The 107,170-nt window shown below is 52.1% G+C and carries 95 protein-coding genes, 3 tRNA genes, 1 other RNA gene and 1 pseudogene (1 of these 100 running past the window's edge); 58 read left to right on the top strand and 42 right to left on the bottom strand.

What is annotated here, in order from left to right:
• Nucleotides 1-2,370: autotransporter outer membrane beta-barrel domain-containing protein (locus DPQ22_RS05955; RefSeq protein WP_150214083.1), on the top strand; the 2,370-nt coding region annotated here is incomplete at its 5' end.
• Between the two features lie 114 nt (nt 2,371-2,484).
• Here the strand turns inward: DPQ22_RS05955 and DPQ22_RS05950 are convergent.
• Nucleotides 2,485-3,549: an Hsp33 family molecular chaperone gene (locus DPQ22_RS05950; protein ID WP_425305154.1), complete on the bottom strand. Its 1,065-nt coding sequence runs from the start codon at nt 3,547-3,549 to the stop codon at nt 2,485-2,487.
• Nucleotides 3,550-4,041: 492 nt separating this feature from the next.
• On the opposite strand from DPQ22_RS05950, the gene DPQ22_RS05945 reads away from it, so the two are divergent.
• A complete protein-coding gene (locus tag DPQ22_RS05945; protein ID WP_150214080.1) occupies nt 4,042-4,632 on the top strand; it encodes a GcrA family cell cycle regulator in 591 nt (196 codons plus the stop codon).
• Between the two features lie 545 nt (nt 4,633-5,177).
• Here DPQ22_RS05945 and crcB read toward each other — a convergent pair.
• Nucleotides 5,178-5,654 (bottom strand): fluoride efflux transporter CrcB, encoded by a 477-nt coding sequence (gene crcB / locus DPQ22_RS05940; protein ID WP_320411420.1) that lies wholly within the window; start codon nt 5,652-5,654, stop codon nt 5,178-5,180.
• Between the two features lie 88 nt (nt 5,655-5,742).
• On the bottom strand, nt 5,743-6,399 hold the full coding sequence (gene fsa / locus DPQ22_RS05935; protein ID WP_150214078.1) for a fructose-6-phosphate aldolase: 657 nt from the start codon (nt 6,397-6,399) through the stop codon (nt 5,743-5,745).
• A 344-nt stretch (nt 6,400-6,743) separates the two neighbouring features.
• On the opposite strand from fsa, the gene DPQ22_RS08910 reads away from it, so the two are divergent.
• The 8 genes from DPQ22_RS08910 to DPQ22_RS05900 all read left to right on the top strand — a co-directional run bounded on the left by DPQ22_RS08910 (nt 6,744) and on the right by DPQ22_RS05900 (nt 15,151).
• Nucleotides 6,744-6,887, top strand: coding sequence for a hypothetical protein (locus DPQ22_RS08910; RefSeq protein WP_190323166.1), 144 nt, complete (start codon nt 6,744-6,746; stop codon nt 6,885-6,887).
• Nucleotides 6,887-7,150 carry a hypothetical protein gene (locus DPQ22_RS05930; protein WP_150214076.1) on the top strand — a complete coding sequence of 88 codons (264 nt, stop codon included), beginning with the start codon at nt 6,887-6,889 and terminating at the stop codon, nt 7,148-7,150. Before DPQ22_RS08910 ends, DPQ22_RS05930 begins: the two co-directional genes overlap by 1 nt.
• A gap of 101 nt (nt 7,151-7,251) precedes the next feature.
• Entirely contained in the window at nt 7,252-9,639 is a 2,388-nt protein-coding gene (locus DPQ22_RS05925; RefSeq protein WP_246681509.1) for a primosomal protein N', read from the top strand.
• A gap of 200 nt (nt 9,640-9,839) precedes the next feature.
• Nucleotides 9,840-10,451, top strand: coding sequence for an ATP synthase F1 subunit delta (gene atpH, locus DPQ22_RS05920; RefSeq protein ID WP_150214074.1), 612 nt, complete (start codon nt 9,840-9,842; stop codon nt 10,449-10,451).
• Nucleotides 10,451-11,980, top strand: coding sequence for a F0F1 ATP synthase subunit alpha (gene atpA, locus DPQ22_RS05915; RefSeq protein ID WP_150214072.1), 1,530 nt, complete (start codon nt 10,451-10,453; stop codon nt 11,978-11,980). The genes atpH and atpA overlap by 1 nt, the downstream gene beginning before the upstream one ends.
• A 21-nt stretch (nt 11,981-12,001) precedes the next feature.
• On the top strand, nt 12,002-12,928 hold the full coding sequence (locus tag DPQ22_RS05910) for a F0F1 ATP synthase subunit gamma (protein WP_150214070.1): 927 nt from the start codon (nt 12,002-12,004) through the stop codon (nt 12,926-12,928).
• A gap of 54 nt (nt 12,929-12,982) precedes the next feature.
• Nucleotides 12,983-14,467, top strand: coding sequence for a F0F1 ATP synthase subunit beta (atpD, locus tag DPQ22_RS05905; RefSeq protein ID WP_246681515.1), 1,485 nt, complete (start codon nt 12,983-12,985; stop codon nt 14,465-14,467).
• A gap of 276 nt (nt 14,468-14,743) precedes the next feature.
• A complete protein-coding gene (locus DPQ22_RS05900; protein WP_150214067.1) occupies nt 14,744-15,151 on the top strand; it encodes a F0F1 ATP synthase subunit epsilon in 408 nt (135 codons plus the stop codon).
• 171 nt (nt 15,152-15,322) lie between these two features.
• Here DPQ22_RS05900 and DPQ22_RS05895 read toward each other — a convergent pair whose 3' ends face one another.
• Nucleotides 15,323-15,907 (bottom strand): DNA circularization N-terminal domain-containing protein, encoded by a 585-nt coding sequence (locus tag DPQ22_RS05895; RefSeq protein WP_150214065.1) that lies wholly within the window; start codon nt 15,905-15,907, stop codon nt 15,323-15,325.
• A 184-nt stretch (nt 15,908-16,091) separates the two neighbouring features.
• On the opposite strand from DPQ22_RS05895, the gene DPQ22_RS08905 reads away from it, so the two are divergent.
• Both DPQ22_RS08905 and DPQ22_RS05890 read left to right on the top strand, forming a co-directional pair.
• Nucleotides 16,092-16,250: a hypothetical protein gene (locus DPQ22_RS08905; protein ID WP_190323165.1), complete on the top strand. Its 159-nt coding sequence runs from the start codon at nt 16,092-16,094 to the stop codon at nt 16,248-16,250.
• 199 nt (nt 16,251-16,449) lie between these two features.
• The gene (locus DPQ22_RS05890; protein WP_150214063.1) at nt 16,450-16,656 is read left to right on the top strand and encodes a helix-turn-helix domain-containing protein; all 207 of its coding nucleotides are present in this window, start codon (nt 16,450-16,452) and stop codon (nt 16,654-16,656) included.
• Here DPQ22_RS05890 and DPQ22_RS05885 read toward each other — a convergent pair.
• A complete protein-coding gene (locus tag DPQ22_RS05885) occupies nt 16,653-17,015 on the bottom strand; it encodes a hypothetical protein (protein ID WP_150214061.1) in 363 nt (120 codons plus the stop codon). The two genes, DPQ22_RS05890 and DPQ22_RS05885, sit on opposite strands and share 4 nt — an antisense overlap.
• A gap of 607 nt (nt 17,016-17,622) precedes the next feature.
• On the opposite strand from DPQ22_RS05885, the gene nrdH reads away from it, so the two are divergent.
• The 7 genes from nrdH (at nt 17,623) to DPQ22_RS05850 (ending at nt 24,477) form a co-directional block, all read left to right on the top strand.
• Nucleotides 17,623-17,841, top strand: coding sequence for a glutaredoxin-like protein NrdH (nrdH, locus tag DPQ22_RS05880; RefSeq protein ID WP_150214059.1), 219 nt, complete (start codon nt 17,623-17,625; stop codon nt 17,839-17,841).
• Between the two features lie 317 nt (nt 17,842-18,158).
• Entirely contained in the window at nt 18,159-18,548 is a 390-nt protein-coding gene (nrdI, locus tag DPQ22_RS05875; RefSeq protein WP_150214122.1) for a class Ib ribonucleoside-diphosphate reductase assembly flavoprotein NrdI, read from the top strand.
• A gap of 77 nt (nt 18,549-18,625) precedes the next feature.
• Nucleotides 18,626-20,764 carry a class 1b ribonucleoside-diphosphate reductase subunit alpha gene (nrdE, locus tag DPQ22_RS05870; RefSeq protein WP_150214057.1) on the top strand — a complete coding sequence of 713 codons (2,139 nt, stop codon included), beginning with the start codon at nt 18,626-18,628 and terminating at the stop codon, nt 20,762-20,764.
• 29 nt (nt 20,765-20,793) lie between these two features.
• Nucleotides 20,794-21,027 (top strand): DUF2188 domain-containing protein, encoded by a 234-nt coding sequence (locus tag DPQ22_RS05865; RefSeq protein ID WP_150214055.1) that lies wholly within the window; start codon nt 20,794-20,796, stop codon nt 21,025-21,027.
• Nucleotides 21,028-21,144: 117 nt separating this feature from the next.
• On the top strand, nt 21,145-22,125 hold the full coding sequence (gene nrdF, locus DPQ22_RS05860; protein ID WP_150214053.1) for a class 1b ribonucleoside-diphosphate reductase subunit beta: 981 nt from the start codon (nt 21,145-21,147) through the stop codon (nt 22,123-22,125).
• A 5-nt stretch (nt 22,126-22,130) separates the two neighbouring features.
• Complete coding sequence (locus tag DPQ22_RS05855) at nt 22,131-23,771, top strand: N-6 DNA methylase (RefSeq protein WP_150214051.1); 1,641 nt, start codon at nt 22,131-22,133, stop codon at nt 23,769-23,771.
• The gene (locus DPQ22_RS05850; protein ID WP_190323164.1) at nt 23,746-24,477 is read left to right on the top strand and encodes a hypothetical protein; all 732 of its coding nucleotides are present in this window, start codon (nt 23,746-23,748) and stop codon (nt 24,475-24,477) included. Before DPQ22_RS05855 ends, DPQ22_RS05850 begins: the two co-directional genes overlap by 26 nt.
• Before the next feature lie 94 nt (nt 24,478-24,571).
• Here DPQ22_RS05850 and nfsB read toward each other — a convergent pair whose 3' ends face one another.
• From nfsB to DPQ22_RS05835, 3 genes are all read right to left on the bottom strand, one after another.
• Nucleotides 24,572-25,231, bottom strand: coding sequence for an oxygen-insensitive NAD(P)H nitroreductase (nfsB, locus tag DPQ22_RS05845; RefSeq protein WP_150214048.1), 660 nt, complete (start codon nt 25,229-25,231; stop codon nt 24,572-24,574).
• A gap of 69 nt (nt 25,232-25,300) precedes the next feature.
• On the bottom strand, nt 25,301-25,816 hold the full coding sequence (locus DPQ22_RS05840; RefSeq protein ID WP_150214045.1) for an SRPBCC domain-containing protein: 516 nt from the start codon (nt 25,814-25,816) through the stop codon (nt 25,301-25,303).
• Nucleotides 25,817-25,944: 128 nt separating this feature from the next.
• Nucleotides 25,945-26,034 (bottom strand) — tRNA-Ser (locus tag DPQ22_RS05835).
• A 283-nt stretch (nt 26,035-26,317) separates the two neighbouring features.
• Between DPQ22_RS05835 and rplU the strand changes: the two genes are divergently transcribed.
• The 3 genes from rplU (at nt 26,318) to DPQ22_RS05820 (ending at nt 28,066) form a co-directional block, all read left to right on the top strand.
• Nucleotides 26,318-26,632: a 50S ribosomal protein L21 gene (gene rplU, locus DPQ22_RS05830; protein ID WP_150214043.1), complete on the top strand. Its 315-nt coding sequence runs from the start codon at nt 26,318-26,320 to the stop codon at nt 26,630-26,632.
• A gap of 123 nt (nt 26,633-26,755) precedes the next feature.
• Nucleotides 26,756-27,025, top strand: coding sequence for a 50S ribosomal protein L27 (gene rpmA, locus DPQ22_RS05825; protein ID WP_150214041.1), 270 nt, complete (start codon nt 26,756-26,758; stop codon nt 27,023-27,025).
• 264 nt (nt 27,026-27,289) lie between these two features.
• Entirely contained in the window at nt 27,290-28,066 is a 777-nt protein-coding gene (locus DPQ22_RS05820) for a GNAT family N-acetyltransferase (RefSeq protein ID WP_150214039.1), read from the top strand.
• 34 nt (nt 28,067-28,100) lie between these two features.
• Here DPQ22_RS05820 and DPQ22_RS05815 read toward each other — a convergent pair.
• The 5 genes and pseudogenes from DPQ22_RS05815 to ffs all read right to left on the bottom strand — a co-directional run bounded on the left by DPQ22_RS05815 (nt 28,101) and on the right by ffs (nt 33,485).
• A pseudogene (locus tag DPQ22_RS05815) lies at nt 28,101-28,520 on the bottom strand (type II toxin-antitoxin system HicB family antitoxin).
• A gap of 274 nt (nt 28,521-28,794) precedes the next feature.
• Entirely contained in the window at nt 28,795-30,180 is a 1,386-nt protein-coding gene (locus tag DPQ22_RS05805; protein ID WP_246681508.1) for an MFS transporter, read from the bottom strand.
• 920 nt (nt 30,181-31,100) lie between these two features.
• Nucleotides 31,101-31,424, bottom strand: coding sequence for a YbaB/EbfC family nucleoid-associated protein (locus DPQ22_RS05800; protein ID WP_150214037.1), 324 nt, complete (start codon nt 31,422-31,424; stop codon nt 31,101-31,103).
• Nucleotides 31,425-31,487: 63 nt separating this feature from the next.
• Nucleotides 31,488-33,338 carry a DNA polymerase III subunit gamma/tau gene (locus tag DPQ22_RS05795; protein WP_150214117.1) on the bottom strand — a complete coding sequence of 617 codons (1,851 nt, stop codon included), beginning with the start codon at nt 33,336-33,338 and terminating at the stop codon, nt 31,488-31,490.
• 52 nt (nt 33,339-33,390) lie between these two features.
• Nucleotides 33,391-33,485: signal recognition particle sRNA small type (gene ffs, locus DPQ22_RS05790), an RNA gene on the bottom strand.
• A 192-nt stretch (nt 33,486-33,677) separates the two neighbouring features.
• Here ffs and DPQ22_RS05785 point away from each other — a divergent pair.
• The 4 genes from DPQ22_RS05785 to DPQ22_RS05770 all read left to right on the top strand — a co-directional run bounded on the left by DPQ22_RS05785 (nt 33,678) and on the right by DPQ22_RS05770 (nt 36,767).
• The gene (locus tag DPQ22_RS05785; RefSeq protein ID WP_246681506.1) at nt 33,678-34,136 is read left to right on the top strand and encodes an HIT family protein; all 459 of its coding nucleotides are present in this window, start codon (nt 33,678-33,680) and stop codon (nt 34,134-34,136) included.
• 65 nt (nt 34,137-34,201) lie between these two features.
• Nucleotides 34,202-35,047 (top strand): transporter substrate-binding domain-containing protein, encoded by an 846-nt coding sequence (locus DPQ22_RS05780; protein WP_150214034.1) that lies wholly within the window; start codon nt 34,202-34,204, stop codon nt 35,045-35,047.
• A 321-nt stretch (nt 35,048-35,368) separates the two neighbouring features.
• On the top strand, nt 35,369-36,082 hold the full coding sequence (locus tag DPQ22_RS05775) for an ABC transporter permease subunit (RefSeq protein WP_150214032.1): 714 nt from the start codon (nt 35,369-35,371) through the stop codon (nt 36,080-36,082).
• On the top strand, nt 36,075-36,767 hold the full coding sequence (locus DPQ22_RS05770; RefSeq protein ID WP_150214030.1) for an ABC transporter permease subunit: 693 nt from the start codon (nt 36,075-36,077) through the stop codon (nt 36,765-36,767). The genes DPQ22_RS05775 and DPQ22_RS05770 overlap by 8 nt, the downstream gene beginning before the upstream one ends.
• Before the next feature lie 27 nt (nt 36,768-36,794).
• Here the strand turns inward: DPQ22_RS05770 and DPQ22_RS05765 are convergent, their stop codons facing one another.
• Entirely contained in the window at nt 36,795-37,622 is an 828-nt protein-coding gene (locus DPQ22_RS05765) for a 3-deoxy-manno-octulosonate cytidylyltransferase (protein WP_246681505.1), read from the bottom strand.
• Between the two features lie 308 nt (nt 37,623-37,930).
• On the opposite strand from DPQ22_RS05765, the gene DPQ22_RS05760 reads away from it, so the two are divergent.
• From DPQ22_RS05760 to DPQ22_RS05750, 3 genes are all read left to right on the top strand, one after another.
• Entirely contained in the window at nt 37,931-38,584 is a 654-nt protein-coding gene (locus tag DPQ22_RS05760) for a c-type cytochrome (RefSeq protein WP_150214028.1), read from the top strand.
• 41 nt (nt 38,585-38,625) lie between these two features.
• Entirely contained in the window at nt 38,626-40,575 is a 1,950-nt protein-coding gene (locus DPQ22_RS05755; protein ID WP_150214026.1) for an extracellular solute-binding protein, read from the top strand.
• Nucleotides 40,576-40,657: 82 nt separating this feature from the next.
• On the top strand, nt 40,658-42,064 hold the full coding sequence (locus DPQ22_RS05750) for a DUF2800 domain-containing protein (protein ID WP_150214024.1): 1,407 nt from the start codon (nt 40,658-40,660) through the stop codon (nt 42,062-42,064).
• A gap of 297 nt (nt 42,065-42,361) precedes the next feature.
• On the opposite strand, the gene DPQ22_RS05745 is transcribed toward DPQ22_RS05750, so the two are convergent.
• From DPQ22_RS05745 to dapB, 4 genes are all read right to left on the bottom strand, one after another.
• A tRNA-Leu gene (locus DPQ22_RS05745) sits at nt 42,362-42,446 on the bottom strand.
• A gap of 408 nt (nt 42,447-42,854) precedes the next feature.
• Nucleotides 42,855-44,003, bottom strand: a complete 1,149-nt coding sequence (locus DPQ22_RS05740) for an aldose epimerase family protein (protein WP_150214022.1) — start codon at nt 44,001-44,003, stop codon at nt 42,855-42,857.
• Nucleotides 44,004-44,725: 722 nt separating this feature from the next.
• On the bottom strand, nt 44,726-45,340 hold the full coding sequence (locus DPQ22_RS05735) for a 2,3-bisphosphoglycerate-dependent phosphoglycerate mutase (RefSeq protein WP_150214020.1): 615 nt from the start codon (nt 45,338-45,340) through the stop codon (nt 44,726-44,728).
• Between the two features lie 33 nt (nt 45,341-45,373).
• A complete protein-coding gene (dapB, locus tag DPQ22_RS05730; RefSeq protein ID WP_150214018.1) occupies nt 45,374-46,177 on the bottom strand; it encodes a 4-hydroxy-tetrahydrodipicolinate reductase in 804 nt (267 codons plus the stop codon).
• Between the two features lie 267 nt (nt 46,178-46,444).
• On the opposite strand from dapB, the gene DPQ22_RS05725 reads away from it, so the two are divergent.
• Nucleotides 46,445-47,842 carry a sugar porter family MFS transporter gene (locus DPQ22_RS05725; RefSeq protein ID WP_150214016.1) on the top strand — a complete coding sequence of 466 codons (1,398 nt, stop codon included), beginning with the start codon at nt 46,445-46,447 and terminating at the stop codon, nt 47,840-47,842.
• A gap of 1,724 nt (nt 47,843-49,566) precedes the next feature.
• Here the strand turns inward: DPQ22_RS05725 and glk are convergent.
• From glk to DPQ22_RS05710, 3 genes are all read right to left on the bottom strand, one after another.
• A complete protein-coding gene (gene glk, locus DPQ22_RS05720; RefSeq protein ID WP_150214014.1) occupies nt 49,567-50,613 on the bottom strand; it encodes a glucokinase in 1,047 nt (348 codons plus the stop codon).
• A gap of 406 nt (nt 50,614-51,019) precedes the next feature.
• Nucleotides 51,020-51,946: a penicillin-insensitive murein endopeptidase gene (gene mepA / locus DPQ22_RS05715; RefSeq protein ID WP_150214012.1), complete on the bottom strand. Its 927-nt coding sequence runs from the start codon at nt 51,944-51,946 to the stop codon at nt 51,020-51,022.
• Between the two features lie 72 nt (nt 51,947-52,018).
• Nucleotides 52,019-52,714 (bottom strand): glutathione S-transferase family protein, encoded by a 696-nt coding sequence (locus DPQ22_RS05710; protein ID WP_150214010.1) that lies wholly within the window; start codon nt 52,712-52,714, stop codon nt 52,019-52,021.
• Nucleotides 52,715-52,947: 233 nt separating this feature from the next.
• Between DPQ22_RS05710 and DPQ22_RS05705 the strand changes: the two genes are divergently transcribed.
• Nucleotides 52,948-53,760, top strand: coding sequence for an undecaprenyl-diphosphate phosphatase (locus DPQ22_RS05705; protein ID WP_150214008.1), 813 nt, complete (start codon nt 52,948-52,950; stop codon nt 53,758-53,760).
• Nucleotides 53,761-54,015: 255 nt separating this feature from the next.
• Here DPQ22_RS05705 and DPQ22_RS05700 read toward each other — a convergent pair whose 3' ends face one another.
• From DPQ22_RS05700 to DPQ22_RS05665, 8 genes are all read right to left on the bottom strand, one after another.
• Nucleotides 54,016-54,378 carry a YraN family protein gene (locus tag DPQ22_RS05700; RefSeq protein WP_150214113.1) on the bottom strand — a complete coding sequence of 121 codons (363 nt, stop codon included), beginning with the start codon at nt 54,376-54,378 and terminating at the stop codon, nt 54,016-54,018.
• Nucleotides 54,379-54,492: 114 nt separating this feature from the next.
• Nucleotides 54,493-55,407 (bottom strand): 16S rRNA (cytidine(1402)-2'-O)-methyltransferase, encoded by a 915-nt coding sequence (gene rsmI, locus DPQ22_RS05695; RefSeq protein WP_150214005.1) that lies wholly within the window; start codon nt 55,405-55,407, stop codon nt 54,493-54,495.
• Nucleotides 55,408-55,651: 244 nt separating this feature from the next.
• The gene (locus DPQ22_RS05690) at nt 55,652-57,145 is read right to left on the bottom strand and encodes an acetyl-CoA hydrolase/transferase family protein (protein ID WP_150214003.1); all 1,494 of its coding nucleotides are present in this window, start codon (nt 57,143-57,145) and stop codon (nt 55,652-55,654) included.
• 221 nt (nt 57,146-57,366) lie between these two features.
• On the bottom strand, nt 57,367-57,837 hold the full coding sequence (locus DPQ22_RS05685; protein WP_150214001.1) for a hypothetical protein: 471 nt from the start codon (nt 57,835-57,837) through the stop codon (nt 57,367-57,369).
• A gap of 40 nt (nt 57,838-57,877) precedes the next feature.
• The gene (pyrF, locus tag DPQ22_RS05680; RefSeq protein WP_150213999.1) at nt 57,878-58,651 is read right to left on the bottom strand and encodes an orotidine-5'-phosphate decarboxylase; all 774 of its coding nucleotides are present in this window, start codon (nt 58,649-58,651) and stop codon (nt 57,878-57,880) included.
• A gap of 132 nt (nt 58,652-58,783) precedes the next feature.
• Nucleotides 58,784-60,016 (bottom strand): Mrp/NBP35 family ATP-binding protein, encoded by a 1,233-nt coding sequence (locus DPQ22_RS05675; RefSeq protein WP_150213997.1) that lies wholly within the window; start codon nt 60,014-60,016, stop codon nt 58,784-58,786.
• Nucleotides 60,017-60,238: 222 nt separating this feature from the next.
• Nucleotides 60,239-61,315 (bottom strand): alpha/beta hydrolase, encoded by a 1,077-nt coding sequence (locus tag DPQ22_RS05670; protein ID WP_150213994.1) that lies wholly within the window; start codon nt 61,313-61,315, stop codon nt 60,239-60,241.
• 3 nt (nt 61,316-61,318) lie between these two features.
• Complete coding sequence (locus DPQ22_RS05665) at nt 61,319-61,588, bottom strand: hypothetical protein (RefSeq protein WP_150213992.1); 270 nt, start codon at nt 61,586-61,588, stop codon at nt 61,319-61,321.
• A gap of 30 nt (nt 61,589-61,618) precedes the next feature.
• Between DPQ22_RS05665 and rpmH the strand changes: the two genes are divergently transcribed.
• The 7 genes from rpmH (at nt 61,619) to DPQ22_RS05630 (ending at nt 67,572) form a co-directional block, all read left to right on the top strand.
• Nucleotides 61,619-61,753 carry a 50S ribosomal protein L34 gene (rpmH, locus tag DPQ22_RS05660; protein ID WP_150213990.1) on the top strand — a complete coding sequence of 45 codons (135 nt, stop codon included), beginning with the start codon at nt 61,619-61,621 and terminating at the stop codon, nt 61,751-61,753.
• Between the two features lie 74 nt (nt 61,754-61,827).
• The gene (gene rnpA, locus DPQ22_RS05655) at nt 61,828-62,235 is read left to right on the top strand and encodes a ribonuclease P protein component (protein ID WP_150213988.1); all 408 of its coding nucleotides are present in this window, start codon (nt 61,828-61,830) and stop codon (nt 62,233-62,235) included.
• A 643-nt stretch (nt 62,236-62,878) separates the two neighbouring features.
• Nucleotides 62,879-64,795, top strand: a complete 1,917-nt coding sequence (gene yidC / locus DPQ22_RS05650; RefSeq protein ID WP_150213986.1) for a membrane protein insertase YidC — start codon at nt 62,879-62,881, stop codon at nt 64,793-64,795.
• 125 nt (nt 64,796-64,920) lie between these two features.
• Complete coding sequence (yihA, locus tag DPQ22_RS05645) at nt 64,921-65,565, top strand: ribosome biogenesis GTP-binding protein YihA/YsxC (protein WP_150213984.1); 645 nt, start codon at nt 64,921-64,923, stop codon at nt 65,563-65,565.
• An 85-nt stretch (nt 65,566-65,650) separates the two neighbouring features.
• A complete protein-coding gene (locus DPQ22_RS05640; protein WP_150213982.1) occupies nt 65,651-66,121 on the top strand; it encodes a hypothetical protein in 471 nt (156 codons plus the stop codon).
• 261 nt (nt 66,122-66,382) lie between these two features.
• The gene (locus DPQ22_RS05635) at nt 66,383-66,628 is read left to right on the top strand and encodes a hypothetical protein (protein ID WP_150213980.1); all 246 of its coding nucleotides are present in this window, start codon (nt 66,383-66,385) and stop codon (nt 66,626-66,628) included.
• Between the two features lie 62 nt (nt 66,629-66,690).
• On the top strand, nt 66,691-67,572 hold the full coding sequence (locus tag DPQ22_RS05630; protein ID WP_150213978.1) for an NAD(P)-dependent oxidoreductase: 882 nt from the start codon (nt 66,691-66,693) through the stop codon (nt 67,570-67,572).
• A 538-nt stretch (nt 67,573-68,110) separates the two neighbouring features.
• On the opposite strand, the gene DPQ22_RS05625 is transcribed toward DPQ22_RS05630, so the two are convergent.
• Nucleotides 68,111-68,187 (bottom strand) — tRNA-Met (locus tag DPQ22_RS05625).
• A 478-nt stretch (nt 68,188-68,665) separates the two neighbouring features.
• Between DPQ22_RS05625 and DPQ22_RS05620 the strand changes: the two genes are divergently transcribed.
• From DPQ22_RS05620 to DPQ22_RS05605, 4 genes are all read left to right on the top strand, one after another.
• The gene (locus DPQ22_RS05620; protein ID WP_150213976.1) at nt 68,666-69,637 is read left to right on the top strand and encodes a Gfo/Idh/MocA family protein; all 972 of its coding nucleotides are present in this window, start codon (nt 68,666-68,668) and stop codon (nt 69,635-69,637) included.
• A gap of 129 nt (nt 69,638-69,766) precedes the next feature.
• Nucleotides 69,767-70,678, top strand: a complete 912-nt coding sequence (locus DPQ22_RS05615) for a DNA-methyltransferase (protein WP_210244021.1) — start codon at nt 69,767-69,769, stop codon at nt 70,676-70,678.
• Nucleotides 70,663-71,298: a hypothetical protein gene (locus DPQ22_RS05610; RefSeq protein ID WP_150213974.1), complete on the top strand. Its 636-nt coding sequence runs from the start codon at nt 70,663-70,665 to the stop codon at nt 71,296-71,298. Before DPQ22_RS05615 ends, DPQ22_RS05610 begins: the two co-directional genes overlap by 16 nt.
• Before the next feature lie 207 nt (nt 71,299-71,505).
• Nucleotides 71,506-72,669 (top strand): DegT/DnrJ/EryC1/StrS family aminotransferase, encoded by a 1,164-nt coding sequence (locus DPQ22_RS05605; RefSeq protein ID WP_150213972.1) that lies wholly within the window; start codon nt 71,506-71,508, stop codon nt 72,667-72,669.
• Between the two features lie 218 nt (nt 72,670-72,887).
• On the opposite strand, the gene DPQ22_RS05600 is transcribed toward DPQ22_RS05605, so the two are convergent.
• Nucleotides 72,888-73,574: a DNA-3-methyladenine glycosylase I gene (locus DPQ22_RS05600; RefSeq protein WP_150213970.1), complete on the bottom strand. Its 687-nt coding sequence runs from the start codon at nt 73,572-73,574 to the stop codon at nt 72,888-72,890.
• A 221-nt stretch (nt 73,575-73,795) separates the two neighbouring features.
• Here DPQ22_RS05600 and DPQ22_RS09195 point away from each other — a divergent pair, with 221 nt between their 5' ends.
• Together DPQ22_RS09195 and DPQ22_RS05590 are read left to right on the top strand one after the other, a co-directional pair.
• Entirely contained in the window at nt 73,796-73,996 is a 201-nt protein-coding gene (locus tag DPQ22_RS09195; RefSeq protein WP_305764092.1) for a BrnT family toxin, read from the top strand.
• The gene (locus tag DPQ22_RS05590) at nt 73,956-74,234 is read left to right on the top strand and encodes a BrnA antitoxin family protein (RefSeq protein WP_150213968.1); all 279 of its coding nucleotides are present in this window, start codon (nt 73,956-73,958) and stop codon (nt 74,232-74,234) included. The genes DPQ22_RS09195 and DPQ22_RS05590 overlap by 41 nt, the downstream gene beginning before the upstream one ends.
• A gap of 65 nt (nt 74,235-74,299) precedes the next feature.
• Here DPQ22_RS05590 and DPQ22_RS05585 read toward each other — a convergent pair whose 3' ends face one another.
• From DPQ22_RS05585 to DPQ22_RS05575, 3 genes are all read right to left on the bottom strand, one after another.
• Entirely contained in the window at nt 74,300-75,433 is a 1,134-nt protein-coding gene (locus tag DPQ22_RS05585) for an alkene reductase (protein ID WP_150213967.1), read from the bottom strand.
• A 138-nt stretch (nt 75,434-75,571) separates the two neighbouring features.
• The gene (xseA, locus tag DPQ22_RS05580) at nt 75,572-77,245 is read right to left on the bottom strand and encodes an exodeoxyribonuclease VII large subunit (RefSeq protein ID WP_190323163.1); all 1,674 of its coding nucleotides are present in this window, start codon (nt 77,243-77,245) and stop codon (nt 75,572-75,574) included.
• Between the two features lie 25 nt (nt 77,246-77,270).
• Nucleotides 77,271-78,662, bottom strand: a complete 1,392-nt coding sequence (locus DPQ22_RS05575; protein ID WP_150213963.1) for a glutamate--cysteine ligase — start codon at nt 78,660-78,662, stop codon at nt 77,271-77,273.
• Between the two features lie 341 nt (nt 78,663-79,003).
• On the opposite strand from DPQ22_RS05575, the gene DPQ22_RS05570 reads away from it, so the two are divergent.
• The 3 genes from DPQ22_RS05570 to DPQ22_RS09280 all read left to right on the top strand — a co-directional run bounded on the left by DPQ22_RS05570 (nt 79,004) and on the right by DPQ22_RS09280 (nt 82,080).
• Nucleotides 79,004-80,497 carry a catalase gene (locus DPQ22_RS05570; RefSeq protein WP_150214108.1) on the top strand — a complete coding sequence of 498 codons (1,494 nt, stop codon included), beginning with the start codon at nt 79,004-79,006 and terminating at the stop codon, nt 80,495-80,497.
• A 645-nt stretch (nt 80,498-81,142) separates the two neighbouring features.
• Entirely contained in the window at nt 81,143-81,883 is a 741-nt protein-coding gene (locus tag DPQ22_RS05565) for an OmpW/AlkL family protein (protein WP_150213960.1), read from the top strand.
• A gap of 68 nt (nt 81,884-81,951) precedes the next feature.
• Nucleotides 81,952-82,080, top strand: a complete 129-nt coding sequence (locus DPQ22_RS09280; protein ID WP_256371566.1) for a hypothetical protein — start codon at nt 81,952-81,954, stop codon at nt 82,078-82,080.
• Between the two features lie 1,398 nt (nt 82,081-83,478).
• Here the strand turns inward: DPQ22_RS09280 and DPQ22_RS05560 are convergent.
• Both DPQ22_RS05560 and coaA read right to left on the bottom strand, forming a co-directional pair.
• The gene (locus DPQ22_RS05560) at nt 83,479-84,462 is read right to left on the bottom strand and encodes an NlpC/P60 family protein (protein WP_150213958.1); all 984 of its coding nucleotides are present in this window, start codon (nt 84,460-84,462) and stop codon (nt 83,479-83,481) included.
• A gap of 149 nt (nt 84,463-84,611) precedes the next feature.
• On the bottom strand, nt 84,612-85,628 hold the full coding sequence (coaA, locus tag DPQ22_RS05555; protein WP_150213956.1) for a type I pantothenate kinase: 1,017 nt from the start codon (nt 85,626-85,628) through the stop codon (nt 84,612-84,614).
• Between the two features lie 374 nt (nt 85,629-86,002).
• On the opposite strand from coaA, the gene hslV reads away from it, so the two are divergent.
• The 3 genes from hslV to DPQ22_RS05540 all read left to right on the top strand — a co-directional run bounded on the left by hslV (nt 86,003) and on the right by DPQ22_RS05540 (nt 88,772).
• Nucleotides 86,003-86,590, top strand: a complete 588-nt coding sequence (gene hslV / locus DPQ22_RS05550) for an ATP-dependent protease subunit HslV (protein ID WP_150213955.1) — start codon at nt 86,003-86,005, stop codon at nt 86,588-86,590.
• A 64-nt stretch (nt 86,591-86,654) separates the two neighbouring features.
• Nucleotides 86,655-87,959 carry an ATP-dependent protease ATPase subunit HslU gene (gene hslU / locus DPQ22_RS05545; protein WP_150213952.1) on the top strand — a complete coding sequence of 435 codons (1,305 nt, stop codon included), beginning with the start codon at nt 86,655-86,657 and terminating at the stop codon, nt 87,957-87,959.
• Nucleotides 87,960-88,172: 213 nt separating this feature from the next.
• Nucleotides 88,173-88,772, top strand: a complete 600-nt coding sequence (locus DPQ22_RS05540) for an SH3 domain-containing protein (RefSeq protein WP_150213950.1) — start codon at nt 88,173-88,175, stop codon at nt 88,770-88,772.
• A gap of 58 nt (nt 88,773-88,830) precedes the next feature.
• Here the strand turns inward: DPQ22_RS05540 and irrA are convergent, their stop codons facing one another.
• A complete protein-coding gene (irrA, locus tag DPQ22_RS05535) occupies nt 88,831-89,298 on the bottom strand; it encodes an iron response transcriptional regulator IrrA (RefSeq protein ID WP_150213948.1) in 468 nt (155 codons plus the stop codon).
• A 301-nt stretch (nt 89,299-89,599) separates the two neighbouring features.
• Between irrA and fabA the strand changes: the two genes are divergently transcribed.
• From fabA to fabI, 3 genes are all read left to right on the top strand, one after another.
• A complete protein-coding gene (fabA, locus tag DPQ22_RS05530; protein WP_150213946.1) occupies nt 89,600-90,106 on the top strand; it encodes a 3-hydroxyacyl-[acyl-carrier-protein] dehydratase FabA in 507 nt (168 codons plus the stop codon).
• Nucleotides 90,107-90,284: 178 nt separating this feature from the next.
• Nucleotides 90,285-91,505, top strand: a complete 1,221-nt coding sequence (gene fabB / locus DPQ22_RS05525) for a beta-ketoacyl-ACP synthase I (RefSeq protein WP_150213944.1) — start codon at nt 90,285-90,287, stop codon at nt 91,503-91,505.
• Between the two features lie 71 nt (nt 91,506-91,576).
• The gene (gene fabI, locus DPQ22_RS05520) at nt 91,577-92,401 is read left to right on the top strand and encodes an enoyl-ACP reductase FabI (protein WP_150213942.1); all 825 of its coding nucleotides are present in this window, start codon (nt 91,577-91,579) and stop codon (nt 92,399-92,401) included.
• Nucleotides 92,402-92,590: 189 nt separating this feature from the next.
• On the opposite strand, the gene DPQ22_RS05515 is transcribed toward fabI, so the two are convergent.
• The 3 genes from DPQ22_RS05515 to rpsO form a co-directional block, all read right to left on the bottom strand.
• Nucleotides 92,591-94,357 (bottom strand): DUF6119 family protein, encoded by a 1,767-nt coding sequence (locus tag DPQ22_RS05515; RefSeq protein WP_150213940.1) that lies wholly within the window; start codon nt 94,355-94,357, stop codon nt 92,591-92,593.
• A 406-nt stretch (nt 94,358-94,763) separates the two neighbouring features.
• Entirely contained in the window at nt 94,764-96,959 is a 2,196-nt protein-coding gene (pnp, locus tag DPQ22_RS05510; protein ID WP_150214106.1) for a polyribonucleotide nucleotidyltransferase, read from the bottom strand.
• A 605-nt stretch (nt 96,960-97,564) separates the two neighbouring features.
• A complete protein-coding gene (gene rpsO, locus DPQ22_RS05505) occupies nt 97,565-97,834 on the bottom strand; it encodes a 30S ribosomal protein S15 (protein WP_150213937.1) in 270 nt (89 codons plus the stop codon).
• 298 nt (nt 97,835-98,132) lie between these two features.
• On the opposite strand from rpsO, the gene DPQ22_RS05500 reads away from it, so the two are divergent.
• The 5 genes from DPQ22_RS05500 (at nt 98,133) to DPQ22_RS05480 (ending at nt 104,826) form a co-directional block, all read left to right on the top strand.
• The gene (locus DPQ22_RS05500) at nt 98,133-100,121 is read left to right on the top strand and encodes an MFS transporter (protein ID WP_246681504.1); all 1,989 of its coding nucleotides are present in this window, start codon (nt 98,133-98,135) and stop codon (nt 100,119-100,121) included.
• Nucleotides 100,122-100,511: 390 nt separating this feature from the next.
• Nucleotides 100,512-101,081 (top strand): sugar dehydrogenase complex small subunit, encoded by a 570-nt coding sequence (locus DPQ22_RS05495; RefSeq protein ID WP_150213935.1) that lies wholly within the window; start codon nt 100,512-100,514, stop codon nt 101,079-101,081.
• Nucleotides 101,082-101,163: 82 nt separating this feature from the next.
• Nucleotides 101,164-102,756, top strand: a complete 1,593-nt coding sequence (locus tag DPQ22_RS05490) for a GMC family oxidoreductase (RefSeq protein ID WP_150213933.1) — start codon at nt 101,164-101,166, stop codon at nt 102,754-102,756.
• Nucleotides 102,757-102,759: 3 nt separating this feature from the next.
• Nucleotides 102,760-104,418 (top strand): cytochrome c, encoded by a 1,659-nt coding sequence (locus DPQ22_RS05485; RefSeq protein ID WP_150213931.1) that lies wholly within the window; start codon nt 102,760-102,762, stop codon nt 104,416-104,418.
• Nucleotides 104,419-104,628: 210 nt separating this feature from the next.
• Nucleotides 104,629-104,826, top strand: coding sequence for a hypothetical protein (locus DPQ22_RS05480; RefSeq protein ID WP_150213929.1), 198 nt, complete (start codon nt 104,629-104,631; stop codon nt 104,824-104,826).
• Nucleotides 104,827-105,299: 473 nt separating this feature from the next.
• Here DPQ22_RS05480 and lnt read toward each other — a convergent pair whose 3' ends face one another.
• Entirely contained in the window at nt 105,300-106,952 is a 1,653-nt protein-coding gene (gene lnt / locus DPQ22_RS05475) for an apolipoprotein N-acyltransferase (protein ID WP_150213927.1), read from the bottom strand.
• Between the two features lie 131 nt (nt 106,953-107,083).
• Nucleotides 107,084-107,170 carry the 3' portion of a hemolysin family protein gene (locus DPQ22_RS05470; protein ID WP_150213925.1) on the bottom strand. It continues 1,023 nt past the right edge of the window, so only the last 87 of its 1,110 coding nucleotides appear in the window; the start codon falls outside the window, past its right edge; its stop codon occupies nt 107,084-107,086.

The following is a 107,170-nucleotide window of genomic DNA, read 5'->3' as shown; positions in this document are numbered from 1 at the left end:
GTTGATTTTAATGATAACAGCAATGCCGGTAATTCTGATGTTACTGTCGGCGCGGGCGGTGAGGCTAATTTCAATGATAATTCCTCTGCCGGCAATTCGGGGATTATTGCAGTAGATAACGGCACGGTAGAGTTTCGTGACGGCTCCACTGCCGATAATGCCGATATTGAGGTGAGGAATGGCGGCAAAGCCGCCTTTGGCGATAATACCAGTGCCGGCAGCTCCAGAATTATTTCCGTTGATAATGGGACAGTGGATTTTAATGATAGCAGCAATGCCGGCAATTCTTCCATTAAAATAGGGGCAGACGGCACAATCAATTTTAATGATAAATCCGCCGCCGGCTCTTCACAAATTGCTGTTGGCAAAGACGGCACAGTGACTTTTAATGATAATGCTGACGGCAGCCAATCCGATATTGCGATTGACAAAGGCGGCACTATGGATCTTGGCGGCCTGACCAATGGCGGCACGGGCGTTGGCTCTATCACGGGTGACGGCACAGTTGATCTGGGTGACAATACGCTGACTATTGGCGGCAATAACAAGGATTCCGATTTTGGCGGCAATATTACCGGCAGCGGCGGTATAGACAAAGTCGGCAGCGGCACATTGATCTTGACCGGCGACAGTGATTATAGCGGCAATACACAGGTAAAATCCGGCGAATTGCAACTGGGCGGTAATTTAAGCAATTCCGATGTGGCGGTTCATTCCGGCGCAACAGTCAGCGGCAGCGGCACAGTGCACGGGCTGCATGCGCAAGACGGCAGCTCGGTGGCCCCCGGTATTAAAAAAGACGGCGGTGACGGCTCTGCCGGCAGCAGCGGCAGCACCGGGACATTAATAGTGGAAGGCGATACTGTTTTTGACAAAGGCTCAAGCCTGGTTGTCAAACAGGGAGCAGACGGTCAGAATGATAAAATAATTGTCAATGGTGATGCCGATATTAAAGGCGGTGATGTCGCAACGCGCGGTTTTTTGCACCCGGGCGCTGTGTTGCAGGATATTATTTCCAGCACCGGCGCCCTGACCGGCAATTTTGACGGCATTGTGCCGGAATATACGACAGATTTTATCACCCCGGTTTTTAAAAGAACGGCAAACGGCATTAGTATCCAGTTTCTCCGCAATGGCGTGACCCTGGATACTATCGGCCGCCGCGGCAATGAGCGCAAACTGGGGGCCGGGCTGGAAACCTTGCCCCTGAGCAGTAATTTGCTGATTCATATTTTAAACAGCACCACAGCCGAAGCGCAGGAGGCTTTAAAGCAGCTTTCAGGGCAGATTTATGCCTCTACGCGTTCGGCCATTATGCAGAGCAGCAATTATCTGCCGGATTTTATGAATGATCGCATGGCCGCCGCTACAGAAGAATGCTGCCGCACCAGAAGGCGAGGCAGACGGGGCGAAAACGGCAGCCGGCAATCGCCGCGGCCGGCGCAAATATTGGGGTATCCTGCGCTTGCGGCGGCCTCTGCCGCTGCCCGCAAAACCGGGGCGGCCGGGGTGCTGCCCTCAGGCAATATTCCTGTCGGCCAGGGGAGCGGTGAAGTTTGGGTGCGCGGTTTTTCATCACGGCAAAATAATACCAGAAGCAGCAATGGCGCTTATGGCCATAGAATGACGACAACCGGCAGCTTTGTCGGCATGGATACAATTTTGGGAAAATGGCTGCTGGGCGGCGCTTTGGGGCTTGGCTATTCAGATTTCAATAATAAGGAATTGCCGGATTACGGCCATATGCGCACAATTTATAGCGGCCTTTACGGCGGCAAACAGTATAAAGGCGTTAATATCCGCCTTGGAGCGCAGCAAAACTGGTATGAAATTCATACCAGACGCGCGGTGGAATTTGTCCGCTATGATGATTTTCTGAAAAGCAAATATCATGCCCGGCTGACACAAATATTCAGTGAGGCCGGGCTGCCGCTGGCTTTTTCTCAAAATCGGCTGGAGCCTTTTGCCCGGCTTTCTTATAATTATTTGCATAATGGCAAAGTGCGTGAGCATGGCGGTGAGGCTGCCCTTGCCGGCGGCCGCGGCAGCCAGGATTACGCCGCCAGCCTGGTGGGCCTGCGCAGCCGCCTGCAATTATGTAACAAAGAAGGGCGCAGCGCCATTATCCATGCTATGCTGGGCTGGCAGCATATTTACGGCAATGCCGTGCCGACAACCGGCATGTCCTTTGCCCAGTCGCAGGCTTTTGATACACAGGGCACGCCGCTGGAGCGTGATAATATGGCGGTGGAAACCGGCATGGACTTCCGTATTACCGATAAAACTGCGCTTGGTGTTTCTTATAATGGCCAATATGGGCAAAAAAACACCGATCACGGCGTGCGCATAAATTTCCGCGGCAAATATTAGGTTTAAGCCATAACGGGCGGAAACAGGCGACAAACATAAAAGACGGCGCCGTCCGACACAGTGTTTTTCTTTATTATCGGCATAGGCCGCTTCAGCCGCCGCGCTAATCACCTGTTATTTTGTTTTAGTCGCCGCGCTTTTGCTGAATTCATCAGGCGAAAACGCATAAACAGCAGAGCAAAATTCGCATTTTACCTGAATTTTACCGTCTTCCAGACTCATTTGCCGCTCTTCTTCAGAAAAACCGGCTAAAATATGGAATAATTTTTCACGTGAGCAGGAGCATTTTTCTTCCAGCTTTTGCGGCGGGAAAATACGCACGCCCTGCTGATGAAACAGGCGATATAAAAGCTGCTCTACCGGTAATTGCGGGTCTGTCAGCTCGGCATCTTCAATCGTGGCGGCCAAAATTTCTGTCTCACGCCATTTATCCTGCGCCGATTGCGGCCCTGCCTCTTCTGTGCTGCCGGTCTTGCCCGGCTTATCGGCTGTTTGCCGCGCTTCATGGCTCCCTTGCGGCAAATATTGCACCAGCACCCCGCCGCCGCGGCGTGCCGCCTGCCAGTCGCCCGCCGCATTGCGGGTAGAAAGCAAAGCCGTGGCCAGGCGGATTTTGGTCGGTATTTGCTCTGATTGGGCAAAATATTGATGCGCCGCTTCTCCCAGCCCTGTGCCTTCCAGGGCAACTATACCCTGATAAAGCTGCATATGCGGCCCTTGGTCAAGGGTCAGCGCCAAACTGCCTTTACCCAGTAAATCGGCCTGACTGAGCGCTTTTGCCGTTGTGAGCTGCGCCAGTTTTGCCGCGTCAAAACGGGCATAAGCGCGGATAGCCGCCGGGGCATCGGGCGCTGCCGGAGCAGCATAGTCACATACTATCAGATTAACGGCCCCGTCTGTCTGGGTTTGCAAAATAAATTTGCCCTGAAATTTGAGCGAACTGCCGAGCAAAGCTGCCAGAACCACTGCTTCAGCCAGAGTAGCAGCCACGGGTTCAGGGTAATTATGGCGTTTAATCAACCTGTCCAGCGCCGGGCCAAGCTGCACCGCCCGTCCGCGGGCGCTTAAGCTTTCTACCGCAAAGGGCAGCACTGCATCATCACCGGCCAAAGAAAATATTGCTGTTTGCCGGTTTGTCTTGCCGCCCAATGGCTGCTGTTTTGCTGTTTTAGACGAAATTCTGGCGCTTTTGGTCACGTAATTTCCCTTTGGCTGCATATTTTCCGCTCTCCTATATAAGTTACGGCAGGAGCGATAAAAAGCCCCTGAGGGCCATTATCCGGCAGCGGCGTTGGGGCGCAGCCGCAGCGGGGAGCATCGGGCGCCGTCTATGCGCTGTTTTATCCTGTAATCTTAATATGTTATTTTTGATAAAGCCGGACAGGCTGCCATAAACAGGCGAAAATCGGGACATAAGCAGACTGTGTTAAAACTGTTACAAAGCCGCAGCTTTTTATCAATATGGTTAATAAAGGGTGTAAAATTTGTGGGATAAAAGCGGGGGAGTCTTGCGGGGGAGTCTTCCTCTTTGTAAGTTTGGAGCACTATGTTCAGCGCCGGTTTGCTTGCCGTCCGGCCGCGTTTTCCAGCAAAACGGAATAGGGGGTGCCTTGGCCCGCCTGCTGCGGTTGCGAGGCAGAATAAGATCAGGCATAGGAGCGGATTGTTCAGATGAATTGGACAGAGGAACGAGTTGAGCAGTTGAAAAGGCTTTGGGCAGAAGGTTTCAGTGCCAGCCAGATAGCCGCGCAACTGGGTGGGGTGACGCGCAATGCCGTTATTGGCAAAGCGCATAGGCTAAAACTTGCCGGCCGCACCAAAACACAAAAGCGGCGGCAAAAAGCGGCGGCCAATGCCAATGCGGCGCCTGAAGCCGGCGCAGCGGGGAAAAGAGAAACAAGGGCGCAATTTTCGCCGCCGGAAGCCACCGGCAGCGGCACTGTGGCAGGAGCAGGGAGCAGGAGCCGGCGGCGGCCGACAGGCGGCGTGATTATTGGCGCGACAGCACTGAAAGTAGAATTTATTGAGGAAGCAGCGGTGGCGCCGCAAATACGGCCGCGGGCGCAGGAAAATGTGGTCGTGCCCTTTGAGCGCCGGCTTGGCTTGATGCAGTTGACAGAGCGCACTTGTAAATGGCCGCTGGGTGATCCCTTAAGTGAAGATTTTGCTTTTTGCGGCGCTGACTCTGATGAATCCGGCCCTTATTGCGCCTGCCATGCCCGGCTGGCTTTTAGTTCTGCTGCCGATAAAAGGAAAAATTAAGCCGAAACCGAAGGAGCGCGCGGAGCGTGCAAACCGGATTAGTGCGGGCAAGCACGGCAATATGCGTATGGCTAATCAGGGAGGCAGGCCGCGCTGACTGATTGAGAGTGGCAGTATAGCTCATCGGAAAAGCAGGCCAGGCCGCAGCGGACGAGTTGGACAGGCTGGTCTGACAGGCCGGCCTGTGGCTTTGGGCGCAACAAAGAACAGGCGCGCATGAGCCGCGCAAAATACAGTCAGACTGCGGCCATTATTGAGCTTCGTCCAGTGGTGAAGGGCATTATAGCTGCCCTGCAAACCGCAGGGGCGCGTGTGAGCTGTACAAAATACGTCAAGCCGCAGCTTTTCTTGCTGTTTGTGCGCGGCCGCGGCAGCAAAGGCGGCCGGGAGCTACGGGAATTGCAGTAAGCGGCGCCGGGGGCTGTCGGCCTGGTGGTTAATGCTGGCTCCTGCCTTGGCATTTTGGTTTTTGCTCCGGCATTTTTCGGCTTTTTCAAGAGATAATTTAAGCGGGGAAAGCCGCATTGTCAGCCTGAGCCGCAAATTCAGGCTTCTTCTTCTATTTTATCACGGATAATTTGCTCATAATGCTGGCCGTCCGGTATTTGCGCTGTAACCTGCCTGTTCCGGGCAAGTTTTTCTGCCCATAGGGCACCCAGAGCGCAAGCGGCAAGGCAGAGAGCTATGGCAAGCACTATATTGGCAAAAGCGCGGAAAATGGCACCCTGGCGCAGCAGCTCAAGATTTTGCAGGCTGAAAGCAGAAAAAGTGGTAAAACCGCCGCACAGGCCGACCATCACAAACAGGCGCATATTTTCACTGACAGGCCACCGTCCGGCATGATGTGCCGCAGTTAAAGCGCCGAAAAAGGCAATCAGAAATGAGCCGCTAATATTGATAAAAAGCGTCCCCCACGGGAAAGAGCGGCTGATTGATGCTGTAAGCAGCCCCAGCCAATAACGAGCGACACTGCCCAGTGCTCCGCCCAAAGCCACCCATAAACTTGCTGCTATAGCTGCCATAACAGGTTCGCCTTTATTTGCCTGCGCTCTTGCCGGCATTTTGCCGCTGATTCAGGCCCGTTTTCGCCTTCCGATTCATGCGGCTGCCCTAGCCGCCAATTATCTGGCCGGTTTTGGCCCAATCGGCGGCGAAGGCAGAAATCCCCTTATCTGTCAATGGGTGCTGCACCAAAGCGCGCATAAGCTGCGGCGGCAAAGTAGCGCAATCTGCCCCCGCCAGAGCTGCGCCGCTGACATGGCCTGGTTCCCGAAGAGAGGCGGCCAGAATTTTGGTGCCAAAACCGTAAAAATCATAAATTTTGCGAATATCGGCAATGAGTTGCAGGCCGTCTCCGCCATTATCGATCAGCCGGCCGATAAAGGGAGAAACAAAAGCGGCATTGGCCTTGGCGGCCAGCAAAGCCTGATTGGCGCTAAAGCACAAGGTCATATTGGTTTTGTGCCCGTTTGCCGTAATTTCGCGGCAAGCGCGCAGGCCGTCTGCTGTCATTGGCAGTTTAATGCAGATATTATCGGCAAGTTTCGCCAGTATATCGGCCTGACGCATCATATTATCATAATCTTCGGCCGTCACTTCGGCCGAGACCGGGCCGCCAATAAGAGAGCAGATTTCTTCCAGCACTTCTTCTATTTTGCGGCCGGATTTTAAAATGAGAGAAGGATTAGTGGTCACACCTTCTACCGGCATACAGGCATTCAAGGCGCGGATTTCCTCCACTTCGGCGCTGTCGATAAAAAATTGCATAATCTCCTCCCGATTTGCCTTGCCCTTGCGGCGTCCCGCCGCCGGCACCCTGAAACGAGATTCTATTTTAGGCCTTTGTCACCTGGCGGCAAGTGCTTTTTAGCTCCTTTGCGCAATTTTGCCGCGCCGGTTATGCGCTCCGTCAGCGCGGCCGCGGCAGGCTGTGCACAAATTTCCGGCAGCAACGGCATTTGGCGCCTGTCGGAACAGGCGAATTTGCGCTCAACAAAAAGAGGACAGGCTGTCTGGCAGACTGCGATTATGGCAGGGTAAAAGCGGCATTGCAAGCAATAATGGCGGGATACAGGCGGCCGCTAATGTAAGATGGTGCGGCGTGTAAATTCATGACAATGGAGCCTGTTTTAAAGAGCGTGCCAAAGCAGAGAAAAATAGCAGGAAAAACCCGGCAGATTGAAAAATCAGAATTTTTAACAGGAAAACAGAGTAATTTGCAACAATCTGAAAGCAAAAGGAAAGACTCAATATAATGGCAGGCGAATTTGAGCAGTCGCTTGCGAAAGTTGGCGTATTCAATATGACTGAGGAGAATTATAATGAACATATTGCCTTTATCAACACGTTGGACGATAAAAAAGAACAGTTTGAGGCTGAAATGCGCCGGCGGCAAACCGCTGCGCTTGAAAGAATGCTTGAAATAGACGCGGCGCGTCTGATGATAGAGGCGGACGCAGCCGGCGCTACCTTTAAGGGAAGCTTTATGCGGGCTTTATTCCCGAGAAGCTGTGGATAGTGAGATGGCTTCTGGCGATTTTTTTCAGGGGTTTGGGAGCAACAATGTGACAAAGGCGAAAGGTGCAGGCGCGCCGCCGCAAATAAGATACAGCGCCTTAAATGTTTATGACAAAAAAGCCGTTTTTTGAGGCAAATCTTTTTGGTGAAACCCATGCGGCAGATTTTCTGCCGGCTTTGCCGCGCCGCGCCGGCAGAAAATCTGCCGCCAGGGCCGGCAAAGCCGCGGCAAAAGCCGATAATATAGCGGCAGATGAGGCAGCGGATCTTGTTTCTGTGCTGGTGCCAGTGCCGCAGGCGGAAGCCTATTCTTATGCTGTGCCGGCTGCTTTTATGCCGCGCGAAACGCCGGCAAAAACAGCCGCCGCGGCGGGAAATATTGGACCGGCGCCCTTGAGCCTGCCGGCCGGCACAGTGGTGCGCGTGCCTTTGGGCCGGCGCCTGGTGGCCGGGGTAATTGCCGATCGCGCGCCGCAAAAACCGGCTGCCGGCCGGCTGCGCTTTGTTGACAAAATTTTTGATTGTCCGCCTTTATCGTCCGAATTGATGCAATTTATCCGTTTTTTTGCCGATTATACCATGACGCCTATAGGTATGGCGGCGCGCATGGTGCTTGCCGCCCCGGCCGCTTTGGAGCCTTTGCCCGGCTTGCCGGCTTTGCGCTGGACCGGTGCCATGCCGGCGAAGCTGACAGAAGCGCGCCGCCGTGTTCTGGCGCTCTTGCCGGAGCAGCCAATATGGACGCGTTCCGGCCTGGCGCATGCAGCCGGTGTTTCTGCTGCGGTGATTGACACTCTGGCTGAGCAAGGCGTATTTGCCAGGGCTCATTTGCCGCCGGAGCCGGTAGTGCCGGCGCCTGAGGCGGATTATGCCGCGCCGGTGCTCACGCAAAAACAGGCGGAGGCGGCAGAAGCTTTGCGCCGGGCCGTGCGCCGGCAGCAGTTTGGTGTTTCGCTATTGGAGGGGGTGACCGGCTCCGGCAAAACGGAAGTTTATTTTGAGGCTGTCGCCGAAGCGCTGCGGCAAAAGCGGCAGGTTCTGGTATTATTGCCGGAAATTGCTTTAACCCGGCAGGTGCTGGCGCGGTTTGAAAAGCGTTTTGGGGTGCCGCCGGCGGAGTGGCATTCCGGCCTTGGCCCGAAAAAGCGTGAAATGACCTGGCGGCAAATAGCTGAGGGGCGGGTGCGTATTGTCGCCGGCGCGCGCTCGGCGCTGTTTTTGCCTTTTACTGAGCTGGGGCTGATTATTGTTGATGAGGAGCATGACCCCGCTTATAAACAGGAAGAGCGGATATTTTATAATGCGCGCGATATGGCAGTGGCGCGCGGCCGCAGCGCCAATATAGCGGTTATTTTATCTTCTGCCACACCGGCGGTAGAGACTTGTGTCAATGTTTTGCAGGGGCGCTATCGGCATGTCATCTTGCCCTCTCGTTTTGGTGCAGGCGTTTTGCCGCATATCGGCATTGTTGATATGCGGCAGACACCGCCGGAAAAAGGCAGTTTTTTATCGGCGCCGGTCAAGGCTGCCATGGCGCAAACGCTGCAAAAAAATGAGCAGAGCCTGTTGTTTTTAAACCGGCGCGGTTATGCGCCGCTGACTTTGTGCCGCATATGCGGGCACCGTTTTTCCTGCCCGGATTGCACGGCCTGGCTGGTGGAGCACCGCCGGCAGGGGCAGCTTGTCTGCCATTATTGCGGCTTTCACCGCCCGGTGCCGGAAGCCTGCCCCGAATGCGGCACTCTGGATCATTTAGTGCCGGTGGGGCCAGGGGTAGAGCGTATTGCCGAAGAGGTAAAGCGCCTTTTTCCGCAGGCGCGGGCTTTGGTGCTTTCAGCCGACACCGGCCGCACAATTGAGCATAGGCGGGCCGAGCTGGAAGCCGTGGTGAGCGGCGCGGTCGATATTATTATCGGCACGCAACTGGTGGCCAAGGGGCACCATTTCCCCAAAATGACCTTTGTCGGGGTTGTTGATGCCGATATTGGCCTGAACAAAGGCGATTTGCGCGCGGCCGAGCGCAGCTTCCAGCTTTTGTCACAAGTGACCGGCCGCGCCGGCCGAGCAATAGCGCAAAGCCGCGGTCTTATCCAGACCTGGCAGCCGCAGCACCCGGTGATAAAAGCTTTGGCGGCGGGAGACGGCCAGGCTTTTATCCGCCGGGAAATAGAAGAGCGGGCTTTATATTCTTTGCCGCCTTTCGGGCAGATGGCGGCGATTATTGTTTCAGCCGAAAACAGAGAGGCGGCCGAGCATTATGCCCGCCTTTTGCGCCGAAAGGCGCCGGAAAGCGCGGCCATAATGCTGCTGGGGCCGGCAGAGGCACCGCTGGCGCGCCGGCAAAAGCGCTGGCGTTTCCGCCTGCTGGTGCAGGCGGATAGCCGCTCCGTGCATATTCAGGCTTTTGTGCGCGCGGCTCTGGCGGCGGCCGGCCCGGTATCAGCTGCTGTTCGCGTGCAGGTTGATATTGATCCGCAAAGTTTTTTATAAAAGCGGATTCTCTGCTTGCCTTGCCGGCATAATGAGGCTAAGGGTAGAGGGGGTATATGCTGCGGCGCGTCCGCGCTTGTGCGCGGTTTTGCCTGTGCCGGATAAAAGCTGGCGCAGTGTGACCGTTCAGTTAAAGCGGAATTGCGGGTTTCAGGCTTGATAAACCGGGCTGAGAGGAATAACAGGCCAGGAGATATAGAGTGGCGGATAAATTTTTTTTTCCTGTTTCGCTTGCTGCCCGCCGCTATGCCGGGGCGTTATTTGAGGTCGCAGCGCCGGCTGCCTGCCTTGATGAAACGGCAAAAATTATGGGTTCTTTGGCCGTTTTGCTGAGAGAATCAGCCGATTTCCGCCGTTTTATTGCTTCTCCCCTTTATAAGGCAGAGGCGCAAAAGCGTGTCATGGCAGCTTGGGCGCAATCTGCCGGGCTTGATACGGCGAAAGGCGCCGGCAATATTATCCGCTGTTTTTTTGGAGTTCTGGCGCAGCATAAGCGTTTATTCCTGCTGCCCGATATTATTACGGCTTTTCAGGCGCAGATGGCGGCAAATAGCGGTGAAATTGCGGCCTTTATTACTTCGGCAGAAGAAATATCGGCCTCTCAGCAGCAGGAAGTGCTGGCTTTGCTGGCGCGCGCTGCGGCAAATGAAAAAATCGGCAAATATTTTGCCGGTAAAAAACCGGTTTTGCATAAGCAGATAAAGCCGGAATTATTGGGGGGCTTTATTCTGCGCTGCGGCTCTCTGCTGATTGATACGTCACTGCGCACAAAATTATCTGCACTTAAGCTTGCGCTGAAAGAGGTCGGCTGATGGATATTCAACCTTCGGAAATTTCTAAAATCCTGAAAGAGCAAATTGAGAATTTTGGCCGGGACGCGCAAATTTCCGAGATCGGGCAGGTTTTATCTATTAGTGACGGTATTGCGCGTATTTACGGCCTGGATAATGTTCAGGCCGGTGAGCTGCTGGCTTTTGACAGCGGCGTTTACGGCATGGCGCTTAATCTTGAAAATGATAATGTCGGCGCGGTGATTTTTGGCTCCGACCGCGCTATTCGCGAGGGGGAGCCGGTTCGTCGCACCCAGTCTATTATTGAAGTGCCGGTCGGCAAGGAATTATTGGGGCGGGTTGTTGATGCGCTCGGCAATCCGATTGACGGCAAGGGGCCGCTTAAAGCGGCAGAGCGGCGCCGCGCCGATGTGCGGGCGCCCGGCATTATTGCGCGCAAATCCGTGCATGAGCCAATGTCTACCGGCTTAAAGGCCATTGATGCGCTTATTCCCATTGGCCGCGGCCAGCGAGAGCTGGTTATTGGCGACAGGCAGACAGGCAAGACTGCTATTATTCTCGATAGTTTTCTCAATCAGAAGCCGGCGCATGACAGCGGCCAGGAAAAAGATAAAATTTATTGTATTTATGTTGCCGTGGGGCAAAAACGCTCTACTGTGGCGCAATTTGTCAAAGTGCTGGAAGAGCGCGGCGCTTTGGATTATTCCATTATTGTGGCGGCGACAGCGTCTGACCCGGCGCCAATGCAGTATCTGGCGCCTTTTGCCGCCTGCGCCATGGGGGAATATTTCCGCGATAACGGCATGCACGCGCTGATTGCTTATGATGATTTGTCCAAGCAGGCCGTTGCTTATCGGCAAATCTCGCTTTTGCTGCGCCGCCCGCCGGGGCGTGAGGCCTATCCCGGTGATGTATTTTATTTGCATTCCCGCCTGCTGGAGCGCGCTGCCAAAATGAATGATGCGCTGGGTGCCGGTTCGCTTACTGCTTTGCCGATAGTAGAAACACAGGCCAATGATGTTTCCGCCTATATTCCGACCAATGTTATTTCTATTACAGACGGGCAGATTTTTCTTGAAACAAATCTGTTTTATCAGGGCATTCGCCCGGCGGTTAATGTTGGTCTGTCGGTTTCACGCGTTGGTTCTTCGGCGCAAATCAAGGCGATGAAGCAGGTGGCCGGCTCGATTAAGGGCGAATTGGCGCAATATCGCGAAATGGCGGCTTTCGCCCAATTCGGCTCGGATTTGGACGCAGCAACCCGGAATTTGCTGGGTCGTGGCGCCCGCCTGACAGAATTGCTGAAACAGCCGCAATTTTCGCCGCTCAGGGTAGAGGAGCAGGTGGCGGTGATTTTTGCCGGGGTCAGCGGTTTTCTTGATACGCTGCCGGTAGAGGAAATTGGCGAATTTGAGCAGAATTTTTTGCAATTATTGCGCACGGATCATGGCGATATTCTTGCTGATATTCGCACAAGCGGGCAGTTAACGGACGAAACGCGGGCAAAGCTGCAGGCAGTGCTGGATTCTTTTGCTCGCAAAACAGTTTAGGCTCGACGATTAGGGACTATTATGGCCTCGCTTAAAGATTTGCGCGATCGTATTGCCTCAGTCAAGGCGACGCAAAAAATTACCAGAGCCATGCAAATGGTGGCGGCGGCCAAATTGCGCCGCGCGCAAGAGGCGGTGGTGGCAGCTCGGCCTTATTCTGCCAGGCTGGAAGATGTTCTCGCTGATATTCCTGTCAATCCGGCAAAAGCTGATATGCCGGCTTTAATGCGCGGGCGCGGGCGCGATAAAGTGCAGCTTGCCGTTATCTGCACCGCTGATCGCGGCCTGTGCGGCGGTTTTAATATGCAAATTGTGCGCCATGCGCGCGCCTTTTTGCGTGCTCGCCTGAGTGAGGGCAAACAGGTTAAAATTATTACAATCGGTAAAAAAGGCGCTGAAATGCTCAAGCGCGAATTCGGCGCTTTGTTTATCGATTCTGTTAATGTGAGTCGCTATAAAAATGCCGGTTTTGAGCAGGCGCGCGCTATTGCTGAAGATATTGTCAAGCGCTATGATCAGCAGGAATTTGATGTCTGCACCTTGTTTTATTCTGAATTCAAATCGGTAATCAACCAGCAGCCGCAGGCGCAGCAGCTCATTCCTTGCGGGCAAGGCTTTGAAACCGGCGGGGGCGGCAGAGCGGCGGGGGAAGAACAGGCCGGCAAAGCGACACAACCCGCCGGCAGCGCCCCGGCTTTTTATGAATTTGAGCCTGATATAGCCGATGTGCTGGCAGATTTGGTGCTGCGTCTTTTGTCGGCGCGAATCTTTCGCGCTTTGCTGGAAAATGCGGCCGGTGAAATGGGCGCCAAAATGACGGCAATGGATAATGCAACGCGAAATGCCGGCACCATGATAGACAGCCTGTCTATTACTTATAACCGCCGGCGCCAGGCGCGCATTACTACGGAATTGATTGAAATTATCGCAGGTGCGGAAGCACTTTAAGGCAGAAGGTAAAGATCTATGGCACAAGCAGAAAGTGCAGGCTTAGCGGAAAACATGGCGCAGGGAAAGCAAAATTCCGCCGCGGGCAGGGCTGTCGGCCGCATTAGCCGTGTTATCGGCCCGGTTGTTGATGTGCAATTTGGCAGCGAGGCTGATTTGCCGCTCATTCTCAATGCGTTGGAAACGGAGAATGCCGGTGCCAGAATGATTTTGGAAGTAGCGGGGCATTTGGGTGAAAATACAGTGCGCACAGTCGCTATGGGGGCGACAGACGGCCTGGTTCGCGGCGGGGAAGTGCGTGATACCGGCGCGCCTGTTTCTGTCCCGGTGGGGGAGGCAACGCTTGGTCGTATTATGAATGTTATCGGTGAGCCGGTTGATGAAGCCGGGCCGATTGCTACTGAGCATTATCGCGCCATTCACCAGCCGGCGCCTGCTTATATTGATCAATCGACTGAAAAGGAAATGCTGGTAACCGGCATTAAAGTGGTGGATTTGCTGGCGCCTTATGCCAAAGGCGGCAAAATCGGCCTGTTTGGCGGTGCCGGTGTGGGCAAGACGGTGCTGATTATGGAGCTGATCAATAATATTGCCAAAGGTCATGGCGGTTATTCTGTCTTTGCCGGGGTGGGGGAGCGCACGCGTGAAGGCAATGATTTATATTATGAAATGATTGACAGCCGGGTGAATATTGACCCGCGCAAAAATAACGGCTCGGCCGAAGGCTCCAAATGCGCGCTGGTTTACGGCCAGATGAATGAGACTCCGGGCGCGCGGGCGCGGGTTGCTCTTTCCGGCCTGACAGTGGCGGAATATTTCCGCGATCAGGGACAAGATGTGCTGTTTTTTGTCGATAATATTTTCCGCTTTACCCAGGCGGGGTCGGAAGTATCTGCTTTATTGGGGCGCATACCTTCTGCCGTGGGTTATCAGCCGACTTTGGCGACAGAAATGGGAGCATTGCAAGAACGCATTACCAGCACGAATAAAGGCTCTATTACCTCGGTTCAGGCTATTTATGTGCCTGCCGATGATTTGACCGATCCGGCGCCGGCGGCAACTTTTGCCCATTTGGACGCTACCACTGTGCTGGCGCGCTCTATCGCTGAAAAGGGTATTTACCCCGCAGTTGATCCGCTGGATTCCACTTCACGCATTTTAGATCCGCAAGTGGTGGGCGAAGAGCATTATCAGGTGGCGCGCCAGGTGCAAAGCATTTTGCAAAAATATAAAGCTTTGCAGGATATTATCGCTATTCTGGGCATGGACGAATTATCAGAAGAGGATAAAGTGACCGTGGCGCGGGCGCGTAAAATTGAGCGTTTCCTATCGCAGCCTTTCCATGTGGCAGAAGTATTTACCGGCGCCAAGGGCAAATTAGTGGCGCTGGAAGATACGATTAAAGGTTTTAAGGGCCTGTGCGCCGGTGATTATGATGCCTTGCCTGAGCAGGCTTTTTATATGGTAGGCTCGATTGACGAGGCAGTTGAAAAAGCCGGAAAAATGCAAAAAGAAGAAGTCGTTGAAAATCAGGAATAAGGCTTAATGAGGCCTGCTGCCGGGTTTGAAAGCGGCGGGCAATGGCGTTTTGGGCTTGCGGGCGGCTGTTTGCTTGCTGTGGCTTTGTCTTTTTTGCAGCGGGCCGCGATAGCTTTGGCTTTGAGATAATGTGATAATGGCAGGCATGCGGTTGCTGTTTGGGCAGGAATATAGCAGATTCTGCCGGAATATTGCCGCCGGCTGCGGCAGGTTTGATGTGTGGCGGGGACTCCATTTTTGTCGCAAAATAAAGAAAATTTGGAAGGCGAGTGAAATATGGCCGGAAAATTTCAGTTTGACCTTATTTCTCCAGAGAAAATAGTATTTTCCGCTGAGGTGGAAGAAGTGAATATACCGGGGAGCGAAGGTTATTTTTCTGTTCTGGCCGGGCATATGCCGCTGATGACCCGCGCTGTGCCCGGGTCGGTGCATATTCGCAAAAGCGCGGGTGAGGCGGTGCAATTTATTATTTTCGGCGGTCTGATAGAAGTAAAAACGGACAAAACATCATTATTGGCAGAATCGGCCGTGCCGCTGGCCCGGCTGGATAAGCAGGATATTGAGCGCCGTATTGCCCATGCGCGCAATTTGTTAAAAGATGTGCGCACAGAAGACAGCCGCAGCCGGCTGGAAGAGTTTATCTACCATATGTCGGCCATTAAAAGCGCGGAGATTGGCGGTTAAAATTGCCGGCTGCTTGCGTAATGGCCGGTATCGGCGCGGCTATTATCGGTGCAGATGAAAATTACCGGCCTGGTGTGGGACTGTGTGCGTGCAAAAACGGCCGTGCCTTTGGCTTGGGGAGTTTATCTACCATTTGTCGGCGGTTAGAGATCCGGATAAGAGAAGCTGAAATTATCGGTTGCTTCTCGCCGTGCCTTGAGCCGTTGCGGTGGCTGCCGGCAGCGGGCATTGCCGGCTTGCACGATCACTAGTCTTAGGGGTGATTGCGGCTTCTGCGGGTAGTGGAGCACTGCTGCCTTGCTGTGCCTGCTGCTCCTGTTCCAGCATTTTTCCTATTAGCGGTTTAAAATATTTATCCTTAATTGCTGTTAGCGAGGCCTGGTCTTTCTTCAACAGGCGCTGTAATTTCCTGGCATAAGCCTGCCTGGAGAAGCTGAAGCAGCCGGTAATTGCCGCTTCGGCGCATTTCAGCCGGAAATCTGCAATAATGGCTTTTATATTGCTTTGGTTACAAAATGCCTGCAATTCCGCTTTGGGCGCCTTGCCGTGAGCGATATAATCATCACCCACATACATGCCGGTTATGGTGATTTTTTCCGGGCTTTTGCCGTGATCATCATAGGCGGCAATATCCAGCCCGGGGAAATAATGCGCGGCAATGCGGCGGCCTACTTCGCTTGAGACATCGGGCGCATAAAAGCCGATGCCGCGAAAGCTGGCCGGCATCAGGCCGGGCAAAGGGGGTGGAAGCGCCATTTATCGCCGCCTCTCTGCCTGAATAAATGCCACAGCACCCCAGAACAGGCAGCCGGCCCATGCTAAAAATGACAAAATAATCAGCCCATTCAAAATATAAAGCAGCATATAACGCGCCTTTTTGTGAGGTGGAAAAGCCGGCGCGAGAAGCGGGAGGAAACCGCGCCGGCTTATGCCCCCGATTATGGCGCAGCCACAGGCAAAAACCTATCCGCGCCAAGGCGCGGGTAAGGCGAAAAACGCGCGCTGGCTGGACGGCGGCGCGTGCAACAAAAAAGATATTTTTTTGAAAAAAATGCAAAATAGAACTTGTAATAGCATACTGTATATGCCATTAAAATAGGCATGGAAGCAATCAGGCTTTCATAGCAGAAAGGAAGGTGAGACGCTTGAAACCTTCTAAGGAGTTTAGACTGAGGATTAAATTTTTATCGTGCCAGATAGAAATAGTCTTCAAATTCTAAAACAAACGGGGCGGGAAGAAATTCCCGCTCCACCTTGGGAGACAAGCTATCACCTTCCTTTTATACAGGCATAATAGCATGGACAAAGAAAAATTCAAGCTTTGGCGCAAAAAAATGGGTTTTAGCCAGATAGAGGCAGCTAAAGCCTTAGGCATATCGCGCCTGTCCGTGCAGAATTATGAGCGCGGTATGCGGCTTGAAGACGGCCGGCCAGTGCGTATACCGCACCCTGTTGCTCTTGCCTGCGCGGCGATTGCCGCCGGGTTAAAGCCCTATGGTGATTAAGGCCGGGCAATCATACGGCCGCTGTCAACGGCGTTGATCGGCTCGCCGTTAAAACGGCCGCTGACCTCTGCCTGACCGCCCAGGATTTTGATAGTCATATCGGCTTTATTGTCAATTTTGACCGGCGCCGGCATAGGCAGGCCGTTAATGCCGCCATTCTGGCGGAAAAAATCACCGGTGGTGCGATTGGCCTTATAGCCGGGCAGAGCTTCAGCGGCCTTGCGCTCCCTCTGTGTTGCTTCCCCCATTTTGGCTAAATCAGCAGGCGATATTTCCACTGCGCCATTTTCGACAAAAGTTTCCCCCTTTATCGTAACCCTCTTTCGCAGACGGCAATATGTCCAGATTCCTGGACTCAAACCATAATTGCCGGCTTGCTGTAATAATTACAGCTTTATCTTCGCGGTTAGAGAATCTGTGCCGCAGGCTGGATTTGCCGCCGCCATTGGGCGCCAAGGATAAAGAGAGTCTCGCCCAAGTGTAATTCTATAGACAGTCCCTCAATCTGTGCTTGAAGCAGCGATTCGCCGGCAATAAGCGGGATAGTGAGAGGAAAGACTGCGGTCTTTGTCCTTGCCGTCTCAGATTCGGCCGCATTATTTTGAGAATCAGCCCTGGAACTGGAAGCCTGCCCCCTCTTTTTCCTCTTCCCGGACGCTTTGTTGCTGCCTAAGTCAGCGACTCAGCAAAGCAGCGGATTTTACATTTATATTAGCGCTTGCCGGCCTGATTCCCAGTGTAAATTTACGTTAGCCGGCAAAAAACGGTCAAGCTTCTGACGCCGCCTTTCCCCATCATAAAAACAATTATCCACGCAAAAGATTTGTATATATTTTGTGCGTAAGTGATTGTTAACGGCTCTTATATACTATATATAGTCATAGGAATTTGGTTTCGAAGAGTCTTCGGTCCTGCCGAAAGTCTCCTCATTCAGGGATTATAATTCGAGATTCGGGAATTTTGGCTATGGTCACTATTTATAGCAAATCATCATGTATGCAGTGCACGGCGACTTATCGCGCCTTTGAAAAACGCGGCATTGCTTTCAAGATTATCGATATAGCGGCCAATAGTGAAGCCTATTCTTTTATTACCGGGCTGGGTTATCGCCAACTGCCTGTGGTTGTTGCCGGAGAAAAACATTGGGCCGGTTTCCGTCCGGATATAATCAGTCGGCTTGCCTGAATTTCGCCGCCTCTGCCGCTTTTCCGCTCATCAGCCGGGGCAGGTAAAGCTGTATTTGTTGTGGGGCGGAAGTCGCGGGCGAGTGGGTAACAGGTACCGCTATATTTCAGCCAAAATCGTTTCAGCCGCAATCCGGCCTGCGGTAAAGTGGGGGCTGCTATTCTTTTCATAGCCTTATGTGAAGGAGCCAGAGTGCAAAAGGGGCGGTGAGGCGCAGATGCTGCTATTGTCGCATATCTGTTTCAGACGGCCTTCGCGGCTCTATTTATACAGATAAAGGGTTATACAGATAAAGGGAGGGGCAGGAGGTATAAATGATCGATTATGTCGTTTATTATTCCAGTGAAACCGGCAATACGCAAAATTTTGTTGAGCGCCTGGCTGTGCCGGCGCTGCGCCTGCCGAAAAAGGGTGCGCTGCCGCAAGTGGACAGACCTTATATTTTGATTATGCCGACTTACGCTGACGGCGAAGGGCGCGGGGCGCTGCCCAAAGCGGCGATTCGCTTTCTCAATATTGCCGAAAATCGCGCGCTATTGCGCGGGGTGGTGGCGAGCGGCAATCGTAATTTCGGCCTTTATTATGCTTTTGCCGGCGATATTATCGCCTATAAATGTGCCGTGCCGTGCCTTTATCGTTATGAATTGCGCGGTATGCCCGGTGATGTGCATAATGTGCGCCGCATTTTGGCGCAAATACCGGGGTAAGACGGCCCGCGAGCCTTTAAAATAGCGGCTTGATTGCGGCAGCAGCCGGAAATCGGGGAGTCCTGACAGGAGTTATAATGCAAAGCGGAACAAAAGACAGCAGCCGGCAGAATGATTATCATGCCTTGAATGCCATGCTTAATCTCTATGATGCCAATGGCAAAATTCAATTTGCCAAAGATAAAGAGGCGGCGCGGCAATATTTCCTCAATCATGTCAATCAGAATACGGTATTCTTCCATAATTTAAAGGAGAAGCTGGATTATCTGGTGGAAGAAGACTATTACGAGGCCGAAATTCTGGCGCAATATAATTTTGCTTTTATCAAAAAACTGTTCCAGCACGCTTATGCTTATAAATTCCGCTTTCCCACTTTTTTGGGGGCGTTTAAATATTATAACGCCTATACGTTGAAGACTCGGGACGGCAAGCGTTATCTTGAGCGTTATGAAGATCGCGTCTCTATGGTGGCGCTGACTCTGGCCGGCGGCAATGAGGGTTTTGCCCTGAAACTGGTTGATGAAATGATTAGCGGCCGCTTCCAGCCGGCAACGCCGACTTTTCTCAATGCCGGCAAAAAGCAGCGCGGCGAATTTGTCTCCTGTTTTTTGCTGCGGCTGGAAGATAATATGGAATCGATTGGCCGGTCAATCAATTCGGCTTTGCAGCTTTCCAAGCGCGGCGGCGGCGTGGCGCTGAGCCTGACCAATTTGCGTGAGACCGGTGCGCCGATCAAGCAGATTGAAAATCAGTCTTCCGGCGTGGTGCCGGTGATGAAACTGCTGGAAGATGCTTTTTCCTATGCCAATCAGCTTGGCGCGCGGCAGGGTGCCGGCGCGGTTTACCTCCACGCTCACCACCCGGATATTATGCGCTTTTTAGACAGTAAGCGCGAAAATGCCGATGAAAAAATCCGCATGAAGACTTTGTCGCTGGGCGTGGTTATCCCCGATATTACTTTTGAGCTGGCGCGCAAAAATGAGGATATGTATCTGTTCTCGCCCTATGATGTGGAGCGCATTACCGGCAGGCCGATGAGCGACATTGCCATTAGTGAGCATTATTATGCTTTTGTTGATAATGCGCAAATCGCCAAAAAGAAAATCAATGCCCGCAATTTCTTCCAGACTCTGGCGGAAATCCAGTTTGAATCCGGCTATCCTTATATTGTTTTTGAAGATACGGCCAATCGCGCCAATCCGATTGCCGGGCGGATCAATATGAGCAATCTCTGCTCGGAAATTTTGCAGGTCAACAGCGCCAGCAGCTATGAGGCTGATTTAACCTATAAGCATATTGGTGAAGATATTTCCTGTAATCTGGGTTCGCTCAATATTGCCAAAGCTATGGATTCTGCCGATTTTGCCGCTACAATAGAGCTGGCGGTGCGCGCCTTGACCGCCGTTTCCGATATGAGCCATATGGCTTCGGTGCCGTCTATTATTGCCGGCAATGATAAAAGCCATGCTATTGGCCTTGGGCAAATGAATTTGCACGGTTTTCTGGCGCGGGAAAAAATCCATTACGGCTCGCCGGAAGCGCTGGATTTCACCAATATTTATTTTTATTGCATGGCCTATTATGCCCTGCTGGCTTCCAACAAATTAGCGCAGGAACGCGGCGCAAGTTTTGCCGGCTTTAAGGATTCCGCTTATTATGACGGTTCTTATTTTGCCAGATATATTGAAAAGCCGCACAGGCCGGAGCATGAAAAAGTGGCAGCGCTGTTTGCCCGCAGCAAAATTGCCGTGCCCGGGCGGGAAGACTGGCAAAAACTGGCCGCATTGGTTAAAGAGCACGGGCTTTATAACCGCAATTTGCAGGCTGTGCCGCCCACCGGCTCTATTTCCTATATTAACCACGCTACCGCCTCAATCCACCCTATAGCCTCACGCATTGAAACACGCAAAGAGGGTAAAATCGGCCGGGTTTATTACCCTGCGCCTTATATGAATAATGATAATCTTGATTATTATCAGGACGCTTATGAGATAGGCGTGGAGAAAATTATTGATACTTATGCGGTGGCGACACAGCATGTTGATCAAGGCCTGTCGCTGACGCTGTTTTTTAACGATACCGCTACCACGCGCGATATTAACCGCGCCCAGATTTATGCCTGGAAAAAGGGCATCAAGACCATTTATTATATTCGCCTGCGCCAGGCGGCGCTGGAAGGCACAGCAGTAGAAGGCTGTGTTTCCTGTAGCCTGTAACCGGTTTTTGGCAGCAGAAAGGGCAAATAATGCCGAATTCCAACACTTATTGGGTGCATAGCCGTCCGGGCGGCGGTTATGCGGCCACGCGTGAAGGCGGCAAGCGCGCCTCTGTTACGGCGGATACTCAGGCAGAAGCCTGGGGTGAAGCCCGCCGCCTGGCCGGGAAATCCGGCGGAGAGGCGTTTTTAACGCGCAAGGATAATCACCGGATACGTGCACGCAACACTTACGGGCGCGACCCTTTCCCGCCAAAGGGCTAGCAAAACAGCAGGGGCGGAGAATGCTTACAGGGATACAGGCAGGCAATAGAGAGAGGCCGGTTTTTGTGGCGTGCTTCTCAATGGCCGGCCTGGCAGAAAATCTGAAAGAGAAAAGCCATGACGACCACCATTGACAAAGATAAAGCCCAAACCGTGCTGGCGGTGAACTGGAACCGCCTGCAAGATGACAAAGATCTGGAAGTATGGAACCGGCTGACCAGCAATTTCTGGCTGCCGGAAAAAGTGCCGCTTTCCAATGATGTGCCGAGCTGGGGGCAGCTAACGCCGCAATGGCAGCAATTAGTGATTCGCGTTTTCACCGGCCTGACTTTGCTGGATACGGTGCAAAATACTATTGGCTCTTTATCGCTGCTGCCGGATTCTGAGACCCCGCATGAAGAGGCAGTGCTGACCAATATTGCCTTTATGGAAGCGGTGCATGCGCGCTCTTATTCTTCTGTCTTTTCTACCTTGTGCCTGATGCCGGATATTGATGATGCCTTTGAATGGAGCCGGGAGAATAAATATTTACAGGAAAAAGCGCATCGAGTTATCAGTTTTTATAATGGTGCAGACGGCGCCAGGCGGAAAGTCGCCAGCGTGTTTCTGGAGACTTTTCTGTTTTATTCCGGCTTTTATCTGCCGCTTTATCTTTCCACCCGCGCCAAGCTGACCAATACCGCCGATTTGATCAGGCTGATTATCCGTGATGAAGCTATTCACGGTTATTATATCGGCTATAAATTCCAGAAAACCATGGCAAAGCGGACGGAGTCCGAGCGCAAGGAAATGCACGAATTTGCTGTTGATTTGCTGATGTCTCTCTATGAAGTGGAATGCCAATATACGGAAAGCCTTTATGATGATGTCAAGCTGACAGAAGATGTCAAAATGTTTTTGCATTATAATGCCAATAAGGCCTTGATGAATCTTGGCTATGATCCCTTATTCCCGGCCGAGATCTGCGCGGTCAACCCGGCCATTCTGGCGTCTTTATCGCCGACTTCCGATGAAAATCACGATTTCTTTTCCGGCAGCGGCTCTTCTTATGTTATCGGCAAGGCACAAGCTACCGAAGATGAAGACTGGGAGTTTTGATAAGAGTGGGGCAGCAAGCCGATTTATTTGAAGATAGTCAGTATATAGCTATGCGCATTGCCGAAGTCGCTTATCGGTTGAATGTGTCAGAAGCCTCCGTGCGGAATTGGGTGAAAGCGGGTTATCTTCAGCATAGAGACGGTATAGGCATTGTTCGCCAGTCATTTGAAAATTTCTGTCACAATGTGGCCGGGAAAGAAAAACTGGTGAGTCGGGCTAATAAATCGCGATCTTCGCAACACGATCATGTCGAGCTTAGCAGTAAAATATTAGCGCGTCTGCAAGCCGGTGAAGCTGTTTTACCACTGACTGAGATTTATCAAAATTCTTTGTCTGATTCTTATCGTAATAAAGAGGGGATTTATTATACGCCGCCAGATATTTGTCGAGTATTATTAGCTGATATTGCTCTACCTGCCTCTCACAAGACGTTTTGCGATCCATGTTGCGGTAGTGGCAATTTTATCATTGAGGCCATTCATCGTGGCTTTTTGCCGCAGAATATCTATGCCTATGATAGCGACCCCGTGGCTGTGGCTTTAACAAAACAACGTATTTTTGCTGAGACAGGTTATAAAAGTGATACGATATTTTGCCGGGATTTTCTCGAAGATACTGTCAGTTTTAGGGACGAATCTCTGTTTTTTGATGTGATAGTGACAAATCCCCCATGGGGGAAAAAGATACAACATATTGAAAAAGAAAAATACGGTAAGCTGCTGGGTGAAAGCCGGAATCTTGATAGTGCTGCTTTGTTTTTCTTCGCTGCCTTGCAGCGGTTAAAAGAGGGAGGCTTTTTGGCCTTATTACTGCCGGAAGCTTTTTTCAAGATCGCTGCTTTTCAGAATGCACGACAAAAATTGCTTGAATATAAACTGCTTGGCCTTAGAGATTTTGGCCGGCCTTTTAAGAAAATTATGACAAGAGCGCAGTCTTTTTGTCTTGAAAAAAATAAAAATAGGTTGAGGAAGGTGCTTTGTAGTGTAAATAATACTTCTTTTACGAGGCAGAAAAGCTCTTTTGTCAATAATCCTGCGGCGATTATCAATTTTTCTGTAGATTCCGCCGATGAACAAGTCCTGGCAGCAATTTTCAGTAAGCCATATGTCACTTTAGAGCGGAATGCCCAATGGGGGCTAGGCATAGTGACCGGTAATAATAAAAAATTCTGCCGTTCTGAACCGTTTGAGAATTCTATTCCTGTTTATAAAGGGACAGATATTTATAAAGGGCATAGCCATAAAGTTACGAATTTTATTCCTGACGACTTTTCTCTTTATCAACAGGTTGCCCCTATCGCTCTATTTGAAGCGGAAGAAAAGCTTCTTTACCGTTTTATTTCGTCAGAACTGGTTTTTTATCGTGATACAGAGCAAGCTTATTGTTTGAATAGTGTGAATATGGTGAAGCTTTTAAGCGGTTTTCCCTTCTCTCATAGCCTTATCGCTAAAGTGTTCAATACAGATTTATATAGCTGGATATTCAAGAAATTATTTAATACTCATAAAGTATTACGATCTGACCTTGAAAAACTGCCGTTGCCGATAGAGTTTCTAAAAAGCAAAAACAGTTTTTCTGAAAGTGAGCTGATTGAATATTTTAATATAGGCAAGCAGGATAATGGAACTTTCAGAATTAAAGGCTAAAATTTGCAATTCTTTTACCGGGTCACAAACGGAACTGGATCGGATTCTTGCTTTGGTTGAGCAGGATAAGGCTGTTTTCCCTTTTAATGAATATGAGCATTTGATATGCAATCTTATTGAAGCAAAAGGGCTGGGTTTTGCGCAATATATGGATATTCGCTCTGAATATATTGCCGCCAATCCTTATCTTTGGATATTTGAAATCGCTGCGCCAAGAGGATTTGGTGAAAAATTTGCTCAGACTTATGTTTTAGGAAAATGTTCCGCGTTAAAGCCGGCTTCCAAAAGGTTAGACTCTGAATTTTCCGGTCAATATGACCTTTGGCTTGATGGTATCAAAATTGAAGTTAAAGCCTCTCGTGCTGTTGATAATGCAGGAGAGGGGCCGCTTTATGTCCGTGCTTTATCAAGAAATACAAAACAGGGTTTCTTAATGAATTTTCAGCAGTTAAAACCGCAATGTTGCGATGTTTTTATTTGGGTTGCCGTTTTTAGAGATGAAATTGTGCTTTGGGTCATGAGCAGCAAGGAGGTTCATAATAACCCGCTTTATTCAAAAGGGCAGCACAGGGGCAATAGCGGCAATGAAGGGCAATTACATGTCAAACACGATAATATTGCCTTATTTGATAAATTCGAATTGAAAAATGATAATTTAGAGCAAGCTGTTCGAGACGCATTTGCCCGTAATCAACAAAATATTTGAAGAGTCGAAACAACCGCTGGCGTCCCGCAGTTTTGCAGAACGCTGTTAAGAGTCAGGGCAGCCGGCGGAATATGCCGCCGGCCGCTAAAAATTATCAAATCTCGGTGAATAATTCGGCCGGATCAAGGCGGGATTTGGGGCGGGTTGCATTGCCGTCATGCGCGGCGCGGTGGCCAACCGCCGCCAGGCATATTCCTGCCAAATGCTGTTTGGCAAAGCCGAATTCCTGTTCCAGAATTGCCGGGTCAAAGCCTTCAATCGGCGTGGCGTCCAGCCCCATGGCGGCCGCGCCCAGCAAAAAAGCGCCAATATTAAGGTAGGTCTGCCGCGCCGCCCATTCCGGCAAATCTTTCAGTGTTTTGCGGTGAATATCAACAAAGAATTTCCGCCCTTTATAGCCGGCTTCCTCAATTTCCTCATTGCCGCTAAAGCGCCCGTCCTCCCGCTCTTTATCGGTCAAATGCTGCAAATAGCTATCGTCCATTTGCGTGCGGGCGCAAAAAATAACCACCGCCGCCGCATCAAGAACGCGGGTTTTGTTAAAAGCAAAAAGCCCTTCCATTGCTTTGGCAATACGCGCTTTGCTCTTGGGCGTGGCGGCAATAATAAAATGCCAGGGCTGGGAATTAACGCTGGAAGGCGCCAGCCGCAGCAGCTCTTTAATCGCGCCCATTTGCTCAGGCGTCAGCTTTTTATCGGGGTTATAATGCTTGGTCGTATAGCGCTTGCGGGCAATTTCAACAATGTCTTTCACGGTTTTAAAACTCCTGTTTTTGATTTTCCCAATAAAGCGAACAAGGCTGCCGCATTTTTATAAAGGCTATCAGCCTTTCTTCTTCCGGGCTGTGGCGGCAGCGATAAGCCCGTCCAGCCATTGTTGGTGGCCGTTAAGCATCGGATTAGGCCGGGTTTTCGCCAATTCTTTGGCCGGATTGCCGTTTTGCGTCTCCTGGGTGAGGATACGCACCCGATTTTGCGGTAAATCTTCCACCAGCCAGGCGTGATGCACATCTAACCGGTCTGTGCCTTCCCCCGCCCAGCCATGCCAGGCAATCCGCGCCGGTTCGCCGCTTGCCGGCGGCGCATATTCCACCACCTCTGCCTCGACGGGGAAGCCGAAAGTCTCAAAATAAAAGCGGCTGCCCAGCTTTAAGACACGCTCTTGCGGGTTGTGAAAGCGAATATTGGCCGAATTGGCATAATAAGACGGCCATAAATGCGCCTGTTCCAGCAGCGGGAAAATATCCGCTGCGCTCAAGCCGGCGCAAATTGCCTCATTGGAAGCAAAATTATCCGTAAAGCCGGGGAGATAGGCCTCAGGCCAAGTAATGGCGGACATGAACTGCTCCTGTTGAAACTCATTGCCTGATTTAATCGGGCGATGATAACAATAAAATATGGCATAAAAAGGAAAATAAAGGCGAAATGCCTCAGGCAGAAAATATGCGGGATAAAGCGAGCGGCCTGTGGCGGAGAGAGAGGGATTCGAACCCCCGATAGAGTTGCCCCTATGCCGCATTTCGAGTGCGGTGCTTTCAACCGCTCAGCCATCTCTCCCGTAAGCCCTGAGTGATAGCGTAAAAAACGCGGTTCTGGCAAGCCTTAATTGCGCCAAATTGCGGAAATTTCTTGACTCTGCCTCATATCAGGCCGTATAAAGCCCCTTATGTGGCCAAAGGGCATATGTGCTTTATTGCCGCATGGTCAAAGGCGGAGTTCCGCCGCCAAAAATATTAACAGGCTGATAAAAAGACGAATTGCTTTTTTGCCCTGCTGCCAGCTCTGTTTACAGGGAAGAGCCGGGGAAAAGGTGGTTTTCGTGATAGAACGGAAGGTAAAAATGTTCGCAGTCATTAAAACCGGGGGCAAACAATATCGCGTTGCGGCCGGAAGCTTGATAAAAGTAGAAAAACTTGCGGCTTCAAGCGGCGCAAAGGTAGAATTTAAGGAAGTTTTGCTGATTGGCGAAGGCGCTGAGGCTAAAATTGGCGCTCCATTTGTTGAAGGCGCGGTGGTGACAGCCGAAGTGGTGGAACAAGCGCGCGCGCCAAAGGTAATTGCCTTTAAAAAGCGCCGCCGGCAAAATTCCAAGCGCACGCGCGGCCATCGCCAAATGCTTACTCTGGTGCGCATTGCCGAAATTGTGGCTGGCTGAGATGCTGATGAATATTGCCGGCGCTGTTTAAAGGCGAGGTTGAGATACAGGCTTGCTGTTTATCATTTTGGCTCTGCCGCCTGAGTTCAGGCAGGGGAGTGAGAGAAGTCAAGGAGAGTAATAATGGCACATAAAAAAGCCGGCGGGTCATCGCGCAATGGTCGCGATTCGGAATCCAAGCGTTTGGGTGTAAAAAAATTTGGCGGCGAGCATGTGCGGGCCGGTAATATTATTGTGCGCCAGCGCGGCACGCAATGGCACCCGGCCGAAAATGTCGGCATGGGCAGGGATCACACATTATTTGCTTTAACCGAGGGGCGGGTAGCCTTCCGGGAGAAAGCCGGAGGCCGCCGCTCAGTGGCGATTGAGCCGCTTTTGACGGCGGCAGAGTAAAGACCGGCCGCTTTTGACGGCGGTAAAATAAAAGCAGGCTGCCTTATGCTGTGGTAAAGCAGGATAACCGCTTTTAGCGGTGCCGGGCGGGAATAGCCGCGATTGCTGGCATTGTTATAAAAGCTTCTGCTTTTGGCTGCGGCAGAGTGGGGGCTGGCAGTTTCTGCTCTGAGCTTTGTTCTGTCATTTTGCTTTATGCCCTGAATATGTTGAAAGGGGGAGATAGCGCGCTATCTTCCCCTTTTTCGTATTGGGAGATAAGCAATGCGTAGTGTGGATTTGCGGGGAAACGGCTTTTTACAAAAAATAAATTGCCCGGTTCTGGTGACCCGCCGGCTGGTTTTGCGCCTGCCGCATAGTGAAGATATAGAGGCGCTGGTCACCCTGGCCGATAACCGGCATATTATCAGCCAGTTTGATGAAATGCCCTCTCCTTTTACCCGAGCCGCTGCTGAAGATTTTGTTAGCCGCGCCGCAAAAGGGCAGGCGGCGCATTATGTTTATGCTGTTACGCGGGCTGATACGGGGGAATTTATCGGTTGCTGCGGTTTTGGCGGCAATGCCGGCAAAATGGGGAAAAATGCCGAACCGCCAAGGCAAATTATGGCGCCGGCCAATGAAGTTCCGGCTGACGGGCGGCAAAGCCGGCCCTATAAATCTTACAGGCGGCAGAGCAATGCAGAGCAGGGTGGTGCCGCTTTGCTGCCGGCCGATAAGGCTGCCGCAAATAAAAATTCAGCCGGGACGGAGATTTTCTTTTGGCTGGGAGAGCCTTATTGGCGGCGGGGTTACGGCACGGAAATTGCCGCTGCTCTGATAGATGCCGCTTTTCGCGCCACAGAGCTGGAGGCGCTTTATGCCCGCCTGCATGATACAAACGCTGCCGCGCGCAAAATTTTGCAAAAATGCGGTTTTTCTCTTCTTTACAGCAGCGGCCATATTGCCCAAGGGGCAGACAGGGCGCAGGCTCTGGCGCATTATAGCCTGAGCCGCGATTGCTGGCTTGATTTGCGCCGCTCAGCGCCGCGGCGCGCCATTTAGGCCGCTCTCGCTGTCTCAGGCAGCGCGGCGCGGCTTATCCTGCACGGGTTACAATAAGCTGCTTGCCCATTACTGCCCGTGCCCGCTCCAATATTTGCAGCCTGGTTGGATAATTTCAGTCCAATATGCGGCGGGCTTCATTTTCTTGCTTGCCCAGGCGATGCGCCGGCTCTGTTTTAGTGATATTGCTTTCCTCAAAGGCTGTGATGACCGCAAGCTTCAGAGAGTTCCAGGCATTGGGCGCGATAGCTGTTCTCTCACATATTTTTGCCGGAGGAAGCGGTTTGCCGGCGGCATAATAACTGCGCCAGGCCAATCCCAAAGCTTGTGCCGCATTGGCCAGTGTTTCGGATCTATCGTCACCTGCTGTTATTGCCTCCGGCACATCAGGAAAACTGACGATAAAGCCGCCGTCCGGGTCTGACTCAATGTTTGCGTAATAAATATAGCCCATTTTTATAAACCTTATTTGCCGATATGGAGAAAATATCCGGACGGGCGTTAAAGCCCTGACTGCTTTTTGACTATTTTCGCATAAAGCGGGCTTAGCGCGCCGGATTTTATAATTGCAGTCTTATTACCGGGGCAAACCGCAAAATGTGAATCTTTGCCGGTATTCTTTACCTGTTGCGAATCACAGCCCTTGTTGTCGAGCCGCTGCCCTCAATGCCCGCAAAAAGGCGTCTCTTTTCATTTAATACTATCATTCGCATGAAAAAGCAGCGGCTTTAAGCGGTTTCGCCGCGCTCCACCGGGCGGCGGCAGAGTATAATTAAAGCCAGGGCCGAAAAGCCGGCAGCAATAGCTGTATAAAAGCCGGCCTGAGCGCCAAATCGGTCAATAGCCTGGCCGGCCAAAGCCATGCCAATAGCAAAGCCGACACCCATGCCGGTCATGGCCCAGCTTATGCCCTCGGTCATTTTTTCTGCCGGCGCCAGCCGCTCTATCAGTTGCATGGCGATAATAATGGAAGGAGAGCAGGCGGCGCCGGCAATAAACAGCATTAAGGTCAGCCCGCCAATACTGCTCACCCATAAAAGCGGCAGGGTTGTTATGGCGGCAATCGCCATGGCGGCAATAAACTGGTGTGACAGCCGCATTTTCAGCCGCATGGCGCCATAAATTATCCCGGTGATAAAAGAGCCGAAAGCATAAGCGGAAAGCGGCCACATAGAGCCGGCAGGATTGCCCTGTTCTTTGGCAAAGGCAACCGAAGCAACCTCTGCCGTGCCGAAAATAGCGCCCATGGCCAGCAAAGTGGCAATAATAACGGCAACAGGCAGCATAAAAATAACCGGCCGGCTTTTCCGCCCGCGATTTTTATTATAAATAATTTTCGGCTCTGTCTTTTTTTGCAGGCAAAACAGGCCGGCGCCGACAGCCAGCAAAACGGCCGAGCCCAGCAGCCCCGCTTCGGGGAAAAAGCCGGTGGCCAGATAAACCACCAAAATCGGGCCGGCCATAAAAATTGTTTCATCAAGAGTAGATTCATAGGCAAAAGCCGTATGCAGCTTGAGCGAGCCGTGAAACAGGCGCGACCAGCGGGTGCGGACAAAGGCGCCAAAAGCCGGCATAAAACCAATGCCGGCCGCGCACAGAAACAGGCACCAGGCCGGCGCGCCCAGCCGCACGGCGAGGATAAGCGCCAGCATGGCGCCAACGGCTAAAGCAGTGGCCGGCACGGCAATCCTGGTCTGGCCAAAACGATCGGCCAATCTGGAAATTTGCGGCGCCAGAATTGCTCCGCATACGGCATAGATTGTGGCCACGGCACTGGCCAGCGCATAATGGCCGCGCTCCATAGAAATCATGGTGACAATACTCAGCGTGTTCATCGATAGTGAACAGCGGGCAATAAGGCCGCAAATAGAAAAAGCAAAACTGCCGGGCGCACGAAATATTTCAATATAAGGATTGGCCATTGCTAAACTCATGAGAAGTTTTTTAATATATTTTGTGAGAATAAGGCAATCGCGCGGCATGAAAAAGCAGGCAGGCCGCATCATACTTCGTGCCCCGGCAAGATAGCGGTTTTTGCCAAAGAAACAAGCCTCAATCGTAAAATCTGCCGGATTAAAGCGTTTTTTACTTTGCCGGGCGTTTTGTGCCGTCATAGCCACGCAGTCTGACAAAACCGATAGAAGCAAACACTTGCTGTCAGCAGAGCGCCGCTCTGCGGCCGTGCCCGGTAAAGGAGGCGCAAACCTATATAGCGCCTGTCGTTCCTTGCCGCTTATCGGGGTTGAGGGCATGAAATTTTAGCTATTGTCTCAGCAAAACCCTGCTAGAGTGAGCAGGCAAGCAGAGAAGGAGGGGCTGAAAATTGCCTTTTTGTTTCAGGAAGCAAGCTTTGTAAGCCGGCTTCCTGCCAAGGCAGGAGGCAAGTCAATTCAGCCGCTGCCCTGAGCTGCTGCGCTCACAGATGCCTGATATTTAAAAGCAGGGAGCCCGGTAAGCCGGTCACTTTTTTTAAAAAAATTCTGCAAAGATGCGCTGATATATGTTCCCCCCGGCGCGGCCGGCCTTGATAGCGGGCAGATAAGATGCATAAGCGCTTTTTGCCGGCTTTAATAAAGCTGTGTCCGCGTTAAAAGGCCGCCGCCGGCAGAAGGCGCGTGATTTGCAGCGCTATTGTCGGTAGCAGCCCGCAGTCTGCCGGAATTCCGGCGCACGTTCTGACCGGCCATAATGCTAAAAGCGATAAAGGCAGAAAGGTTTGCCGATAGAGAAAGGCAAAGCCGGCAAAAAATGCGCTATAAGCACTTTGCATTGGCTGCCGCCGGCCAAGCCGGCCATAAAGGCAAAAGCATATTTGCAGGGAAAATATTAACTGTATTATTATAATAAAATCAAGTAATTTTAATGATTCATTTATACTATACGGCAATTTTTACCCTAAAGATAAACTATTGTGTTACTATATAGGCGCAACAGGCTAATCTTCATGGTTTTATCAGGCCGGGCCGGTAACAAGACAGGCTGATAACCCCGCCCCCGGCTGCCGGCAGGCGCGGCTTATCTGTTCATAAGGGGCTCAAAAAGGCAGCTTAAACCCGGGCAGAACAGGCAGACCGGCGGTGATAGTCTGTGTCTTTTCAGCAATGACAGTTTCAATTTTTTCTTTGGCTTCATTATAGGCTGCCAGCAATAAATCTTCCAGAATTTCCTTTTCTTCTTCCTTCATCAGGGAAGAATCAATATTAACGGCGCGCACTTTGCCGTCTCCGCCCAGGGTAATGGCCACCAGGCCGCCGCCTGCTTTCCCCTCAGCCGTTAAATTTGCCATTTCGGCCTGCAAATCCTGCATTTTGGTTTGCATTTCTTTGGCTTTTTTCATCATACCCATAAGATCGCGCATGGTTTTCTCCTTATAATATGAATTTCGCCGGTTTGCGGCTTTATGCCAGGCTGTAACCCCGCCTTATTGCCTTATTATTTTCTCAGTTGTTTTGGGTGAAGCTTCATTTTGCGGTTTAAGCCGCACTTCTCTCAATTCCGCTTTGGGGAAATGGTGTAACACAGCCGCTACTTCGGCATTGTTTTTTGCCTCTTCTATCAGCGCCTGATTGTGCTTTTGCTCTTCTTCCGCCAATGTGGCACCGCCGCCGCTCGCCACGGCCTGCACCTGCCGGCGCTCGCCCGTTGCCGCCAGCAGCAATTCGGCAATTTGCCGCTCAATATCTTTTGGGGCATTAGCCATTGGCACAAAGCGGAAAATATCAGCCTGCCCGGCTTCTGCGGCAGATTCCGGCCCGACCGGGCGGATAGATTCGCGCAAATGGAATTTTAACGGCAAATTACCCTGTTTTTCGGCCATTGCCACCAGTTTTTGCAGGCTTATTGCGCCGTGTCGGGCGGCAGGCGGTGAAGCCGCTGCCTGAGGCTTATCCATTATTGCTGCGCCTTTGGCTGTCGCTTCAGGCTTTGCCGGCTTTGCCTCGGCATTTGCTGGTGAAGTTTTATCGGCCTGAGCCTGAGCCGCTATCGCCTTTGCGGCTGCTGTTACTCCCGCTGCCGTCTGTCTTGTCTCCGGCATTCTACTGCTTGACGACACGGCCAGCATTACCGGCGCGGTTTCCCCATTTTGTCTGCTTTGTTCCAGAAGGCGCAGGGCGTCATCAAGATTAGGCAAATCAGCCGCATGGCACAGGCGGATAAGCAGCATTTCTGCTGCCGCCAGCGGCCGGGCGGCAATTTCCACCTCACTCATGCCTTTTAACAGCATTTGCCAGTTACGCGATAAAATGCGCAATGAGAGCTTTTCAGCAAATTGCGCCGCTTCTTTTCGCTCTTCTTCTGCCAGTGAAATATCGGCCGCCAGCTCCGGCTGGAAGCGCAACCGGGTGATGAGGTGGTTAAAATCAGCCAGATCGCGCAAAATTACGCCCGGCTCGGCGCCATAAGTATAAAGATGTTGTAATTGCGCCAGCGCCTCTGCCGCGCGGCCCTGCATAAGCAGGCGGAACAAATCAATAATTTGTGCACTGGAGACCAGGCCAAGCATAGTGCGCACTGCTGCTGCCGTAATCCGGGCCGCCGCGGCAGAAGTGCCGCCGCTATGGGCAATGGCTTGATCAAGGATAGAAAGGCAGTCACGCACTGAGCCTTCACCCGCCCGCGCTATCATGGCCAGAGCCGCAGGCTCCGCCGCCACGCCTTCTGCCGCGGCGATTTTTTGCAAATGCTGTGTCAGCAGGGCGGCATCTACCCGGCGCAAATCAAAACGCTGGCAGCGCGACAAAACTGTTACCGGCACTTTGCGGATTTCAGTAGTGGCAAAAATAAATTTGGCATGCGGCGGCGGCTCTTCCAGCGTTTTTAACAGCCCGTTAAAAGCCTGGGTAGAGAGCATATGCACTTCGTCAATAATATAGACTTTATAACGCGCCGCCACCGGGCGATAACGCACTTGTTCAATAATTTCGCGAATATCGTCAATGCCGGTATGGGAAGCAGCGTCCATTTCCACCACATCAACATGGCGGCCTTCCATAATTGCCTGACAATGCTCCCCCATTTCTTCCAGCCGCACAGTCGGCCTGTCGATAGTGGCGGTTTGATAATTAAGGGCGCGCGCCAAAATGCGGGCTGTCGTGGTTTTGCCGACACCGCGCACCCCGGTTAACATCCAGGCCTGCGCAATCCGCCCCATGTCAAAAGCATTGGTCAGCGTGCGTATCATCGGCTCCTGGCCGATAAGATCGGAAAAATTTTGCGGGCGATATTTGCGGGCAAGAACACGATAGGCCATATTGGGCGCTGTCTGATCCATGCCTTTATCCCCGTTTTCGCTCAAAACCCGCCCCCGTAATGCAAGGGAAAAGGAGAGAGAGCAACAACCCGCACCGGCAAACTCGTCAGGGCTGCTTTCTTCCGAACCTGACCCGGTTGGCGAGGGGTGCGTCCATTGCCTCTCTCCCGCTTTATCTATTGCCAATTTGGCAGCAAAATGCAAGGGAAAGATTTTCACCTCCGGCTCGCTGCCTGTTAAAAACGGCTATTTGGCAGAATTTTTGCGCTTCCCAACCGGATTATACGTGAAAAAAAAACTTGCCAGAGACGCTGTTTTCGCCCTATGTGTCAGAAGCAAACAGCGTGGCGGAGGGCCTTTGTGTCTGATAAATTTACCCTCGATAAACGGCTGGCGGCAGAGAGTGTTTTTGCTGCTGCCCTGCCTTTATGCGATGTGCGGCTCATGCGAGAGCAAAGATGGTTCTGGCTGTTATTAGTGCCGCGGGTAAAGGGCGCAGCAGAAATTTTTGATTTAAGCGCCGCGCAGCGGGCGCAATCTATGGAAGAAATCAATTTTGCTGCCAAAGGGCTACAGCGCGCCGCCCCTTGCGATAAAATCAATATTGGCGCTTTGGGCAATATTGTGCGCCAGTTGCATATTCATATTATTGCCCGGATAAAGGGTGACGCCGGCTGGCCCGGCCCGGTTTGGGGGCGCGGCGCGCGGCAGGATTTGCCGCCGGCCGGCCAGGCGGCGCGGCTTACTGCCATTCAGGCTGCCCTGGCGGCCGGTGTCGGCGGGGATATGGGGCCAAAACTGTCAAATCTCTTGCCATAATGGCAGTTTTATGCACAAATTGCTGCGCCTGAAGGGGATAAAACACAAAGAAAGCCGGAAGAAAAGTGGCAAAATTTTTTCATTTTATAGCCTTATTGCTGCTCTGGCCGGGCAGTTGCGGGCTTTATCCTGCCGCAGCACAGGCAGAGCCGCTGCGTATCGGCACAGAAGGCACATATCGCCCGTGGACAATGGCCGATGCCAATGGCCGCGTAACCGGTTTTGATGCCGATATAGCGCAATCTGTCTGCCGGAAAATCGGCGCGCAATGCAGCTTTGTAGTGCAGAATTTTGACAGCCTTATTCCGTCCCTTATCCGGGGCGGGCGGTTTGACATAATTTTCAGCAGTCTTTCCATTTCCGCTTCCCGCCGGCAAAAAATTGATTTCTCCGTGCCTTATGCGCAAATGCAAAACCTGTTTGTCGTGCGCAGGGAATCTCCCTTGGCTGCTGTCAAGGATAAAGACAGCCTGTTTGCCGCCTTGAAGGGGAAAAGGCTGGGCGTGCAAAATGCTACTACCCATGCTTTTTATGCTGAAAAACATATTGGCGGCGCCGATTTGCGCAGCTATGACACATTTGACGATTTGCTGATGGATTTGGCCAATGGCCGGCTGGACGCCGCTTTCGCCGATACGGCTATTTGGAGCGCTTATCTGGCCAGGCCGGAAAACAGCCGCCGCTTTACTTATGTTAATGTCATTATTCCCATGGCAGACGACCCGGCCACCCTTGGCGGCGGTGTGGCTGCCGGCCTGCCGAAAGGGGCAGACACGTTGCGCCGGCGCATAAACCAGGCAATTTGCGCGCTGGAGGCCGATGGCACGGTAAAAAGGCTGAGCGAAAAATGGTTTAACGGCGCTGATATTTCTGCCCCCTGTAGTGGGGAGGCTGAAAACGCCGCGCCATGAGCCGGATCAAAGGCAATAATTGACAGGAAAGGTTTGGGGGCAGAAGCCTTGCTGCGCGGCGGGCCAGGCCTATGAGAATGAGCCGGCTGCCGGGCGCAGCCTGAGGGCGGAGCAGCGGCGCTGCGAATCGAAGCAGTAGGGGAGCCGGGTTCAGGCGCGGCAGCGCTGCCGGCCGGGGCGGCAGATTGTGCCGGGAAATGCGTTTTTTTTGGCGCCGGCGCTTGGCTTTTCCGCCATAATCACTATAAAAGCGGCTTTTATGCGGCTTGTGCCTTGTTTGGGCAGCTTTGCCGTTTCTCCAAACAGGGTTGAGCGCGGATAATGGATAATTTGGCAAATCTCTGGGCGGAAGGCTGGGCGGCAGCCTTGCTGCGCGGTGCCGGCATGACCGTGCTGATTGCCGTTGCCGCCCTGATTATCGGCCTGGCTCTCGGGCTGGGGCTGGCACTGATTAAATGGGCGCGGCTGCCGGTTTTACGCTTTATCGTCGATGTCTATACGCTGCTTATTCGCGGTGTGCCGGAAATTCTGGTCATTTATGTGTTTTTTTTCGCTTCTGATGATTTTATGCAGATAATGGGGGCGGCTTTCGGCTATCAAAACCCGTTTGTCTCGCTTTTGCCTCTGCTGGCGGTGATTCTGGCTGTTGGTTTGATTGCTTCCTCTTATGCGGTTGAAACTATACGCGGTGCGTTAAACGCTGTGCCGCGCGGGTTGATTGAGGCCGGCGCCGCTTTGGGGCTAAGCGCGAGGCAAAGATTCCGCTTTTGTATTTTGCCGACCGCGCTGCGCCTTGTGCTGCCCGGTATTAACAATATCTGGCAAAATACTGTCAAGGATACGGCGCTGGTGGCGCTGGTAAGCATAGCCGAGCTTTTATACCGTGCCCAACTGGGCGCCAATGCCACGGAGCAGCCTTTTTTGTTTTATAGTGCGGCTTTGGTGCTGTATTTGCTGATTACGCTGGCCAGCCAAAGCCTGTTTCGCCTGGTGGAGCGCCGTCTGGCCGCCACAGATGGGGGGTGCAATGCTTGATTGGGCAATTTTGCGCGATTGTCTGGCGGTTATCCCGCGCGGTTTGCCTCTGACTTTGGGGCTGATTGCTTTATCGGCGCCGCTTGCCTTTATGCTGGCTATCGGGCTGGTCATAATGCGCCGGTCGGCAAATCGGGCTATGAGCGCCGGCGCGCGCGCTTATGCTGCTTTATTTCGCGGCACGCCGCTGCTGGTGCAATTATTCCTGTTTTATTATGGCAGCGGCAATATTGATTTTATCCGCCGGTCGCCGCTTTTATGGTGGCTGTTTGCTGATGGTTTTCGCGTGGCAGTGCTGGTGCTGGCCTTAAACAGCGCCGCTTATTTGAGCGAGATTTTAATTGGCGGCTTTAAGGCCGTGCCGCCCGGCCTGCGCGCTGCCGCTGCGGCACTGGGCATGACAAAGCGCACTGCCTTTTTTGCGGTAGAGCTGCCGCTGGCCTGGCGCCAGGCGCTGCCTGCCTGCGGCAATGAGCTGATTTTATCGGTCAAGGCCACCGGCCTGGCCTCTACTATTGCCGTAATGGAAATGATGAGCCAGGCCAAGCGCCTGTTTAGCAGCACATTTGCGCCGCTGGAGGTTTTTATCGCCTGCGCCTGTTTTTATCTCATGATCAATTTTGTGCTGGTTTGCGGTATTTTTGCGGCTGAGCATTATTTTATGCGCCATACGCGCCGCGGCTGATAAAGCTGCCTGCCCCGCCGGCGGGTGTCACAATCTGCTTTGTGCCAAAGCGGCCTCGCGCGCTATATATTGGCGGGCGCGCTCCAGATCGGCAGCATTATCCACCCCCAGCGGCACGCCGGTAATAATGGCAGCATCAATACGCATATCGGCCTCTAATGCCCGTAACTGCTCCAGTTTTTCGCGGCTTTCCAGCTCTGACGGCGGCATCTGCACAAATTTTTCCAGTGCCTGACGGCGATAAGCATAAAGGCCGATATGGTGGTATAAAACACCTTCGCCCCAGGGGGCGGCGGCGCGGGTAAAATAAAGGGCGCGCAAACGCGGCAGGCCACCCTCCAGAGCCGGGATTGCCGGCCGTTTTGAGCCGACAAGTTTTACCACATTCGGATCTGTCTTTTCTTCTGCCCGGCTTATCGGCGCGCATAAAGTGGCAATATCCACCCCGGTATCGGCAAGCACAGCGGCCGCGGCAGCAATATCAGCAGGGTTGATAGTTGGCAAATCCCCCTGCACATTGATGATAATCTCAAAATTATTATTGGCATCAATTTGCTGCAGGGCCTCATAAATCCTGTCTGAGCCGGATTGGTGCCCGGCTGCTGTCATCACGGCTTCAAAACCGTGTTTCTCTGCAATAATCTTGATTTCGGTGCTGTCGGTAGCTATCAGCGTTTTGCCCAGTTTTGCTTCGCGGGCGCGGGTGGCCACGTGCACAATCATCGGCAGGCCGCCAATATCGGCCAGCGGTTTGCCCGGCAGGCGGGTAGAGCCCATGCGCGCGGGGATAATAATCAGGCAGTTTTGCGGTATAATGCGGCCGGGTTCAGCAAAGGGAGCGGGGCTGGGCATCATGATTTTCCTCAAAAATCTGTCTCAGGCCTGCGGGTTGAGCCGGGCAGGCCAGCCTGACAGAGCAGTCTGTAGCGGCGCCCCGCAAATAATCAGCTCTGCGGGGCGGGTTGGAGGGCTTCGCCCCGCAAATAATAAAGGGGCGATTTATCGCTTTATGCGCTATTATCCCCGTCATTATAAACCCTGTGGCGGCAAAAGGCTATAGTTTATGCTTGCCCGCGCCGGCGCTATGCTGTTTATAATAAAAGAAGGCAGTCCATTGGCCTGCTGCCGAATAAGGGACGAAAATTATCAGGGAGCGCCGGTTTATGCCGCCAATTCGCTTGTCTTTTCTAGGTCGTTTTTGCCTTAGCCTGTGTGTTTTTGCCGCTTTTGCCTTTTGCCTTTATGTTATTGAGGCTTTGCTGTTTTATGCCCCGGTGCCGTCAGTGCCTGCCTATAATATTGCGCCGCAATGGGCGCAGGCGCAAGCGGCACAACGGCAAATAGCAGCAGAGACACAAGCGCCGGCAGGGCAAAGCCAAATGGCCGCTTTGATGCCGACCCCGGGGGCTGAACCGGCCGCGGCGGTTAATCCGACCGCGCTTGCGGCGGCTCAAGCCGGCGGCATAAAAGAGGGTGATGCCGTGCAGCCGTTTTTTGCCGCGGCCGACAAAAGGCGCGGCCGCCGCATTTTTGCCCGCTGTGCCGCTTGCCACACGGCCAATGCCGGCGGCGGTAATCGCCTTGGCCCGGCTTTATGGGGCATTAACGGCCGGCCGGTGGCGAGCGCGCCCGGCTTTTCCTATTCCACTGCTTTGAAGAATTTTGCCCAAAAACAAAAAAACTGGGATTTGGCGGCGCTGGACAGGTTTTTATATGCGCCGGCCAAAACCGTGCCGGGGACAATTATGTTTTATCCGGGGGTGAAGGATTTACAGGAGCGCGCCGATTTGCTGCTCTATTTGCAGAGCCTTAAATAGGGGGCAATCACTATGCCGGCGGTGCGCGGAAAAGAGATGAAATGAATGAGACGACAAACACAGCCGCAATCGAGCGGGTGTTCAAATATTTGGCCTTATTGGCCTGCCTGCCTGCCGCTATCGCCGCTGCCGGCGGGGCAGCGGCAGGTCAGGCGCCGCCGCAGGGGGGACCCGCCTGGCAAACCATAAGCAGCCTGACTGAGCCTTCAAAATACACAGGCTCTTTTCCGCATTATGCTTATGTCAACCCGCAGGCGCCGAAAGGCGGCAGCCTGAATCGCGTTATTGTCGGCAGTTTCAACAGTCTTAACCCTTATATTATTGCCGGGCAGGTTCCGGCGGGGCTGGCGCCTTTTGGCGGCGGTCTTCTTTATGAAACTTTGATGGATCAGTCGCTGGAAGAAGACGGTGTTTCTTACCCTGCTATCGCGGCGGCGCTGCAATATCCGCCCGATAATTCCTGGGTGAAATTCCGGCTTGACCCAAAGGCGCGCTGGCATGACGGCGTGCCGATAAGCGCCGATGATGTCGTATGGTCGTTTAATATTTTACGGCGTATTTCGCCTTATTATTCCTCTTATTATGCCCAGGTGGAAAAAGCTGAGAAAACAGCCGCTGATGCGGTAAAATTCACCTTTAAAATGTCGGGTAATCGGGAATTGCCCAAAATTATGGGCGATTTGGCGGTGCTGCCGCGCCATTGGTGGGAAGGGGTGGGGAAAGACGGCAAAAAGCGCGATATAACCAAACCGGGGCTGGAAATTCCGCTTGGCTCCGGCCCCTATAAAATTGCTGCCTTTGAGGTGGGCAAATATATTCTCTGGCAGCGTGTGCCCACGGCCTGGGCTGCGGTTTTGCCGCAAAATATCGGCCGCAATAATTATGACAGCATAAAATACAGCTATATGCTGGATAGTAATGCCGAGTGGGAGGCTTTTAAAAAAGGCGGCCTTTCCGATTATCGGCTGGAAAACAGCATTGCCCGCTGGGAGAATGGCTATAATTTTGCCGCTGTGCGCCAGGGCGCGGTGAAAAAGGCGGCTTTTCCCGCCTATGGCGGTATTTATCAGGCTTATTATTTTAACACCCGGCGGGCAAAATTTGCCGATAAACGGGTGCGGGAGGCTTTAAGCCTGGCGCTGGATTTTGCTTCTATCAATAAAATGTTGTTTTTTAACAAATATCAACGCACAAACAGCTATTACGGCCGGCAGATAGTGGCGCAAGACGGCGTGCCGCAGGAGCCGGAGCGGCGCCTGCTGGAGGAAGCGCGCCGCCTTTTTCCCGCCTTTGTGCCGCCGCAGCTTTTCTCGGCAGAATTTGTGCCGCCGGATTACAGCGCGCCGGGCAGCGGGCGCAAAAATTTAAGTGCGGCTATGCGCCTGTTGCGGCAGGCAGGCTGGGAGCTGCGCGATAATAGGCTGGCGGACAAAAGCGGCCGGCCCTTCACTTTGGAGATTTTATTAGACAGTGCTGCTATGGAGCGCCCGGCGGCTTTTTATCGCGCCAATTTGTGCAAATTGGGGATTGAGGCGGCTATACGCATAGTAGACGCCTCGCAATATGCCAATCGCGTTAATAATTTTGATTTTGATATGATTATGGCTGCTACAGGGCAAAGCTCTTCCCCCGGCAATGAGCAGGAAGATTATTTCGGCTCATCAAGCGCCGGCCGGCCGGGCAGCCGCAATTATGCCGGCATAAAAAACCCGGCTATTGACTGGCTGATAGCAAAGCTGCTGGCGGCGCCTGACCGCACCGCTATTGTCGCCGCGGCGCGGGCGATAGATCTGGTTTTGCTGTGGAATTATTACTCTGTGCCGAATTGGCGCAGCCCTTATCTTTACCTTGCTTATTGGGATAAATTCGGCCGGCCGGCAACCCAGCCGCGCCATGCGGGCGTGGATATTTTTTCCTGGTGGGTGGATAAAGAGAAAGAAAAAGCTTTGGTCAAAGCAGGCTATGCGGCTTCTATTTCTGCTGCGCCCTGATATATAATTTATAATATGCGGAAGGTTTGGGCCGGGGCAGCCCGCCGGCTTTGCTGCCGGGCAAGCGCAGGAAAGGGCAAAAATGCAATTAGTAGCAACAAGGGGGGAAATGGCTGCTTTCCTGCAACAGGTGAAGGCGGCTGATTTTCCTCTCTCTGTTACGTGTGAAGCGGCGGTGCCGGCTGTTTATAACGGGCAGGGGGAGCAGCTTTGCCGCTATATAAGGAAGACAGCAAAAGATGATGAGAGTTTTCCGCCGGAGCAGATAAAGCAGTTGGAAAACATTGTGCGCCTGATCAATCAGGAGGCGCTGGCTGTTGCCGATGACAGCCTGCGCGCCACAGCGGCGGAAGGAGCAGTATTCCGTGATATTATCCGGCGCCTATGGGCAAAAAAAGCGGAAAATGATTTGATTGCGCGCAGCTCAGTGCTGACACAGGCAGCAAAGCGGCATTTGCGCGAAGAATTGGCCATTGCCCTTTTTGGCCGGCTGGTGAAAGCGGGCATTATGCCTTTACACCGCATAAGCTGCGGCAGGGAATATTATGACCGCCGCTTTTATCAGGATCCGGGTCGGTTAAGAGCTTTTTTGCATATGTCGGCGGTCGAGCTGGCGCGCTGTTTAGCGCCTTCGCCGGCAACCGTGCTGCCGGCGGCCGTGCGGGTGGCGCCGCCGCCGATTTTCCCCGGTGACGGGGCAAAACCGGGGCGCAATGCCGGTGAGAAACAAGCTGCCGCCCGGTCACTGGCCGATTTTTTGGCAGAGGGTTTTGCTGAAGATTTTCATAAGCCGGTTTTGGCAGCGGCGGCAGAATTTCTGCCGGGAGAGGGACAAAACAAATGGGGAGGCCGCCAGGCCCGGCGCCGGGGCGGGAAGAGTGATTACGGCTTTAGTGAAGAGGCCGCGGCACCTTTGCTACCGGAAAATGCTTTGGCGGCAGAAAATGATACCGGCGCCGATAGTGAGCTGTTTTCTGACCCGCGCCGCGCCAATGAAGAGGGGACATTAAAGCATAAAATAGTCGCTGATAAATTGCGCAAGGAATTATCACCGATATTTGCTATACATGGTGTGCCGATTTTTAAATTTGACCGGCCGATTATTTTTGAAATGCCGGAAAAACAGGGTTGGGGGCGTTTCAATAAAAAGGAAATCAATGAAATTAACAGTATAATGAGAAAATTGCTGGATTCGGATATTGTGCTGGTGGAATACAGCCTGCCGGTTACGCGCAAAATGGCCGGAATACGCAAGCAGATAGATGTTGTCGCCTTTAATTCTGCCACGCGTATTTTAAAAATTATTGACTGGAAATTTGGCACTGTTCCGGTGACGATTGACAATAATGCCCAGTTGAAAAGTTACGTGCAATGCCTGTTAAAGGAAGTTTTTTTAAATGATAATGTTGAGCGCATTCAGGTTTTTATTGTCCAGCCAAACTGGCAGGGGATAAAAAGCTGGGAATCTTCTAAAGAAAGCTTTTTATAATCCGTCTCAAAGCAATTTTCATTTGGAGTCGGCCGATAATCGGCAGAATAAAATCCTTTGGAGCCTTTTACCTTGCCGGCCATTTACTGTCGGCCTGATAAAACGGCGAAACTGTGTGAGATCGCACGACTGTCAGCAATAAAGGAGGGCAGACAGAGGAGGTGTATAGCTGCGATAAATACACCGGCAGCCAAGCCCAATCAGCAATAGCAGAAGCGTATTTTGCTGATTAAAGGCAAGATTAAGAACTCCATTAAGATAATAAAATCAAATTATCGCAATATTCTGCTAAAATATTGGTGCGGTCGAGAAGACTCGAACTTCCACGCCTTGCGGCACAGGTACCTGAAACCTGCGCGTCTACCAATTCCGCCACGACCGCCTGAGGACAGGCCCCGTTATATCGAAGCCACTCCCTTTGAAAAGGCATGCCCGCTCAACCGGCTGCAACTGAATATATTCCAGATAGCAGGAAGCAGGCAATCCGAAATTTATCTAATCTGCCCTGCCGTTTCTGTCAATCCTTATTCCGCCGCTTTGGCACTTTATTCCGGATTTTACCGATAAAACTGTCGGTTCAGTCTGCAAAAAGCGAGAGGCCTTGTTTACCGCCGGCGGCCTTTTCAGCTATTTTTCCCGCAAGCAAGGAATTGGCCCGGCACAAAACGCATATAAGCATAGCCGGTCGGAAAAGGCGGCCAGGCCGTAACGAATTAAATGCTTTAAGGAGTGCTTATTGTTTAATATAGAGCAATAGCGGTAAAAGATGCGCCAAAAGGTATCTTCAGGCTTATTTCCGGATACCGAATTTAAGAATTGTAACGCTTTCAAATATCTGACCCGGATCTAACCGTGTGGAAGGAAATTGAGGTTTATTTGGACTATCCGGAAAATGCTGTGTTTCTAGAGCCAGTGCATCTGTCTGACGGTATAATGCGCCATCTCTGCCCATTATATTGCCCTGTAAATGATTGGCTGTGTAGAACTGAATAGCCGGTTCAGTAGTCGAAATTTCTAAAACACGTTTGGATTTTGGATCAAACACCCGCGCAGCAGGTTTTAGTTTTGTGTTACCCTGATTAAGAATCCAGGTTTGGTCGTAACCATAACCATAAGCTAATTGCCGGTTTGCCTGGCGAATATGTTTAGCAACAAGTTTTGGTTGCGTAAAATCAAAGGGCGTATTTTTGACAGCAGAAATTTCTCCTGTCGGCAGAGAATTTTGATCGGTAATTAAATAATGGTCTGCATTGAGCCATATTTTTTGATCTAACACGCCGTAAGGGCTATTTTTGACGCCGGCCAGATTAAAGTAACTATGATTGGTTAAATTAACTACTGTAGGCTGATCTGTTGTAGCTTTATATTCAATTTTGAATTCGTTATTGTCAGAGAGACTATAAGTAACATCTAAATCTAATTGCCCCGGGAACCCTTGATCCCCGTCTGGACTTGTAATGTGTAATACTGCTTTGACAGTTCGACCTTTGCTTATAAGAGGTTTTACATTCCACACGCGCTTGTCATAGCCTGGATTGCCGCTATGCAAACAATTAGGGCCGTCATTTTTTTCAAGTTGATAGGTTTTACCGTTCAGCGAAAATTGCCCATTACCAATACGATTGGCAAAACGCCCAATAATTGCGCCAAAATGGATTCCCTCTTTGGTATCTGTAATTTCATATCCTTTAAAGTCATCAAAGCCTAAAACAATATTTTCTTTTTGGCCTTTGGCATCAGGCGTCACAATACTTGTGATTACACCGCCAAAACTGATAAAAGAAACAGAAACCCCATTTCTATTGGTCATAATATAACGTGTAACAGCTTTCCCATCTTGAGTTGTGCCATAAGGCTGGCTTGTTAAGCTCGCTGCCGTTGCTGTTGCGCAAAAAGTCAAACCTGCCAGCCCTGCAAGAAAAATATGCTTTAATTTCATTTGTTTATATCCGGTAATTTTCCTATATATTGTTTTCATAATAGTTTTATGGGTGAATGCGGGCAGTAAATAACAGGCTATTATTTTAACAATAAACACTCTGAGTTAGTCATAGTCAATCAGAAAGACGGGTCAGGCCGCCGCCGCAAAGCCTCAGCATTTAACTGGTTTATTAGTATAGTTTAGCAGAAGACGCAGTCAAGCTGCTTAATGCGCCAATCGGTGCTTAGAGTATAATTATGCAGAAAAGACGGTCAGGCGGCAAAAACAGACAAAAACCAGAGTCTGTGCCCTCTCAGCCGTTTATAATTGCGGCACGCCGGCGCGGCGCTTACCCGGCCACAGCTACCAGTTCAAGCGGCACTACCGATCTCGCCGAGGCTTCCGCCCGGCCAAAGCTGCCGGCCTGACCTTACCCGGCTATGCCCGGTTTTCCCTCACTTCTTTGCCCTCTCCCCTGGAGATAAAGCAGAGGGGCTTTTCTTATTTCCTGCCTGCCTGAAAAAAACAGCACCAAGTGCCGGCGCCATCAGAAAACGCCACCTGTTTGGGCAACACGGCGTTAAAGGCCACAAGCTCACCGCGCCGGGCAATAAGCCGGCAACAGGCAGCGCCTTTAAGCCCTGTCGGCAAAGCAAAGCAAAAATCCGCCGCGCCCGGCTCCCGGCACTATAACCAAAACGCGCAGCGCATTATAGTGCCGGCCGGGCCGCGCCAAAGCCTTATAAAATTGCCTTTTTGGCAATAGTAGAATCTGCCTTCAGCTCATAAATCATCGGCACGCCGGTTTCCAGTTCACGCTTGACGATTTCTTCTCCGCTCAGGCCTTCCAGCGCCATAATCAAAGCGCGCAGCGAATTGCCGTGCGCTGCTACCAGCACAGTCTCTTCCCGCAGGACATGGGGCAAAATTTCATGAATATAATAGGGCCAGACACGGGCACCGGTATCACGCAGGCTTTCGCCTCCAGGCGGCGGCACATCATAAGAGCGGCGCCAGATATGCACCTGTTCTTCCCCCCATTTTTTACGCGCATCATCTTTGTTCAGGCCGGATAAATCACCATAATCACGCTCATTTAAAGCCTGATTTTTAACGGTTTCCAGTCTGTCCTGCCCCATTTCATGCAAAATATGGCTGCAAGTGGCTTGCGCCCGTTGCAGGGCAGAGGTAAAGGCAATGTCAAATTTCAGCCCGGCCGCGCGCAGCTTTTTGCCGGCAGCTATGGCTTCTTCATGCCCCTGCTTTGACAGGCCGGGATCACGCCAGCCGGTAAACAGATTTTTCAAATTCCACTCGCTTTGCCCGTGGCGAACCAAAACCAAAATGCGTGCCATAATATTCTCCTCTTTTATATTATTCGGCGACTTTTATTCTGCCAGTTCCAAAACATCGCGCATGGAATAAAGCCCGTGCGGCTTGTTTTTTGCCCATAAAGCGGCGGCGATAGCGCCGGCAGCAAAAATATCGCGCCGCTCGGCCGTGTGCGATAAAGTGAGATGCTCGCCCGGGCCGGCAAAAATAACCGAATGCTCGCCGACAATAGTGCCGCCGCGCAAGGCGGCAAAGCCGATCGCCCCGGCCGGCCGGGCACCCGTAAAACCGTTACGACTGTGAATACTATGTTTTTGCAAATCCGTAGCGCGGCCTTTTGCCGCAGCCTGTGCCAAAAGCAGTGCTGTGCCGGAAGGTGCGTCCCGCTTGTCACGGTGGTGCATTTCCAGAATTTCAATGTCAAAATCAGTGCTGAGTGCTTTGGCCGCTTTTTGCACCAGGGCTGCCAGCAGATTAACGCCTAAGCTCATATTGCCGGATTTGACAATAACTGTTTTTTCCGCGCAGCGGCGAATATGCTTTTCCTGCTCCGGTGAAAAGCCGGTTGTGCCGATAATATGGATAAGGCCGTGCTGAGCGGCATAATCGGCGCAGATAAGCGAGGCCTCAGGGGCGGTGAAATCCACTATGGCCTGGGCTTTGGCAAAAGCCTGCCCGGCCGCAGCCGTAATTATTACGCCGACAGCGCCGATACCGGCAAATTCGCCGGCGTCACGACCAATAGCGGCAGAACCCTGCCGGGCTTGCGCCCCGGCAAGAATAGTATTTTTATGTTCGCTGACAGCGCGGATAAGCTCGCGCCCCATGCGCCCGCCGGCGCCGGCCAAAGCTATATACATGGAATTTCCCCGGAATTGCCCATTATTCAAAAAAATTGCTGTTTTGCCCCCGCTCTTGTCATATTTTGACCGGCAACACTGCCCAAAAGCCGCGGCGCAAAATTGCGGCAGAAGATAAACGCCCTACCTTGCAGATCACAGATAAAGATATTGTGCAAAACTAACAATCAAGCATTTTATCATAGTGTATTTTTTATAAACTGCTGTCAATGATTGCAATCGGTTTTTTATGGATTCGGTATATTCCAAGGAACAAGGATAAGGGCTATGGGAAGTGAAGAGCGCAGCTCTGCCAATAAAACAGTGATTATTGTTTGTCTGCTGGCAGCCATTGCCGGGCTTATGTTTGGCCTGGATACAGGCGTTATCTCCGGCGCCAAGCAGTTTGTTGTCAAGGAATTCGGCCTTGAGGGGCAGGTCGGCCTGCAAGGCTGGCTGGTTGCCTCTCTTACGGTTGGCGCGGCTATCGGCGCTGTGCTGGCGGGGTGGATTTCCTTTCGTCTCGGCAGAAAATACAGCCTGCTGCTGGCTGCGGTTATTTTTGTCACCGGTTCGCTCATCAGCGCTTTTGCCCCCAATATTAGCGTGTTGATTTTTGCCCGCGCTTTTATTGGCCTGGCTGTAGGCATAGCCTCTTATGCCACGCCGCTTTACCTGGCTGAAATTGCGCCGGAGAAAATCCGCGGCAGCATGATTTCCTTTTACCAGCTTCTTATCACAACCGGGCTGCTGCTGGCCTATCTTTCCGACACATATTTCAGCTATTGGGAAGCCTGGCGGTGGATGCTGGGTGTTGTCGTTTTTCCTGCTATAATCCTGTTTTTTGGTGTTATTTTTGTGCCGCGCAGCCCGCGCTGGCTGGCTTCCAAAGGGCGCAACAGCGAGGCGCTGGCGGTTTTGCGGAAAATCCGCCCTTCAGAAGATGAGGTGCAGGGAGAATTTGGTGAAATTCAGGAAGGGCTGAAAATCACGCAAAAGGGCTGGTCTTTATTTAAAAGCAACGGCAATTTCCGCCGCTCTGTCGGACTTGGCATGTTATTGCAAATTATGCAGCAGGTAACCGGTATCAATATTATTCTCTATTTCGCTCCTGAGATTATCAAAATGGCGGGGTTCAGCAGTGTGGAAGAGCAAATGTGGGGATCGGTTCTGGTTGGGCTTATCAATGTGCTGGCAACCTTTATCGCCATTAGTGTGGTGGATAAATGGGGGCGGCGGCCGATTTTGTTTTTAGGCTATGCCATTATGGCGTTTTCCATGGCGGTTCTGGCGGTGCTTATGAACAAAGTGGTGGCAAGTGACACGCTCAGTTTCATGCACTATCTTTCTCTGGTTATGCTGGCTCTGTTTATTATTGGTTTTGCCATGAGCGCCGGCCCGCTGGCCTGGGTTTTGTGTTCGGAAATCCAGCCTTTGCAGGGGCGTGATTTCGGCGTGACCGTTTCTACCGCCACGAATTGGATCATGAATATGATTTTAACCGCTTCTTTTCTGTCTTTGATTGCGGCTTTGGGGCAGGCCAATACTTTTTGGTTTTATGCGCTGTTAAATATTATCTGCATTGTGTTAATATGGTTTTTTGTGCCGGAAACCAAGGGTATCTCGCTGGAGAAAATTGAAGCCAATTTAATGTCGGGCAAAAAATTGCGTGATATTGGCCGGTAAAGAGGGGGTATAGCTGCTCTCAAGGCCGGTAGCGTGTGACTGCGGCCGGCAATAAAACGGCGGCAAAAGGTGGTGAAAATGCCGGCGCTCGTCTTGCATTGTCAGGTGCAGAGCCTTTAAAGAGAAAAGGCCGGCCTATGGCGTAGCGCCGGCTAAAAGGGCAAATATTCATCACATCTGGCGCGGCGGGATTGCTCCCGGCGCGGGCTGCACCGGGTTGGGAGGCCTGACTGGCCGGTTTGCCGTCTGCGCGGCTTTTAAAGCCCGGGCAGGGGGCTATGTGTGAAGAGCTTTTTTGTCGGTGCGGATTATACCCTGCTGTAACATTCTGGCGCTGCCAATACAGAAAGTGAAGGATATATAATAATGCAAAAAAATCTACTGTTCGGCCTGTTTGTTGTAATGTTTGTTCTGGCTGTTTATGTGATACTGAAATATGTGCCGTTTTAAGGCTCGGCGTTGCTGCGCTTAAATTGCGGTGGCGGATTATTCTGCCGCAAGCGCATTTCTGTCCTTGATTAGAGCTGGAGATGCGCGCCGCAGCTAAGGGGAGCTTGCCTGCTCTTTATTCTATGCGGGCTGAAGAGCGGGATTTTATAGAACCAAACGGTAAGCGGGATATGGTCTCACCCAAAGTAATTTTCGGTTGATTCCGGCTATAACCCGCACTGTGCCCTGAAATAAGCAGGTTGCGGTATTTCGCTCTGCTGTGGCATTTCGCTTTACCGCGGCGCGGCTGCCCTGTCTATCCGCTCTTGCTCTGACAGTGCCTATAAACGAGGCAGGCTATAATGCTCTGCTTTGCCAGCCTGCTGACGGTGATGCCGGCGCAAAACGCCTGAACGAGGCGAGTTGCGCTATTTCGCTCTGCTGTGGTATTCCGCTTTACCGCGGCACTGTTACAAATTGCGGGCGGCAGTCTCACAGTTTTAGCGCTTGTTTTAATTGACATACGGTATTGGAAATAGCGGGATTAGGTGGTTTTAGGTGGGATAGGTCAGTAAAATTGAGGGATTGAGGGGAATCGTCAAGAAGGAAATTGGTGAGTGGCGCGGGCAGAATTTGACAGGCAATTTGGCTAAATGGAAGTGATTTGGTGAAAATCGGCCGCGTGTGCGTGAACTTTCAAAGGAGCTCTGAAATCGTTCCTGTCACCTTTGAAAAGGCTTTAAAAGCCTAGTAAACCGCTTTTGATGCGGTTTTTATTTTATCGATTTATATCCGGCTTTCAGCGGCAAAATATGAGCAAAAACGCAAAAAGATTCTGCCTATTGTGCAGAATCTGTCTTTTTTATAAAAAGTAATAAAATCAATTAGCTGGCATACAAATGAGCAATATAAAGATACTGCAGTTTTTGACTGATTATACATTTCTTTTTTTAAGTCCGGCCCCATATCGATAAACTGCATCAAGATCGCTGTCTTCCAAGTCTGACGAGCTTACAGATTGCGGGCGGCAGCCTCACAGTTTTAGCGCTTACTTGCTGCTGCTTCGGTGATTATGCCGCAAACCACAGCGGCCGGCGGCATTATCACCGCTGACCGCCTGTTATAATGGATCTGGGCACCACCGCCGGTAGCTCAGCTTTAACATCAGCCGGGAAAAGACTGCCGCGGAATTCGGCATCATGTCGGTAATCCTCTGCACTTAACGGGCAGGCGCTACAGTCACAGGCAAGTCCAATGCCGCCACTAATCCTTATGGCAGAGTTCTGAATCAGCCCCTATTTTTTCTTGCGCGCTTCTTTATTCTCATTTGTCCACAGGCGGTCATGATAATCTATCATATAATCCTGCGGCCGGCGCGCCAATGCTTCCATGCCTTTCAGGGCGGCGCGCGGGTGTGTCATGACATAAATGGGAATGGTTTCCAGAATGCGTTTGTGCCGCCCTTTATCCTCAAACTCCTGCCGAAAATGCGCTTCATCAAGCAGGCTGAGAATTTTCGGCACAATGCCGCCGCCAATATAAACACCGCCATGCGCCTTGAATATCATGGCAAAATCGCCGGCAAAGCGCGCCAGATAAGTTAAAAACAGATGCACGGTTTCCCCCGCCTGCTTATTGCTTTTTTCATGCGCGGCACCGGTAATGGCGGCAGCGTCTTCCAGGCTGGGGGTTATGCCGTCTACAGCGCAAATAGCGTTATAAATACGCAAAAAGCCGCCGCCGCTCAAAACTTTTTCAGCGCTGATACGATTGCGCCCCTTTAAAAAATACGGCATAAGCGAAAAATCACGCGCTGTATGCGGGGCAAAATCCACATGGCCGCCTTCGCTGGTAACGGGCAGAAAGCGGCAGTTGCAGGAAGCAATGCCGGCAACGCCAAGCCCGGTGCCGGGTCCCAGAACCACACGGGAGCTAAAAGGGTTTTGCGTGCCGCCGCCAATGGTTTTGAGATAGGTTTTGCTCACGCTTGAGACAGCCAGAGCCTGCGCCTCAAAATCATTGATAAGAATAACCCGCTTGAAGTTAAAGCGTTTAATAAGAACTTCCGGCTCGATAGACCAATGGCAGTTGGTCATGCGGATAATATTGCCTTCAATCGGGGCGGCGACAGCCAGAATAAGATTTTCAGGATATTCTTCCGCCAGCGGTAAAATATGCTGCTCAATCGCATCATCAATATTTTGAAAATCAGCCGTTTTTTCTGTGGGGAAAATCTGCACCCGCTCTTTGTCGGCGCTGACAACGGAAAAGCGCGCATTTGTCCCGCCAATATCACCAAGTAAAAAAGCCCCTGACAATTCTTCATGAAAATTTTTGGTCATAATTCACTCTTTCATTACGCCTTGCCCGATATATCCTCTGCCTGAAACGGCGAAAAGAGGAATCGCGTTCCGTCCCCCGGCTGTTAATCCGGCGCGGCTGGAGCAGGCTACCGACTTTGTTTCATATATTTCTAATAGTCTAATGCTAAAGTAAAGGGAATAAAGGAGCCGGGGGCTGCGACAAAAAGCGCATAGAGGCAGCCTTGTTTGGCGCAGACGCAGAAAATAGTGGAATTATGCGGCAAAAGCCGAAAACTTATCCCCAAAATACTGCGTCTTTGCCGCTATATTTACCTGTTTGCCTTATCAACCAAGGGAGAAACAGCCGCAGACAGTGCCGCTGTGAGAGCCTGTATCGAGGCCGGCAGCAGGCCTTTATTTTTGTGCGCCGGCCAAAAATGGCCGTTTATTCTACCAGCCTGGCGCAAGACCCGGGCAAATCAGAAACCATAATCGCTTTTGGCCGTGCTCGTTTACCATTCCGGCTTTTTAATGTCAGAACAGAAGAAGGCGTTTGCGGGGCGCGGGCGGCGGCCGTAAACCACCAGTCCAGCGAGCTGTCGCAGCCATTGCCTTTGGGCAGCGGCGCCTGCGGCCGGCAGTTTTCGGCATTTTCGGGGCATTGCAGCCGCACATGAAAATGCTCATTATGCCCCCAATATGGGCGTATTTTGCCAAGCCAGGCTTTATCGCCCTCCACATTGCGGCATAAATAAGTTTTGACAGCAGGGTTAACAAAAATGCGGTCGGTTTTTGGGTCGCTCGCCGCCAGTTTTAATAAAGATGTCAGGGCAGGGCTCCATTTTTTGGGATCAAGCTCCTGCGATTTGGCCTTCAAAACTGAGCTATTGCCGATCTTTTCCCGCTCCCTGAGAGAAAGGCCGCGCGCCGGCATAGGTTTAAACCAGATATCGGCATCAAGGCCGATTTGGTGCGAAGCATGGCCAAAGGGCAAAGGCCCGCCGCGCGGCTGGGCAATATCGCCAATAAGCAGGCCGCGCCAGCCGGTTTTGGCGGCATTCCCCGCCAGATTTTGTAAAAAAGCAATCATTACCGGGTGCCCCCAATAGCGATTGCGGCTCTGGCGCAAAATTTGCCAGTGCGAGGCAGAAAGCGGCATGGCTTTTGCCCCGGCAAGACAGCCTTTGGAATAAAAGCCAATAGCATCGGCCGTATCATTGCTGGGCGTCTTCACCGTGCTGAAAGCTCGCGCTGCCGGCAGATCACCGGCCAAAGCAGGGGCAGGGCAGGCCGCTATGCCGAAAACAGCCGGCAGCAGCCAAAGGCGCAGGAGGCGGGTGAAAAAATCAGGCTTTTTTGCTGGCTTCATCATAAATTCCACAATTTGGCCGGGTAGAAATTGCCCGGCCTTGGTTAAATTATAGAGCAAAGCCTTGCTATTTTGTTAAAAATCCAGATCGGCATAATGAGAGGCAGGCGCCATTTCGCGCAGGCGATCCCCCAAAAGCGGGCGGAAAGACGGGCGCGATTTCAGCCGCGCATACCAATGCAGCAAGTGTTGCGGCTGGCTGCTCCAGTCAATCTCGCCAATATAATCGAGGACAGAAATACAGGCGGCAGCGGCGAAATCGGCATAAGATAAATGAGCATTGCCAATAAAATGGCGTGTTTTGACAAGAAAGGCCAAATAGCCCATATGCGGCCTGATATTGGCGCGCGCCAGCCGCAATATGGCAGAATTGGGCGCTCCGCCGCCGCGAACAGGGGGGATATTCTGCTTGATAATGCGCTCATGCACAATCGGGCGGGCAATATCATTATTGAATTTTTCCAGAAACCAGCGGCATAAGCGGCGCACTTCCGCCCTGTCCAGCGGGTTTTGCGGGAAAAGCGGCTCTTTGGGGCGCAGGGCGCCGCATGTTTCATCAAGATATTCACAAATCACATCAGCACCGCAAATAGGCCGGCTGCCCTTTTCCACCAGCACCGGCACCGTGCCGGCCAGATTCAATTTGCGAAAATCTGCTCGTTTTTGCCATTCTTCTTCCAGCACAAGATGCGCTGCTATATGATATTCCTGCAATAATAGCCGCACATAACGTGAGGGAACAGAAAGCGGATATTGAAATAAAGTCAGCATAATCCAGCCTTTTATGGGGCGCGGCCAAAAATTTGCAGAATTTTCAGCCAGGCCGGTGTAAACCAAAATAGCTGAAAACCCGTATAAATGAAAAGTTTTAATAAATTTTTTTACATTAGCTCTTTATAAAGGCAGCCGGCTTCAGGGACAAGGTTTTTTTGCCGCCTGTAATTCTGCCTGTTTATCTTCCGGCCGCGGCTCACCGGCTGTCAATCTGTTTGGGCGAGGTATTTATGGATATTATCCTTTGGCTGGAATCGCTGTTTTTAGGCATGCTGGAAGGTTTGACAGAATTTATCCCTGTTTCCAGCACGGCGCATTTGCTGCTGGCGGCCGACATTCTGGATTTTCAATCCCCCGGCAGAAGTTTTGAAGTCTTGATTCAACTTGGCTCTATTCTGGCGATTGTCACGGTCTATTGCGGCAAATTATGGCATATTGCTGCGGCTGTGCCGCATTCTCCGGCGGCGCGGCATTTTGTTCTGGGCGTGGTGCTGGCGTTTTTGCCGGCCGCTATTGTCGGCGCCGGCTTGCACGGCCTTATCAAAACCGTGTTTTTTGAATCTCCCCGCCTGATATGCTCCTCTTTGATTCTTGGCGGTATTGTTTTGCTGCTGGTCGATAAACTGCCGCTAAAGCCGCATTATGACAGCGCTTATCGCTATCCTTTATGGTTGTGTCTGGTGATTGGCTGTTTTCAGTGCCTGGCGGTGATTCCCGGCGTATCGCGCTCCGGCTCTACCATTATCGGCGCCTTATTGTGCGGCGCGGATAAACGCTCAGCAGCAGAGTTTTCCTTTTTCCTCGCTATGCCGACCATGCTGGGCGCCTTTACCTTTGATTTATACAAGAATCACGCGGCTTTGTCGGTTAATGACGGTGTGTCCATTGCTCTTGGCTTTATTGCCGCTTTTCTCGCCGGGATATTTGTTGTTCGCCGGCTGCTGCATTATGTTGCCGGCCATGGCTATGCTGTTTTTGCCTGGTGGCGCATTATTGTCGGCCTGTCGGGCTTTGCCGCCCTGAATTCAGGCTTTATTGCCTGAAAAGCAGATGAAGACAGGCGACAGAAGCTATTGCTATCCTGAAAATTTGCAGAATTTTCGAGATAGCAATAACGGCCAGGGATAGTCTTGTCGCTTTATTGCTGGGTCATATTCAGGCTGTCCAGCAGGCTTTAATATGGCGCGGCCATTTGCGCGGGCAAATAGCGACAGCCATTATGCCTTGAAAATTTGCAGAATTTTCAAGATAGCAATAACGGCCAGGGATAGTCTTGTCGCTTTATTGCTGGGTTATATTCAGGCTGTCCAGCAGGCTTTAATATGGCGCGGCCATTTGCGCGGGCAAATAGCGACAAGATCAAAACGCAGTGATAATTGCGCATAATCCGGCTGCTGCGCCAGCCATAAATCGGCGGCAGCGATTATCCGCTTTTGCTGGGCCGGGCTGAGAGCCTCCATAGCCTGTTGCAGATTGGGGCGGGATTTGATTTCCACAATCGCAATCAGATTGCTTTTGCGGGCAATAATATCAATTTCTCCCCGGGCGCTACGCCAGCGCCGCGCCAGCAGCCGATACCCCTTAAGCCGCAGCAGGCCGGCGGCCAGATATTCACCTTGAACGCCCTGCCAATAGGCTTTTTTCCCGCGTTTTATCCGCATTGGGTTTTTTGCCGCTATTTTACCGGCAGCTTTATCGGCAGTGGACAGGTTTTCGCGCCTGTAAAATTTTGAGAGCATGATTCTCCCTCTATATTCAGCCCTGCTCAAACGGCCTTAGCCGTTTTTCAGCTCCAGCAGGCGGGCATAAAGAAGCGGTTTTTTGCCGCCGGTCTGCCGGGCCGCCTCTTGCGCCGCTTTGGCCGGCGGCAGGGTTTGCGCCAAATGCAGCAGCAAGGCATCTATCTCTGCCGGCAACAGCGCCTCGGCGGCCGTTTCCGCTCCGCCAATAGCCAGCACAATTTCCCCTTTTGGCGGAGTATCACTATTATAGGCCTCTGTTAGATTGTGCAAATGGCCGCGGTCAAATGTCTCAAATTTTTTGGTCAGCTCACGGCACAGGCAGGCGGGGCGGCTGCCGCCAAAAATAGCGGCCATATCAGCCAGGCAGGCGCCGACACGGCGCGGAGATTCATAAAAAACCATAGTGCAGGGCAAACTCTGCCATGCTTGCAGGGTTTTGCGCCGCGCCGCCTGTTTGGGCGGCAAAAAACCGCCGAAAAAGAAATTATGCACCGGCAGGCCGCAGCCGATGAGCGCCGCCAGCAAAGCAGAAGCACCGGGAACGGGGATAATAGCAATATTTGCTGCCAGCGCCTGCTGCACCAGCGGGTAACCGGGGTCAGACACAAGCGGCGTGCCGGCATCAGAAATCAGGGCGACAGCCTGCCCCCCCTGCAAAGCACACAATAAAGCTGCCCCAGCCTCCCGCGCATTATGCTCATGATAAGGGATTGTTTTGCGGCAAATGCCATAGCGCGCCAGCAAAATGCGGCTGGTGCGCGTGTCTTCGCAGGCAATAATATCGGCCGCCGCCAGCACTTCCAGCCCGCGCAGGGTGATGTCGGCCAGATTGCCGATGGGCGTGGCAATAAGGTAAAGCCCGGCCGGCAAAGGCGGCGCGCTATAGTGATGCCCGCCGATAATAAAGCTTTTTTCTGCCTGCTTCGTTTGGCTGCCTTGTAGTATCATAGTGCTGCTTATAAATATTGCGGCCTTATTAGTAGATATTTTCATCATACCATTCTTGCCACGCTGCCAAATCTTTTGGGCGGGCAGGCGGTGCGGCAATATTATTATAACAATCTATACAAAGGCGCTCTTTGCAGCTTCCCTTTAGGCCCGACTCCTTCACCGTAAGGTTTCTCTTTACCACAGCCGTCACAAACAAACTTACCCTTTTGCATTATTCTAACTCCTTTTATATCACGCTGCTTCACATAGCCTCACCGTGCAGGCTGCGGCTGTGCCAGCTTAATGCTTCTTCCAATATATGCGGTGTCTGGCCGCCGCGCTCCCGGCAGGCACGCTGATAATAATCAAAGAGCCGGTCGCGAAAAGCAGGGTGAGCGCAGTTTTCAATAATGCGCGGCGCCCGCTCACGCGGTGCCAGCCCGCGCAAATCAGCGAGGCCGATTTCCGTTACCAGAATGGCGACATCATGCTCTGTATGGTCAATATGCGGCACAAACGGCACAATAGAAGAAATTTTGCCGCCTTTGGCCAGTGATTTGGTTACAAAAACCGACATAAAGGCATTGCGGGTAAAATCGCCCGAGCCGCCAATGCCGTTCATCATATGTGTGCCATTGACATGGGTGGAGTTGACATTGCCGTAAATATCAAATTCCAACGCCGTGTTAATGGTGATAAGGCCGAGGCGGCGGATAATTTCCGGGTGATTGCTGATTTCCTGCGGGCGAAGAATAATTTTATCGCGATATTTGTCAAAATCGGCATAAACGCGCCTGCCGCATTCTTCGCTCAAAGTAACAGAACAGCAGGAGGCGAAATCCAGCTTGCCGGCTTCCATCAGCTCAAAAGCAGAATCCTGCAAAACTTCGCTATACATGGTCATATGCGCAAATGGCGCCGATTGCAGGCCGGAAACCACAGCATTGGCAATGCTGCCAATACCCACCTGCATTGGCGGCAGGCCGTGCGGCAGCCGCCCGGCTTTAGCCTCTGCCTCAAGAAAGGCAATCAAATGGCCGGCAATGGCACCGGTCTCAGTATCGGGCGGCGTGATATTTGACGGGCTGTCCGGCTCATGAGTGATGACAATAGCGGCAATCTGCTCCGGCCGCACAGGGATAAAGGGCATGCCGATACGGCTATTGACTTCTGTCACCGGAACAGGCAGCCGCCCCGGCCGTGCTGCCGGTATATAAATATCATGCAGCCCCTCCCATTGCGGGCTGGCCGCCATATTGAGTTCAACAATAATTTTATCAGCCATCATGGCCAGGCTGGCAGAATTGCCGACAGAGCTTGTCGGCACAATGCCGCCGCTTTCAGTAATGGCAACGGCTTCTATAATAGCTATATCCGCTTTGGGCAACTGGCGGGCGCGCATTTGTTCAACCGTATGGGACAAATGCTGGTCAATAAACATTACATCGCCGCGGTTAATGGCCTGGCGCAGCACGGTATCCACCTGAAAGGGCAGGCGCCGTGCCACCACCCCGGCCGCGCATAAAATACCGTCTATATCATGGCCGAGAGAAGCGCCGGTTATCAGAGTAATTTTAAACGGCGCACTTTTGGCGCGTGCCGCCATGGCCAAAGGCACGGCCTTGGCATCACCGGCGCGGGTAAAGCCGCTCATGCCGATAATCATGCCGTCCTGCACCAGCTTTGCCGCTTCCTCTGCCGATAATATTTTTTGCTGCAAATTATTATGGCGAATGCGTTTTTCATGCTGCAACATTGCTCTCTCCCTATATTTACCGCTATCCGGTAGCCAATTTGCAGAAACCTTATTGAATCGGGCAGAGGCAGTTTATCAGGCCGGGGCAAATCCGCAATGCCGATTTTACGGCGTTAAAAATTCTGCCTTTTTACCAAGAAGGAATTTGCAAAAATGATATAGTAGATTACCATGAATCGATGAAGCAGAGAGGAAGCGAAATAAGATTTATTTTTCTAAAATTATCTGAGGTCAACAAAAACATCATATGCGCTGCAATAATTATAATTTGCCTTTTTATCCAGGAAGTCTATTCCGATTCTATTATTAACCAAATCTTTGAATGTGATTTCGGCAACTGTGTTATTGGGGAGAACAACACATAAATCCCTTTTTTCCCAATATTCATTATTATAATAAAATTGACCGTTCATAGTGAACACTGCCTTTGAGATTTTATATTTGTTTTGGATAATGAGCCAATTAGAATCAGAAAAAATCACTTTTGCAACATAATCTTCATAGGCTGCTTCCTCTATTTTTTGGGCGGCATAGGCTTTCTCTGATTTTTTATTTTCCTGCCAAAGGAAGCTGCCCCCAATCAGGATTACAGCCAATACCGCCCACCCCACGCCTTTAACGAATTCAGGATTTATCTGCCATATAATGAGGCATAGAATTACGATTAAGAGGACGCCTATAATCCACAGCATAGCTATCTGCTCCTCGCGCAATGCTTCCGGTTACGCTGCCTTAATTAGTCAATCGGGCTGTTGGCAGGCCTGCGGCCATAGAGCCAAGCAGCGCCTGCATTGCGGCTTGCGGATTGGCGGCCTGCACAATCGGCCGGCCAACCACCAGATGGCTGGCGCCGGCGGCGATAGCCTGCCCCGGGCTCATAATGCGCTTCTGGTCGCCTGTTTTGGTGCCGGGCAGGCGAATGCCCGGAGTAACCAGAGCTATATCCTTACCGATAATTTTGCGTAAAGCCGCAGCCTCCTGCGCGGAAGCAACAAGGCCGCCAATGCCGGCGGCAACCGCCTGGCGCGCTCGCCGCTGCACCAGATTTTCCGGCGTGTCGCTATATCCTGCTTCCTGCAAATCTCTCGCGTCCATTGAGGTGAGCACAGTCACGCCCAGGAGGCAGAGCGGGCTGCCTTGCGCGGCTGCCGCTGCCGCGCGCATGGCTTTGGGATAAGCATGTAAACTGAGCATGGAAACACCAAGCCTGACGGCATTTTCCACTGCTTTGGCAATAGTATGGTCAATATCCAGAATTTTCATATCCAGAAAGACTTTTTTGCCTTGTGCCACCAGTTCACGGGCAAAATCCAGCCCGCCGGCCAATATGAGCTGATAGCCGATTTTATAAAATATTGCCGTGTCGCCCAGGTTTGTGACCAAAGCCTGCGCCTGCGCCACAGTCGGCACATCAAGGCCGATAATCAACCGCTCCGGCAAAGGCAGAGAGCCGGCCGCCCCCGCTGCTGCCGGCAGTGAAGAAGCGGTAATCGGGCTGCCGGTCATTAAAGGCTCCTGTTTCGGTTAAAGATTGCGCTGCCTGACCTGTCTAGCGAAAGACGGGCGGTATAGCAAGGGCGGCCGCTCTTTGCCATGCCGCTTTTGCCAATAATGGCAATAATCCGGGCAGGGTGTTGTTCAAGCGCCTTCTGCCGGCAGCGGCAAATGCAGCTGCCGCATAATATTTGCGGCAATCCGGCGGTATATTTGTGTCAATTTATGGGTTTTATGGCTGATAACCAGCGGCACGCCGCGCTCAGCGGTGCGGCCCAGCTCAGGGTCAAGCGGCAAAGCGCCCAGAAACGGCACATTGCGCCGCGCCGCCTCCTGCTCTGCGCCGCCGCGGCCAAGCGCATCAGGCGTGCCGAAAATATGGTAGCTTTGGCCGGTATCAGGGGCAATAAAACAGCTCATATTTTCAATAATGCCTAAAATCGGCACATGGATTTTGGCAAACATGGCCAGCCCTTTGCGCGCATCACTGAGCGCCAGCTCCTGCGGGGTAGAAACAATGACAGCGCCGGCAAGCGGCACTTTCTGCGCCAAAGTGAGCTGCGCATCGCCGGTGCCGGGCGGCATATCGACCACCAGAATATCCAGCGGCGCCCATAAAACATCATGCAATAGCTGGTTGACAGCGGCCATCACCATTGGCCCGCGCCAGACAAGCGGCGCCTCAGCCTCAACCAGAAAGCCCATGGACATCAGCTTGAGGCCGTAATGCTGCAAAGGGATAAGTTTTTTATCATGAAAGTGGACAATATCTTCACCCTGCGGCTTGAGGAGACCGGTCAGCCGGGGCAGGGAAGGGCCATATATATCCGCGTCCAGCAGGCCGGTTTTCAAGCCGTTTGCCTGCAAGGCGGCGGCAAGATTAACCGCTATGGTAGATTTGCCTACGCCGCCTTTGCCGGAAGCCACGGCAATAATATGCCGGACACCGGGGAGCGGCTGTTTGACGGCAGCCGGCTGCCCCGGCACTTTTGGGGCAGGCCGCTTATGCGCCGGGCGGGCGGCAAAGCCGGAGCGGCTCTCTTCATGCGGGCGGGTGCCTGCCGCTGCCGGTTTTTTTTCAGCGGTGAGGCTGGCAAAAACCCGGTTAACCCCGGCCAGTTTTTCTACTTCTGCCGCGGCCTGCCGGCGCGTATTTTCCCATAAAGCCGCTTTGTCAGCCGGCACAGTAATGGCAAAGAAAACCTGCCCGTCAGCAATAAAAATGTCGGAAACCAGCCCGCCTGAGACAATATCGCCCTTGCCCTGTTTTTCTCCGCTGCCGCTTGTCCGCCCGGGGGCAGGCACTGTTTTGGCCGGCGCCGGCGGATATATGGTTTTTAGCCGGTCAAGAACAGCCCCGCGCAAATCTGCCGCCATGCCTTACCCTCAGCCCTTGTGTGTTAAACCTCGGCACTTGATATGGCAGGACAGATCAGAGCCTGCCTGTCATTTGTCTGCCTGCCGCGGTCTCAAGGCATAAACCTGTTGGGCTGTCTATGCAAGCTTTTCTCTCCCGGCGGGGTTTTGTATGATTGGCGCTTTTCGGCCCGCCGCCGGGCGGCAAAAAGAGAGAAACGGGTCAAAGCGCAACAAGGCGGCCTAATAACCCAGCTTAAGCCAGCGGGTAATAATTTTGGCATCTTCACGGCCAAGCATATGGGTGGCGGCAATGCGATAGCTGGTTACATGGGCGCCTTCCTGCCGCAAAATGCTGTAAAGCGGCTCGGCAAAGCCGCCGTAAAGTGTGTCACGCGCGCCGGAAAGAGTCAAAATGCGCAAATTATGCAAATCGCCTTGCGGCATTGGGTTAAGCACCGGCATAGGGCGCAATAATATAGCGCGCCGCACCAGATGCGGATATTTCATCGCCATAATGGCCAGAATATTGGCACCGTTAGAATAGCCGACAAAAACGAGTTTTTGCAGTCTATAATGCTTTTTATCGGCTAAATCAGTGATAAATTGCGCCAGCCCCGCCGCTTCCTGCCCGGCTTCCTGCCGGTTAAATGATGTCGGCGTGATTTTATGATACCAGCGGCGCTCTTTGCCCTGCATAATGCGGCCGCGAATGCCGACAAGGGTAGCGCGCGGCCAGACAGGGCGGGCAAAAGGCATGAGCGTTGTTTCATCACCGCCTGATCCGTGCAGCAAAATCACGACAGTGGAAGAATGCCATAAAGGCCGGTCAATTTTATAAGTAAAACCAGCCGGGGCTGTTGTGCCGCCATTGCTGTTTTGCGCCAGATTGGAACTGTCCGGCCTGCCCCTGTTTTCCGGCAGCCGGTTTTGCCTGCTTGAAAAAGGCGGGCGCGGCATTATGGAAGAGTCGAATGTCGCCCCATTTGCGTCTATTTCACGCGCGACTGCGGCTATTTCACGCCCTGCTATGCTACCGGCGAGAATGCGGCCGGGCACAGACATAAAAGGCAGTCTGGCATCGGTTTGATGAAAAGGCGGCCTTTTATCTGCCATTGGCGGAGCGGTCTTTACCTCAGCCGTCTCAGCGACCGAAACAGTGCCTGACACTGCCTGGCCATTATTGGTTGCGGCGGCTGTCAGCATAATAGGCCGGGTTTCCAGTTTTTTAATGTAAGCGCCGCTCAAAAAATTGACAAAATTCGGCACAATGGCTAAAGCCACAATAAGAAGGGCGGCGCTGACAGGGTGTTTTTGCATTATTTACCCTTGCTCAATGAGCGGCTTTGGGCTTTTATCCAATGTGCCAAAGCCGAAATCCGGTTTTGTCGGATAAAAGTCAAAAACGGTAAAAATGTTCCCCCGGCGGCAATTATTGCGCTGTTTTATGTCTGAATGCAGAGTATTTTGCCCGTGAGCCTTGACTTTTGCCGCAATTTTGCTATTGGCTTGAGGCGGGCACTGCCGCAAAAGCGGGGTGCTGCTGCTGCCGTTTCCGGCCGCAATATGTAACTTATGTTCTTTAAACCACAAGAAGGGCTGCACACCGCAGTATTGTAAATAATGAAGAGAACGTATCAGCCTTCCAGGCTTGTTCGCAAGCGCCGCCACGGTTTTCGCGCCCGTATGGCGACTGTCGCCGGCCGCAAGGTTTTGGCCGCGCGCCGCGCCCGCGGCCGCAAGCGTCTTTCTGCCTGAGTTTTGCCCGGCCTGATTTAAGCCGGCCGGCGCTTTTCTCTGGCAAAGCCTTCCGGTGCATGGAGTCGGCAATTATGGCACAAAAGCTGCTCCCTTTACGCAAAAGGTCGGAATTTTTGGCCGCTCATAGGGGTGAAAAGCGCCGCGGCGCGCTTTTTTTGCTGGAATTGAAAAAACGCATGCCGGTAAAAGCAGGTTTTTTATCGCCGCGTTTGGGGCTGACAGTCGCGCGTAAAAACGGCAATGCCGTATGCCGCAACCGTATCAAAAGGCGGCTGCGGGCGGCGCTGCGTGTCGGCGCTATAGCTGAGCTGGCGGCGGCGCAGACTGATTATGTTATTATTGCCCGGCCTGAAATTTTGACTGTGCCTTTTGCTCGTCTGATAGAGGAATTGCGCCGCCGCATTGGCGGCAAGCCTGGCGTGCGCCAAAATCTGCCGGCAGCGGCTGAGAAGCAGGGTCAGGCGCGCCGTGCCGAGTAATTTGCGGCGGGGGGCGGCGTTAATCTGCCTGCGGCGAACCTCTCCGCCCGCCCGCATTTTGCACGGCTTACGCGCGCCCCTTCGGTTTGCACGCTTCGCGCGCCCCTTCGGTTTCCGGATAGCTATACTAGTCTCCGGACGGCGCTGCGTAGATTGTTTGTTGCGGCTTGACCGCATTTTCCGATTCGCTATGCTACCTAATGTGCCGGCAAAGAATTTTCATCTACTACGGTTTGGCCGCATTGTCCGGATAGCTATACTCCTGATTGCCAGGGCGGTAGTAAGCGGATTGTTGCAGTTTGACCGCCTTTGTCTTTTTAGCTATATTAAGCGGGAGCAGCCAAACCCGTTTCCGCTTTGTCGCGTCTGTCCCGTTTTGTCTTTTTAACTATCCAGTCCGGCTCAATTCCAGCAATAGGAATAATTGCGGTCTGGTGACAGGCTGCTGCTTTGCTGTTTTCTTAGCCCGCCGTTTTCCCGCCCGGCAGTTTGACATAAAGGGAATAATTGTGTAGGAATTTTATCCCGGTAGTGCGCCTGATTTCGGCGGCACTCTCTTGTCCCGGCCGATATTATCCGGCCGGCGCGGCTTTTCCCGATCCTGCCCTTATGGCCTGGCGCAGCGCTTTTATGGTTAGTGTTAATGGAATATAATCGCAATTTCTTTCTTACCATTATTCTTTCGCTGGGTGTTATCCTTGTCTGGCAATGGTTTTTTGTAAGCCCGGCCAATAAAACCCAAAAGCAGGAAGCGCAAATTGCCGCCAAAGTTGAACAGGAAACTGCCCAAACCCGACCCGCAGCAGGGCAGGCCGGCGGCGCGGCAAAGCCTGCTGACAAATTTTCAGACAGTGCTGCCGCCGGCAGCGGTATTCTGGCTGATATGACAGTGCAGGCGCGCGCTGCGGCCTTGGAGCGCACCCCGCGTGTGGCGATTGACACGCCGCAATTAACCGGTTCTATCAATCTGGTCGGCGCGATGGTTGATGATATATTGCTGAAAAATTATCGCCTGACAATAGATAAAAATTCTCCTAATATTGCTCTGCTTAACCCGCAAGGTTTCAAGCAGAGCTATTTTTTCCAGTTCGGTTATCTGGCTAATGGGCTGAACGCATTTTTGCCCGATAGCAAGACTGTGTGGCAGGTAGAAAACGGTAACCGCCCGTTAACGCCGCAAACGCCGGTAACCCTGCGCTATGATAATGCCGGCCTGGGAGCAGACGGCCGCCCCGGCGGTGTGCATCTGGTTTTTAGACGTGTAATTGCCGTTGACGATCGCTTTATGTTCACCGTCACAGATAAGGTGGAAAATTTAAGTAACGCGCCTGTTGCTCTCCGCTTTGGCGCCCGCCTGTTGCGCAATACACCGCCGCCGGAAGCCGTCAATGCCTCTTATTTGCTGCATGAAGGTTTAATCGGCGTGATGGGAGCGCAGGGGTTGCAAACGCAGACTTACAAGAAGCTGGCCAGGCAGGAAGGGGAAGATCGCAAAATAATTTTCCCTGCCGCGACCGGCGGCTGGATAGGCATTACCGATAAATATTGGGCCGTGGCGCTGATACCGGCGCAGGATAAGCCCTTTCAGGGGCAGTTTTCTTATGATAGTCACGATGGCGGCACGGTTTTCCAATCTGCCTTTGCCGGTGACAGCTTCACTTTGGCGCCGCAGACGAGCCGCAATTTTGAAAGCCGCGTTTTTGCCGGGGCAAAACAGGTTGATACGATCAATGATTACCAGCAAAAAGGCGGTATTGCCCAATTTGAGCTGCTGATTGACTGGGGCTTGTTGAAAATTATCACCAAGCCAATGTTCACGCTGATTGATATGCTCTACCGCCTGGTCGGCAATTTCGGCGTAGCGATTTTGCTGGTAACCGTGCTGTTGAAGCTGGTTTTATTCCCGCTGGCGAATAAATCCTATAAATCCATGGCTCATATGAAAAAAGTGCAGCCGGCTATGGAGCATATTCGTAAAAAATATGCCGATGACAGGGTCAAACAGCAGCAGGCAATTATGGAGCTTTATCGCAAGGAAAAAGTAAATCCGCTGGCGGGGTGCTGGCCGTTAATTGTCCAGTTTCCGATTTTCTTTGCCCTTTATAAAGTGCTCTATATCACCATTGAAATGCGACAGGCGCCGTTTTTCGGCTGGATACATGATCTGGCTGCGCCTGATCCGACTTCATTATTTAATCTGTTTGGTGCTTTGCCTTATGATGTGCCGGGTTTTCTGGTAATCGGCGCCTGGCCGGTGATTATGGGCATTACCATGTTTTTGCAAATGCGCATGAATCCAACTCCGCCTGATCCGACTCAGGCGATGATTTTCACTTATATGCCGCTGGTTTTTACCTGGATGCTGGCGGCTTTCCCCGCCGGGCTGGTAATTTACTGGGCGTGGAATAATACATTATCCATTATCCAGCAGGGGGTTATTATGAAAAAGCAGGGGGTGAAAATTGAGCTGCTGGATAATTTAAAAGCGCTGTTTGTCAAAAAGCCGAGAGAGCAGACAGTTGCGCCGGCGGCTGGAAAAAAGCAGAAGAAAAAGCCTTGATAATGCTTTTGCCGCCTGCGGCGGCATATTGGCAGGCTGCTGTGAGTGCCGGTGCGGCTGCGGCCGGGCGGCGGTAAAAGCCGGCAGAGCCGGTGGGCGCAAGGCGCAGTTATTAGCGATATTATATGACAGAAGCCAACAGGCAGAAAATTTTTAGCGGTAATTGGGATTTTATCCGCAGTGTCCCTTCTATGCGTTTTTTGCCGCCGGAAGGGCCGGTGGAAATTGCCTTTGCCGGCCGCTCCAATGTCGGCAAATCGTCACTTATCAATGCGCTTATCGGCAAAAAGGGTTTGGCGCGTGCTTCCAACACGCCCGGCCGCACGCAGGAGCTGAATTTTTTTGTGCCGCAGGGTTATAGCGGCGCGGCGGCGGATTTGCCGCCTTTCGCTGTGGTTGATATGCCGGGCTATGGTTTTGCCCAGGCGCCGAAAGCACAAATAGCGGCGTGGACAAAACTGGTTTTTGATTATTTGCGCGGCCGCTCAGTGCTCAAACGCGTTTATCTGCTGATTGATGCCCGTCACGGCATAATGAAAAATGATGAAGCCGTGCTGGCCATGCTGGATAAAGCGGCTGTTTCCTATCAGCTTGTTATAACCAAAAGTGACAAAATCAAACCGGCGGCGTTAGCGGAGCTGTTGCAGCGCCTGGAGGGCGATTTGGCCCGACACCCGGCCGCTTATCCTCATATTATTGCCACTTCGGCGGCGACAAAACAGGGGATAGAGATTTTGCAGGACGCTGTTCTTGTTTTGCTTGGCCTGTAATTGGCGGGCAAGCCTTCATTTTGCCAAAAATATTTTTTACCTGATTACAGTGATTGCAATTTATCCGGTGAAAAGGTCGGCGATAATGAATATCAGGCTGAAACCCTGTGTAATCAGTCACTATGCGGCAGTTTGCGCTGCCGCTATACTCTGCCTTGCGGCTCTTATCGGCGCCGTTTGGGCGGCGCCCGCGGCAGCGGGCGAGGCACAGCCCGGCAAAACTGCTGCCAATGATAAAATAATGCCAAGATATTATCACTGTTTTGATCATAATGTGCGTTTGCCGGTAACGTATATTGAGACGGCCGGCGGCAATTTTTATGCTGTCCTGCTGGTAGAAGGCAAGCAGATTGCCATGGTGCGTCAGGCTGTTCGGCAGGAGCAGCCGGCCGACAAAAGCGCTTTGCAAAAATATTATTATTTGTCGCTTGATGAAGAGCATAATTATCGCTGGTATCCGGAAGGTGATAAAGGCCGGCTCAGTTTTATCGCGGCGGATAACGGGGCCGGGGAGCATAGTGTTTACGAATCTTGCCAGGTTTTAAAAGATAAATAAGACAAAGAGCCGCCGGCCGGCGGTTGTCCGCTTTGCCGCTGCGCCTGGCAGTGCGGCTGTTTTTTGCAACAGGTGAGGGCGGATTCTGCTTGTAAGCTTTGTTCTCTGCCAAAAAGCAGCCTTTTGTTTTGGACGCAGATGCGTTAACATTGACCGGCAGGGTGATTCCGCCCGGCGCTGCCGGGCGGTATTTCAGAAAAACCATATAGGACAGCAGCAAGGCAGAGGGTTGACGCTGCGGAATAATTGAGGCTTGCAGGAATGGACGATTATGAGAAATTTGCCACCGCTTTGCTGATTGTTTTCGGCGCTTTGGTGGTTGGCGGTATGATGGCGCTGCATATTACTATTGGCAGTAAATCGGGTTTTCTGTTTGCCCTTGGTGCCGGTATTGTCGGCTGGTTTTCGGCCTTTGCCGTGCTGTTTGACAAGCCGCGTATCTATTTCTGGCTGATCATTCTGGCCATTTTTTGCGTTGCCGTCTCGATAGCCTGTTATGTCAAATAGGCTGTCAGTATTTTCATAGAGAGCGCCGCTTGTTTGATTGGCGGCAGCAAAGGGGTGTTATTATGGCGAAGCTGGCTTTTTTGGGTTTGGGCACTATGGGTTTTCCCATGGCCGGGCATTTGGCCGCGGCGGGGCATGATGTGACTGTTTATAACCGCACGGCTGCCAAAGCGGAAAATTGGCTGCAACACAGCCGGGCCGGAGCCAAAGGGGCATTGCAAAGCGCGGCCAGCCCGGCTCAGGCGGCTGAAGGGCAGGATTTCGTCTTCTCTTGTGTCAGCACTGATGATGATGTGCGGGCTGTTGCTCTGGGCAGGCACGGCGCTTTTCAGGCGATGAAACCGGGGGCAATTTATGTTGATCACAGCACTGTTTCGGCCGATATTGCCCGTGAGCTGGGTGAAAAAGCAGATAAAGCGGGGCTCGGCTTTATTGATGCGCCGGTTTCCGGCGGGCAAAAAGGGGCAGTCGACGGCCAGTTGACTATTATGTGTGGCGGGTCGCCGGCGCTTTTTGCCAAAGCAGCAAAAATTATGCAGGCCTATGCTGTCTCGGTGCGGCTTTTGGGGGCAAACGGCGCCGGCCAGATTTGTAAAATGATTAACCAGATCTGCCTTGCCGGAGTGGTGCAAGGCCTGGCTGAGGGGCTGGCTTTCGGCACAAAAGCCGGGCTGGATATGGCGGCAGTGCTGGAGGTTATTGGTAAAGGTTCTGCGGCTTCATGGCAGATGCATAATAGCGGTTCTGCTATGCTGGCCGGTGCGTTTGATTTTGGCTTTGCTGTCGATTTGCTGCGCAAGGATTTGGGGCTGTGCCTGGCAGAGGCGAAAAAAAACAGTGCCAGCCTGCCGGTTTCGGCGTTGATTGACCAGTTTTATGCCGATTTGCAACGCCATGGCTATGGCCGCAATGATGTTACCGCTCTTATCCGGCGTTTGCTGTAACGGCCTTTATTGTTTTGCGGCGGCCTTGCCGGCTTTAACACGGTAAAACAGTGTTTCCCGGTTTTGCTGCCGCCATGGAGCGGAGCAGCCGGTTGCCCTGGCTAACAGAGGCGCGCAGATTGCATAATCGGCCCGGTGCCTTTTCACATTGAAACTGTAGATATGCGCTATTCCACCGGCGCGAAGTGCCGGGACGCTGAGGAAATGCTGATAAGCAAAGGGTGCGCGCGCCGGGTCGGATTGGCTGTTGGTGCCGCTTATCTCTGACGCCTGACACACTTATCTGGTAGTGCATGGATTTTGAGCGTGGCGCGCTTTTGCCAAAATTCATCTGTTTTTTTGACAAAAATTTCAGCGCGCTACAGCGCGAGGGGACGGCTTGGGTAGCTTACTTCCCCCATGCCGGTGCGGCGGTTTTCCACCGGTGCCCGCCGCTAACGGCGCGGTCGTGAGAATCAGAGAAGCTGCCGCCCCGATAAAGCCGGATCCAGCGCCGCGCTCTATAGTGGCGGGCAGAAAATTCCATGAAAAAAAGGAATGGTAGCGGAGGAGGGATTTGAACCCCCGACACAAGGATTATGATTCCTCTGCTCTGACCTGCTGAGCTACTCCGCCATATTCAGCGCCTCACTGCCTGCTACAGAGCCGGCCACAATAACCGGCGCCGGGCACGGCAAATATGCCTTGCTTTTAATAGACAAAGCTGCTTCTGTCAATTCTGCCCTCACATAAAACCGGTTGTTTTTTCATTTTCCCGGGCTTTCGCAAAGAAAATAACAAAGGCCGGGAGGGCGGGCTATGCCGCAATTTTGCCGGAAAATCCAGGCAGATTGCTATTATTGCGGCGCGAGGCAACCCGGCAGCGACTTATGCGTTATATTTTAGCTGCATTTTGGCAAAATTTGGCCTAATAATTCAGGCAATAGCGGCCTTGATAATAGTGGATAGAATTTTGCCGCCCTTATGCCGGGTCTGGGTGAATGTTATAATAAAGGCAGGATTTTACGCGGTCTCTAAAGAGCAGGCTTCAGGCTTGTTTTCTGTGTGCGGGGCAGGTAGTCAGGGAAATGCAAGTGTCGGGAAAGCGGTTTTAATGGCGCCACGAGTAGCAGTTTTGGGTTGCGGTTATTGGGGGAGCAATCATATACGCACGCTGAAAAATCTGGGTGCATTGGCGGCGGTGGCAGACATCAATGCCGATCGGGCGGAGGGTTTTGCTGTTGAGCACGGGGTAGAGGCGATTGCCGTTGATAAATTGTTTGGCCGCAAGGATATTGACGCGCTGGTATTGGCCTTGCCGCCGCAATTCCATGCTGAAAATGCGATTCGCGCTGTCAATAGCGGCAAAGATGTGCTGGTAGAAAAGCCGATTGCCCTGAATGTCGCCGAGGCTGAGGCTGAAGTTGCGGCGGCAAAGGCCAAAAAGCGTATTTTTATGGTCGGCCATGTGCTGCGTTTTCACCCTGCTTTTGAAAAATTGCTGGAAATTGCCCGATCCGGCGCTTTGGGTGAACTGCGTTATATTGATTCGCATCGTTTGGGTTTGGGCAAATTCCATACGGAAAGTGACGCGCTGTGGGATTTGGCGCCGCATGATATTTCCATGATTCTGGCGCTGGCCGGCTGTGAGCCGGCGGAAGTGCGCGGCGAAGGCGCGGCGATTATTGACCGGCTTTCTGACTTTGCTCATGTCAATATGTCGTTTCCCAATGGCATGCGCAGCCATTTGGTGGCCTCCCGCCTTAACCCGTATCGCGAGCGGCGGCTGATTGCTGTCGGCACCAAGGCAATGGCCGTGTTTGATGATGTTGAGCCGTGGGAGCGCAAACTGGCGATTTACCGCTTTGCTGTCTGGCGCGATAGCGGTGAATGGGCGTTTACTGCCGATGAGCCGGAATATATTCCGGTAGAAGAAGCCTTGCCGCTGACGCAGGAATTGCGCCATTTCCTCCATTGTATTGAAACACGGCAGGAGCCGCGCACTAATGGGGCAGAGGCTATTGCCGTGCTGAAAATTTTGACCGCCGGCAGTGTGAAACATAGCGGGGTGGGGGGGGGCGTCTGAATAATGTCCCGTTTTTTAGCGCTGCCGGGGCGAGTCGTCAGGACAAAGCCCTGCCGGCCGGATTTTCTCTATATTTGTGGTGGGATCTGCGTTAATAAAGCCCGCTGACCTTACCGGATAGATAGAGGCATGATTCCCAAAAACAAAATTTATGCTCAAGACTGTATTGCCGGGATAAAAGAGCTGCCGGAAGGCAGCATGGATATTATTATTGCCGACCCGCCCTATAATATTGGCAAGGATTTTGGCAATGAATCGGACAGGCGGCCATTGGGTGCCTATATTGCCTGGGTTAAATTATGGCTGGCGGAATGTTTGCGGGTGCTGAAACCGGCCGGCACCCTGTTTATTTACGGTTTTGACGAAATTTTAGCGCATATTGCCGTTTTATTGCCGCTGGAAAAGCAGCGCTGGCTGATCTGGCATTACAGCAATAAAAATATTCCCTCGGCGCAATTTTGGCAAAGAAGCCATGAAGCAATAATCTGCACCTGGCGTGAGGCGCCCATATTTAATCGTGATGCCGTGCGTGAGCCTTATACGGAAAATTTTCTCAATGGCAGTGCCGGCCGGGTGCGGCCGGCCGGCAAAGGGCGTTTTGCCGCAACCGGCGGGCGAGAGACAGTTTATCAGGCGCATTCAGGTGGTGCTTTGCCGCGCGATGTTCTGGCTGTGCCGACTTTGGCCGGCGGCGCGGCGCTAAAGGAGCGTATTCTCTATTGCAAGACTTGCGGCGCTATTATCGCGCCGACAAAAAGGAGGGAACATGACAGGCATGATGTCCTCATTCACCCGACACAAAAACCCTTAAGCCTGACCGAGCGGCTGATAAAATCCTGCAAACCGGCGGGGGAATATACGGTTTTGATCCCGTTTTGCGGCAGTGGTTCTGAATGTATAGCTGCCTTGCAAAATGGCGGCAGCTATATTGCTTATGAAATCAACCCTGATTATGTGCTGCTGGCAAAAAAAGCAGTGGAATATTATAAAAAGCGCCGCCCGGCGCGCCATGATGAGGGCAGATTATGCGGAATATATTAGAGAACGGCGCCTTTCGGGGTATTGACGCTGATTTTGTTGACGATTGCGCCAAAGCGTTGCGTCCCTTGGCTCTTGTGCAGCAGGCTTATGGAAAAAAGGATAATGAGCGTTTTATCAGGGAATGGCAGCACTGCATTATCGCACAATACCTTAATTATGATGAAATTAATCACAAAAAGCATGGCTTTGCCGCCCGCGCTCGCCGCCGCGGCAGCTATGACTTTCTGGCGATAAAGTCAGCCAGTTTATTAGCAAAATCATGGCACGCAACCTTTAATGATACGACATATGCTAAAGCGCAGCTTTTTAAACAGGATAATATATTCCTTGCCCTGGCTGTGTGGCACGGCCTGGATAGGCTATTGTTTATTGCTTATGGGCGTAATGCCGCTATAGGTGACTTTTTAGCAGCAGGGGTGCGGCAGCATGAAGCAAGGGAGACCGTACGTTCCACACAGTCCATCGCACTTGCCGATTTAGTCTGCTGCTATGGTTTTAAAATTTATGCTGTAAGTGACAGCCCCGAGGCTGTCTATGTTTTGTTGCAACAGCGGGAACAAGGCAGGAAAATACCGCATGGAGCTATTGTGCCTATAACAGATTTTCTGCCGCCCGCTTGATGGCAGATGAGACTGGCGCTCTGCCGGCTGCCCTGGCTGTTTATTTTGTGTTGTAATATGAGAGATAAGGGGACGGTTGAAAAACGCTGTTGCCGGCTTGTATTCCCGGCCTTGCAGGGGTAAAGCTAAAGCAGTTCTGGCAAAATTCATGCCGCTTTGCCGCTGCAAGCCAGGCATAATCGCGCCGGCTGCCATTGGGAGAGAAAAATGCAATTTATTGATCTTGGCGCCCAGCGCGCGCGCATAGAAGATAAAATCAACCACGCTGTGGCCAAAGTCGTTGCCGGCGGGCATTATATTCTCGGCCCGGAAGTGGCAGAATTTGAGCGGCAAATGGCGTCCTATCTCGGGGTGAAACATGCTATTGCCTGTGCCAATGGCACGGACGCTTTGCTTATGCCGCTAATGGCGCGCAATATTGGCCGGGGTGATGCGGTTTTTTGCCCCGGTTTTACTTTTGCCGCCACAGCGGAAGTAATAGCCTTAACCGGTGCTGAGCCGGTTTTTATTGATGTTTTGCCGGATAGTTTTAACATGGATCCGCAGCAATTAGCGGAAACGATTGCAGCAACCCGCCGTGAAGGCCGCCTGAAACCGAAAGCAATTATCCCGGTGGATTTATTTGGTCTGCCGGCTGATTATGACGCACTTGCCGCACTTGCCGCCGCTGAAAATTTGTTTGTCATTGAAGATGCGGCGCAGGCTATTGGCGGCAAATGGCGGGGGGCAGACGGCAAAACGCATATGTGCGGCGCTTTGGGTGATGTCGGCGCCACCAGTTTTTACCCGGCCAAGCCCCTGGGCTGTTATGGTGACGGCGGCGCCATGTTTACCAATAATGATGAACTGGCGGCGGTTTTGCGTTCGCTTCTGTTTCACGGCAAAGGCGAAACCCAATATGATAATGTCCGCATTGGCTTAAACTCACGGCTGGATACTGTTCAGGCAGCAATTTTGCTGGAAAAGCTGGCTATTCTGGAAGATGAGATGGAAAAACGCGCCCAAATCGGCGCCCGTTATGCCGCCGGCTTGAGCGATATTGTGCGTGTGCCGCATATTGGCGAAAATCGGCGCTCTGCTTATGCGCAATATACAATCCGCGTGCCGGGTGGGGGCGTGAGGCACCGCGATGCGTTAAAGGCGCATTTGCAGGAGGCGGGCATTCCCTCAGTTGTTTATTATATCAAGCCGCTGCATTTGCAGACTGCTTATAAACATTTTCCGCGCGCTGTCGGCGGCCTGCCAGTATCGGAGCAGTTGGCGCATGAAGTATTAAGCCTGCCTATGCACCCTTATTTGAGCGCAGCCGATCAGGATAAAATTATCGGCTCTATTCGTGCTTTTATGGGGGTTAATTCTGCCGGCGCCTGAGGAGTATATCGGCCTTATCTGCACATAAGGGTTGTTTGGGTGCGGCAGAGGCAAATATTTTGACCGCGTCTGCCCGATTCGGTTTTTGTCCGGTCGGGCAGCGCTGGTGGCATTGGGGCCGGGGTTGCAAATTGGTGTTTAATTGCCCAAAGGCGCGGCTGCACTGATAAACCGTAAAAAACACGAAAAACCCGCCTGCGCCGGCGGATCAGCGAGTCTCAACCGGTATTGTCAGCATAAAAGGCCTTTTGCGCCGCTGCTGTGGCGGCATGGCAGCAGCAGCCGGCGCTATGGTCGTTCACCAGGCCGGCAGCCTGCATAAAAGCATAGGCTGTAACCGGGCCGATAAAGCGGAAGCCGCGTTTTTTCAAATCGCGCGCCAGCCGGGCGGCGCAGCGCCCGCGCTCAGCCGCCGGAAAAGCGGCGGCATTTGCCGGCCGGTCGCGCTCAGCCGCCGGCGGCAGAAATTGCCGCAACCAGGCGGCGAGAGAGCCATATTCTGCTACTAATTTTACTGCTGCGCCGGCATTGCTAAAAACTGCAGCAAGTTTGCCGCGGTGGCGAATAAGGCCGCTATCGAGCATGAGGCTATTAACCGCTTTATCAGCATTGGCAGCGGCTAACTGATAAAAATCAAAACCTTTAAGAGCAGCGCGAAAATTGTCCCGCTTGCGTAAAATCGTAATCCAGGAAAGGCCGGCCTGTAACCCTTCCAGACAAAGCATTTCAAAAATTTTGCGGTCGTTCACTATTGGTCGGCCCCATTCTGTGTCATGATAGGCCTGATAAAGCGGGTCATGCCCGGCCCAAAAACAGCGCAGCCGTCCGTCATGCCCGCGCAGCAGGCCTTCAGGGGCAGGTGGTTCAGGTTCCGCTTTATGGATTGTGTTTCCGGTCGAATTCATGGCTCTTTCTAGCATAAATTTGGCCGAGCGGCGATAAATTTCTCTTGGTTTTTACTACATAAACTGCTACATATAAACGGTCGGGGCAGGGTGAGCCGGCGAGGTTAAGCGGGGTGATAGCGGCGGAGTTTGAGTGGGACGGCGGTAATTGGCCGAAAGGCGGCAAACATGGGGTCAGCCGCGAAGAGGTTGAATATGTTCTGGCGCATAGATTATGAGAGATTCGCGACCCATATGAGATTGAGCGCCGCTTCCGCGCCGTAGGGAAGACAGATTATGGCTGCTATGTTTTTATTGTTTATACATTGCGCGGACAAAGAGATGAAGAGATAATGCGGCCGATAAGTGCCCGTTACATGCATGACAAAGAGGTGCACTATTATGAGCAAGACATTGAAAAAACCGTTTCCCGTTTTTCATAGTGATGAAGAAGCGGAACATTTTGTTGATACGGCCGATTTGTCGGAATATGATTTTTCCGGTTTCCGCCCTGTGCATTATGAATTCAGGAAAAAAGATGCCAGCCTGAATATGAAACTGCCGGCGCAACTGGCGGAAGAGGGCAAGGCCAAAGCGCGCGCTGCCGGCATACCGTTTTCGCGCTATATTCGCCTGCTGCTGGAAGCCGATATTAAGCGCAAACGCAGTATAGCGCTTTAATATAGCGATTTTATTAAAGAAAAAGGCGGCATTTATGCCGCCTTCCCCTATTTTACCGGCAAAACTTATTCGCCTTTATGATAAGGCGGATAATCAATATAGCCATCTGCCCCGCCGCCGTAAAAACGCGTTGCGTCCGGCACTGCCAGCGGCCAGCCATGCTCCAGCCGCGCCACCAGATCAGGATTGGCAATAAAGGGACGGCCAAAAGCAGCCAGATCCATTATGCCGTCTTTTATCCATTGTTCGGCGCGCTCGCGTGTCATATCGCCGGCAATAATAAAAGGTGTGTGGCGCAAATGCGCGCGCATATGGCGCAAAGTTGCGTCAAACGGCGCAGAATCGCTGGCCGTTACCCCCTCACGCGGGGCAGAGCGCGAATGATCCATAAAATGAACATAAGCCAGCTCGCGCCTGGCTAATTCTGCGGCCAAAGCGGTAAAAGTGGCATCAATTTCATCATGAATCGGCATATCAAAAACCTTGACATAAGGTGACAGCCGCAGCCCGGTTTTTGCCCGGCCGATACGGGCAATAACTGCGTCCACCACTTCCAGGGTAAAGCGCAGGCGGCCTGCCATGGTTTTGGCGCTATAGGCATCGGTGCGATCATTAACCAGCGGATTCATGAATTGATCGATCAAATAGCCGTTGGCGCCGTGAATCTCGACCCCGTCAAAACCGGCTTTAACCGCATTTTCAGCCGCATGGGCATAATCTTCTACTGTTTTGCCGATTTCTTCTATGGTTAAAGCGCGCGGCTTCGATACAGGGACAAGATTCGGCTTGCCCGCTTCATCATAAGCATAGGCTTTGGCACCTTTGGCAATTTGCGCGGTGGCGCTGACCGGCGCCTGGCCGTTTTCCTGAATGCTGGTATGCGACACACGGCCGACATGCCAGATCTGGGCAAAAATTTTGCCGCCAATATCATGCACACTATCGGTTGCCAGCCGCCAGGCTTTAACCTTTTCTTCCGTGTAAATGCCGGGGTTAAAAAGGTAACCCTGCCCCTGGCGGGAAATGGTGACGCCCTCACTGACAATCAGGCCGGCTGTTGCCCTCTGGGCATAATAAAGGGCAGTGCTTGTCGTGGCTTTTTCCTCCGGCGAACGGGCGCGGGTTAACGGTGCCATGACAATGCGGTTTTTCAGAGTGATACCGCCGGCAAGAGTGAAGGGAGAAAATAATTGCGACATAATACACCTTTCCATATTTAGCGATTTACTGTCTTTTCTACCCGGTTTGCGGCAAAATAACGGCAAATCTGCTGCCTGCCGCGGCGGGGCTTTTCTCCTATGTAAGCAGAGGGCGGAGCTGCTTAAAGAGGCAAAGGCTTAAAATAAATCTCCCTGTTCCGACACAGGTGTGCTGCGGCTTTTGCCCGGCTTTTTTTCCTGCCGCGGCTTTATCTCTGCCGGCAGTTTTTCCGCTGTTTGCACGCCCGGTTTTGTTGTTATCGCCGCCACTGTCGCCGTGCCGTCAGCAAAGCGCAAGCCCAGTTCCTGCCCCGGTATCACTGCCTGCACCCGGCGGACAAGCGCGCCCTTCTGGTCAAAAACCAGGGCAAAGCCGCGCTCCAATATATTCTCATAAGACAGGCTGTGCAAAAGCCGCGCCGGCATGGCCAGTTTTTGCCGCTGTATTGCCCTGTATTGCCGGAAATTATGCAGCAAACGCGCCGCCAGATTTTGGCATAAATGCCGCTTTTCTGCCAAAGGTCGCGTGATAAGATAAAAAGAGACCTGCCGCGCCGCGCCGGCAAAAATACTGCGTTTATACTGCACGGCCTGCAACAGCGCCCGGCCAAGACGGCGGCTTATATCATCAAGCTTGCGCCGCGGCTCAGAGAGCAGCCGGTCAAGGCCGGGAAAAGCGCGGGAAAGTGCGCGCAAATTTTGCTGATTTTGCTGCAATAGCCGCCTGTTGGCCCGGCCAAGCCGTGCCTGTAAGGCGGCAAGATCTGCCGCCAGCCCGGCTTTGACCGGCACTGCCATTTCTGCGGCGCCGGTTGGCGTTGGCGCCCGCCGGTCAGCGGCATAATCCAGCAATGTCCAATCTGTCTCATGGCCAATAGCAGAAATAATCGGCAAAGAAGATTGCGCCGCCGCGCGCACCAGATCTTCATCATTAAAGCCCCATAAATCTTCCAGACTGCCGCCGCCGCGGGCAATAATCAGCAAATCCGGGCGGGGTATAGCGCCCGGGTTGGACGCTATACTCTGTGGCGGCGGGCGCAAGGAAGAATCCGCACCAGGGCTGCCTCTTGTCGCCGGGTGCGCGCCGGGTGCCACCAATAGGGAGCCGGGCGAGGCAGGCTCCGGCTCCGGCGCCGCATCAGCAAAAATGCCGGGCGGCGGGGGTAATAAAGGTGCTGTCCCCGGATTGGCAGGCAGCAGGGGGGATAAATATTCCGGCAAAGCATTAAAACCGCGAATAGCAGCGACGACTTCTGCTCCTGTCGTTTCTCCCTGCACCCGCACCGGCCAAACAAGAATATGCAGCGGGAAACGGTCTTTGATACGATGAATAATGTCGCGAATCACTGCCCCGGTGGGCGAGGTAATAACGCCGATGACGCGCGGCATAAAGGGCAGGGGCTTTTTGCGCTCTGTATCAAACAGGCCCTCTTGCGCCAGTTTTTGCCGCCGCGCTGCCAGCAACGCCATCAGCGCACCTTCCCCCGCCGGCTCAAGCTGCTCAATAATAAGCTGATATTTGGAAGAGCCGGCATAGCTGCTTAAATGCCCGGCTGCTATTACCTCAAGCCCTTCTTCCGGCTTGAATTTCAGGTTTTGCACGGCGGTACGCCAGATCACCGCCTCCAGCCGCGCTTTATCATCTTTCAGGGCAAAATAGGCATGGCCGGAGCTATGCGGGCCGCGATAACCGGAAATTTCACCCCGCACCCGCACATTGCCGTAAGTTTCTTCAATCGTCTGGCGCAAAGCGCCGGAAATTTCCGATACAGTAAATTCTGTCGCATTGGATTGGGGCTGCATCTTGCGCATAGGCTCTCTCTTTAAACGTGCCGGATCAATACGCATATTCGTGAAAAAGCGGCGCAACCGAATTTTCCCACGAGCCGTGATAGCGGCTCAGCATTTGCTCCGCTACAGTTTTGCCGCCGGCGACAATTTCTTCCAGCGGGGCGAGGAAACAGCTTTCATCAGCGCCGGTCTGGTTAAATTGCGCCCGATTCTTCAAGCCTTTGCGGGCGATTTTCAGCACTTTTCCAGCCAGTTTCTGCAAATCAGTGCGTCGAAACCCGGTCTTTAAGGCCAGTTGCGGCACGCTATTGCGCACAGCCAGCACTTCCTCATACGACCAGTCGCGGGTCAAAGCCTCGGCCTCACTGAGCGCCGTATCATCATAAAGCAGGCCGGCCCAGAAAGCCGGCAGGGCGCAAAGATTGCGCTGCGGGCTGCCATCGGCGCCGCGCATTTCCAGAAAACGCTTCAGCCGCACTTCCGGGAACAAAGTGGATAAATGATTGATCCAGTCACTCATTACCGGCTCAGCCTCTTTGGCAGAAAATTCTTTTGTCAGCTCGCGGCGCAGAGCGCCGTTTAAAAACTGGCGAAAACTGGCATTGGTGGCGTTGTAATAATGCCCGCGGCGCAAAACAAAATACATCGGAATATTGAGCGCCCAATCGACATAATCGGCAAAGCCGAAAGAGGGAGAAAAAATAAAGGGCAAGAGCCCGGTACGATTCTTGTCTGTATTGCGCCAGATTTCCGAACGCCAGGATAAGAGGCCGCAGGGCCTGCCCTGACGAAAGGGGGAAGAGGCAAATAAAGCCGTGGCCAAAGGCTGCAATTTCATCGCCACCTGCATTTTGCGGCGCATATCGGCCTCATCGGCAAAATCCAGATTCACCTGCACAGTGGCGGTGCGAAACATCATATCAAGCCCGCTTTTCCCCATTTTCGGCATATAATCTGCCATAAGTTTATAGCGGGATTTGGGCATATGCGGCGTTTGCGTCAGGCTCCAGGCCGGGCTTGCTCCCACCCCCAGAAAGCCGATACCTATCGGCTCGGCAATATGCTGCAACTGCGCCAGATGAGACTGCACTTCACGGCAGGTCTGGTGGACATTTTGCAAAGGCGCGCCTGAAAGCTCAAATTGCCCGCCCGGCTCCAGCGAAATGGCACCGCGCCCGGCGGGGTCAAAGAGGCCGACAATCCGGCCGGCATCAATAATCGGCTCCCAGCCCAGCGCGGCCTGCATGCCTTGCAGCAAAGCGCGAATACCCTTGGCCCCGCCATAAGGAACAGGGCGATTGCCCTCGCGATAAAAGGGAAATTTTTCATGCTCCGTGCCGATACGCCATGCGGTTTTTGCTTTGCCGCCGCCGGAGAGATAAGCAACCAAATCACCCAAACCGTCAATCGGCCTGTTATCTATTATGTCCCGTGCCATAAATATCCTGACTATGCCAAAATAGTGCCGGCAGGTTTTGCCAGGCCTGCTTTATCCTCCCTCGTCTATGGTAGAATTTTTTTCCCAATATGCAAGCCTTTCGCCAAAATTTGCGGCTGTGCTGTCCTAATTGGGAGGTTTTGCCTATATATAATATTTTACTATTGGTATATAATAAAAATGTAATTTTACATTATAAGAAAACAGGATTAGGCTGACATTTGCAAGGGAAGGGAGAGCAGGCACAAAAAAAGCTGTTTTCCTGCAAAAAATCACCCCGGCGGCCGGTATTTTATGCCGAAGCCGGACAGAGCGGAGGAAAGGCGATGACAGATAATAAGATGACTGAAGCAAAAGCAAAACGCCCGGTATTGACAACAACAGCAGGTTCCCCCTGGCCGAATAATCAGGATTCGCTGACTGCCGGTGTGCGCGGTTCGGTATTGGTGCAGGATTATCAGTTGCTGGAAAAACTGGCGCATCAAAACCGCGAGCGTATCCCCGAGCGCACAGTGCATGCCAAGGGCTGGGGCGCGCGCGGCAAGCTGCATATTACCCATGATATTGGCCGCTATACCAAAGCCAAAGTGCTGAAAAAAGGCGCGGTAACGCCAATGCTGGCGCGCTTTTCCACTGTTGCCGGCGAGCTGGGCGCTGCCGATGCCGAGCGTGATGTGCGCGGCTTTTCGCTGAAATTTTATACGGAAGAGGGGAATTGGGATCTGGTCGGCAATAATACGCCGATCTTCTTTGTCCGTGACGGCTATAAATTCCCTGATTTTATTCATACGCAAAAGCGCCACCCGCGCACGCATTTGCGCTCTAATACAGCTATGTGGGATTTCTGGTCGCTGTCGCCGGAAAGTTTGCACCAGGTCACCTATTTAATGGGGGATCGCGGCCTGCCGACTGACCCTATGCACATGAACGGTTACGGCTCGCACACATATTCTTTATGGAATGAGAAAGGTGAGCGCTATTGGGTGAAATTTCACTTCAAAACCGAGCAGGGGGTAAAATTCCATACCAATGAAGAAGCGGCTGAAATTATTGCCGGCAGCCGTGAGAGTTTTCAGGAAGCCTTGTTCAACACTATTGAGAGCAAAAAATTCCCGCGCTGGAAGTTCCAGATTCAGATTATGCCGGAGAAAGAGGCCGAAAACCTGGCCTTTAACCCGTTTGATTTGACCAAAGTCTGGTATCATGCCGATTATCCGTTGATTGATGTCGGTTATTTTGAGCTTAATCATAATGTGGACGATTATTTTGCCGAGATAGAGCAGGCGGCGTTTTCGCCCTCCAATATTGTGCCCGGCATTAGCTGGTCGCCGGATAAAATGTTGCAGGCGCGCGTTTTTTCTTATGCTGATGCGCATCGCTATCGTCTGGGCGGCAATTATGAGCATATTCCGGTTAATCAACCGCGCTGCCCGGTGCATAATTATCACCGTGACGGGGAGATGAACACAGTTGGCGGCAATCAGCTTGGCGGCAATGTCAATGCCTATTATGAGCCGAATTCCTTTAACGGCGCTTTTGAAGATAAAAGCGCGCAGGAGCCGCCTTTGCGTATTTGCGGCGATGCTGCCCGTTATGACCATCAGGGTCGGGGTGATGATGATTATTTTCAGGTGCGCGCTTTGTTTCATGTCTTTGATAAAGGTGAAAAAGAGCGGCTCTATAATAATACCGCCGATGCCATGAAAGGCGTGCCGGATTTTATTATTGAGCGCCAGCTCGGCCATTATGCCAAAGTGGATAAAGCCTATGAGCAAGGTGTGCGCGCGGCGCTTAAGGATAAATATAATTTCGGCGGCAAGCGTAATGATTTATAAAAATCTGTGAATTTACGCATAAAAGCAAGTGTAAATTTACCGGAAATAGTTTATTTTACGCCAGAATAGTGCTGCCGCTATTATGCGGCTGCCGGCGGAATATTGAACAGGGGAAGGTGATTACTCTTTTCAGGCAGGTTTCATCTGCCTGAAGCCGGTGACATTCTTTTCACAAATCGAAGCAGGCGATTCTCCCCTCCCCCTCCCGCCTGCTTCGGTGGCGGGTGTGCCTTTGGGCCGCCCGCCTTTTTTCTGCCTGGCTATGCTCCCCCCGGTGGGGCAGCTTTATGGCCGAAAAGCCACACTCAGGCAATAAAATCGCCGGCCGCGCTTTCTCCTGTCACTTTGCCGCCTATTTATCCTGCAAAGAGAAAAAATTTGTCTGGTTTTTATTGATTCCCTTTCCTATTGATTTGATTGTGTCGGTGCGCGTTTTATCGCCTGGAATATTTCAGGCTATTGCGATCACGCTTTGCCGCCATACAAGTGTTGTTTTTTTGACACTGTCCGCAAAAGTGTGCTGTGGACTGCTTCAAATTATGGCAATTCAGTGTTGACAAAGGGCAAAAATCTAATATTCAAGACAAATTCACATATTTATCTGGCATGCTTTTATGCAATATTTCGGGAGAAGAGGGTAATCTGATGCAATTTCCGGCCAAAAAATCTGCCATTTCCTGCGCAATAGCGTTTTTGAGTCTGTCATCTGCGGCTCAGGCGGCAGATATAGTGACAGAGCGGCCTTATGCTGCTCCAAGAATTGAAGAACGGGCGGGGCCGTGGCAGGTTCGTGCTCGCGTTCTGACCGTAATACCGAAAGACGGCGGCTCTGTTCACGCTGCCGGTCTGGGCAAACTGGCCGATACCGGCCTTGGCTTTTCCAATAGTGTAACGCCAGAGGTGGATTTCAGCTATTTCTTTACCAAAAACATTGCTGCCGAGCTTATTCTGGGCACAACCCGCACGAAAATCAGCGGCAAGGGCGCAACCATGAAAAGCCTGGGTCTGGGGCGCCGGCTGGGCAAAACCTGGATCTTGCCGCCCACTTTGACCCTGCAATATCACATAACCAATTTTGGCAAATTCCAGCCTTATATTGGCGGCGGCGTTAATTATACTTTCTTCTATAATGAAGGTAACTGGGCGCTGGATAATGTGACAGTAGACGGCACATGGGGCGGGGCTTTGCAGTTTGGTGTTGACTATATGTTCACCAAGCATTGGGGCTTTAATATTGATGCCAAGAAATTGTGGCTCAATACATCTTACCATGCCAGGCTGAAAGGCAATACAATTTTGGGTGCTGCCGGAGACGGCACACGCATTACCGGCCGTGCCAAGCTTGACCCATGGTTGCTGGGCGCCGGTATTACTTATCGTTTCTGATAAATTGCGGGGCGGGCTGGGGTAAGCACGGGTTTTCTCGCGCTTCCGTCCAAGAGAGGGGAACGGCAATGCTCTGTTTCAGGCGGGCATTGCCGTTTTTGCGTTTTGTTTCTCTTATCCGTCCGGTTGCGGCCCCGTTTATGCTTGTGCTGCAATTCCCCGGCGGCGGTGAGGCTTTATTTGCCCAAAAGCGGTAAAATGTGAGAGCGGCTTTCTCCTGCTGCGCCATTGCCGATTTTATGGACAGAAGCAGCCTCATTGCCTGTAATCGAGCGGGCAGTGAGGGTGGATATTGTCTTTCGCCTGAGTGAGGCGGCAGGGGGGGGTATTGCCGCGGCCGCCGCATTATAAGCTGATAGCGACTTCACCTCTTTTCACGATGAGCTATATTCGGAGCACCATCGCGCAAGACAGAATGATTATCGCGGCTTGAGCGCGTTTTTCGGTCAGCTATACTCAGCCGTCCACTTGCCCACCTGGTCTTGATGTTGCGGTTTGACCGCGTTTTGCTTGGCTTACGCGCGCCCTTTCGGTTTGCCTGGCTTACGCGCGCCCCTTCAGTTTGCCTGGCTTGCGCGCGCCCCTTCGGTTTGCTTGGCTTACGCGCGCCCTTTCGGTTTGCCTGGCTTACGCGCGCCCTTTCGGTTTGCCTGGCTTGCGCGCGCCCCTTCGGTTTGCCTGGCTTACGCGCGCCCCTGCGGTTTGCTTGGCTTACGCGCGCCCCTGCGGTTTGCCTGGCTTGCGCGCGCCCCTTCGGTTTGCCTGGCTTGCGCGCGCCCCTTCGGTTTGCCTGGCTTGCGCGCGCCCCTTCGGTTTGCCTGGCTTACGCGCGCCCCTTCGGTTTGCTTGGCTTGCGCGCGCCCCTTCGGTTTGCCTGGCTTGCGCGCCCCTTCGGTTTGCTTGGCTTGCGCGCGCCCCTTCGGTTTGCCTGGCTTGCGCCGCCCCTTCGGTTTGCCTGGCTTGCGCGCGCCCCTTCGGTTTGCACGCTCCGCGCGCCCCTGCGGTTTCTGATGAGCTATACTACACGAAATTTATAAGTATAAGTGTGCGTTTTAGCCAGGCTGCATTCTATATATTGCGGCATGACTGCGTTTTTCGATTGGCTATAATGCGCGGCTTGCAGTTTTACGCGTCTTTTGGCAATTACGCCGCAGGTGATGACAGGCTTCCCAAATATGGGGCTGTTAATTATACCTGATTATATCTTGCCTGAGAGAATAGTGGCGCGACCGCAAATGGCGCCGGGGTCGCGAATGGAAGATGAGCAGGAAGCGTCTCAACGCTGCCGTTTTTAAAATTCCGCCGTGCAATAAAAATGCGGGCGATAAGGGGGGAGAAATTATGCCCCGGCTTTGCCCGGCGAAATCTTGCCCGGCAGCGGGCAGGAGGCTGCCGCAGTCAGTAAGATACAGCCAGGCGTAATTACCGCTTTTGAGCATTATCTTGCAGTGGAAATGCGGGACGAGAGCAGATTTTCTGCATAGGCCATATGAACCGGCCTTGATGGCAACAGCGGCAGGTAAGAAGCTGCCGCAATCAGTAAGAGATATAGTCAGGGATAATTATCGCTTATGCGAGGTGGCCCGGCGGCAAAATCACGGGCGGCGATAAAGAAGAGGTTCGCCATATAAAGGGGCGATACGGGCTATAGCCCGTTGTAAAGATTCGATACACACAGTCATGGAAGCGCCACTGGCATGAATAATATGCTGTTTATCGCGCAAAATGGCAACATGGCCGCGCCAGAATACCAGATCGCCGCGCTGTAATTTGCCTGAATTATGCGCATTTGTTAGCACTGTGCCGATAGTGGCAGCCTGCATATCGCTATCGCGCAAAACACGCCGCCCGGTCATATGCAGAGCCAGCTGCACCAGGCCGGAGCAATCAAGGCCAAAAGCGGAAGTGCCGCCCCAAAGATAGGGGGTATGCAGCAATGTTTCTGCTATAGTAACATAATCTTCGGCGAAATAATCCAGTTTCCGGATATGGCCGGCAATAATTGCTTCACCTGATTCCAGCAAAGCATAATCTGTGCCGCGCCGCTCTTCTTCACCAATAATAGATAAAACACTGCCCATGGATAAAACCTGAGTCGGCGCGGCGTGCATATCTGCTTTAGAATATAAAAAGCTGCGCGGCACAACCAGTCTGTGAGTCGGTTTTTCCTCCGGCCGGGTGGTTTTGGCTGCCAGCGCCTTTTCTTCAACATAACCGACATAAGAATCATTTGCCGCCTGCACCCAAGCATAGCCGCGGCGGCGCTCAAAAACCAGAACTTCCGCGCCGTAAAGCAACTGTGTTACAGCTCCGGGAAGAGCCGGCCCGCTACCGGCACTCTCTTGCTTTCTGCCGGTTTTTTGCCGGTTTTTTTGCGGCGGTTGCCAGTAAATATTGGCGACAGGCACGACAATACGGGTTTTTACCCCCTGGACAAAATATTGCGCTGCCACTTTACCCTGCAAATCTTTATTCGCCAAATCGCGGCGCCAGGCATTAAGCCGCGGATCCGGCGGGTTACTTTCCAGCGGATTGGCAGGCAGTGCCAAAGCCGGTTGCCGGGTTTTACGCTTATTCATCGGAAAACTCCCCTTATCGTCAATATGTGATAGCCAAAATTGCGCCGGCCTAGGGCTTTTGCCGCGCACCAACAGGCTGTCAGGCAGCCAAAGGCGCTTAGGCCGGGTCATTTGGCCGGCAGCACTGTAATCTGTCTTGATAAAGCAGGCTATAATTTGCGCAAAGCGACAGTTTCAACCAGATGATTGGCTCCTTTATGCAAAATAAGGTCGGCGCGCGGGCTTGTCGGCAAAATATTTTGCTCCAGATTAGGCAGATTTATCGTTTTCCACAAATTGCCGGCAATAGCCAGGGCCTCTTTTTCCGGCATGGCGGCAAATTCGCGGAAATAAGATTGCGGGTTTTGAAAGGCTGTCTGCCGCAGGCTTTTAAAACGATCAATATACCATTGGTAAATTGTTTGTGGCTCAGCATCAATATAAATGGAAAAATCAAAAAAATCAGAAACAAAAGGCAGGCCGCGCCCCAGCAAAGTATTGACCTGCAACACATTGACGCCTTCTATTATCAAAATATCGGGCCTGTCAATAATTTGTCGTTCCTCTTTGACAATATCATAAGTCAAATGCGAATAAAGCGGCGCCGGCACACGGCAAACGCCGCTTTTGACCGCAGAGAGAAATTGCAGCAGCTTTTTGGTATCATAACTTTCAGGAAAACCCTTGCGCTGCATTTTGCCCTGCGCCCGCAAAACGGCATTAGGGTATAAAAAACCGTCTGTGGTCACTAAATCTACCTTGGGGCAGGCGGGATTGCGCTGCAATAATTCCTGTAAAATGCGGGCTGTGGTAGATTTCCCCACGGCGACAGAACCGGCAATGCCAATAATAAAGGGAGGCATTGTGCCGGGCCGAGGAGGCAAAGCCGCCTGGTGCAGAAAGCGGCGGCGCTCATATTGCAACAGGTGGCTTGCTTCTATATAGCAGGAGATAAGTCGCAGCAGCGGCAGGTAAATGCGTTCTGCCTCATCAATATCCAGCGGGTCGCCGAGAGAGCGCAGGCGCTTGATTTCATCAAAGCTGAGGTTTAACGGCGCCTGACCGCGAAATTGCGCCCATTCTGCTGCCGTAAACAGGCTAAAAGGCAAATATTTGCTGTGATAGCCGCCGGGAGAATGATTTTTGCGGCGCCCGGCCTGCTTTTGCGCTGAAGCGGCTATTGTCATGAGCGGATAATCTTTCTGAGCCGGGTGCAGATATATCCCGTAAATTGCAATATTGCCCTGTTTGCCGCATTTGTCACTGAGATGGCAATTTGCGGCAGGCTTTGAGATTCTTAGCACAGCCAGACGCAAGAAAAAACAGCAAAGCTTGAGTTTTGCCGAAAAAATACCTAAATAGAGCAGGATTGCCGGCGCCGGCCGGCGACAGCCGGCTTGTAGAGGGGTTTGCCGCCGAAAGCCGGCATGTGGGGGAGTTTGTCGGCGAAAGCCGGCTTTGGGGTATAAAATCTGCCGCGACAGCAGCAGATTGGGCAGTTTTCGTGTTTGTCCCGGTTGAGAGAAAACGGGTATAAGGCGCAGATTCAGGAGCTTGGGCGATGGAACATAAAGAGGGCACGATTTACGGCACCACAATTCTCACTGTGCGCCGCGGCGATAAAGTGGTAATAGCCGGTGACGGTCAGGTATCGCTGGGGCAGACTATTATGAAAGGCAATGCCCGCAAAGTGCGCCGTATCGGGGCGGATAAAAATGTGCTTGTCGGCTTTGCCGGGGCTACGGCCGATGCCTTTACCCTGCTGGAGCGGCTGGAAGGCAAGCTGGAGCAATATTCGGGCCAGTTAATGCGTGCGGCGGTAGAAATGGCCAAAGACTGGCGCACAGACCGCTATTTGCGCAAGCTGGAGGCGATGATGCTGGTGGCTGATAAAAATATCAGCCTGGCCATAACCGGTGTGGGCGATGTGCTGGAGCCGGAAAACGGCATTATGGCCATTGGTTCCGGCGGTAATTATGCTCTTTCGGCAGCGCGCGCTCTGGCCGATAATACCGATATGACGGCAGAAAATATTGCCCGTAAGGCCATGCAGATTGCTGCCGATATTTGTGTTTATACCAATAATAATTTTGTCGTTGAAACGCTGGAAAATGTGCAAAATGCGGCCAGTGGGGACGCCGTGGCATAAAATGCCGGGCCGCTATTGTCAGCTCTGTTGAGCATTTTCTTGATTTTGGGAAAGTTTGGGATTTATGAGCAATACATTTTCTCCGCGTGAGATTGTTTCTGAGCTGGATCGTTTTATTATCGGCCAGAGTCAGGCTAAAAGGGCTGTCGCTATTGCCTTGCGCAATCGTTGGCGGCGCCAGCAGTTGACAAGCCCGATGCGTGAAGAGGTTATGCCGAAAAATATTCTGATGATTGGCCCGACCGGGGTTGGCAAAACCGAAATTTCGCGCCGTTTGGCCAAATTGGCGGGTGCGCCTTTTGTCAAGGTTGAGGCGACAAAATTTACTGAAATCGGTTTTGTCGGTCGCGATGTTGAGCAGATTATCCGTGATCTGGTGGAAATTGCAATTAAACTAGTGCGCGAAAAACAGCGCGATCTGGTGCGCGCCAAAGCGCAGATCAATGCGGAAGAGCGGGTTTTGGAAGCGCTTGTCGGCAAAAATGCTTCCCCCGCCACGCGAGAATCTTTTCGTGCCCGGCTGCGCGAGGGCGAGCTGGACGATAAGGAAATTGAAATTGAAGTGGCGGATAACAGCGCAAGCGCGCCGTCTTTTGATATTCCCGGTATGCCGGGCGCGCAAATGGGCATTATGAATTTGTCGGACATTTTCGGCAAAGCCGGCAATCGCACCAAAAAGCGTAAAATGAATGTGCGCAAGGCATTTAAGCCGCTCATGGAAGATGAATCGGATAAATTGCTTGATGAAGAGCAGATTATCCAGGAGGCTTTGCGCGCAACCGAGGAAGACGGCATTGTCTTTATTGATGAAATTGACAAAATCGCTCTGCGTCAATCCAATAATAATATGACCCCGCGGGAAGGGGTGCAGCGCGATTTGCTGCCGCTGGTGGAGGGCACATCGGTGGCCACCAAATATGGGCAGGTGAAAACCGACCATATTTTATTTATCGCTTCCGGTGCCTTCCATTTATCCAAGCCTTCAGATTTGCTGCCTGAATTGCAGGGAAGGCTGCCGATAAGGGTGGAGCTGAATGCGCTGACGCGGGACGATTTTCGCCGTATTTTGACAGAGCCGGAAGCCAGCCTGATCAAGCAATATATTGCCTTGATGGCGACTGAGGAAATAGAGCTGGAATTTACTGACGGCGCCATTAATGCGCTGGCCGATATTGCGGTGGATTTAAACGCCAATGTCGAGAATATTGGCGCGCGGCGGCTGCAAACTGTAATGGAGCGCGTACTCGATGATATTTCTTTCACCGCGCCGGACAGAGCGCAGGAGAAGCTGGTGATTGACGCCGATTATGTGCATAAAACCTTGAGCAGCCTGGCCGGCAATAAGGATTTGTCGCATTATATTTTGTAGCCTTGCCTGTTATTGGCTATTGGCCGGCGGCTGTCCGGGGCTGCTGAAAGTTTATGTGGGTGAATAAAAAAGCGCTTTCCAGGTAGGGCGCTTTTTGTTTATAACCGGCAGCGCCTGGGACAGGCAGCAAAATTGCCGCGCCCGATTATTGACCAAAGCGGGATATTGCCTGGCCGGCCTGATTCTCAATGCCGTAAACAGAAGGCAGACATAATGCATTTGGGCGTGTTTTTTCCTTTGTATAAAGCCCGTTTTTTTCATGCTTTAAGGACAGGCTGCGCCTTGGCTGCCGTGTTTTTGCCGCTTGCGCGTGGGCCGGCATTATCCGGGCAGGCTTTGGCCAAAACTGCGGCAGAGGGGAGTGGGGCTGCGACAATCGGCCCCAGCGGCCTGCCTTTGCCGCGCTTTGTTACCTTGAAATCCAGCCGTGTGAATATGCGTATCGGCCCGGATCAAAATAAATATCCCATTAGCTGGTCTTACCGGCGGCAGGGGCTGCCGGTGGAAATTGTGCAGGAATATGATAATTGGCGGCGTATTCGCGATAGTTCCGGCACAACAGGCTGGGTGAATGCGGCGCTGCTGGCCGGCAAGCGCGCCGCCATTATTGCGCCGCAGCGGCAAAGCGGCCTGCTGCCGCTTTATGCCGAGGCTAACAGCAATAGCGCTGTTATTATTGAAGCCGAGCCGGGAGTTATCGGCGCACTCCGCCATTGCAACGGCCAATGGTGCGAATTGGAAATTGAGAAAAAACGCGGCTATATTCAGCAAAATCTGCTTTGGGGCGTTTATCCGCGCGAAGTGATAAAATAAGTTCATGGTGCCTGACAGCCGCCCAACCCCGCCGGTTTTGCCTGCCCGCCGCTATTGCTTATTTAGGCTCCGCCTTGCGGCTGTTTGCCGCTGCCTTGCGCCGCAATTTTATCATCAGGTCAATCTGGGCAATTTCCATATCTTCCGGCGGCGGCGGCAAATTGCTGATAAGCGGCGCGCCGTTTTGCCCGGCGGGCACATCAATAATCCTGCGTGTTTCTTCCAGATAAAAATGGTGGTGATCGGACAAATTCGTATCAAACCAGCGTTTTGAGCCTTCACCGATAATAATGCGCAGCAGACCCGCTTCATGAAAGCAGTGCAGGCTGTTATAAACTGTGGCCAGCGACAGCTCCAGCCCGTTATGCACAGCTTCCTTGTGCAAATCTTCTGCGGCAATATGCCTGTGTCCCTGACCAAAAATCATCTGCGCCAGCGCCAGGCGCTGTTTTGTCGGCCGCAAACCGTGCAGGCGCAATGTCCTGGGCAGGTTTTCGCAGATTCCCGGCGGTAAATGACTGGGCATGAGAGCTGTCTTTCATTGAACTGGCGGGGCAGACAAAAGACGCCGGCGGTCAAATCTGCTCGCCGCCCGGCCTTATTTGCGCCCCTTTTCCCCCGTTTATAATACGCCGCCCGGCATCGCTCAAGAAAATATTGCCGAAGCAGGCTTGTCCTCTGCGGTTTTTCGCATAAAATTTACAGTGTTTATATTTTACTTGCGGCGTTGTTTTGTGCTAGGACAAAAAGAGAGAAAACTGTCTGCCTTGCACGATTGCAACCGCCTTGCCTGGAGTCTATGGCAGAGACAGAAAAACGGAGTGATAATGGCTGAGCAAAAGTCAAACTACACTTATGAAGAATTGCTTGCCTGTGCCCGCGGGGAGCTTTTCGGCGAGGGGAACGCCCAGCTTCCGGCGCCGCCTATGCTTATGTTTGACCGTATCACTGAAATAGCCGCAAGCGGCGGTAAAAATGATAAAGGCGTGGTTCGAGCTGAACTGGCTATCAAGCCGGATATGTGGTTTTTCCAGTGCCATTTTCTTGGCGATCCGGTTATGCCCGGCTGTCTGGGGCTTGATGCCATGTGGCAGTTGACAGGTTTTTTTCTTGGCTGGCTGGGTGAGCCGGGCAGGGGCCGCGCTTTATCGAGCGGCGAGGTTAAATTTACCGGCATGGTAACGCCGCAAACCAGGCTGGTGGAATATGGTCTTGATTTAAAACGCATTTTGCGCGGGCGTCTGGTGCTGGGCATTGCCGATGGCTGGCTAAAAGCTGATGGCGAGCTGATTTATACCGCCAATGATTTGCGTGTCGGCCTGTTTAAAAAATAATGAGCCTTTGTCGGCGCCGGATCCTGGCGGCCGGCAGGTTTTGATAAAAGCGCCGGCTCTTTGCCCTAAGAGGCTGCCGGCCGGAAAAGCGTTGACAGAACAGGCAGGCCGGGGGTGGCGGATTTGCTGCCGGCCGGTGATTTCCCCTTAACGGGGCGGTGTTTTAAGGAGAGATTTTATGCGTCGTGTTGTGATAACGGGGATAGGCATTGTTTCTTCTCTCGGCAATAATGTGGCGAATGTGCTGACTTCGCTGCGTGAGGCGCGTTCCGGCCTTTCCTATGCGGCAGAATATGCCGGGCTTGGTTTTCGCAGCCGCGTTTATGCTATGCCTGAGGTTGATATAGAGTCGCTGGTTGACCGGCGCTCTATTCGCTTTCACGGCCGCGGCACGGCGTGGAACCATATTGCCATGGATCAGGCTATTCTTGATGCCGGGCTGGAGCCGGCAGAAATTTCCAATGAGCGGGTAGGGCTTATTATGGGTTCGGGCGGGCCTTCCACCCGCACAATTTTTGAAGCCGGGGTGACAACGCGGGAAAAAGGCTCACCCAAGCGTATCGGGCCTTTTGCCGTGCCGAAAGCCATGTGTTCCACCGCTTCGGCAACGCTTTCTACTTTTTTCAAGATTAAGGGCGTTAATTATTCCATTTCTTCGGCTTGCGCCACTTCCAACCACTGTATCGGCAATGCTTATGAAATGATTGCCTATGGCAAGCAGGACAGGGTTTTTGCCGGCGGCTGTGATGATCTGGACTGGACTTTGTCTAATTTGTTTGACGCTATGGGGGCGATGTCTTCCAAATATAATGAGACGCCGCAAAAAGCCTCGCGCGCTTATGACGCCAATCGTGACGGTTTTGTTATTTCCGGCGGCGGCGGCGTGCTGGTGCTGGAGGAGCTGGAAGTGGCAAAAGCGCGCGGTGCCAAAATTTATGCTGAAATTGTCGGTTACGGCGCTACTTCTGACGGCCATGATATGGTAGCGCCTTCCGGTGAGGGGGCAGAGCGCTGTATGCGGCTGGCGCTGGCGCAGGTGAAGGGGAAAATTGATTATATCAATCCGCATGCCACTTCTACCCCGGTTGGCGACCCGCCGGAGCTGGAGGCTATTCGCCGAGTCTTCGGCAATGAAGATAAATGCCCGCCGATTTCGGCCACCAAATCCTTGAGCGGCCATGCTTTAGGCGCGGCGGGGGTGCATGAGGCGATTTATTCGCTATTGATGATGCAGCATAATTTTATTTGCGAAAGCGCTAATATTGAAGAGCTGGATCCGGCTTTTGCCGATATGCCGATTTTGCGCCAAAAGCGCGATAATGTTGAGCTGAATACGGTTTTATCCAATACATTCGGTTTTGGCGGCACTAATGCCAGCCTGGTTTTGCAGAAGATTTGAGCGTGACAGGCCGCACAACAGCCGATAATGAGCGGTGAAGGCGGAAGCCGCCGCAACGGAGTGAAAAATATATGAAAGCTTTAATGAAGGGTAAGCGCGGTCTGATTATGGGTGTTGCCAATGACCACTCTATCGCCTGGGGCATTGCCAAAGCGCTGGCGGCGGAAGGGGCAGAGCTTGCCTTTACCTATCAGGGAGAGGCTTTCGGCAAAAGGGTAAAGCCGCTGGCCGACAAATTAAAAGCGAAATTGCTGCTGCCCTGCGATGTGGAAGATACGCAAAGCCTGGACGCGCTGTTTGCCGCGCTGGCTTCAAGCTGGGGCAGGCTGGATTTTATTGTCCATGCTATTGGCTTTTCGGACAAAGCAGAGCTGAAGGGGCGCTATATTGATGTCAGCACGCGCGAGAATTTTAGCCGCACTATGGTGATTTCTGCCTATTCCTTGACGGAAATTGTCCAGCGAGCGCTGCCTTTAATGAAGAATGGCGGCACGGTTTTGACCTTGACCTATGGCGCTTCCATGCATGTGGTGCCGAATTATAATGTCATGGGCATTGCCAAAGCGGCGCTGGAATCGATGGTGCGTTATCTGGCGGCCGATTGCGGGCCGCAGGGCATTCGCGTTAACGCTATTTCCGCCGGGCCGGTGCGCACTTTGGCCGGCAGCGGCATTGGCGCGGCGCGGGCTATTTTCAGCTATCAGCGCCGCAATGCGCCGCTGCGCCGCACAGTAAATATTGATGAGCTGGGGCAATCAGCCTTATATTTGCTTTCCGATATGTCTTCCGGTGTGACGGGAGAAATTCATTATGTCGATTCCGGCTATAATATTATCTCCACCCCCAGCCTGGAAGAACTAAGCCAAAGCGTTGAGGCGCGGGGAGACGGGGAATAGGTGCCGGCAGGGCATAGGGCTGCAAGAGGTTGCCGGCGGTGATTTTACCGCCTATGGGGCAGCGCTCTTCTGGCGCTGCGATAATCACCTCGGCATAAGCTATTGAAAAACTTACCATGCCTATTAAAAAAGCCGCTTCAAGCGGCTTTTTTAATAGTGAATATTTACAGTATCGTATCATGAAATCGTTTACGGAGTCTTTGCTTGGCTTGATGGTGATTTTTTGGTTGCATTATTTTTAGCTTTCGGTACTGGCGAAGGGTATACGCCCTTGATCCAGCTAAGTTTAACTTCAAAACCCCAAGATTCCAGATTGCGCACAACTTTTTCTAAAGCCATTTTAGAAAAGAAGCTAAGTCTATCTTCTTGTTTTTCATTTATAATACAATATCGAACGATAGAACCTTGATATCCTTCCTTTATATGATGTTCTGGCTTCGAGATATGCTTATTAGCTGCTTTTCTGTATTCATCTTTGAATTGAACGTAAGATTCAGCAGATACCAAGCCTTGGTTCCATAAATGACTGAGGGCGGAGGCTCCTTCATTCGTTTTACAATGAATAAATTCTTGTTTCTTCTCCCCTTTTTCAGGAACAAAAATATCACAGACTTCAATTTTATCGGAATACAGAGTAATTTGTTTACTACTCTTGTCAAAATATTCTCCGCCTAAAGAATTACAATATATTTCATTGAATATATGCTCTTTAGGCGTAGGCTCCTTTCCTTTGGGAACATAAGTAGAAATTTTATCGATAGAATCCCGCTGTATCTCAGGAGTGATAGGTATAGAAACTTCTATTTCCTTTATTTTTCTATTAACGCGTTCAAATTTGTCTTTCGGAACTTCATACCAGTTTTCATGCGATAGAATATAATTTGTTCCGTTGTAATCTATTTCACCATATAAGCACCGAAAAACGCTCCACTCTTTTTTAGAGTCACCTGATCCGTCAAGAAGCTTAATGCTATCTTCTTTAAGGTTATCTAGGGTGGGGGTGCTGCGTAGAGCTAAATAATTCTTTAAATGTAAGTCATCATAATCGTCTGTTGTATCCGCGACTATCTGAATTTTGTCGATTTCACTCATATCAAAATCGTTTTCCGGCTCAAATAAAAAGAATTCATTTTTTGAGCCAAGAATCTGCTTTATCAATTCAGTATTTAATTCCTGTATAAGCGATGCATCATTGTCTTCATCCAGAGGAAATATATCCTTAAAAAGAGCTTTAATATCATCTTTATTTACCCTATAATAAACGTCCAGGGTTTCTTTTAGTCTAGTAGCCATTTGGTTCAAGTATGGCCTATCTGCTGTTTGGAACTTTATTTGGATAGATAGAGCTGCTGCTTTACCTATCATGCGCGTGAAATCTCCAAGAGTAATATTCTGTATGGAAATTTCGCTGACGGCTTCATTGTTTTCCATATAGGACGTCAGCCCGGTAAGTTCTATCTCTTCGTTGCTGTAGTAAATGCTTTTATTGATAGGATTCCCTTGGTTAACGCGACTTTGGCTGCTTTTTATATAAGCTTTAGCTTCAGCTAGAATTTTTGTTGCGGTATATAGCCCGAAATTTTTTTGTATCGCGGTTGATTCAATGTGGAAGCGCCCCAGTATTCCGTAATTTATAGCAAAAATCCTGTAACCTAAGGGGCTTTTAGTGCTGTTATTATCTTGAACTTTAATAAAAATAGTCAATCCAGAGGACTGATTAGACGGTTTAAATTTAGTAGGGCTGTTTTCTGGAAGAATAGTTGTTTTTATGTCTGTCAGCCACTTAGGAGGATGCTCCTCAGAGATGGTTGTATAGATTAAGATATCACTGTATCCAGGAATTGTTTCTGAATTATTTGAAACATAGCCTTTAATAAAATCAGCAGGATTGTTAAAATCACAACTAGCTTTAAGGAGAGTAATATTACATTTTATTTTTTCAGAATTTCTAGGCATGAGGTTATGTCCTCTTATAGCGCGAGATGACGCATATTAAGCACAAAATATGTCCCATAATATAACATTATTATATGAAGTCAAGTATTATTAACAATAAACAAGCGCAGGGGGAGCCGCGCTTGTTTTGAATCTATTGGCAAGCAAAAAGGGCGTTTATCGAGCTGTTATCGGCCTGTCTGTGTCCTTACTGTGGTTATTCTGGCACTGCGGCGCAAAAGCGGGATAAAGCCGCTCTTGCTGGTTTGGCTTTCGCCTCTGTTATCCCTATCCATAGCTGCAAGAAGCGGTGATAAATAGCAAAAAGCCTGCGGTGAGGCAGGCTTTTTGTCGGTTCATTATTGCGAACGCAATCCTGATAAAGAGGTATCAGGCGGTTCTACCACCGTTAGCAGCGACTTAAGGCCTATTCCCGCGGGCGGCGGGGGCGGCGCGGGCGATCGCCGCCATGATGATCCCCTTCGCTGTCATGGCCGCCGGCGTTATGGGCGGCGCCTTCAATTTCCTTGCCGGTCTCCTGATCCACCACTTTCATGGAAAGACGCACTTTGCCGCGTTCGTCAAAGCCCATCAGCTTCACCCAGACACGGTCACCTTCCTTGATAATATCGGTGGTTTTGGCAACACGCTCACTGCTTAATTGCGAAATATGCACCAAACCATCGCGCGGGCCGAAGAAATTGACAAAAGCGCCGAAATCCGCCGTTTTCACCACTGTGCCCTGATAAATGGCGCCGACTTCCGGTTCATCAACAATAGAATGAATCCAGCGCTTGGCCGCTTCAATCGTCTTGGCATCAGCCGAGGCGATTTTAATGGTGCCGTCATCTTCAATATTGATTTTGGCGCCGGTCTGCTCAGTAATTTCGCGGATAATTTTGCCGCCTGTGCCGATAACATCGCGAATCTTGTCAGTTGGAATAGACATCATCTCAATCCGCGGCGCATATTCGCCCAACTCATTGCGCGCCTCACGCAGCGCTTTGGCCATTTCTCCCAGAATATGGCTGCGGCCGCCTTTGGCCTGTGCCAGCGCCACCTGCATAATCTCTTCGGTAATACCGTCAATCTTAATGTCCATTTGCAGCGAGGTAATGCCTTTTTCCGTGCCGGCGACTTTGAAATCCATATCGCCGAGGTGATCTTCATCACCCAGAATATCGGAAAGGACGGCAAAGCGCTCTTCTTCCTTAATCAGCCCCATGGCAATGCCCGCTACCGGGCGCGCCAGCGGCACGCCGGCGTCCATCAGCGCCAGTGAAGTGCCGCAGACCGTGGCCATGGAAGAAGAACCGTTGGACTCAGTAATTTCCGACACAGCGCGGATCGTGTAAGGGAAGCTGTCTTTAGCCGGCAGCATGGGGTGAAGTGCGCGCCAGGCCAGCTTGCCATGGCCGATTTCACGCCGGCCGGGTGAACCAAGGCGTCCCGTTTCGCCCACAGAAAAAGGCGGGAAATTATAATGCAGCATAAAAGTTTCTTTAACCAGGCCGGTTAAATTATCAATATATTGCTCATCTTCAGTTGTGCCGAGAGTAGCCACCACCATAGCCTGGGTTTCACCGCGGGTAAACAGCGCCGAGCCGTGGGTGCGCGGCAACAGGCCGACTTCCGCCACAATCGGCCGCACAGTGGTTAAATCGCGGCCGTCAATGCGTATGCCTTTATCCAGAATATTCCAGCGGACAATTTTAGCCTGCAAATGCTTGAAGACAGTATTGACTTCCTCTTCGGCAAATTCCGGCTCTTTGCCTTCCGGCAGGAAATGCGCTTTCACTTTGGCCTTTATCGCATCTACTGCCGCATAACGCTCCTGCTTGTCGGTAATCTGATAGGCTTTGCGCAGATCCTTTTCTGCCAGTTTGAGCATTTTCTTTTCAAGGGCAGAGAAATCCTGCGGGGCGAAAGCGCGCGCATCTTTGGCGGCCACTTCTGCCAGCTTGATAATAGCGTCAATTACCGGCTGAAAACCGCGCCAGCCAAACATGACAGCGCCGAGCATAGTTTCTTCTGTCAGCTCCTGCGCTTCCGATTCCACCATCAGCACGGCTTCCGATGTGCCGGCAATGACTAAATCCAGCGCTGATTCCGGCATTTCATCAATATTGGGGTTCAGAATATAATTACCGTCAATATAACCGACACGGGCACCGCCGACCGGCCCCATAAAGGGAATGCCGGAAAGAGTAAGAGCGGCAGAAGCGGCAATCATCGCCACAATATCAGGGTTATTTTCCAGATCATGCTGAAGAACGGTGATAATCACCTGCGTGTCGTTTTTATAACCTTCCGGGAAAAGCGGGCGAATCGGCCGGTCAATCAGGCGGGAAACCAGGGTTTCATTTTCGCTTGGGCGGCCTTCACGTTTGAAATAACCGCCGGGAATACGCCCTGCCGCAAAAGCTTTTTCCTGATAATTAACGGTAAGGGGGAAGAAATCCTGCCCCGGCTTCGGCTCTCTGGCTGAGACAACTGTGGCCAGCACCACAGTTTCGCCATAGCGTGCCATGACAGCGCCATCGGCCTGGCGGGCTACTTTGCCGGTCTCCAGCGTCAGCGGCCGGCCGGCCCATTCAATTTCCACTTTATGCGTATTAAACATAGAATAATCCTTTTTCAGTGCCCCTATCGCCCAGAGTCTCAGTCGCAAATGCGGCTCGTAATCGGCAAGAGCGTGTGAGCCGGCGGCAGCTCCCATAGAGCCGCTTTGTCGGCAATCTGCCCGGTTGCGGCGGAATAATACCGCCTTATCAGGACAGGGTTTAACTGCCGGCAGAAGCGCCCCAGGCAAAACCGCCCTCCGGTTTTTGAATCCAGGCGGAATTTGAGCAAGACAGCAGGAGACCCGGCAATTCGGCCTTCAATGCTTGTATTTATCACCCCGGCCTGCCGGTTAGATAAAGCATTTTGCCGCAATAACAGGGCAAAACCCTGTTTGCAGCCCGCCGGGCAGCCTGCAATCCTGCCCCATATAATTCCGCAGGATTGATAATGCAGCCGGTCACTACAAAGCCGCAGGCGCCGCCTTGAATCCAAGGCTGATCCCCGGGCTTTATCATGCCCCGGCTTCGCCGCTTTTGAGAAAATTCCGGCCTTGCAGCCGGATCTTGATCACTATGCGGCAGATCCCCAGAACGGCCGCAGAAACAGATATTTCCCGGCCATTCAAAGCATTTTGCAGCGACTATAGCTGTTTTTGCCAAAATATCAGCGGCGTAAGCCAAGCCGTTTAATCAGCGTTTCATAACGCGCAGTGTCATTCTTTTTCAGATAATCCAGCAGACGGCGGCGCTGGGAAACCAGCTTGAGCAAACCGCGCCGCGAATGATTATCCTTTTTATGCGTCTTGAAATGCTCGGTCAAATTGGTAACGCGCTCAGACAAAACGGCAATCTGCACTTCGGGAGAGCCCGTATCACCGGACTTTAACGCATAATCCTTAATCAGCGCCTGTTTGCGCTCGGCAGTAATCGACATCGTATTTCCTTCATTTAACAAGAGACCAAAACGCCCGGGCCGAGATGTCGTCCAGCGGGGGCTTAACTTAAGGCAGCCTGCTTCAAAAAGCAGCATCTGCCGCGACATTGAGGCGCCCTTATAAAACATTTTGTGAACAAAAGCCAGACTCACTGCCATTATTTTTACAAAATAAGTCTTTATTTACTTTGTGCGAAAAATATAGTGGGAAAGCGGCGGGCGCCCCGTTTTTTTCGGCCTTGTTCAGGCATTTATGCTTCCCTTTGCCTGATGGCTGTTTACATTATTTGCCAGAGGCATGACCGTCACTATCGGGGCGGTGCGATTATGTGAGATAATTTGGGTAAATTTGATGGCGGAAGATGATAAAGCGGCAGAAAAGATGAAGCCAGGCCGTAAAGCCGGGCAGGAGGGGCAAAAAGCGGCTGCGGCGCCGGCTGCTGCCGCAGACAGCGGCGGTTCTGCTGCCAATACGGTGCGTGTCGCTCAGGAAAAGGCGGTGCATATTGCCGCGGCTGCCGGCCAGGGCGCCGATATGAGCCCGGTTGCCGCCAATATAATGGCGGCGCAGCTCACGGTTAATCATCAAAATACTGCCCAGACTCCCCCTGCGACCGGGGCAGCGCCGCCCGGCGGGGCCAAACGCGGCAAAGAGTCGGCGGCCGCAGAAGCGGATAAATCAATATTCGGCCTGTTACAGTTGAAAGATTTCCGCAATTTATGGCTTACTACCCTTATTTCCAATCTTGGCGGTCTGGTGCAGGGGGTGGGTGCCGGCTGGCTGATGACTTTGATTACCTCTTCACATTCGCTGGTCGGGCTGGTGCAGGGTGCCACTACTTTGCCAGTGGTGATTTTTTCGCTCTGGGCCGGAGCGCTGGCCGATAATTTTAATCGCCGCATGATTCTGATTATGTCACTAGTGGCGATGATGCTGGCCTCGCTGGTGCTGGCTGTCCTGACTTATGCGGGCTGGGTAACGCCGGCTATTTTATTGTTTTTCACCTTTCTTATCGGCTGCGGCAATGCTGTTTACAACCCGCCCTGGCAGGCGACAGTCGGGGATATTGTGCCGCGCGAGCAAATTCCCGTTGCGGTCAGCCTGAACAGTGTCGGTTATAATCTGATGCGCAGCATGGGGCCGGCTATAGGCGGCGCGATTGTTGCTCTTTGGGGCGGTGTTGCCGCCTTTGTTTTCAATGTTTTCAGTTATATTCCGCTTATTGGTGCGCTTTATGCCTGGAGGCCGGAATATAGCCGGCCGACTTTGCCGCGGGAAAAGCTGGTGGGGGCTATGTCGGACGGTTTGCGCTATGTAATGATGTCGCCTAATTTATTAAATATTATGCTCCGTTCTTTTTTGTTCGGCCTGGGCGCTATCAGCCTGTTTGCGCTTTTGCCTGTTGTTGCGCGGGAGGCGCAGGGCGGCGCCTTTCTTTATGGCATATTGCTCGGCTGTTTTGGCATTGGCGCCATTATTGGCGGCACTTATAATATTAAAATCCGGGCGCGGCTTAGCTCGGAAAAGATTATTGTCCTGTCTTTTCTGGGTTATGCGGCAGCCTGCCTGATTGTGGCTTTCAGCCCTTATATCTGGCTGAGCTGTCTGGCGCTGTTCCCCGCCGGCATGTGCTGGGTTCTGGCTCTGGCGCTGTTTAATGCCAATGTGCAGCTTTCTACCCCGCGCTGGGTTGTTTCCCGGGCTTTGGCTTTTTATCAGACCGCCTCTTATGCCGGCATGGCAGCGGGGAGCTGGCTGTGGGGCGCGCTGGGGGATTCTTACGGCACCAGGGCTTCCTTGTGTATTTGCGGTATTTGCCTGTGTCTGGGCGCAGTTGCCGGGTTGAAATTTCGTATCTACGATATTGGCACTATCAATCTTTCGCCAACCGACCCAATGCGTGAGCCGGAATTGCGGCTGGATTTGCAGGCGCGCAGCGGCCCGATTTTAATTACGCTGGAATATCATATTGCGCAGAAAAATACTGCCGAATTTTTGCAGGCCATGACTGAGCGCCGCCGTATCCGCCTGCGTGACGGGGCGCGGCAATGGACCTTGCTGCGCGACCTGGAAAAGCCTGAGCGCTGGGTAGAGACCTATCATATGCCGACCTGGGTGGATTATTTGCGCCATAATCAGCGCTCAACCCAGGACGATTTACAGGTAATAGAAATTCTGGATAAATTAAATGAGGGCAGTGCGCCGCCCTATGTCTGCCGCATGATTGAGCGGCAAACCGTGCCTTTGGCGCATGAGCTGCCGCTCAAGCCCCCGGCAAAAATATAATTTTATTTTTTATAAACAGGCAGCTTGAATGCTGCCCGGCCAGGTTTTATTTGTCGCAATAAAAATATTGCTATAGTTCCCAATTTACAAATATTATTTAAAATATTTTTATTTACGCTATATTATTATAGTAAATAATTTACCTGTTTTGTTAAATATTATACCTGTGTCGACAAGTATAATAAAATGGTTATGTCTGCCGGAAAAATTCATTTTTATTTCTAAAATTAGCGCTTGATAAATTCAGGCAATGTGTTAATCGGGGAGCCCAAATTTTGGCAGCGGCATTTTGTCTCAGGCAGAGAGACAGGGCGCAGTGAAATCGGGAACAGACAGACGGGGGAGATCGAAGCAAACAAATAATTGTGAAAATGCGAGAAAGTCTGAATTATGGAAGATAATAAAGATAAAACCGATAAGGGGAAAATAGCAGATAGAGGAGCTTTTTCGCGCCGTAATTTTTTATTTTGGGGCGGTGCGGCGGCAGCGGCAAATTTTGCGCCGGTTTTGTCTGCCCGGGCGGTGGTAGAGCTGAGTGGAGGCATAGTCACGCCGGCAGCAGTTGACTTTCATCATATTTCTCAATTTTTGACCGGTAAGGAAATTGCCTTGCAATTAGCCGATCGCGCCTGGTGGGCGCTGACCAATCATGACAGCAGTTTTAGTGAAAAATATCAGACTTTACGCGATTTTATTACCGCCTCAAAGGTGCGAACCATTGATCAGCTAAAAACACATAAAGCTTTTAATGCGGCGCTGCGGCAAACGGCGCTCTCTATTATTTCGGCCTATTATCTGGGTTATGTCGGCACGCCGCGTTCCTTGCGCGCCCATGATGATACGATTTTTATCACTTATACGCAGGCCTTAATGTATCGGCTGACTTATGAGCACACGCCGATACCCACATATTCGCGCTGGGAATCCGGCTATTGGAGCCGCCTTGCCAATCCGCGTTGATTTTCTCTTTTACAGCGTATTACCGAACTAAGATTGCCTTGCGGTTTTTCGTTAATGCAAGGCCCGGTTAAGGAAAAAATTTATGGATATTCCTCATTATGATGCCGATGTGATTGTCGTCGGTTCCGGCGCTTGCGGCGCCAATGCCGCTTATCGATTGGCGCAAAAAGGCAAATCGGTCATTATGCTGGAAGCGGGCGAACGTGTGCCGCGCTGGAAGATTATTGAAAATTTTCGTAATTCAGCGCGCAAATGGGATTATAATGATGCTTATCCCAATCGCCCCTGGGCGCCGACCTCGTTTCAGGAAGGTTATATTGAAAATACCGGCTCATTTGAATTTTTGCCCGGTATGCTCAAACTTGTCGGCGGCACGACCTGGCACTGGGCGGCAGCGACCTGGCGCTATTTGCCCAATGATATGAAGCTGAAAACGCTTTATGGTGTCGGGCGCGACTGGCCGATAGATTATGATGTGATTGAGCCTTATTATGGTGAGGCGGAAATTCAACTGGGCGTTTCCGGTTCGGATACGGAAGATCAGAGCGGGCAAGGGCTGGGCAGGGTTTTCCCGCCGCGCTCCACGCCTTACCCGGTTTCGCCCGAGCCGCTGGTGCCGGTGCATAAATATTTGAAAAAGAAGCTGGAGCCGCATGGCTATGCGCTCATTCATGCCCCCAATTCCCGCACACATAAGCCTTATGACGGCCGCCCGGCCTGTCGCGGTAATAATAATTGTATGCCGGCCTGCCCGATTGGCGCCATGTATAGCGGCAGCATTCATGTTGATAAAGCCGAGCGCGCCGGGGTAAAGCTGATTACCACTGCCGTAGCCTACAAGATTGAACGCGGGGAAAGAGGCAAAATTGCCGCTATTCATTATAAAACGCCGGAGGGCGGCGATGTGCGGCTGACAGCGCGCTATTTTATTATTGCCGCCCATTCTTTTGAAACTTCCAAATTATTGATTATTTCCGATGTTGCCAATTCCTCTGACCAGGTTGGCCGCAATTTGATGGATCATGCCGGCAAAAATATGCACTTTCTGGCTGATGAAGATGTCTGGCAGGGGCGGGGGCCGATTGTCGGCGGCTGTATTATGAATATGCGTGACGGCGCTTTTCGCAGCCGGCATTCTGCTATCAATCATGTTATTTCCAATGGCAATCCGCAATCCGGCCTGACCCGCAAATTATTGAGCCAGGGCAAAATGGGGCGGGAGCTTGATGATGCTATCCGCCATTACAGCGCCCGCTGGGTAGAGCTTTCCACTTTTTACGAGGCTTTGCCTAATCCGGCCAATCGGGTTATGCCCTCAACCACGCGCAAAGATGCTATGGGGCTGCCTATGCTGACAGTGCATTATAATATTGACCCATATTGCCAGGCCGGCGCTGCTGTGGGCGAAAAACAATATAGGGATATTGTGCGTTTGAGCGGCGGCATTTTTCAAGATGTGTCAGACTGGCAAAATCATGACCATTTAATCGGCACTATGATTATGGGCGATAATCCGGCGGATTCTGTCGTTAATCACGAAGGGCGGACGCATGATCACGATAATTTGTTTATCTCTTCTGTCGGCATTATCCCCGCTTGCGGCCTGATTAACCCGACCTTGACCGGCGTGGCTTTGGCGTTGCGTTCCGCCGATATTATTGCAAGAGAGGTATAAGCCATGCGGTTTTTAGCTTATTTTACGCTTCCCGTCCTGGCGCTGGCGGCTGCCATGCTTGCCCCGCCTGCTGCTTTTGCCCGGAGCGGCCCGGCCGTGGTGCAGTTTGCCGGTGCCGCCGGCAATAATAAAGCTGCCGGCTCAGAACAGGCGGTGCTGGAGCGCGGCCGTTATCTTGCCATTGCATCGGATTGCGGCGCCTGCCATACGGTGAAACACCCGATTAGCGGCCAGCCTTTCGCCGGCGGCTATATTTTCAACCTGCCGATAGGGCAGATTGTCTCCAGCAATATTACGCCTTCCAGGCAATTCGGCATTGGTAGCTGGAGTGAAGACGATTTCGCCCGCGCTATACGTGAAGGTATTGCTCCGGACGGCACACATCTTTATCCCGCTATGCCTTATACGGATTATAGCCTGATGACAGATGATGATATTCATGCGCTTTATGTTTATTTTATGCGCGGTGTAGCGCCTGTTGATACGGTGCCCGCTGTGCAAACCGGCATGAAATTCCCCTTTAATTTCAGGGCAGGGCTGGCGCTGTGGAACATGCTGTTTCTGAATAATAAGCGCTTTGAGCCGGATCCCGCTGTTACAATGCAGGTAAATCGCGGCCGCTATCTGGTGGACGGGCCGGCCCATTGCGGCACCTGCCATACGCCGCGCAATTTTTTAATGGCGGAAAGCAAGAGAAATTATCTTGCCGGCGCGGTTGTCGGCGGCTGGTGGGCGCCTAACCTTACTTCCGATCCTGTCGGCGGCCTTGGCGGCTGGAGCGATCAGGAAATTGTCACTTATTTGAAAACCGGGCATGTGCGCAATAAATCACAGGCTAACGGCCCCATGGCCGAAGCGGTGGAATATAGTTTCCGTTATATGAAGGAGAGTGATTTAAAGGCCATTGCCGCTTATATTAAAACTGTGCCGCCTCTGCCGACAAAAGGGCAGATTACTCCGGCTTTTGCGGCGCATAAACCCATTGATACGGATTTTACCCAATATGAGTTTCCGCTGGCGGGGAGTGCGGCGCCCTATTCTTCTGTTTCTTCTACCGTTAATGGAGCGGTGCTGTATAATACGGCCTGTGCCGCCTGCCATGGGGCAAACGGTCAGGGTGCCGATGATGACAGCTCGCCCTCGCTGCTGCAAAATCGTGCTGTCGGGGTGGCCAATGCGGATTCGCTGATTATGACCATTGCTTATGGGCTTGAGCGTAATGGTGCCGACAGAAAATATTCCATGCCCGGCTTTTTGGCTTCCACTAATCCGATTTTTGACGCGATGAATGAAGAGCAAATCGCCGCAGTCGTGAATTATGTGCGCAATAATTTCGGTAATAATGATGAAAAAATTACCGCGGCTGAGGTTAAAACAGTGCTGGGCGGCGGCAAAATGCCGTTTCTGATTAAGCATGCGGTGCTATTGACCATAATTGGCGGGATTATTGTCCTGCTGATTCTGCTGTGGCTGGTGCGCTGCCTCATTTGGCGCGGCAGGCGCCGCAGAACTGTCAGAGTGCGGCACAGGCGGCATGAGCAAACAGCTATTGGCAAGGGGGCAAGGCGGGCAGAGCCGCATAGGCAGAAAATAATGACCGGAGCCGAGACGGGCGCGAAAGCGGTGCTGAAGAAAAAGCCGGGCGCAAAGCAGAAAAAGTAAAGCCCGCCAAGGCATAGGCGAAAAGGTGCGAAAAGGCAGGGAAACCTGTCTTTTTGTATTTTGCCGTGTTATCTGGATAATTATGTTTTCCATGAGCAGCATTGCTCTCTGACCCGCCACTATTTGTTGCAGCCTGAGAGGCACTATTATATAAGTTTTTTACAGTTTTCGCAGAAAAACAACAAGGAACAAGCAAGGTTTGGGGCTAAAATGCCTGTTGCGGAAAATGAGTTGAAACGCCTGCACAAACACGCTAAAGCAGCTGATATTGGCGCTTGCCCAGTGGGCAAATACCCTAATGGCGGAGTGGAACTCAGGTTTATTTTGTACCTTCCGGGAGAGGCTCAAAGACTCATTCCTGGCGAAGAGAAAATCGCCGAAAGAAAGTCGCGTTCGCTGATATTTTAAGCAGAACGCACAGCTCGCCAATATAATTCTATGTCTGGGGGGCATATTTTTGCCTGATTTGGGGCAGGAGAATATCTGCTGCTTTCCCCCGCTCTTTTATTTTCGCTGAAGATTCTGCTAATATTGCGCAGCAAAAATATATAATGACAAGAGGTAAAAACTCTTTTGTTTCTTATGCTCGATAAATTATAATATCGCCTTGCTTTTATAAAACAGGCCATGACATTTCTTAAGTAGAGCAGCAAATTAAAGGCCGCGCGGTGCAGGCAATTATTGCCGCCTGCGGCAGCTTTGCTGTGAGGCCGGCGGGCAATTCGCGTCCTGCCGCGGGGAAAGGGCACTTGCTGCCTTGGGTGGCATCTCACTGTGGCGCCAAAAGTGTAAAATTTGAGAAATTATATAATTTTAAATTATGCCGATACGGTCAATAGCTCGCGGCCCGGTATCCGGCTGAATAAACAGCAAAACAGCCTTTAATGTTTTGCCGGTTTTGGCAGGGGCACATCAATATCAAGAAAATCGCTCCGGCCCAGCGGCAAGGCCGCGTGCTCACGGCCATAAGCATCAATATAGGCAGAAATGCCGCTATTGGCCACGCGGATAAGCGGCTTTTTCTGCTCTACTGCGCGCAACCGCGCCTGTGCCAAATGCTGGCGCGGCCCCGGCGTATTGCCAAACCAAGCATCATTGGTAATATTGACAATAAATTCAGCCTTTTTATTGCCTTTCAGGCGGCTTTCCTGCGGGAATATGGCCTCATAGCAAATGAGTGGCAAAATGGAAATATTATCCGGCAAACTAATAGACCGGCGTGTATCGGCGGCGCTATAGGGGCCGGCCGCTGCGGCCAGCGCCTGCAGGTTAAAATAGCGCGCCAGGCGGGGCAGCGGCAAATATTCGCCAAAGGGCACAAGATGCACTTTGTCGGCATGAGCAATAATCCGGCCGGAAGAATCAATCAGCAACATGGAATTATAAAAGCGGTAGCGGCCGGCCGGCTTGTCACTATTTTCCGTATTATTGCTTGCGGCCGCTATTGTGCCGGGTTCAGCACTGTCCTTATTGGCGGCAGCCGGCTTTGTCAGCTCTTGTTCTTCCACCCGCACAGCGCCGGCCAGCAGCAGTTGCCCCGGCTGCAGGTTGCGGCCGATGTGCGCCAGCGCGGCCTGATTATAATCCAGCAAATAGGGCACTGCCGTTTCCGGCCAGATAATCAGATCGGGCCGCTTGCCGCCGTTTTTTGGCGCAGCACGGCTTAAAGACAGCAATTTGGCAAAATTTGCCGCCCGCCCTGCGGCGTCCTGTTTTTCTTCTTGCGGGATAGCAGGTTGCACCAGCCGCAAGCGCAGACTCATTATATTGGACGAGGTTGAAGCTCCGGCCAGCCGCCAGACGCCAAAGCCTGTATCGGCAATGATCAGCGCCAGGCACAGGCTTAAGCCCAGCCTGGCGCCGCCGCTTTTATTAAAGGGAGAGGCGGTGAAAGCCAAAGCCGGCAGGCTGTAAATAAAAACTGCCAGCGCATTCATGCCGTTAAGGCCGATAAGGGCATCAAGCTGCATTAAAACCGGGCAGGGCATGGCACTATAGCCGATAGCATTCCACGGAAAGCCGGTAAATAACAGGCCGCGCCAATATTCTGCCAGGGCAAAGGCAAGGCTTAAAACCGCTATGCGGGCAAGGCCGCGGCGCCAGAACAGCATGGCAAGAAAACCCGCCAGCGCATAATAACAGGCCAAAAAGGCGGGCAGGCCAAAAATGGCGAAGGGTATAGCCCAGCCGAATTGACGCATATCCACAGTCATGGCATTAGCCAGCCACCACAGCCCGGCGGTAAAATAGCCAAAGCCGAAAAACCAGCCGGTCGCCGCGGCCAGACGCAATATGCGCCAGCTCCGGCCGGGCTGCCCGGGCGCCTTGCTGGCAAGCGTATCCAACAGCAGCACAAAAGCAGAAAAGCTGATAAAACACAGCGGGATAAGATAAAAAGGCGGCAATGCCGCCGCCGCTAAAGCGCCAAGGAGAAAAGCTGCACCTTGCCGCCGGGCGCCTTTAAGCCGCGCTAATTGCCGGTAAAAACCGCATAGCGCCGCCTGAGGCAAAAAACCGGAGCTGCTTTTCAACATAGCGCGTTTTTCTCATTATTTTGGGCAGTTACCTGACGGCCTGCACAATAATTCTCCGCCGGCTTTTCAGCGAAGGATAGTGTGCAGTCTCGCCCGTTTCAGACGGCCGCGCCACAGCTTTTCGCCGGATTTTAACTGTGAGAGGGCGGGGTTTCGGCCTGCGGCCCACAGCGTATCAGGCGGATACGCTTGATACGCCTTCTATCTGCGTCCAATAT

It is taken from the genome of Candidatus Tokpelaia sp. (assembly GCF_008636115.1).
GTDB lineage: Bacteria > Pseudomonadota > Alphaproteobacteria > Rhizobiales > Rhizobiaceae > QLZD01.
The sequence above is the reverse complement of the archived record's forward strand: the minus strand, read 5'-3'. Positions and strand labels throughout refer to the sequence as shown.

Bases quoted from the DNA above. Each gene is read 5' to 3' on its own strand.
- DPQ22_RS05945 (WP_150214080.1), top strand. From the start codon at position 4,042: ATGAATTGGACAGAGGAACGAGTTGAGCAGTTGAAAAGGCTTTGGGCA.
- crcB (WP_320411420.1), bottom strand. From the start codon at position 5,654: ATGGCAGCTATAGCAGCAAGTTTATGGGTGGCTTTGGGCGGAGCACTG.
- fsa (WP_150214078.1), bottom strand. From the start codon at position 6,399: ATGCAATTTTTTATCGACAGCGCCGAAGTGGAGGAAATCCGCGCCTTG.
- DPQ22_RS08910 (WP_190323166.1), top strand. From the start codon at position 6,744: ATGACAATGGAGCCTGTTTTAAAGAGCGTGCCAAAGCAGAGAAAAATA.
- DPQ22_RS05930 (WP_150214076.1), top strand. From the start codon at position 6,887: ATGGCAGGCGAATTTGAGCAGTCGCTTGCGAAAGTTGGCGTATTCAAT.
- DPQ22_RS05925 (WP_246681509.1), top strand. From the start codon at position 7,252: ATGTTTATGACAAAAAAGCCGTTTTTTGAGGCAAATCTTTTTGGTGAA.
- atpA (WP_150214072.1), top strand. From the start codon at position 10,451: ATGGATATTCAACCTTCGGAAATTTCTAAAATCCTGAAAGAGCAAATT.
- DPQ22_RS05910 (WP_150214070.1), top strand. From the start codon at position 12,002: ATGGCCTCGCTTAAAGATTTGCGCGATCGTATTGCCTCAGTCAAGGCG.
- atpD (WP_246681515.1), top strand. From the start codon at position 12,983: ATGGCGCAGGGAAAGCAAAATTCCGCCGCGGGCAGGGCTGTCGGCCGC.
- DPQ22_RS05900 (WP_150214067.1), top strand. From the start codon at position 14,744: ATGGCCGGAAAATTTCAGTTTGACCTTATTTCTCCAGAGAAAATAGTA.
- DPQ22_RS05895 (WP_150214065.1), bottom strand. From the start codon at position 15,907: ATGGCGCTTCCACCCCCTTTGCCCGGCCTGATGCCGGCCAGCTTTCGC.
- DPQ22_RS08905 (WP_190323165.1), top strand. From the start codon at position 16,092: ATGGCGCAGCCACAGGCAAAAACCTATCCGCGCCAAGGCGCGGGTAAG.
- DPQ22_RS05890 (WP_150214063.1), top strand. From the start codon at position 16,450: ATGGACAAAGAAAAATTCAAGCTTTGGCGCAAAAAAATGGGTTTTAGC.
- nrdH (WP_150214059.1), top strand. From the start codon at position 17,623: ATGGTCACTATTTATAGCAAATCATCATGTATGCAGTGCACGGCGACT.
- nrdE (WP_150214057.1), top strand. From the start codon at position 18,626: ATGCAAAGCGGAACAAAAGACAGCAGCCGGCAGAATGATTATCATGCC.
- DPQ22_RS05865 (WP_150214055.1), top strand. From the start codon at position 20,794: ATGCCGAATTCCAACACTTATTGGGTGCATAGCCGTCCGGGCGGCGGT.
- nrdF (WP_150214053.1), top strand. From the start codon at position 21,145: ATGACGACCACCATTGACAAAGATAAAGCCCAAACCGTGCTGGCGGTG.
- DPQ22_RS05850 (WP_190323164.1), top strand. From the start codon at position 23,746: ATGGAACTTTCAGAATTAAAGGCTAAAATTTGCAATTCTTTTACCGGG.
- DPQ22_RS05840 (WP_150214045.1), bottom strand. From the start codon at position 25,816: ATGTCCGCCATTACTTGGCCTGAGGCCTATCTCCCCGGCTTTACGGAT.
- rplU (WP_150214043.1), top strand. From the start codon at position 26,318: ATGTTCGCAGTCATTAAAACCGGGGGCAAACAATATCGCGTTGCGGCC.
- rpmA (WP_150214041.1), top strand. From the start codon at position 26,756: ATGGCACATAAAAAAGCCGGCGGGTCATCGCGCAATGGTCGCGATTCG.
- DPQ22_RS05820 (WP_150214039.1), top strand. From the start codon at position 27,290: ATGCGTAGTGTGGATTTGCGGGGAAACGGCTTTTTACAAAAAATAAAT.
- DPQ22_RS05805 (WP_246681508.1), bottom strand. From the start codon at position 30,180: ATGACGGCACAAAACGCCCGGCAAAGTAAAAAACGCTTTAATCCGGCA.
- DPQ22_RS05800 (WP_150214037.1), bottom strand. From the start codon at position 31,424: ATGCGCGATCTTATGGGTATGATGAAAAAAGCCAAAGAAATGCAAACC.
- DPQ22_RS05795 (WP_150214117.1), bottom strand. From the start codon at position 33,338: ATGGATCAGACAGCGCCCAATATGGCCTATCGTGTTCTTGCCCGCAAA.
- DPQ22_RS05775 (WP_150214032.1), top strand. From the start codon at position 35,369: ATGGATAATTTGGCAAATCTCTGGGCGGAAGGCTGGGCGGCAGCCTTG.
- DPQ22_RS05770 (WP_150214030.1), top strand. From the start codon at position 36,075: ATGCTTGATTGGGCAATTTTGCGCGATTGTCTGGCGGTTATCCCGCGC.
- DPQ22_RS05765 (WP_246681505.1), bottom strand. From the start codon at position 37,622: ATGATGCCCAGCCCCGCTCCCTTTGCTGAACCCGGCCGCATTATACCG.
- DPQ22_RS05760 (WP_150214028.1), top strand. From the start codon at position 37,931: ATGCCGCCAATTCGCTTGTCTTTTCTAGGTCGTTTTTGCCTTAGCCTG.
- DPQ22_RS05755 (WP_150214026.1), top strand. From the start codon at position 38,626: ATGAATGAGACGACAAACACAGCCGCAATCGAGCGGGTGTTCAAATAT.
- DPQ22_RS05750 (WP_150214024.1), top strand. From the start codon at position 40,658: ATGCAATTAGTAGCAACAAGGGGGGAAATGGCTGCTTTCCTGCAACAG.
- DPQ22_RS05740 (WP_150214022.1), bottom strand. From the start codon at position 44,003: ATGAAATTAAAGCATATTTTTCTTGCAGGGCTGGCAGGTTTGACTTTT.
- DPQ22_RS05735 (WP_150214020.1), bottom strand. From the start codon at position 45,340: ATGGCACGCATTTTGGTTTTGGTTCGCCACGGGCAAAGCGAGTGGAAT.
- dapB (WP_150214018.1), bottom strand. From the start codon at position 46,177: ATGTATATAGCTTTGGCCGGCGCCGGCGGGCGCATGGGGCGCGAGCTT.
- DPQ22_RS05725 (WP_150214016.1), top strand. From the start codon at position 46,445: ATGGGAAGTGAAGAGCGCAGCTCTGCCAATAAAACAGTGATTATTGTT.
- glk (WP_150214014.1), bottom strand. From the start codon at position 50,613: ATGACCAAAAATTTTCATGAAGAATTGTCAGGGGCTTTTTTACTTGGT.
- mepA (WP_150214012.1), bottom strand. From the start codon at position 51,946: ATGATGAAGCCAGCAAAAAAGCCTGATTTTTTCACCCGCCTCCTGCGC.
- DPQ22_RS05710 (WP_150214010.1), bottom strand. From the start codon at position 52,714: ATGCTGACTTTATTTCAATATCCGCTTTCTGTTCCCTCACGTTATGTG.
- DPQ22_RS05705 (WP_150214008.1), top strand. From the start codon at position 52,948: ATGGATATTATCCTTTGGCTGGAATCGCTGTTTTTAGGCATGCTGGAA.
- DPQ22_RS05700 (WP_150214113.1), bottom strand. From the start codon at position 54,378: ATGCGGATAAAACGCGGGAAAAAAGCCTATTGGCAGGGCGTTCAAGGT.
- rsmI (WP_150214005.1), bottom strand. From the start codon at position 55,407: ATGATACTACAAGGCAGCCAAACGAAGCAGGCAGAAAAAAGCTTTATT.
- DPQ22_RS05690 (WP_150214003.1), bottom strand. From the start codon at position 57,145: ATGTTGCAGCATGAAAAACGCATTCGCCATAATAATTTGCAGCAAAAA.
- DPQ22_RS05685 (WP_150214001.1), bottom strand. From the start codon at position 57,837: ATGCTGTGGATTATAGGCGTCCTCTTAATCGTAATTCTATGCCTCATT.
- pyrF (WP_150213999.1), bottom strand. From the start codon at position 58,651: ATGACCGGCAGCCCGATTACCGCTTCTTCACTGCCGGCAGCAGCGGGG.
- DPQ22_RS05675 (WP_150213997.1), bottom strand. From the start codon at position 60,016: ATGGCGGCAGATTTGCGCGGGGCTGTTCTTGACCGGCTAAAAACCATA.
- DPQ22_RS05670 (WP_150213994.1), bottom strand. From the start codon at position 61,315: ATGCAAAAACACCCTGTCAGCGCCGCCCTTCTTATTGTGGCTTTAGCC.
- rpmH (WP_150213990.1), top strand. From the start codon at position 61,619: ATGAAGAGAACGTATCAGCCTTCCAGGCTTGTTCGCAAGCGCCGCCAC.
- rnpA (WP_150213988.1), top strand. From the start codon at position 61,828: ATGGCACAAAAGCTGCTCCCTTTACGCAAAAGGTCGGAATTTTTGGCC.
- yidC (WP_150213986.1), top strand. From the start codon at position 62,879: ATGGAATATAATCGCAATTTCTTTCTTACCATTATTCTTTCGCTGGGT.
- yihA (WP_150213984.1), top strand. From the start codon at position 64,921: ATGACAGAAGCCAACAGGCAGAAAATTTTTAGCGGTAATTGGGATTTT.
- DPQ22_RS05640 (WP_150213982.1), top strand. From the start codon at position 65,651: ATGAATATCAGGCTGAAACCCTGTGTAATCAGTCACTATGCGGCAGTT.
- DPQ22_RS05635 (WP_150213980.1), top strand. From the start codon at position 66,383: ATGGACGATTATGAGAAATTTGCCACCGCTTTGCTGATTGTTTTCGGC.
- DPQ22_RS05630 (WP_150213978.1), top strand. From the start codon at position 66,691: ATGGCGAAGCTGGCTTTTTTGGGTTTGGGCACTATGGGTTTTCCCATG.
- DPQ22_RS05620 (WP_150213976.1), top strand. From the start codon at position 68,666: ATGGCGCCACGAGTAGCAGTTTTGGGTTGCGGTTATTGGGGGAGCAAT.
- DPQ22_RS05615 (WP_210244021.1), top strand. From the start codon at position 69,767: ATGATTCCCAAAAACAAAATTTATGCTCAAGACTGTATTGCCGGGATA.
- DPQ22_RS05610 (WP_150213974.1), top strand. From the start codon at position 70,663: ATGCGGAATATATTAGAGAACGGCGCCTTTCGGGGTATTGACGCTGAT.
- DPQ22_RS05605 (WP_150213972.1), top strand. From the start codon at position 71,506: ATGCAATTTATTGATCTTGGCGCCCAGCGCGCGCGCATAGAAGATAAA.
- DPQ22_RS05600 (WP_150213970.1), bottom strand. From the start codon at position 73,574: ATGAATTCGACCGGAAACACAATCCATAAAGCGGAACCTGAACCACCT.
- DPQ22_RS05590 (WP_150213968.1), top strand. From the start codon at position 73,956: ATGAGCAAGACATTGAAAAAACCGTTTCCCGTTTTTCATAGTGATGAA.
- DPQ22_RS05585 (WP_150213967.1), bottom strand. From the start codon at position 75,433: ATGTCGCAATTATTTTCTCCCTTCACTCTTGCCGGCGGTATCACTCTG.
- xseA (WP_190323163.1), bottom strand. From the start codon at position 77,245: ATGCGCAAGATGCAGCCCCAATCCAATGCGACAGAATTTACTGTATCG.
- DPQ22_RS05575 (WP_150213963.1), bottom strand. From the start codon at position 78,662: ATGGCACGGGACATAATAGATAACAGGCCGATTGACGGTTTGGGTGAT.
- DPQ22_RS05570 (WP_150214108.1), top strand. From the start codon at position 79,004: ATGACTGAAGCAAAAGCAAAACGCCCGGTATTGACAACAACAGCAGGT.
- DPQ22_RS05565 (WP_150213960.1), top strand. From the start codon at position 81,143: ATGCAATTTCCGGCCAAAAAATCTGCCATTTCCTGCGCAATAGCGTTT.
- DPQ22_RS09280 (WP_256371566.1), top strand. From the start codon at position 81,952: ATGCTCTGTTTCAGGCGGGCATTGCCGTTTTTGCGTTTTGTTTCTCTT.
- DPQ22_RS05560 (WP_150213958.1), bottom strand. From the start codon at position 84,462: ATGAATAAGCGTAAAACCCGGCAACCGGCTTTGGCACTGCCTGCCAAT.
- coaA (WP_150213956.1), bottom strand. From the start codon at position 85,628: ATGACAATAGCCGCTTCAGCGCAAAAGCAGGCCGGGCGCCGCAAAAAT.
- hslV (WP_150213955.1), top strand. From the start codon at position 86,003: ATGGAACATAAAGAGGGCACGATTTACGGCACCACAATTCTCACTGTG.
- hslU (WP_150213952.1), top strand. From the start codon at position 86,655: ATGAGCAATACATTTTCTCCGCGTGAGATTGTTTCTGAGCTGGATCGT.
- DPQ22_RS05540 (WP_150213950.1), top strand. From the start codon at position 88,173: ATGCATTTGGGCGTGTTTTTTCCTTTGTATAAAGCCCGTTTTTTTCAT.
- irrA (WP_150213948.1), bottom strand. From the start codon at position 89,298: ATGCCCAGTCATTTACCGCCGGGAATCTGCGAAAACCTGCCCAGGACA.
- fabA (WP_150213946.1), top strand. From the start codon at position 89,600: ATGGCTGAGCAAAAGTCAAACTACACTTATGAAGAATTGCTTGCCTGT.
- fabB (WP_150213944.1), top strand. From the start codon at position 90,285: ATGCGTCGTGTTGTGATAACGGGGATAGGCATTGTTTCTTCTCTCGGC.
- fabI (WP_150213942.1), top strand. From the start codon at position 91,577: ATGAAAGCTTTAATGAAGGGTAAGCGCGGTCTGATTATGGGTGTTGCC.
- DPQ22_RS05515 (WP_150213940.1), bottom strand. From the start codon at position 94,357: ATGCCTAGAAATTCTGAAAAAATAAAATGTAATATTACTCTCCTTAAA.
- pnp (WP_150214106.1), bottom strand. From the start codon at position 96,959: ATGTTTAATACGCATAAAGTGGAAATTGAATGGGCCGGCCGGCCGCTG.
- rpsO (WP_150213937.1), bottom strand. From the start codon at position 97,834: ATGTCGATTACTGCCGAGCGCAAACAGGCGCTGATTAAGGATTATGCG.
- DPQ22_RS05500 (WP_246681504.1), top strand. From the start codon at position 98,133: ATGACCGTCACTATCGGGGCGGTGCGATTATGTGAGATAATTTGGGTA.
- DPQ22_RS05495 (WP_150213935.1), top strand. From the start codon at position 100,512: ATGGAAGATAATAAAGATAAAACCGATAAGGGGAAAATAGCAGATAGA.
- DPQ22_RS05490 (WP_150213933.1), top strand. From the start codon at position 101,164: ATGGATATTCCTCATTATGATGCCGATGTGATTGTCGTCGGTTCCGGC.
- DPQ22_RS05485 (WP_150213931.1), top strand. From the start codon at position 102,760: ATGCGGTTTTTAGCTTATTTTACGCTTCCCGTCCTGGCGCTGGCGGCT.
- DPQ22_RS05480 (WP_150213929.1), top strand. From the start codon at position 104,629: ATGCCTGTTGCGGAAAATGAGTTGAAACGCCTGCACAAACACGCTAAA.
- lnt (WP_150213927.1), bottom strand. From the start codon at position 106,952: ATGTTGAAAAGCAGCTCCGGTTTTTTGCCTCAGGCGGCGCTATGCGGT.